The 115,343-nt window shown below is 55.5% G+C and carries 84 protein-coding genes and 1 tRNA gene (2 of these 85 running past the window's edge); 39 read left to right on the plus strand and 46 right to left on the minus strand.

What is annotated here, in order from left to right; all coding sequences use genetic code 11:
* Positions 1-99 carry the 3' end of a hypothetical protein gene (locus tag SD425_RS14150; RefSeq protein WP_324670589.1) on the plus strand. 639 nt of this gene lie to the left of the window's left edge, so only the last 99 of its 738 coding nucleotides appear in the window; the start codon falls outside the window, past its left edge; the stop codon is at positions 97-99.
* A gap of 179 nt (positions 100-278) precedes the next feature.
* On the opposite strand, the gene SD425_RS14155 is transcribed toward SD425_RS14150, so the two are convergent.
* Positions 279-1,289, minus strand: coding sequence for an SDR family oxidoreductase (locus SD425_RS14155; protein ID WP_324670590.1), 1,011 nt, complete (start codon positions 1,287-1,289; stop codon positions 279-281).
* Positions 1,290-1,556: 267 nt separating this feature from the next.
* Between SD425_RS14155 and SD425_RS14160 the strand changes: the two genes are divergently transcribed.
* Entirely contained in the window at positions 1,557-3,557 is a 2,001-nt protein-coding gene (locus SD425_RS14160; RefSeq protein WP_324670591.1) for a hypothetical protein, read from the plus strand.
* Positions 3,558-3,678: 121 nt separating this feature from the next.
* Here the strand turns inward: SD425_RS14160 and SD425_RS14165 are convergent, their stop codons facing one another.
* From SD425_RS14165 to SD425_RS14180, 4 genes are all read right to left on the minus strand, one after another.
* Complete coding sequence (locus SD425_RS14165) at positions 3,679-4,671, minus strand: DUF4886 domain-containing protein (RefSeq protein ID WP_324670592.1); 993 nt, start codon at positions 4,669-4,671, stop codon at positions 3,679-3,681.
* Between the two features lie 154 nt (positions 4,672-4,825).
* Positions 4,826-6,976, minus strand: a complete 2,151-nt coding sequence (locus tag SD425_RS14170) for a glycoside hydrolase family 97 protein (RefSeq protein WP_324670593.1) — start codon at positions 6,974-6,976, stop codon at positions 4,826-4,828.
* 165 nt (positions 6,977-7,141) lie between these two features.
* Positions 7,142-7,786 carry a hypothetical protein gene (locus SD425_RS14175; protein ID WP_324670594.1) on the minus strand — a complete coding sequence of 215 codons (645 nt, stop codon included), beginning with the start codon at positions 7,784-7,786 and terminating at the stop codon, positions 7,142-7,144.
* 392 nt (positions 7,787-8,178) lie between these two features.
* Complete coding sequence (locus SD425_RS14180) at positions 8,179-9,207, minus strand: threonine aldolase family protein (protein ID WP_324670595.1); 1,029 nt, start codon at positions 9,205-9,207, stop codon at positions 8,179-8,181.
* A gap of 465 nt (positions 9,208-9,672) precedes the next feature.
* On the opposite strand from SD425_RS14180, the gene SD425_RS14185 reads away from it, so the two are divergent.
* The gene (locus SD425_RS14185) at positions 9,673-10,068 is read left to right on the plus strand and encodes an NUDIX domain-containing protein (protein ID WP_324670596.1); all 396 of its coding nucleotides are present in this window, start codon (positions 9,673-9,675) and stop codon (positions 10,066-10,068) included.
* A gap of 198 nt (positions 10,069-10,266) precedes the next feature.
* Positions 10,267-10,770, plus strand: a complete 504-nt coding sequence (locus SD425_RS14190) for a peptide deformylase (RefSeq protein WP_324670597.1) — start codon at positions 10,267-10,269, stop codon at positions 10,768-10,770.
* Positions 10,771-10,846: 76 nt separating this feature from the next.
* Here SD425_RS14190 and SD425_RS14195 read toward each other — a convergent pair whose 3' ends face one another.
* The gene (locus SD425_RS14195; RefSeq protein WP_324670598.1) at positions 10,847-12,250 is read right to left on the minus strand and encodes a T9SS type A sorting domain-containing protein; all 1,404 of its coding nucleotides are present in this window, start codon (positions 12,248-12,250) and stop codon (positions 10,847-10,849) included.
* A 322-nt stretch (positions 12,251-12,572) separates the two neighbouring features.
* Entirely contained in the window at positions 12,573-13,601 is a 1,029-nt protein-coding gene (locus tag SD425_RS14200) for an SMP-30/gluconolactonase/LRE family protein (protein WP_324670599.1), read from the minus strand.
* A 173-nt stretch (positions 13,602-13,774) separates the two neighbouring features.
* Between SD425_RS14200 and SD425_RS14205 the strand changes: the two genes are divergently transcribed.
* The gene (locus tag SD425_RS14205; protein WP_324670600.1) at positions 13,775-14,857 is read left to right on the plus strand and encodes an SMP-30/gluconolactonase/LRE family protein; all 1,083 of its coding nucleotides are present in this window, start codon (positions 13,775-13,777) and stop codon (positions 14,855-14,857) included.
* A gap of 60 nt (positions 14,858-14,917) precedes the next feature.
* Positions 14,918-15,847, plus strand: a complete 930-nt coding sequence (locus SD425_RS14210; RefSeq protein WP_324670601.1) for a DUF389 domain-containing protein — start codon at positions 14,918-14,920, stop codon at positions 15,845-15,847.
* Between the two features lie 82 nt (positions 15,848-15,929).
* Here SD425_RS14210 and SD425_RS14215 read toward each other — a convergent pair whose 3' ends face one another.
* Positions 15,930-16,811 (minus strand): NmrA family NAD(P)-binding protein, encoded by an 882-nt coding sequence (locus SD425_RS14215; RefSeq protein WP_324670602.1) that lies wholly within the window; start codon positions 16,809-16,811, stop codon positions 15,930-15,932.
* Positions 16,812-17,232: 421 nt separating this feature from the next.
* Here SD425_RS14215 and SD425_RS14220 point away from each other — a divergent pair, with 421 nt between their 5' ends.
* The 4 genes from SD425_RS14220 to SD425_RS14235 all read left to right on the plus strand — a co-directional run bounded on the left by SD425_RS14220 (position 17,233) and on the right by SD425_RS14235 (position 27,832).
* Entirely contained in the window at positions 17,233-20,394 is a 3,162-nt protein-coding gene (locus SD425_RS14220; RefSeq protein WP_324670603.1) for a TonB-dependent receptor, read from the plus strand.
* A gap of 183 nt (positions 20,395-20,577) precedes the next feature.
* Complete coding sequence (locus SD425_RS14225; protein ID WP_324670604.1) at positions 20,578-21,942, plus strand: ectonucleotide pyrophosphatase/phosphodiesterase; 1,365 nt, start codon at positions 20,578-20,580, stop codon at positions 21,940-21,942.
* A gap of 392 nt (positions 21,943-22,334) precedes the next feature.
* The gene (locus SD425_RS14230) at positions 22,335-24,470 is read left to right on the plus strand and encodes an alpha-L-arabinofuranosidase C-terminal domain-containing protein (RefSeq protein WP_324670605.1); all 2,136 of its coding nucleotides are present in this window, start codon (positions 22,335-22,337) and stop codon (positions 24,468-24,470) included.
* A 341-nt stretch (positions 24,471-24,811) separates the two neighbouring features.
* Positions 24,812-27,832 carry a LamG-like jellyroll fold domain-containing protein gene (locus tag SD425_RS14235; RefSeq protein ID WP_324670606.1) on the plus strand — a complete coding sequence of 1,007 codons (3,021 nt, stop codon included), beginning with the start codon at positions 24,812-24,814 and terminating at the stop codon, positions 27,830-27,832.
* Positions 27,833-27,952: 120 nt separating this feature from the next.
* Here the strand turns inward: SD425_RS14235 and SD425_RS14240 are convergent, their stop codons facing one another.
* Together SD425_RS14240 and SD425_RS14245 are read right to left on the minus strand one after the other, a co-directional pair.
* Positions 27,953-29,188 carry a DUF1343 domain-containing protein gene (locus SD425_RS14240; RefSeq protein ID WP_324670607.1) on the minus strand — a complete coding sequence of 412 codons (1,236 nt, stop codon included), beginning with the start codon at positions 29,186-29,188 and terminating at the stop codon, positions 27,953-27,955.
* Between the two features lie 183 nt (positions 29,189-29,371).
* The gene (locus SD425_RS14245) at positions 29,372-30,610 is read right to left on the minus strand and encodes a putative sensor domain DACNV-containing protein (protein ID WP_324670608.1); all 1,239 of its coding nucleotides are present in this window, start codon (positions 30,608-30,610) and stop codon (positions 29,372-29,374) included.
* Between the two features lie 235 nt (positions 30,611-30,845).
* Here SD425_RS14245 and SD425_RS14250 point away from each other — a divergent pair, with 235 nt between their 5' ends.
* The 3 genes from SD425_RS14250 to SD425_RS14260 all read left to right on the plus strand — a co-directional run bounded on the left by SD425_RS14250 (position 30,846) and on the right by SD425_RS14260 (position 35,591).
* The gene (locus SD425_RS14250) at positions 30,846-32,813 is read left to right on the plus strand and encodes a gliding motility-associated C-terminal domain-containing protein (RefSeq protein ID WP_324670609.1); all 1,968 of its coding nucleotides are present in this window, start codon (positions 30,846-30,848) and stop codon (positions 32,811-32,813) included.
* A 315-nt stretch (positions 32,814-33,128) separates the two neighbouring features.
* Positions 33,129-33,716: a cupin domain-containing protein gene (locus SD425_RS14255; protein ID WP_324670610.1), complete on the plus strand. Its 588-nt coding sequence runs from the start codon at positions 33,129-33,131 to the stop codon at positions 33,714-33,716.
* A 1,449-nt stretch (positions 33,717-35,165) separates the two neighbouring features.
* Positions 35,166-35,591: a hypothetical protein gene (locus SD425_RS14260; RefSeq protein WP_324670611.1), complete on the plus strand. Its 426-nt coding sequence runs from the start codon at positions 35,166-35,168 to the stop codon at positions 35,589-35,591.
* A gap of 431 nt (positions 35,592-36,022) precedes the next feature.
* Here the strand turns inward: SD425_RS14260 and SD425_RS14265 are convergent, their stop codons facing one another.
* The gene (locus SD425_RS14265) at positions 36,023-36,604 is read right to left on the minus strand and encodes an HPP family protein (RefSeq protein ID WP_324670612.1); all 582 of its coding nucleotides are present in this window, start codon (positions 36,602-36,604) and stop codon (positions 36,023-36,025) included.
* A gap of 181 nt (positions 36,605-36,785) precedes the next feature.
* Positions 36,786-36,859, minus strand: a tRNA-Met gene (locus tag SD425_RS14270).
* A 132-nt stretch (positions 36,860-36,991) separates the two neighbouring features.
* Between SD425_RS14270 and SD425_RS14275 the strand changes: the two genes are divergently transcribed.
* From SD425_RS14275 to SD425_RS14320, 10 genes are all read left to right on the plus strand, one after another.
* Complete coding sequence (locus tag SD425_RS14275; protein ID WP_324670613.1) at positions 36,992-37,405, plus strand: START-like domain-containing protein; 414 nt, start codon at positions 36,992-36,994, stop codon at positions 37,403-37,405.
* Between the two features lie 109 nt (positions 37,406-37,514).
* Complete coding sequence (locus SD425_RS14280) at positions 37,515-38,945, plus strand: LptF/LptG family permease (RefSeq protein WP_324670614.1); 1,431 nt, start codon at positions 37,515-37,517, stop codon at positions 38,943-38,945.
* Positions 38,946-39,133: 188 nt separating this feature from the next.
* On the plus strand, positions 39,134-39,409 hold the full coding sequence (gene rpsO / locus SD425_RS14285; protein ID WP_324670615.1) for a 30S ribosomal protein S15: 276 nt from the start codon (positions 39,134-39,136) through the stop codon (positions 39,407-39,409).
* A gap of 187 nt (positions 39,410-39,596) precedes the next feature.
* Positions 39,597-41,756 carry a polyribonucleotide nucleotidyltransferase gene (gene pnp, locus SD425_RS14290; RefSeq protein WP_324670616.1) on the plus strand — a complete coding sequence of 720 codons (2,160 nt, stop codon included), beginning with the start codon at positions 39,597-39,599 and terminating at the stop codon, positions 41,754-41,756.
* A gap of 115 nt (positions 41,757-41,871) precedes the next feature.
* On the plus strand, positions 41,872-42,735 hold the full coding sequence (locus SD425_RS14295) for a sigma-70 family RNA polymerase sigma factor (RefSeq protein ID WP_044513580.1): 864 nt from the start codon (positions 41,872-41,874) through the stop codon (positions 42,733-42,735).
* Positions 42,736-42,944: 209 nt separating this feature from the next.
* Complete coding sequence (trxB, locus tag SD425_RS14300; protein WP_324670617.1) at positions 42,945-43,889, plus strand: thioredoxin-disulfide reductase; 945 nt, start codon at positions 42,945-42,947, stop codon at positions 43,887-43,889.
* 153 nt (positions 43,890-44,042) lie between these two features.
* Positions 44,043-45,116 carry a M23 family metallopeptidase gene (locus SD425_RS14305; protein WP_324670618.1) on the plus strand — a complete coding sequence of 358 codons (1,074 nt, stop codon included), beginning with the start codon at positions 44,043-44,045 and terminating at the stop codon, positions 45,114-45,116.
* 85 nt (positions 45,117-45,201) lie between these two features.
* Complete coding sequence (gene bshB1, locus SD425_RS14310; protein ID WP_324670619.1) at positions 45,202-45,927, plus strand: bacillithiol biosynthesis deacetylase BshB1; 726 nt, start codon at positions 45,202-45,204, stop codon at positions 45,925-45,927.
* Positions 45,928-46,204: 277 nt separating this feature from the next.
* Positions 46,205-46,486, plus strand: coding sequence for a hypothetical protein (locus SD425_RS14315; RefSeq protein WP_324670620.1), 282 nt, complete (start codon positions 46,205-46,207; stop codon positions 46,484-46,486).
* A gap of 17 nt (positions 46,487-46,503) precedes the next feature.
* A complete protein-coding gene (locus SD425_RS14320) occupies positions 46,504-46,734 on the plus strand; it encodes a DUF2158 domain-containing protein (protein WP_324670621.1) in 231 nt (76 codons plus the stop codon).
* A gap of 98 nt (positions 46,735-46,832) precedes the next feature.
* On the opposite strand, the gene SD425_RS14325 is transcribed toward SD425_RS14320, so the two are convergent.
* From SD425_RS14325 to mgrA, 8 genes are all read right to left on the minus strand, one after another.
* A complete protein-coding gene (locus SD425_RS14325) occupies positions 46,833-48,167 on the minus strand; it encodes an NAD(P)/FAD-dependent oxidoreductase (protein WP_324670622.1) in 1,335 nt (444 codons plus the stop codon).
* 326 nt (positions 48,168-48,493) lie between these two features.
* Positions 48,494-49,966, minus strand: coding sequence for a TolC family protein (locus SD425_RS14330; protein ID WP_324670623.1), 1,473 nt, complete (start codon positions 49,964-49,966; stop codon positions 48,494-48,496).
* A 106-nt stretch (positions 49,967-50,072) separates the two neighbouring features.
* Positions 50,073-53,243, minus strand: coding sequence for an efflux RND transporter permease subunit (locus SD425_RS14335; protein WP_324670624.1), 3,171 nt, complete (start codon positions 53,241-53,243; stop codon positions 50,073-50,075).
* Positions 53,244-53,339: 96 nt separating this feature from the next.
* Positions 53,340-54,491 carry an efflux RND transporter periplasmic adaptor subunit gene (locus SD425_RS14340; protein ID WP_324670625.1) on the minus strand — a complete coding sequence of 384 codons (1,152 nt, stop codon included), beginning with the start codon at positions 54,489-54,491 and terminating at the stop codon, positions 53,340-53,342.
* A gap of 90 nt (positions 54,492-54,581) precedes the next feature.
* Positions 54,582-54,899 (minus strand): hypothetical protein, encoded by a 318-nt coding sequence (locus SD425_RS14345; protein ID WP_324670626.1) that lies wholly within the window; start codon positions 54,897-54,899, stop codon positions 54,582-54,584.
* A 162-nt stretch (positions 54,900-55,061) separates the two neighbouring features.
* Positions 55,062-56,435, minus strand: coding sequence for a sensor histidine kinase (locus SD425_RS14350; protein ID WP_324670627.1), 1,374 nt, complete (start codon positions 56,433-56,435; stop codon positions 55,062-55,064).
* 9 nt (positions 56,436-56,444) lie between these two features.
* Positions 56,445-57,122, minus strand: coding sequence for a response regulator transcription factor (locus tag SD425_RS14355; protein WP_324670628.1), 678 nt, complete (start codon positions 57,120-57,122; stop codon positions 56,445-56,447).
* A gap of 181 nt (positions 57,123-57,303) precedes the next feature.
* Positions 57,304-58,293, minus strand: coding sequence for an L-glyceraldehyde 3-phosphate reductase (mgrA, locus tag SD425_RS14360; protein ID WP_324670629.1), 990 nt, complete (start codon positions 58,291-58,293; stop codon positions 57,304-57,306).
* 230 nt (positions 58,294-58,523) lie between these two features.
* On the opposite strand from mgrA, the gene SD425_RS14365 reads away from it, so the two are divergent.
* The 3 genes from SD425_RS14365 to SD425_RS14375 all read left to right on the plus strand — a co-directional run bounded on the left by SD425_RS14365 (position 58,524) and on the right by SD425_RS14375 (position 60,683).
* On the plus strand, positions 58,524-58,703 hold the full coding sequence (locus SD425_RS14365; RefSeq protein ID WP_324670630.1) for a hypothetical protein: 180 nt from the start codon (positions 58,524-58,526) through the stop codon (positions 58,701-58,703).
* A gap of 18 nt (positions 58,704-58,721) precedes the next feature.
* Entirely contained in the window at positions 58,722-59,348 is a 627-nt protein-coding gene (locus SD425_RS14370; protein WP_324670631.1) for a sce7726 family protein, read from the plus strand.
* A gap of 84 nt (positions 59,349-59,432) precedes the next feature.
* The gene (locus SD425_RS14375) at positions 59,433-60,683 is read left to right on the plus strand and encodes a T9SS type A sorting domain-containing protein (protein ID WP_324670632.1); all 1,251 of its coding nucleotides are present in this window, start codon (positions 59,433-59,435) and stop codon (positions 60,681-60,683) included.
* Positions 60,684-60,778: 95 nt separating this feature from the next.
* Here the strand turns inward: SD425_RS14375 and SD425_RS14380 are convergent, their stop codons facing one another.
* The 14 genes from SD425_RS14380 to uxuA all read right to left on the minus strand — a co-directional run bounded on the left by SD425_RS14380 (position 60,779) and on the right by uxuA (position 85,176).
* Positions 60,779-61,183: a cupin domain-containing protein gene (locus SD425_RS14380; protein WP_324670633.1), complete on the minus strand. Its 405-nt coding sequence runs from the start codon at positions 61,181-61,183 to the stop codon at positions 60,779-60,781.
* A gap of 233 nt (positions 61,184-61,416) precedes the next feature.
* Positions 61,417-62,016: a cupin domain-containing protein gene (locus tag SD425_RS14385; RefSeq protein WP_324670634.1), complete on the minus strand. Its 600-nt coding sequence runs from the start codon at positions 62,014-62,016 to the stop codon at positions 61,417-61,419.
* Between the two features lie 307 nt (positions 62,017-62,323).
* The gene (locus SD425_RS14390) at positions 62,324-64,960 is read right to left on the minus strand and encodes a glycosyl hydrolase 115 family protein (protein ID WP_324670635.1); all 2,637 of its coding nucleotides are present in this window, start codon (positions 64,958-64,960) and stop codon (positions 62,324-62,326) included.
* Positions 64,961-64,972: 12 nt separating this feature from the next.
* Positions 64,973-66,100 carry an endo-1,4-beta-xylanase gene (locus SD425_RS14395; protein ID WP_324670636.1) on the minus strand — a complete coding sequence of 376 codons (1,128 nt, stop codon included), beginning with the start codon at positions 66,098-66,100 and terminating at the stop codon, positions 64,973-64,975.
* Between the two features lie 164 nt (positions 66,101-66,264).
* A complete protein-coding gene (gene xylA, locus SD425_RS14400) occupies positions 66,265-67,596 on the minus strand; it encodes a xylose isomerase (RefSeq protein WP_324670637.1) in 1,332 nt (443 codons plus the stop codon).
* A gap of 30 nt (positions 67,597-67,626) precedes the next feature.
* Positions 67,627-69,165, minus strand: coding sequence for a xylulokinase (locus SD425_RS14405; RefSeq protein ID WP_324670638.1), 1,539 nt, complete (start codon positions 69,163-69,165; stop codon positions 67,627-67,629).
* Positions 69,166-69,655: 490 nt separating this feature from the next.
* Positions 69,656-71,842: a glycoside hydrolase family 3 N-terminal domain-containing protein gene (locus SD425_RS14410; RefSeq protein WP_324670639.1), complete on the minus strand. Its 2,187-nt coding sequence runs from the start codon at positions 71,840-71,842 to the stop codon at positions 69,656-69,658.
* 158 nt (positions 71,843-72,000) lie between these two features.
* Complete coding sequence (locus tag SD425_RS14415) at positions 72,001-74,001, minus strand: sialate O-acetylesterase (protein WP_324670640.1); 2,001 nt, start codon at positions 73,999-74,001, stop codon at positions 72,001-72,003.
* A 13-nt stretch (positions 74,002-74,014) separates the two neighbouring features.
* Complete coding sequence (locus SD425_RS14420) at positions 74,015-75,643, minus strand: DUF5597 domain-containing protein (RefSeq protein WP_324670641.1); 1,629 nt, start codon at positions 75,641-75,643, stop codon at positions 74,015-74,017.
* 124 nt (positions 75,644-75,767) lie between these two features.
* Positions 75,768-77,507, minus strand: a complete 1,740-nt coding sequence (locus SD425_RS14425) for a RagB/SusD family nutrient uptake outer membrane protein (RefSeq protein WP_324670642.1) — start codon at positions 77,505-77,507, stop codon at positions 75,768-75,770.
* Positions 77,508-77,638: 131 nt separating this feature from the next.
* Positions 77,639-80,794, minus strand: coding sequence for a TonB-dependent receptor (locus tag SD425_RS14430; RefSeq protein ID WP_324670643.1), 3,156 nt, complete (start codon positions 80,792-80,794; stop codon positions 77,639-77,641).
* Between the two features lie 56 nt (positions 80,795-80,850).
* Positions 80,851-81,654 carry a 3-oxoacyl-ACP reductase family protein gene (locus SD425_RS14435; protein ID WP_324670644.1) on the minus strand — a complete coding sequence of 268 codons (804 nt, stop codon included), beginning with the start codon at positions 81,652-81,654 and terminating at the stop codon, positions 80,851-80,853.
* A gap of 126 nt (positions 81,655-81,780) precedes the next feature.
* Positions 81,781-83,910, minus strand: a complete 2,130-nt coding sequence (locus tag SD425_RS14440; protein WP_324670645.1) for an alpha-glucuronidase family glycosyl hydrolase — start codon at positions 83,908-83,910, stop codon at positions 81,781-81,783.
* A gap of 27 nt (positions 83,911-83,937) precedes the next feature.
* Entirely contained in the window at positions 83,938-85,176 is a 1,239-nt protein-coding gene (uxuA, locus tag SD425_RS14445; protein ID WP_324670646.1) for a mannonate dehydratase, read from the minus strand.
* A gap of 329 nt (positions 85,177-85,505) precedes the next feature.
* Here uxuA and SD425_RS14450 point away from each other — a divergent pair, with 329 nt between their 5' ends.
* The 5 genes from SD425_RS14450 to SD425_RS14470 all read left to right on the plus strand — a co-directional run bounded on the left by SD425_RS14450 (position 85,506) and on the right by SD425_RS14470 (position 92,931).
* Positions 85,506-86,684 carry a LacI family DNA-binding transcriptional regulator gene (locus SD425_RS14450; RefSeq protein WP_324670647.1) on the plus strand — a complete coding sequence of 393 codons (1,179 nt, stop codon included), beginning with the start codon at positions 85,506-85,508 and terminating at the stop codon, positions 86,682-86,684.
* A 137-nt stretch (positions 86,685-86,821) separates the two neighbouring features.
* Entirely contained in the window at positions 86,822-88,234 is a 1,413-nt protein-coding gene (locus SD425_RS14455; protein ID WP_324670648.1) for an FAD binding domain-containing protein, read from the plus strand.
* A 152-nt stretch (positions 88,235-88,386) separates the two neighbouring features.
* Positions 88,387-90,693 carry a xanthine dehydrogenase molybdopterin binding subunit gene (locus SD425_RS14460; RefSeq protein WP_324670649.1) on the plus strand — a complete coding sequence of 769 codons (2,307 nt, stop codon included), beginning with the start codon at positions 88,387-88,389 and terminating at the stop codon, positions 90,691-90,693.
* Positions 90,659-91,627: an XdhC family protein gene (locus tag SD425_RS14465; protein WP_324670650.1), complete on the plus strand. Its 969-nt coding sequence runs from the start codon at positions 90,659-90,661 to the stop codon at positions 91,625-91,627. Before SD425_RS14460 ends, SD425_RS14465 begins: the two co-directional genes overlap by 35 nt.
* 137 nt (positions 91,628-91,764) lie before the next feature.
* Positions 91,765-92,931 (plus strand): serine hydrolase domain-containing protein, encoded by a 1,167-nt coding sequence (locus tag SD425_RS14470; protein WP_324670651.1) that lies wholly within the window; start codon positions 91,765-91,767, stop codon positions 92,929-92,931.
* A 95-nt stretch (positions 92,932-93,026) separates the two neighbouring features.
* Here SD425_RS14470 and pucL read toward each other — a convergent pair whose 3' ends face one another.
* On the minus strand, positions 93,027-93,872 hold the full coding sequence (gene pucL / locus SD425_RS14475) for a factor-independent urate hydroxylase (RefSeq protein ID WP_324670652.1): 846 nt from the start codon (positions 93,870-93,872) through the stop codon (positions 93,027-93,029).
* 58 nt (positions 93,873-93,930) lie between these two features.
* On the opposite strand from pucL, the gene allB reads away from it, so the two are divergent.
* The 7 genes from allB (at position 93,931) to SD425_RS14510 (ending at position 101,761) form a co-directional block, all read left to right on the plus strand.
* Complete coding sequence (allB, locus tag SD425_RS14480) at positions 93,931-95,268, plus strand: allantoinase AllB (protein WP_324670653.1); 1,338 nt, start codon at positions 93,931-93,933, stop codon at positions 95,266-95,268.
* Between the two features lie 128 nt (positions 95,269-95,396).
* Complete coding sequence (locus tag SD425_RS14485) at positions 95,397-96,635, plus strand: allantoate amidohydrolase (RefSeq protein WP_324670654.1); 1,239 nt, start codon at positions 95,397-95,399, stop codon at positions 96,633-96,635.
* A gap of 101 nt (positions 96,636-96,736) precedes the next feature.
* Entirely contained in the window at positions 96,737-97,483 is a 747-nt protein-coding gene (allE, locus tag SD425_RS14490; protein ID WP_324670655.1) for a (S)-ureidoglycine aminohydrolase, read from the plus strand.
* Positions 97,484-97,660: 177 nt separating this feature from the next.
* Positions 97,661-98,167: a 2-oxo-4-hydroxy-4-carboxy-5-ureidoimidazoline decarboxylase gene (uraD, locus tag SD425_RS14495; protein ID WP_324670656.1), complete on the plus strand. Its 507-nt coding sequence runs from the start codon at positions 97,661-97,663 to the stop codon at positions 98,165-98,167.
* Complete coding sequence (uraH, locus tag SD425_RS14500) at positions 98,164-98,502, plus strand: hydroxyisourate hydrolase (RefSeq protein ID WP_324670657.1); 339 nt, start codon at positions 98,164-98,166, stop codon at positions 98,500-98,502. Before uraD ends, uraH begins: the two co-directional genes overlap by 4 nt.
* 116 nt (positions 98,503-98,618) lie before the next feature.
* A complete protein-coding gene (locus tag SD425_RS14505; protein WP_324670658.1) occupies positions 98,619-100,055 on the plus strand; it encodes a DUF6986 family protein in 1,437 nt (478 codons plus the stop codon).
* 248 nt (positions 100,056-100,303) lie between these two features.
* A complete protein-coding gene (locus SD425_RS14510) occupies positions 100,304-101,761 on the plus strand; it encodes a hypothetical protein (protein ID WP_324670659.1) in 1,458 nt (485 codons plus the stop codon).
* A 104-nt stretch (positions 101,762-101,865) separates the two neighbouring features.
* Here SD425_RS14510 and SD425_RS14515 read toward each other — a convergent pair whose 3' ends face one another.
* Complete coding sequence (locus SD425_RS14515; protein WP_324670660.1) at positions 101,866-102,891, minus strand: SDR family oxidoreductase; 1,026 nt, start codon at positions 102,889-102,891, stop codon at positions 101,866-101,868.
* Between the two features lie 198 nt (positions 102,892-103,089).
* Entirely contained in the window at positions 103,090-103,644 is a 555-nt protein-coding gene (locus tag SD425_RS14520; protein ID WP_324670661.1) for an NUDIX hydrolase, read from the minus strand.
* Between the two features lie 462 nt (positions 103,645-104,106).
* On the opposite strand from SD425_RS14520, the gene SD425_RS14525 reads away from it, so the two are divergent.
* On the plus strand, positions 104,107-104,784 hold the full coding sequence (locus tag SD425_RS14525) for a carboxypeptidase-like regulatory domain-containing protein (protein ID WP_324670662.1): 678 nt from the start codon (positions 104,107-104,109) through the stop codon (positions 104,782-104,784).
* Positions 104,785-104,924: 140 nt separating this feature from the next.
* On the opposite strand, the gene SD425_RS14530 is transcribed toward SD425_RS14525, so the two are convergent.
* The 9 genes from SD425_RS14530 to SD425_RS14570 all read right to left on the minus strand — a co-directional run.
* Positions 104,925-105,953: an LLM class flavin-dependent oxidoreductase gene (locus tag SD425_RS14530; protein ID WP_324670663.1), complete on the minus strand. Its 1,029-nt coding sequence runs from the start codon at positions 105,951-105,953 to the stop codon at positions 104,925-104,927.
* Positions 105,954-105,991: 38 nt separating this feature from the next.
* Positions 105,992-106,804, minus strand: coding sequence for a TIGR04290 family methyltransferase (locus SD425_RS14535; RefSeq protein ID WP_324670664.1), 813 nt, complete (start codon positions 106,802-106,804; stop codon positions 105,992-105,994).
* 60 nt (positions 106,805-106,864) lie between these two features.
* On the minus strand, positions 106,865-107,929 hold the full coding sequence (locus tag SD425_RS14540) for a CgeB family protein (protein ID WP_324670665.1): 1,065 nt from the start codon (positions 107,927-107,929) through the stop codon (positions 106,865-106,867).
* An 82-nt stretch (positions 107,930-108,011) separates the two neighbouring features.
* Positions 108,012-109,139 (minus strand): CgeB family protein, encoded by a 1,128-nt coding sequence (locus SD425_RS14545; RefSeq protein WP_324670666.1) that lies wholly within the window; start codon positions 109,137-109,139, stop codon positions 108,012-108,014.
* A complete protein-coding gene (locus tag SD425_RS14550; RefSeq protein ID WP_324670667.1) occupies positions 109,136-110,266 on the minus strand; it encodes a CgeB family protein in 1,131 nt (376 codons plus the stop codon). The genes SD425_RS14545 and SD425_RS14550 overlap by 4 nt, the downstream gene beginning before the upstream one ends.
* A 25-nt stretch (positions 110,267-110,291) precedes the next feature.
* The gene (locus SD425_RS14555) at positions 110,292-111,416 is read right to left on the minus strand and encodes a glycosyltransferase family 4 protein (protein WP_324670668.1); all 1,125 of its coding nucleotides are present in this window, start codon (positions 111,414-111,416) and stop codon (positions 110,292-110,294) included.
* 31 nt (positions 111,417-111,447) lie between these two features.
* Positions 111,448-112,497: a Gfo/Idh/MocA family oxidoreductase gene (locus SD425_RS14560; protein ID WP_324670669.1), complete on the minus strand. Its 1,050-nt coding sequence runs from the start codon at positions 112,495-112,497 to the stop codon at positions 111,448-111,450.
* Positions 112,497-113,507 (minus strand): MDR/zinc-dependent alcohol dehydrogenase-like family protein, encoded by a 1,011-nt coding sequence (locus SD425_RS14565; protein ID WP_324670670.1) that lies wholly within the window; start codon positions 113,505-113,507, stop codon positions 112,497-112,499. Before SD425_RS14565 ends, SD425_RS14560 begins: the two co-directional genes overlap by 1 nt.
* A protein-coding gene (locus SD425_RS14570) for an SDR family NAD(P)-dependent oxidoreductase (protein ID WP_324670671.1) crosses the window boundary here: on the minus strand, positions 113,507-115,343 show its 3' portion. The gene runs 209 nt beyond the window's last position; only the last 1,837 of its 2,046 coding nucleotides appear in the window; its start codon lies off the right edge, out of view; its stop codon occupies positions 113,507-113,509. The genes SD425_RS14565 and SD425_RS14570 overlap by 1 nt, the downstream gene beginning before the upstream one ends.

Here is a 115,343-nt window from a genome sequence, read left to right on the forward strand (position 1 = left end):
GCAAGTTTCAGCAGCAACATTGCCCAGCAGTTTGCCAATCAATACCATTTCGACCTGACTCAGGTGAAGCTTACCGAACAAGGCTTCACGAAGAAGTAGCTAACTGCAACGGCCGGTAATGCACTTTGCTTACTACTAAAATGAACACAAAAAGCGCTGCCTAAATAGGCAGCGCTTTTAACAATCTTTAGACAACTATCAGGCAGCTACTTAGGCGCTTTGCCCTGAAATTCGATACTCGGTTGCGCTTCATTCTTTCGCCAGGACCTAGGTTGCTACTACGGATGACCTTTACCACCGGCGGCACCATATATCTGACCGGTAGCGTAGCTGGCGCCGGGGTCGGCGAGCTGCACGTAAATCGAAGCTAGCTCAGCGGGCTGACCGGGCCGACCTAGGGGCGTGTCACCGCCAAACTTCTGCTGCTTTTCTGGGGTGGAGCCTCCTTTGGCTACCTGCAAGGGCGTCCAGATGGGGCCAGGAGCTACGCCATTCACGCGGATGCCTTTAGGCCCGAGCTGCTTAGCCAGCGACCGTACAAAGTTGGTGGTAGCGGCTTTCGTTTGCGCATAGTCGTAGAGGTCGGCGGAGGGGTCGGTGGCCTGTTCGGAGGTGGTACCAATGATGGCCGAGCCGGGCTTTAGGTGCGGCAACGCAGCTTTGATAATCCAGAACGGCGCGTAAATATTGGTCTTGATTGTCCAGTCGAATTGCTCGGTGGAGATGTCCAGAATGGACTCGTGCGACTGTTGTCGCGCAGCATTGCTGACCACAATATCCAACCCACCTAGCTGACGCACAGCGTCATCCACGAGCTTCTTACAAAAGGCTTCGTCGCGCAGGTCGCCGGGAATAGCCACGGCTTTCTGCCCGGCCGCCTTGATGAGCTTCACCACTTCTTGGGCGTCGGGCTCCTCGGCGGGCAGGTAGTTGATGGCAACGTCGGCACCTTCGCGAGCGAAGGCAATGGCGGCGGCACGGCCCATGCCGGAGTCGCCGCCCGTAATCAGCGCTTTGCGGCCTTTCAGGCGGCCCGAACCTTTGTAGCTGTTCTCGCCGTGGTCGGGGCGCGGCTCCATTTTGCTGGCCAGTGCCGGCCAGGGCTGCTCCTGCGGTTTAAACGGCGGTTTGGGGTAGGCCGTGGTCGGATCTTTCAATGGTTCGGCGGCTACCTCAGCGGCATTATTTGCTCCTTCGGCAGATAATACAGGGCTTACAGCGGCAACAGCCAGGCTAGCGCCAAGACCGGTAAGTATCTGGCGACGATTGAGTTTATTTTCTTCTTCCATACTGACCTCCAACGACGCCAGCTACCTTTTAGTTAGTGCGTTTTCCGGGCAAATAGTCAAACCTGGGCCGTTTATGTAGAGACTTCAGTCTTTCTTCTGCTGACTGTAAGCAAGAGGCTTAAAACGATTTAGCAGCAGCTATTTGGCAAATTTCTTTATTTGTCGAACTTCAGGGCCACTCAACCAGCCACGGCTAGCCTGTTTCGCAGGCAGCTAGCTTGCCGGCCCAGCTCCTCCTTCCGTTCCCTCCCACCCAAAGCACTCTGTATGGTCGTTCTTGCCCGTTACATATGGCCGCTGGCAGCCCTGTTTGCCGCCCCTGACCATACCGAACCTTCTACCGCAGCGCTTGCGCCGCCCGCAACTGTAGCGCCAAGCCAACCAGCAGCTTTTCAGCCCAGTGCTTTTCACCCTTTGCCCCTGGGCGCTATCAAGCCTACGGGCTGGCTTCAGCGCCAACTGCGCATTCAGGCCGACGGCTTGAGTGGGCACCTCGATGAGTTCTGGCCCGACCTAGGGTCGAACAGCGCTTGGCTGGGCGGCTCAGGCGAGGGTTGGGAACGAGGTCCTTACTACCTCGACGGCCTGCTGCCCCTCGCCTACCTGCTCGACGACCCTACGCTAAAGGCTAAGGCGCAAAAGTGGATCGACTGGACGCTGCAGAGCCAGCGTCCCGACGGTGGCATTGGCCCGGCCAAAAACAAAGACTGGTGGCCCAACATGCTGATGTTGAAGTGCCTCATGCAGTACCAAGAAGCCACCAACGATGCACGCGTGCTGCCGCTGATGGAACGGTATTTCGCTTACCAGAGCAGCCAGCTAGCTGCTACTCCGCTACACGAATGGGCCAAATACCGCTGGGCCGAGGAGTTGCTGCCAATTCGCTGGACCTATGAAAAGACCAAGAACCCGCAGCTGCTCACGCTGGCGGCGCAACTAGCCGAGCAAGGCTACAACTGGCAGCAGCTATACGCTAACTTTCCATTCACGAGCCCGACCAACGTGGAGAGCCTAGGTCTGAAGGGTGGCTTGTCGGAAACGTCGTTGCAGGCCCACGGCGTGAACAACGCCATGGCTCTAAAAATGCCTGTGTTATGGGGCATGACGGGCGGTATCCCTGCCGATCGGCAGAGCATCTACCAGCAGCTACGCATGCTCGACCAGTACCACGGGCTACCTAACGGCATGTACAGCGGCGATGAGCACTTCGCGGGCCGTAATCCGTCGCAAGGCATCGAACTGTGTGCGGTGGTGGAGGCTCAGTATTCCTACGAGGAACTGCTAGCGTTGCTCGGCGACCCTACTTTTGGCGACCGGCTGGAGAAAATCACCTTCAACGCGCTGCCCGCCACCTTCGACCCCACCATGTGGGCTCACCAGTACGACCAGCAGCCTAACCAGGTGCTGGTGAGCAAAGCTAAGCGGCCGTGGTCGACCAATGGCGACGATTCCAACGTGTTTGGGCTGGAGCCGTGGTTTGGTTGCTGCACGGCCAACATGCACCAAGGCTGGCCCAAGTTCACCTCTCACCTATGGATGGCCTCACCCGACGGCGGGCTGGTGGCGGCCGCTTACGCACCCAACAAGGTAACGGCGCCCGTGCGCGGCGGTGAGGTCATTACGATTCGGGAAGATACTGATTATCCGTTCCGGGAAACCGTCCGCTTCACGGTGGAAAACGGAGCCAAACAGCCGTTCGCGCTGCGTTTGCGCATTCCAGCCTGGGCCACGAAGGCCACTGTTACGGTCAACGGCAAACCGGCGAAAAGGCCCAAAGCAGGCACCTTCTACGTGCTGGAGCAAGCCTGGAAAGCCAACGATGTGGTGGAGCTTCGCCTGCCCATGGAGGTGCGCGTACCGGCTGGGTTCAACCAATCGGTGTCGGTGGAGCGTGGGCCGCTGGTGTACGCGCTGAAGCTAGGAGAAAGCTGGTCGAAGCTGCGCGACCGGCCCACTGCGGCCGACGATTATGAGGTGCACGCCACCACGCCCTGGAACTACGGCCTGCTGCTAGGTACCAAGCCCGCTGCGGCCTTTAAGGTGCAGGAAAGACCAACGACAGGCGTCGTTTTTTCGCCCGGCGAAGCCCCCGTTGAACTGCGCGTGTCTGGCGTGCGGTTGCCTCAGTGGGAGCTAGCTCAGAACTCGGCTGCTCCAGTGCCCGCAAGCCCAGTGACTCGGCCTACTGGCGCTCAGTCTGAAACCCTTACCCTTATTCCGTATGGTGCGGCCAAGCTGCGCATTACGTCGTTTCCGGTGGTGAAGTGAGCTGCGGCCACCTTCTAAAACGGTCATTCCGAACAACGTGAGGAATCTGAATACCACTCAAGCTGGCGATTCAGATTCCTCACGTTGTTCGGAATGACCGTTTTGGCTTTACTATTTGTTCCTAACTTTTCTTCAGCGGCGCGGCTTTGCGGGCGGCACGCACTTGCTCGGCTGCAACGCGTTGCAGCCGTTCGGCATCTTGGGGCGTAATACCTAGGTCGGCGGCGGCTTGCTCTTTGGCACCAAGTGTACGCGGATCTTTACCGGTTATTTCGGCAAACAGCACGCAGGCGTTCAGGTACGAACCCCAGTTGCTAGGGTGGTAGTTATCGGCGCCCCATAGGTTGACTTTGCCGGCTTCGGGGCTGTAGGGGTTGCGAATGGCTACGCCTTCCTTGATAGCCCGCAGCCACGCATCGCCGGCGGGCGCCACGCCGGCCATGTGGCCGTTCTGCTGAGCTAGCCCGTAGTAGCCGCGGTTCAAATCCTGGGTCATCGAGTCGACGGGCAGGCCGCTGTAGGCTTTGCCCTCGGGGTAGGTTTGGTCGGCGCGGGCCCAGGTTTCGTAGAGGTATACCTTGGCGCTAGGGTTGCGGGCGTGCACGGTTTGCTCCAAGCGAGTGCCGTACTCTTGGAACAAATCAGGGTGGCCGGTGCGGCGGGCAGGGAGCGTCCACATGCTGTGCTCTTGCAATACCACTGCGTCCCAACCTGGTTTATCGACTACGGCGCGGGCACTGTCGTAGTGAAACTTTAAGGGCATGCCGCTAATCGACTCTAAATGTACTTCATAGGCTAGCCCTGCTTCGTCGGTGAGCTTCTTGAAAATGGCCGGAATGCCGCCCCACGGCCCACCTCGCTCGTGCCGTGGGCTGCGCTCGGGCACTGTCGCATTTTCGTCGGTAATGGCAGCGGTGTTGTACTTCAGCACGGGCTCAAAATGCCCATGGAAGAAGCTGTTCCCAACGAACAGAATTATCACGGGCTTCTTCCCCGCAGCTTTGGTCATCGGTTTGGTCGCCGGGGAAGGTTGCGCGGTAGCTAGCGTAGCAAAACCTAGCCCCAGACCTAGCAAGGTTAAGCGGCGTACTGTGTTGAGGAAGTGTAGTGGCATTTACAAGAACAAAAGGGGTTGTGTTTGAACAGCGTCACATGGTGCTTAAACTGTCATTCCGAATGAAAAGAGGAATCTGAGTTAACGTTCGTAACGATTCAACTCAGATTCCTCCTTTCATTCGGAATGACAAATAAGATCAAACAGAATCTATCTACTTACCAGCTTCTACCACGCTGATGGCGTAGCCGCCGCCGGGCGCGCAGTACTGGCTCAGCTTGGTCTTGTTGGTCACGTTGACTTTGCGGATCTGATAAGCTTGGGGGTTCTTCTCGTAGTGGGCGTTCTTGGCGTCGGTGTAGATGGTGGCCACGTACTTTTTGCCAGGGTCCAGGAAAGCTAGGTCAATTTTAGAGGTGCGGCCGTTTTCGTCGCAGGTGCTGCCGACAAACCAGCTGCTCTTGCCCTTGGCCTTGCGGGCGTAGGTGATGTAGTCGCCGGGCTCTGCTTCGAGCACTTTGGTGTCGTCCCAGTCCACGGCCACGTCCTTGATGAATTGAAAGGCATCGAGGTGCTTATTGTAGGTTTCGGGCAGGTCGGCGGCCATTTGCAGGGGGCTGTACATGGTCACGTACAGAGCTAGCTGTCGGGCCAAAGTGCTGTGCACAAAGGACGTATTCTGCGGATTATAGGCACTCACCTTGGTCTGGAAGATGCCGGGCGTGTAGTCCATGGGACCGCCGATAAGGCGGGTGAAGGGCAGAATAGTGGTGTGGTCGGCGTTGTTGCCGCCAAACGACTCGTATTCGGTGCCGCGGGCGGCTTCATTGCCGATCAGGTTCGGGTAGGTGCGCGCTAGGCCGGTGGGGCGCACAGCTTCGTGGCCGTTGACCATGATCTTGTGCTCGGCGGCTTTCTCCAGCACGTATTGGTAGTGGTTGTTCACCCACTGGTCGTAGTGGTGGTGGCCCAGCGGCACGATGTCGCCCACGTAGCCGGTTTTCACCGCGTTGTAGCCGTATTTGTTCATGAACTGAAACGCCGAGTCGAGGTGGCGCTCGTAGTTGCGCACCGAGCCCGAGGTTTCGTGGTGCATAATGATCTTCACATTCTTGCTAGCAGCGTAGCGGTTCAGCTCGGCCACATCGAAGTCCGGATAAGGCGTCACGAAGTCGAACACGTAGTCTTTGTGCTTGCCGAACCAGTCTTCCCAGCCTGTGTTCCAGCCTTCTACCAGCACCGCGTCAAAGCCATGTTTGGCGGCAAAGTCGATGTACTCCTTCACGTGGGCGGTGTTGGCGCCGTGGGTACCGTTGGGCTTTACCTTGGAATAGTCAACGGAATCGAGCTTGATGTTTTCCAAGTTCGTGTACGACCACGTGCTTTTGCCCGTAATCATCTCCCACCACACGCCCACGTACTTCACGGGCTTGATCCAGGACACGTCCTTGTACTTGGTGGGCTCGTTCAGGTTCAGCACTAGCTTTGATTCCAGAATGGCACCGGCCCGGTCGCTGACGATGATCGTGCGCCAAGGTGAATTGGCCGGCGTCTGGATCAGACCTTTGTCACCGACGGCGTCGGGCGTCAGGTGCGACTCCAATACGAAGTTCTTGTCATCCAGCTCCAGGTGCATGGCCGAGTAATCGATCAGGGCAGCTTCGTGAATGTTAATGTAGAGCCCGTCTTTGCTTTTGAGCATGAGCGGGGTTTGCACGCCCGTGGGCGAAAACGGCGTCTGCGAGGCGTTGGGTGTGGTGGCGGCTTTCATCAGGCCGCGTACCTGCGAGAGGTTGCTCGTGACGGTGCTGTACTCCTGGGTGTCGTAGTCGCCGGGCAGCCAGAAGGCTTTGTGGTCGCCGGCCAGCGCAAACTGCGTGCGTTCTTCCTTAATGGTGAAGTAGTCGAGCTTGGGCTGGCGCGGAAACTCGTAGCGAAAACCTAGGCCGTCGTCGTAGAGGCGAAAGCGCACCCGGATTGTGCGCTGGGTTTCGGCCTGGGTGAGCGTCACGGCCAGCTCGTTGTAGTGGTTGCGAATGCTTTTCACCTCGCCCCACACTGGCTGCCAAGTTTCATCGAAGCTGCGCTGCTTGGTGTCAGCGACCGTGAAGCCGTTCATCAGGGCCGGCGCATTTTTCAGCTCTAGACCTAGCTTGCTGGGCTTGATAACGTCGCGGCCTTTGTAGGTGAGGTGGTAGGTGGGCACGCCGCCGTTTTGGAGGGCAAACTGCAGCGTGAGCTGGGTATTGGGCGACTTGATTTCCTGCGCTTTGGCAACCTGCCAGAGCAAACACAAACAGAGGAAAACAAGGGTGCGACGAGCCTTCAGACGCAACGGCTCGGCGGAGAATAGGTAGTGCTTCATGGGTGGAACGTGCACGTAGTAAAACAAAAAACGGCGCAATCCCACGTTGCGGCAGGATTGCGCCGTAAACCTCGGCAAGATACTCTAAGAGCGTCGGATAGCACTTAACTCAGCTATAGTATAACGGCACAGTTTGTCGTAACGCCTACTTTCTCAGATCAGCAGCTAGTGCACAAAACTTAGCTTCAGCCCTAGCTCTGGCACAGGCCAAAAGTGCTGGATTGTGGCGTCTGCCAAAACCTGTGCATTCCATAGCCCCAGACCGGCATAGGCATCTAGTAGGCCATGACCGCCTAACCGCCGCTGCATGCCCCAGAGCGCGGTGATGGAGGTGTACTCGTAATTATATCCTCGATAATCCCGTTTGTACCACCAGCAACTGGCCGTTTGCAAAGCGAGGTAGTTGCCCACAAAAGGCCCAGTGGCTCGTCCGTGCTGCTGGCGCTTCTGTTGGTTGTAGTAGTGGCGCACGCCCACATCATAGCCGAGCGAGTTCAAACCAATAGGCCGCTCAGGCCGGAACGAGTTACGCTCTTCGCCAAACAGATAAATTCCGCTGAACCCGCTGGCATATAGGCTCCATCTTCGACTAAACTGCAACTCAAAGCCTGGCACCACCGGCAGCGCCAAACCACCCGAACCGAAGGCAAAGCCTCGTGTGAGCCCCGTGCCGAGCTTGAGCATGACCGATCTTGTAGCTACCAGAGCAGCCACCGAATCCTTTGAAACAGTCGTTATGGTCTGGGCGGTTGCCGATACTGTGAGGCCAAACACGAGCCCGCCTACAATGAGAACTAAACGAGGTGACATAGATTGTGGAATTTCACAGCCTTTTCGTTGCTTGAGGCTTCTCCCCAAGTAGGTTGTCCTTTCGACCAGCGGAGAATTCTTGCGAGGAGCGGTAAGGTCTACCTAGCGTCAGCCCCTTTACGCTTCACGCGGTAGCCGCGGGCGCGGGCATAGGTGTGGGTAAACGGCGAGCAGCACCTGCTACTGGAGAGCCCCGTGGCTATTTGTTGCTCTAAAATTAGCAGCCCTTTTCCTCCTCTCCAATGCTCACGTACATGCACTGGCGATACGGCCTACCAAATTGCCAGAACCTCCCCCTGAGTTGTCAACACCTAGCTCTATAAGCAAAATGCCGCGCCCTAGGAGGACGTGGCATTTGCTTGTTGAGTTGTAATGCGGAAATCCGTTCGGCGCTACGCTCGGCTATAGGTACGGAGTGCCTCGATAAACTGATCGACGGCGTGCGCCGGCGTGGCCCACGAGGTAATCAGGCGGATGGCCGACTGCTGCGCGTCCACTTGCTTCCAGACGTAAAAGCCGAACTCACCCTTGAGTTGATCAATAACGGTGTTAGGCAGAATGGGGAAGATCTGGTTGGTTTCGGACACGGTTAGCAGGTGATACCCTAGCTCCTGCACTACGCGAGCTATTTTCTGCGCCATGGCATTGGCGTGCGCTGCTAGCTCAAACAGCAGTCCATCCTGCAAAAGCGTCGCAAACTGCACTCCGAGCACCCGGCCTTTTGCGAGCAGGGCGCCCCGCTGTTTTAGGTGGTATTTGAAGTCGGGCTGCAACGCGGGGTTGTTGATGACGATGGCTTCGCCCAGCAGGGCACCGCATTTTGTGCCACCTAGGTAGAACGCATCGGTGAGCCGGCCAATGTCGGCTAGGGTTAGGTTGGTAGAGGCAGCGAGGGCCATGGGCAGGCGGGCGCCATCGAGGTAGAGCAGCAGGCCATTGGCGCGGCAATACTCCGAGAGAGCCGTCAGCTCGTCCTTGGTGTAGGTGGTACCGATTTCGGTGGAATTAGAGATGTACACTACCCGCGGCTTTACCGTGTGGTAGGGCGGCGATTTTTGAAGTAATGGCGCCACGTCTTCCGGCCGCAACTTACCATCGGGTGTGGCGGCTACTTCGATTTTGTGCCCCGTAGCCTCAATGGCGCCCGCCTCGTGCACGAAAATATGACCCGTTTGGGCCGCAATAACCGACTCATACGACTTCAGGAAGGCATTTAGCACGAGCAGGTTGGCGATGGTGCCGCCGTGTACGAAATGCACGTCTGCCGCCGGATTTTCGAGTTGGCTCCTTAACAACTCAATGGCTTGCGTAGAGAATTCATCGAAGCCATAGCCAACCTGCTGCGACAAATTGGTACGCGTTAGTGCTTCCAGAATAGCGGGGTGACACCCTTCAGTGTAATCGTTGGTGAACAGAATCATAGGTATTCGCTTGCGGAAGAATAAGCCGAGCCGCCGCAACACTCTGCTAGCGGTGGCAGCTAGGCACTAGGTAAGTGGGTTTATGGACAGCAGATTGCCCGAAGAGTTGCGCCTAGGCGCCGGCAAAGCTAGCGCCAAGTGCGTCAGTGTAACCGTTTTTCAGGACCTAGTTCAACCCGATTTTTCTACAATTCAGTCGCTTTTTTACCAGCTACTGTATTTCCACCTAGGTGTAGCAGAAGCGGGTCCCGGGTTTAGGGCCGCTACTTGATTCGTTTTAACACGTCAACTACTCGGCTCATGCTCAACGCTGCCTCTCTCTTTTTGGTCGCTCGCCGTTTGCTAGTTTTAGGAGTACGCCCGGCTTTTTTCCAGCTAATCCCCCTATGATTACCGGCAAGCCGCATCACGGCTTATTTAGAAGCGATTATAAAGTACCAGCCACTTAACCATCAACAACTTAGTATGATTGACAAAGTAGCCTGGCTGCACCTGGAAGAAGGTAAAGTGCTGAGTACGCGCAGCCGTGGCAAAGACCGGTATTATTTTCCCGGCGGCAAACGCGAACCAGGCGAGACTGACGCTGAAACGCTGCTGCGCGAAATTGAGGAAGAGCTTACCGTTGCGCTCGACCCAGCTAGCCTGTTGTACGCAGGCACGTTTGAAGCCCAAGCCCACGGGCATCCGGAGGGTGTATTGGTGCGCATGACCTGCTACCGAGCCCGCTACCAAGGCACGCTGCAACCCGCTGCCGAAATCGAAGAACTGGCCTGGCTAACCTACAAAGACCGCGACCGGGTATCGGCGGTCGATCAAATCATTTTTGACTGGCTGAAGGAACGCGGCTTACTAACGGATTAGCCCTCACCCGGCCCCTCGCCAAAACAGAGAGGCCGGGTGGGAACCACATTTCATGTGGACTTTTGCCTAATTCAGTCGGGACTTGCTACACTCGTGGCGCGTCTTCTTGGCGGGCACCTTGCTCTTTCTCCTGCTCAACATGTTGTGCGTGGCAGGCGGCTCGTACCTGGCAACCTAATTTATCTGTTACTTGGCAGCATGAAAACGATTGCCGATTTGCTGCTCCTAGGTGACCCACGGCTTTACGAAACGTGCGACCCAGTACTGGAAGCTGACTTACCGCAAGTAGCCGGCTGGGTGGCCGACTTGCACGCCGTGATGGAGGATATTCGAGCAACGTACCACTTTGGCCGGGGCATTGCGGCTCCTCAGCTAGGTATCATGAAGCGCCTCGTTTACCTTAACATCGACCGGCCGCTAGTGCTGCTCAATCCGGAGCTAGTGCAACTCAGCGAGGCCACCTTCGCCCTCTGGGATGACTGCATGAGCTTCCCCAACCTGCTGGTGCGCGTGCAACGCCACGAAGCACTAACCGTGCGCTACCGCGATGAGCACTGGCAGGAACAAACCTGGCGGATAGACGACCGCGCCCTCGCGGAACTGCTCCAACACGAATGCGACCACCTCGACGGCGTTCTGTGCACCATGCGTGCTATCGATGGTCAATCATTCAAGTGGCGCCCTACTCCGCAAGCTAGCTAGCCCAGCCCAAAGCCACCCGCAAGGCTAGGTGACGTTAAGCAAGGCTAGCGCAAAGACTGCGCAAGGGGCAGCCTGGCTACTCGTGCCGCACCTTGCACAAGGTGCTCTGACCATCCACTACCAGTTGCAGCAAATACAAACCCGCGGGCAACGTGGGCAGCTTGTCTAGGGTGCAAACGCCGGTGCTTAGCTCATCGACGGTGAACGGGTGACGGCTCAGCACTTGGCCAGTCAGGCTCAATAGTCGGGCCTCGCCGCTTTCCCCAGCTGTTGTAGATAGCGTGAGCGTTAGGGTTTGCGCAAAGGGATTGGGAAAGGTTTCTACCGATTGGCTCGCTCCCGTTGAGACAACCTCCACGGGCGAGTAGGCGCTCGTACCGTCAACGTCGATTTGGTGCAGGCGGTAGTACGTGATGCCCGATGTCGTAGGACGATGTTGGAACGCATAGTCGGTGCTGGTGCTCACGGTGCCAGCGGCGGGCACCTCGCCCACGGGCACGAAGGTGTGGCCGTCGGAGCTAGCTTCTACCACAAACTTCTCGGCATTTTGCTCACTGGCGGTGCGCCACGCAAGGTGCACTTGTCCACTGGCCTGCGTGCGGCCTCGGAAATACGTCAACTCCACCGGCAAGACCGTTAGTGCTTGGGAGTTGTAAGCTACGAACGCCACGTCGCTGCTGCCACTTAGCTTCACCTGAAACTTGGCAATGCGGTTGTAGTCGGCCGGCACGATGCCAAAGTCGGAGAAGTCGGCGGTCCACAGACGCAGGTCGCGGGGCGTTTTGGTAAAGCTCCCTGCCAATGTCATTGGGCTCTGCGAGCCTTCGTAGAAGTCGGCCATCCATCGGCCTACAACCGGAAAGCTACTGCTGTAGGTAACCGTAACGGCTTTGCCCACCACCACATCGTTGGCATCCAGAAAGCTGTACACATCTGACGAACCCGCAGGGTCGGCGAACTGCGTCACCAAAATGTCGGGCACGCCATCGTTGATAGCGGCTTGCTGCACCTCGCCAGCGGTAAACGTGAGCAGGCCCGCAGGGATATTAGCTACCCCAGTACCTATATCGAGGCCGTTAGGGCCATCGGTGAGGTAACGGGCTAGGTCGCGCACAGGCGGCGGACTACTTGGCCCGTTATCAACTTTATCGTAGAGCTGCCCGAGCCCAACCTTGGTAAGCGAAGTAGGAGCGGCACTGATGGCTGACACGGGCAAAGCGCGATACTTCCCTGGTTTGAACGTGAGGCTAGCTTTTGTGAGTCGCGCGTCGCTTACGCCAGTTGAGTAGCGAATGCCGTTCGCCGAAAAAGCCAGTAGATAATGGGAGCTGTCAGGCAGGATAGCACTTACATTGCCGCTGCCGCTTTGCCAGATGCCTCGATATGTGGTAACAATTTCCGTTACGTAGTTGATGCTTTGGGCACGTGCCCCAACTGCCAAGCCTAGTAAACCTAGGCCCAGTATCATTTTTCTAATCATAAGTCTTCCCCCAACGGGCTATAAACCAATAGGAACGCTTGAAAAATAGCGGGTGGGAGGCAGAGAGAGGCGCAGCTAGCTGAAAACAGCGAAAAGACTGAATTGTACTCTACCCATTTCAGGTGACTTACTTTCAGCAAGACAAAGGTAGATACATAGAATATTTCTATTTATTGGAATAATTGTCTATAAATAAGAATGTAGCAAACCCGCTAAAATCTATGCCAGTAAAATGGGTTGGAATAGGGTTCGGGAAGTGAGCATAGCTGCAGAAACCCCAGGTAGGGATGTACCAATTTGAGAAATCCAAAGTAGCTTGCGTTTAGGGCTTGCCCGTGAAACCCTGCGTCAACGTATTGATACGACACAACCACGAACCAGTAGCCAGGTACAGCGTGCGGCCATCGTCGCCCCAGGCGCAGTTGGCCACCACCTCGCCCGGGTCGATGGTACCTAGGTGCTGACCCTGCGGGGACAGCACCACCACGCCACCAACGCCCGCCGCCCACACATTGCCCTGCCGATCTACCTTCAGGCCATCGGGCACTTCTTTGAACCGCACTTTCGGCAACGTGCTCATGTCGAAGAACACGCGGCTTTTCCCAAGCTTTCCATTCGAGCGCACCTCGTAGGCCATAATCACGGGGCGTAGCGAGTCGGCATTGGAAATGTAGAGCGTGCGGCCGTCGGGAGTAAAAGCTAGGCCGTTGGCTTTACTTAACTCACTGATTTCCTGTGTCACCTTGCCGTCGGGCGCGAGGCGGTATACGCCGCTCACGTTAATTTCGCGAAGCGGATCTTTGTCTTGCTCGGGTAAACCAAATGGCGGATCGGTGAAGTAGATCTGCTGGGAAGTTGGGTGGGCCAGCACGTCGTTGGGGCTGTTGTAACGCTTGCCTTGGTAGTTGTCGGTGAGGGTGCGTTTGCCGCTTTTGCCGGCAAGTGGCAGGCTTGCTAGGCGCCGGTCGCCATGCTCGCAGATGAGCAAATTGCCGCGGCCATCGAGAGCTAGGCCGTTGCTGCCGGGCTCTTTGCTGTAAGGCATTCGACCCGTGTAGCCGCTTTTCTCCACAAACTTCGACAGGCCATATTTCGCCGACCATCGGTAAATCGTCCGCTCCTTAGTGTCGGAGAATAGCAACATGCTGCTATCGGGCACCCACACAGGGCCTTCAATGTGGTCGAAACCAGCCGCCACGATTTCGATTTTGGCATCGGGAGCAAGCACCTGATCCAACCCCGGGGCCTGCCGCACGACGCGACCCGTAGTGGTGAATGAAGCAGTCTGGGCGTAACCGTGAGTCGCCGCGACACACAGCAACGAGCTAAAAAACAAGGCATTAAAACGCATGATAGACCTAGGTTAGCGGGCTCCGCTAGCCTGGGCGCCCGGCTGTTCTACCCACGGTGCAGGGCGAAGGTTGCTTTCCGTTAGCCCAACCTTCGCCGGAAGCCGGGCGTAGGCACAGGCTAGCTACCGCACCACTGCGGCAGCTGTTTGGCTGCTAACAGCCTGCTTCCTGCATGAAAAAAATATTTTTATTCTTCCTTTTTGGCGGCATGCTCGCTAGCGCGTCGGCTTTTGCCCAATCAGCAGAAGTGCCACTAGAAGAAGTAGCGCAGTTTGGTCGCCACCAGCCCATTGGCGTGGCCGTGTCGCAGCAGGGGCGCATTTTTGTGACCTTTCCTAAGAAGAAAAAAGACTTCGATTATTCCTTGGCGGAAATCGTGAACGGGCAACGTCGCCCCTACCCCGACGCCACTTGGAATCAGTGGGACTCGACCCAAGCCACCACGCGCTTCGTGAACGTGCAGGCCTTGTTTGTGGACCAGAATGACGCACTCTGGGTACTCGACCCGGCCAACCCCGAGGATGAAGCCCCCGTGCTAGACGGCATCAAGCTGCTGAAAATCAACCTGGCGACGAATAAGGTGGAGCGCATCTACCGGTTTGAGGACCTGCCCCGCGAGCGGTCGGGCCTCAACGATGTGCGCGTGGATGTGAAAGCGCAAGTAGCTTACCTCTCCGACCCCAAGCTCGCCGCTATCGTGGTGCTCGACCTGCGTACGGGCAAGAGCCGCTTGGTGCTGCAAGGCCATAAGTCGGTGATGGCGGCGCCGGGTTTCGTGCTGCGCATCGACGGCAAGGAAGTGAAAGACAAAAACGGGAAGCCCTTCAGCAGCAACGTCAATGGCATTGCTCTCACCCACGACTACCGCTACTTCTATTACCGGGCCATCAATCAAACCAAGCTCTACCGCATCGAGACGCAGTATTTGCGCAACGCGGCGCTGCCCGCCGCCGAGGTGGCCAAGCACGTGGAGGAAGTGGGTGAAACCGGCATTTCGCACGGCATGATTGCCGACCAAGCCGGCAATGTGTACCTCACCGATTCACCCAACCACGCCGTGCGCCGCGTGACGCCAGCAGGCCGACTCGAAACAGTTGCCAAAGACGGTCGTCTGCATTGGCCCGACTCCTTCGGCCTAGGCCCCGATGGCTACCTCTACCTCACGGCGGCCCAAATTAACCGTACGGCAAAGTGGAATAACGGCCAGGATCTGGTGGAATATCCTTTCCGCCTCTACCGGATGAAGCTACGATAAGCAGCTCATCTGCAACAATCTAATCTGAATTTCTAAGCGCTTGCGCCTTGCCTTTTTCTAATGCATCGAACCCTAGAACTTACTATACCCTCTACCGCCACCGATTCTCTTCAGCAAGAGCTAGCTTCGCTGGATTCCGTTATTGGCCTAAGCTTACAACGTGGCGCTTCGCTCAAACCCGTCGGTGATGTGCTTACGGTGCACGTGCTCAACCGAGGCGCCGATGAGGTACTGCGCCGAGCCCGCGCCGCCGTGCAGAAGCGCGAAGATCTGAGCGTCGTCACGAGTGAGGTAGCTAGCTTCATTTCGCCTGCCGACCACCACGCCGTAGATGATGACCGCGACGAAGCCATTTGGGAGGAAATGGAAAGCGGTCTGCGCCACCAAGGCCGTATCACTACCAACTATTTAGTACTCATGGGGCTAGGTGGTATCATTGCTGCCATCGGGCTCGTATCCGATCCAGTGCCGCAGGCCGTCGCCTTCGTTGCATCGGCCATCATTGCGCCCGGCTTCGATCCTATGACGAAAGTACCGCTGGGCTTGGTGCTCCAGCGCTGGGTTCTGGTGTGGCACGGCCTGAAATCAGCTTTTGCAGGGTATGCGGTCCTCATTGCCGCATCGGCAGCCACGATGGCCGCGCTCATTGCCACCGGCGAAACGGATGCTACGGCTTTGGCGACCAACAGTGAAGTAGAACACTTGATGCACCCCAAGCTGACGGAACTCCTGGTGGCAGCGGCCGGGGCACTGGCGGGCGTGGTTATGTTGGCCGCATTCCGTCGCAGCTTCCAGGCCGGGCCTCTTATTGCCATGGCCTTCATTCCGGCGGCAGCCCTCATCGGCGCGGGCTTAGTTGTGGGTCGCCCCGACCTAGCAGTAGAAGGCTTGGAACGGTTTGGCGCCGACTGGGGCTTTATTGTAAGCTTGGGGGTGCCATTCTTATGGCTAAAGCAACGCTTTCTGCACCGCCGGCAGCCCTTGGTGTAAGGTACCTAGGTCTACATTGTCCCGCATAAAAAAGCCCCTCGCGCGAGGGGCTTTTTTATGCGGGACAATGTGTGTTTGAGGATTATGACAACAGGTCGTGGGCGCTAGTCCAGGATAGCTGCGGATAGCGGCTGTTGTTAAGCGGCTCGTTTTGCACGCCCATCATGCTAAGCACATACTGCATTTGCTGCCAAGCCGGGTAAAGCTCCTGCTCGCCTTCAGGGTGGGCAGCGCGGACCTGCTGGATGCGCGAAGCTAGCTCGTCGCGTCCGCCTAGGCGAACCAGTTCAAACGGCGTTTTGTGTACCGCAGCGGCCACGGCGGCCAGTTCCGCTGGGCTAATTTGGAAGCTAGCAATCCGCAAGAACCGGGGCGTATGCGCATCCAAGGCGGCCGCGGCCGTAAAGGCGGCGGTGTCGTCCATGGTGGTGAAATCAATGCGCCAATTGGCATCTTCCCAGTAGCTCACGCGCTTTTGCTTGAAATCAAGCAGCGTCACGCCGTATTGCAGCAGGTCGGCGAAGGCTCCGTTGAGCACCGACGTGCTAGCAATGGGCGCTTGATCCAGTCGCGCTCGAAACTCGCGGCGCAAATCGAAGTTGCGGTTGTCGCCGGCCGGAAGCTTGGTGAAGTCGCTCGAAAAGTCAGAGGGAATGAAGCGCGGCACGCCCGCCGCCACGGCCGCCGTTAGCAATGCGGTTTGCGTGTCGACAATCACATCGCGGAGACCTTGCAGCACCGACACTACGCAGGCGGCCCCTTGGCACGCTTGCGTGAGCTGGGCAATATCCGTCATGTCGACGGTGATAAGCTGCGCGCCTTGCTCGGTGAGCTGGGCTACTTTCGCCGGATCGGCTTCGGCGCGTACCAGCGCGCGGACGGCGGCGCCCTGCGCCAATAAATTCTTGATCAGGCGGCCACCTAGGTTGCCGGTACCACCCGCGACTACTATCGTCTGTTGCATGAGCTTGCTGCTGAGAGTGCTGTGCGTGAAAAGTCAACCCATTCGTTGCGTTGAAGTGCAGGCAAAGGTCTGGCAACGAACCACGACGGGCTCATCAGTACTTGCTCTCTTCTTACAGATTCTTGCTGTTCTCGCCGGGTGTATCCACGCGCGGCAATTCGCGCTAGCCTAGCTCCTCTCCGGCGGCTTTTGCTCCTGCTTTTACCTCCTGTTAGGCTTTCGCTACTGAAGGCGTTGATAGTCTTCACGAGGCATTCTGAGGCCAGCAATGCAGCGGCGCTCTAAACGGTCAGATTACGCCAAATGTTCGTTTTAGCCCTGGTTTGACCCAAATCATAACAACAACATTGCATAGCCTTAATACTGTCTTTACACCTCGAAGGAACCTTTGCGCATCCAAATTCACCCCTTCCTCATACCAATGCGCAAAAGCTCTATTCTCTTTCCTATTTGTTGCGTCGCGCTCAGTCCGCACCTAGGTTTTGGTCAGTCGACCGACGCCTCTATTTCGGGCCGGGTTGTCGACGAAAAAGGCATCATGCTGCCGGGCGTCACCATTGTGGTGCGCAACGAAGCCACTGGTTTTCAGACCAACACTGTAACCAACGGCGAAGGTCGCTACTTCCTGCGCCAACTGCCCCTGGGCAAGCCTTACAGCGTGCGAGCCAGCTACATCGGCTCAGCTACGCAGGTCAAAAATGAGCTGGCCCTAAACCTAGGTGACCAACTCGCCGTCGACTTCAAGATGCAGCCCTCAACGGTGGGACTGAACGAAGTGGTGGTGCGCGGCAACGCCTTGAACAGTCGTGTCGACCGCCTGGGCAGCAGCACAGCCATCACCGACCAAACCATCCGGCAGATTCCGACCCTGAACCGCAGCTTCACCAACCTAGCTTCGCTGGCGCCCACCTCCAACGGCGGCAGCATCAGCGGGCAGCTCGCCTCTTCCACCAACTACCTCATCGATGGGGTAAGCGCGCGTAACAACTTGACTTCGGGCGCCGTGGGCAACGGGCCGTACTCATTGTCGCTCGAAGCTATTCGCGAGTTTGAGGTAGCCACCAACGTGTACGATGTGACCCAGGGCCGGCAAGGCGGCGGCACCATTAGCGCCGTGACCAAATCGGGCACCAACACATTCACCGGCTCGGTATTCGACTACTACCGCGCCGACTTCCTGGCTAGCCCCTACGACATTCGCGGCAACCGACGCACCCAGAACTTCACCACCAATCAGTACGGCTTCAGCCTCGGCGGACCTATTATTAAGGACAAGCTCCACTTCTTCACTGCCCTCGACCGGCAAGATCAGTCGGCGCCGTTCTTCATTGCCGATATTAAGTCCGACGCCGATGCAAATGCGCTCGGCATCAGCAAAGGCGCCTTAGATACGGTGGTAACTATTGCCCGCAACAAGTACGGCGTGAGCAACGCGAAGCAAACCGGCGAGTTTGGCCGCAAGACGCTGGCAAACACCTTCTTCGCCCGCCTCGACTGGCAGATCAACGAGAAGAACCGCCTGACGCTGCGCAACAACTACAGCGACTGGAATAACCCCAACAGCACCGACGACAACTCCGCCATCAACCTGTATGAGGTGTACGGCAACTTTAAGTCGCGGGAAAACAGCACCCTCGCTTCGCTGCGCACGCAGTTCTCGCCCAACCTGCTGAACGAGCTGAAGGTGCAGTACCAAACCGTGAAGCGCGACTACACGCCCAACGATGAGCTGCCTTCGGCCAACATTCCGCGCGCCATCGTGACGGTGCGCTCGCGCCTCCCCAACGGCCGCCAGGGCAGCACCTCGGTGCAGCTCGGTGGGCAACGCTTCACCCCCGAAAATAACCTGGAAAACCAGATTCAGCTGGTGAATACCACCTACCTGACCAAGGGCCGCTACAACTTCACCTTCGGCACCGACAACACCCTTACCTACCTCGATACCTATATTTCGAGCGAGCAGAATGGGCGTTTCGTGTTCAATAGCTTGCAGGAATTCGACAACCTGAACCCGTCGCGCTACGCCCGGGAGGTGCCGCTGCAAGGCATTCCGTCGGTGCAGCAGTACGTGCTGAACACCTCACTCTTTGGGCAGATGCAGTACAACCCGCTGCCGCACGTAGAGGCCATCCTAGGGTTGCGTTGGGACATGACGAGCTACCTGACGGCCGGCGCCTACAACCCGGTGGTGCAGGAAGCCCTCGGTTTGCGCACCAACAACAACCCCACCGACTGGAACAACATCCAGCCCCGCGTGCAGCTGACCTGGGACGTGAAGGGTGAGCGGAAGAGCATCATTCGCCTGGGTGGCGGCATTTTCTCGGCTAACCCCGTGAACTACGCTCAGGTAAACAACATCCAGAACAGCGGTACTAAGGTGGCTTCTATCGACGTGACGCGGCCCTCGACGGGGACGAACCCCGTGCCCCGCCCCGACTTCCCGGCCTACCGCGCCGACCCGAACACGGCGCCTGGCTTGCTGCCCGGCGTACCGTACGTATCGACCATCAACCTGAACAACAAGGATCTACAAGTTCCGAATATCTACAAAGCCAACCTCAGCATCAACCGGATGGTGGGCAGCTGGCTGCGGGTGGGCGCTAACTTCCTCGTCTCCTACACCAAGGACAACTACGTGTACCTGGACCGAAACCTAGTGGACCAGCCCTACTTCACGCTCAGCAATGAAGCGGGCCGCGGCGTATTCGTGCCGGCCAACACCATCACCACAGCGGGTATTACGAACAACGTGCTAGGTCGCAAAACCCAGGCTGTGGGCCGCACGCTGGAGTTCACCAACGGAGCCAAATCGTACCAGATGGCCATGGTGTTCGATGCCGAAGCGCGCTACTTCCGCGACGGTTTCTTCAACGCGAGCTACACCTGGAACTCGACCCGCGACAATACTTCCTACAACGGCAACGTGGCCAACACGTCCACGTTCCGCCCCATCAAGTCGGACCCGCGCAGCCTGAGCGAAATCAACTATTCCGATAACCAGTTCCGCCACAAGGTGGTGTTCTTCGGCACTACGCCCACGGTGAAAGGCTTTGCCCTGAGCGGCCGCTTCACCGGCCTCGGCGGCACGCGCTACTCGCTCACGGTGGATGCCGATATTAACGGCGACTTCGTGGGTGGCCCCGGCACCGACAACGACCTAGCCTTTGTGTTCGACCCGAACAGCCCCGAAACGGACCCTGCCGTGGCCGCTTCCATGCAGAAGGTGCTCGACAACCCCGACAACCGCGCCAAGGACTACATCCGCCGCAGCCTAGGTTCTATTGCTGACCGCAACGGAGGCGTCAACCCTTTCTCCGGCACCTTTGATGTGCGTCTGCAAAAGACCTTCAAGACGTTTAAAACGCAAGCCTTCACCTTCAGCGTCGACGTGTTCAACTTCGCCAACCTGCTTAATAAAGACTGGGGCGTGAACTACAACCTAGGTCAGCAGAACCTGATGTCGGTCACGGGCTTCAACCAAACCACGCGCCGCTACACTTACCGCGTGAACGAGAACGTGGGCACCACCAACCAGAACGGCACGCCCTACCAGATTCAGCTCGGCGCCCGGTATTCGTTCTAACGGAGCGCCTCACCCCCCGGCCCCCTCTCCAAAAGAGAGGGGGAGCCGAGGAGGCAACAAATAGTGGGCAATTGTTCACTATTCCTTGCTACCCGCTCATTGCTCGTCTGGCTCCCCCTCTCCTTTTCGGAGAGGGGGCCGGGGGGTGAGGCGCCCCGCTTGCACAACCTCAACTCCACAACCATGAAATCCTTCCTCACGACTCTCGGCCTAGGTCTTGGCCTTACATTTTCCTCCTTTGGCCAATCAGCCAAACACGTTGTGCTGATCAGCATCGACGGCTTTCGTCCTGACTTTTATCGCGAAGCCAAGTGGCCCACGCCTAACTTGCAGCACATGGCCGCCCATGGCACCTCGGCTGATGGCGTGCGGGGCGTGTTTCCGAGCGTCACGTATCCGTCGCACACCACGCTTATCACGGGCGTGGCGCCGGCTGAGCACGGCATTTACTACAACTCGCCGTTCGAGCCCGATGGCGCTACGGGTCGCTGGTATTGGGAGGAAAACCTGATCAAAACGCCCACCCTGTGGGATGCCGTGCACGAGGCGGGCCTGAAATCGGCTTCGGTGCAGTGGCCGGTGTCGGTGGGCGCGCCTATCGACTACAACGTGCCGGAGTTTTGGTCGCTTGACAAGAACATGGACCGCCTCACGCCCATCCGCCAGCAGACCACGCCCAAGGGCTTGTTTGAGGAAATTGAGCTGAACGCCACCGGCAAGCTCACCGCCCGCGATATGAGCAGCGACTATGTGAGTGAAGACGAGAACGACAGTCGCATCGCCGCCTACTTGCTCGAAACCTACAAGCCGGCGCTGCTTACCATCCACATCTTCGGCGTCGACCACGCGGAGCACCAAGACGGTCGCGATGGGGAGCACGTGCGTAAGGCCCTAGCCACCGCCGACTGGGCCGTGGGTAACATCGTAGAAGCCCTCGCCAAAGCCGGCATCGACAAGGAAACCGCCGTGATAGTAACCGGTGACCACGGCTTCGTCGACATCAACACGACCCTAGCCCCGAATGTGGTATTGGCTCAAAACGGTTTGTACAACGCCGAAAAAGGCGACTGGAAGGCGCAATTTCATACTTCCGGCGCCGCGGCGTTCTTGATGTTGAAAGACAAAAAGGACAAGAAGACCGTCGCACAGGTACGCAGCTTGCTCGTCAAACTGCCCGTCGATCAGCAGAAGCTGTTCCGGGTAGTGGAGCGCCCTGAGCTTGATAAAATTGGTGCTGACCCGAACGCGGTGCTAGCCCTCGCGCCTGTGCTCGGCGTGTCCATGAGCGCGGCGCGGGAGGGCGCGGTAGTGCGGCCAGGCAAAGGCGGCACCCACGGCTTCTTCCCCGATAACACGCAGATTCAGACCGGGTTTATCGGCTTCGGACCGGGCTTTACGGCTGGGCAGGTTATCCCGCAAATGGCCTTGCAAGACGTGGCACCACGCGCAGCGAGCCTGCTAGGTCTACCCTGGCCCACTGCCACCAAATCGACGACCAAAACTACCACAAGCCAACTCACTGACAATAAAGCAAATGATGACAAATAGTTAGCAGGCTCGGCGGATCAACCATTCTACCGATCTAGTGCTGGGGCCAATTGGCCATGCACCGCCGTTTGGGTTATATACATTGCTTCACTCAAACTGTGGCAGGTGGCCGAGCTTGGCGCTGATCTGCAAACTTGCTAAGCTAGGTTCTTATAAGGCCGTCCTCTCTTCTATTGGTTGAGAGGACGGCCTTTTTCATAGTGAAACGGTGAGTACTTGCGCCGTAGCTGTCGGGTGTGGCTTTGCGCAGCTCATAGAGCAGAAAGCGCCGCCTAAGTTTAGCACGCAACTGCTTCTCATTCGGAAAGTGGGCAGCAGGATAATAATTGAGGCAACTACCAGAAGAAATCCGCATCTTTTTGGCGTTTGTCGCTCTTATCTACTATCTGTTCATGAAAAAACCCACTACCAAAACAACACTTGCCCGGGCGAGCGTTGGCGTGCTAACGCTGCTAGGCCTGACCTTTCCCCCCGCGCAGGCCCAGAAGCCCACCCTCACCCTCGACTTCTCCAAGCCCAGCGCCGCGGTAAGCCCAATGCTCTACGGCTTGATGACTGAGGAAATTAACCACTCCTACGACGGAGGGTTGTACGCCGAGCTTATCAGCAACCGCATCTTCAAGGACAACCCCGCCGCGCCCGATGGCTGGAGTCTTGTGCAAGAGGGTGCGGACTCCAAAGGTGCCATCAAGCTGATGGCGGCCACCCTAGACAACGTTCCCTTCCCCGAGCGTCGTCACGCCATCAACGAAGCGCTGACTACCTGCCTGCGCCTGACCGTAGAGAAGGCCGGTGGCCGTGTTGGCGTGGCCAATGAGGGCTACTGGGGCATCCCGGTGAAGCCCGCCACTACCTATCAAGCCTCGTTTTACCTGAAAGGCTCCGGCAGTGTGCCGCCGCCCCGTCAACGGCCTGGCCAACCCGCCCCACCCGCTGAGCCCGTGATTGAGGACCAAACCGCCGGTCCTATCACGGTGAGCATCGAAAGCAACGACGGCAAAACCGTGTACGCCACCGGCACCGTCAACCTGGAGAAAAGCGTCTACTGGAAAAAGTATAACCTGGCGCTGACTACCAGCGCCAACGTGAAACCCACGAAAGACGCTCGGTTTGTTATTTCCACCAACCGCCCGGGGCTCTATTATTTCAACCTCGTTTCGCTGTTTCCGCCTACGTACAACAACCGCCCTAACGGCAACCGGCCGGATCTGATGCAGATGATGGTGGATATGAAGCCGACGTTCTTGCGGTTTCCGGGCGGCAACTACCTGGAAGGCCCCCTAATTACTGACGCCTTTCCTTGGAAAACGACCCTAGGTCCGCTGGAAAGCCGACCAGGCCATCGGGGCTCATGGGGCTACCGCGCCTCCGATGGCATGGGCCTGATGGAGTTCTTATTGTGGTGCGAGGACATAAAAGCCGAGCCGTTGCTGGGCGTATATGCTGGTTATTCCCTGAACGGAGACCATATCGACGCTGGTCCGCTGCTGAAGCCCCACGTGGAAGATGCCCTGAACGAAATCGAGTACGTGATGGGCGACGTCTCCACCTACTGGGGCGCCAAGCGCGCCGCCGACGGTCACCCGGCGCCCTTCAAACTGCGCTACATCGAGATTGGCAACGAAGACTGGTTTGACCGCAGCAACAGCTACGACGGCCGTTTCAATCAGTTTCGGACGGCTATCGAGGCCAAATACCCGCAGCTGCACTGCATTTCTACCATCGCCGATGCCCAGTTCCCGACCATGAAAGTGACGACCGGCAAAAAGCCAGAAATCCTGGACGAGCACTACTACCGCAACTCCTGGGACATGTGGCACAACGCGTCGCAATACGACAGCTATGACCGCAGCGGACCTAAAATTTTCGTGGGCGAGTGGGCTACGCGGGAAGGAGTTCCGACCACAAACTTAAACGCCGCACTAGGCGACGCCGCTTGGATGACCGGTATGGAACGCAACGCGGACCTCATTGTCATGTCGTGCTACGCACCCTTGTTTGTCAATGTCAATACGGCTACTGCCACCGCCAAAAAGGCTTGGCAGTGGGATTCGGACCTAATTGGCTACGACGCCCTGACCAGCTACGGTTCGCCCTCCTACTACGTCCAGAAGCTGTTCAGCGAATACCTAGGTACCGAAACCGTGCCCACGACGGGAGCCAACATCCCGATGCGTGAGCGGCCGCGCACCAAGCGCGATAGTACCGAGGGCACCACCCCAAAGCCCGTGCCTTCCTTGTTCTATGCCGCCACCAAGGATGCTAAAACGGGCGCGGTTTACTTGAAAATGGTGAACACCACGGGGCAGAAACAGCCCGTTGACATCAACTTGACAGGAGCCTCCAAAGTAGCCTCAACGGCAACGCTGGTGGTACTCAAAGGCGCCAAGCCGGAAGACACAAACTCTATCACGGAGCCAAAGAAGATCGTGCCGGTCACCTCGAAAATTAAGCGGGTGGCGCCTCGCTTCACCCGGACGCTAGACCCGTATTCGGTCACGATCCTGCAACTGCAAGCCGGCTCATAGAGCATCTGCTGCCCCGGTGCACTTCGCACGCCATTAACCAAACGCCCGACCTAGGTTCAACTTAGGTCGGGCGTTTGGTTAATGGTCATGGGCATATAGCGCGGGCTACTTACTCTCGTTACTGTACCTAGCCTGCACGCCAGCGGCCACTTATAACTTCCCGGCATTTTACCTGAAGCTCAGCAGAGTACAGGAGAGTTTAGCTAGGTTAACCTAGCTCTTTTACCTCCACACCCTGCTTGCTGACCCGCGCAATCGGCTTTGGTCAAATTCTGCTCTGCTTGCCCTGCCGGCAAGCCCCCGACGTTTTAAAACCCCACCAAAACAAACTTTCCTAGCAGATGAGAACAAACGTTCTACGCTGTACGCGTGCCTTAAAAGGAGGTACGCTTGCCCTTGGCTTATTGGCCGGCACCCAGTTGGCCGCGCAGGCCCAAACCCTAGCTTTCCCCGGCGCGGGTGGCTTCGGGCGCTTCGCTACCGGTGCCCGGGGCGTTGCCAACCCCACGGTGTACGTCGTGACCAACCTTAACGACAGCGGGCCGGGCTCTTTGCGCGACGCCGTGAGCAAGCCGGGGCGCTTCGTGGTGTTTGCCGTAGGTGGCATCATCAACCTATCTTCCAACCTGAGCGTGGCCCCCAACACCACCATTGCGGGGCAAACGGCGCCCGGCGATGGTATCGTCACCTTCAATAAGCGCGTCACGTTCACAGGGTCGAGCAACACCATTTGCCGCTTCTTTCGCATTCGGTTGGGCTCCACTGGCAACCAAGGTAACGATGCGTGCGGTCTGGCCAACGGCTCCAACATGATTTTCGACCACATGTCGTTTACCTGGGGCATGGACGAAGTTTTCTCCATCAACTGGGACGGCAACGGCACGGCACCCGACAACATCACCGTTCAAAACTCGATCATCGGGCAAGGCCTACACCGCGCCAACCACTCCGCCGGGGGCCTGATTCAGACGCCTGACGGCGGCAAAGTGAGCTTGGTGGGCAACCTCTACATCAGCAACAAGACCCGCAACCCCAAAGTAAAGGGTATCAATGAGTTCGTGAACAACGTGGTGTACGACTGGGGCAACGGTAACCGGCTCGGCGACAACCTCAACTACGGCTGGTCGGCCGATGCCTACATCATGGGCGGTTCGGCCGGCGTGTCGGAGGTGAACATCATCAACAACTACTTTGTCGGCGGTCCGCTGACAACACCCACGCTGAAAACGCCTTTCTCGCGGGGCACCGGCACGTTCAACTTATTCGGGGCCGGTAACTACTTCGATAACAACAAGAACGGCGCCCTCGACGGTGCCGCCGTGCCCTACGACACCCTAGGGTATCCGGGCATTGCGCCAACTGGTTTTCGAACGCAGCCATTCGCCTACCCCACTGCGCAACCTAAGTTTACAGCGGCGCAAGCCTACCAGCAGGTTATCGACAGCGTAGGCGCCACCTACCCGCGCCGCGACCAGGTGGATAACCTCATGGTGGAAGAGGTGAAATCGAAGGGCACCAAGGGGTTGTACGTGTACAATGAAACCGATCTGCCGTTCGCCAACGGCGGCCTAGGGGTCGTATTCAACGCTCCCGCCCGCTCGGATACCGACAGCGACGGCCTACCCGATGCGTGGGAAGATGCCAATGGGCTGAACAAGAACAACCCCGCCGACGCGGTAGCCTACAGCAGAGCTAGCCCCCAGTACCTCAACATTGAGGTGTATATCAACAGCCTCATCAAGACGCCCGCGCCGGATTTCGTGAAGCATCCTACCGGCATCACGCTCACGGCCACGACCACGGAAGTGCCCACCCCGAGCAGCAAGGTTGTGGTGACCTGGGCCGACAACTCCGACAACGAGCAGTACTTCGTGCTGGAGCGCTCCACCGATGGCATTGCCTTCACCGACATCAACCACCCGGCTGCCAACGCCACCACCTACACCGACCAAACGGGCCTAGTACCGAACCAGACCTATTATTACCGCCTAAAAGCCGTGGGTGATACCGGCTCCTCGGCCTTCAGTGCACCGGTTTCGGCTAAGACACCGCCGCTTCCCTCGGCTCCAACTGTTACGAACACGCCCACCCCCGCCGACAACTTCCAGTACGCGGAGGTGAGTAATGGCAAGCTGACCCTGAAATGGCTCGGGGCTACCAATACCGTGACCTACGTGGTGAAGTTTGGTACCGACCCGGCCGCACTAACAACCCGCGCAGAACTGCCCTACTCCGCTACTCCTTCCTACGAGGTGAGCGGGCTCTCGGAAAATACCACCTACTACTGGCGCGTAGATGCCGTGAATGATCGTGGCACGGCCGAAGGCGCGCTGTGGTCCTTCCGTACTACCCAATACATTGCACCTCAACTGGTTGGTCACTGGGGCTTCGATGAAGTGGAAGGCACCCAGATTCTGGATCAATCGAGCTACAACAACACCGGCGTGCTAGGTCTCGATGACGATGATGCCAGTATCCGCATTCCGGGCAAGGTGTTCAACGCCCTCGACTTTGCCACCGCCCGCCCGGATATGTACGTAGTGCGCATCCCCCAGCAGGATCAGCTCTACCTCGATCAGCAATCTTTCTCCCTGTCTTTTTGGATGAAAGCCAGCGCGGCGCAATTGCCCCAGGACAACAACACGAGCGCCTACCTGCTCTGCAAAGGCTCCATCACCCGCAACGCCACCACAGGCGCCACCGGCAAGCGCTTCAATATTGAGTTTAAGAACAAGCAGCTGCGTTTCGCCATCGATGACGATAAGAACAAGGACGAGTTGCAAGCCACCGGCGCGCCCTTCTTCACCAGCGAGTGGGTGCACGTAGCGGCCCTGCGCGACGTGCCCAACAAGAAGCTCCAGCTGTACCTGAATGGCGTATTTGTGAAAGAAACCGCTACCAAAGCCCTAGGTATCGGCGAAGCCAGTGCCTTAATTGTGGGCAACATCGGAGAGCTAGAGTTCTTGTCAACAGCAAATCAACCCGCTCCTTACCAGGGCGCTTTGGATGAGCTAAAGGTGTTCAACTTTGCCCTTACGCCCGCGCAGATTGCCCAGCTGGCAGCCGGCCTGCCGCTCGCTGCTCGCAATGCTAGCAAGGCCAATCAGCATCTGCTCGAAGCATTTCCCAACCCGTTTGCTGGGCAGGCCACGCTTCGCTTCCGCGCGCCGGCCACAGGTACCGCCCAACTACACGTATTCAACGGATTGGGGCAACAGGTAACCACGCTGTTTGACGGCACGGTCCAAGCCGGCCGCGACTACAACTTCACCATGGATGGTACCCACCTAGCTAAAGGCATGTACATCGGCCGCCTGACTACCAATGGTACAGTGGTCACCCAGCGCCTATTGCTGAAATAGCCGCCAGGTTGAACCTAGGTAACTACGAGGCGCTGGCGAAAGTCAGCGCCTCGTTTGCGTTGAGAGGGCAGCAGGCTTAGTTAGCCTACATACTCAAGAGTTACCGCTAAAAGAGGCTTATCAGGGATACAACGTGTACTTCTTGCGCATGGCTTTGTACGCGGACAACTGCGGTTCCCAGCTTTGCCGAATCTCCTGCTCGCTCTTGCCCGCTATAATTTGTTCTTTCAGTAAGGTGGTACCGGCTAGCGCATCGAAGTTATTCATCTGTTTGCTCTGTGTGCGATCGAAGAATTGCGCTTTATTGGGGGAGGCGCGGTAGAGTTCCAGCAGCCACCCTAGGTTGATTTTACCGGCGCGCCGAAGTGCCGTCAGGTTGTAATTGCGCAAATCAAGGCCATAACACATCTGGTCCTGGTAGAGTGGCGTTTCGGACTTTCCCGGCAGACTCACCGGCGTGAAGGAGAATGGATATTTGCCTTTTAGCGCTGGGCTGCCTAGCACCGAGAAGGGCATGTACGTTCCCCGTCCCTGGCTAATAACGGTACCCTCAAACAAACACAAAGAAGGATAGAGGCCCACTGCCTGCTGGCTCATCAAGTTGGGCGAGGGTCCCATGGGCAACGTATAAGGAGCTGTGTGCGAATAGTTTTTAACCGGAATGATTTTGAGCTTACACGCTTTCTGGTTCGGCAGCCAGCCCTCCCCGTTGATCATTTGGGCGAACTCTCCTAGGGTCATGCCATGGGTGATGGGCACGGGAAACTGACCGATCCCCGACTTCAGCCGCATATCGAGCACAGGACCATCCACGTAGCCGTTGGGGTTAGGCCGATCAAGCAACACCAACTCCTTGTCTGCGGCTGCACACGCTTCCATAATATCACGTAGCGTGTTGATGGTCGTGTAGAAGCGGCACCCCACATCTTGTAAGTCGAAGATCATTATATCCAGCGCCTGTAGCTGCGCGAGAGTAGGCTTACGCTGAGCACCATACAACGAGACGACGGGCAAGCCGGTCGTTGTATCGACGGCGTCTTGTACGTGAGCACCATTGCTGGCATTACCCCGGAACCCATGCTCAGGGCCAAATATCATCCCGAAGGTGATGCCGAGCTGCTGGAGGGTATCGACCAAGTGCTTTTTACCTACTACTGACGTCTGGTTGCCTACTAGTCCAACACGCTTACCCCGCAGGTAAGGCACGTACGCCGCGAACTGTTCTGCTCCGGTTCGGATAGGCTCTTTCGCTGAGAAGGTCGAGCGAACTACCGTATCGGACCGAGCAGCGAGTGGCACAGCGCTCGGCCGCGGAAGAGTAAGTAAGACAACGAGCACTAAGAGAAGTAGACGCATGGCAAGCAAGGGAGCAATGGAACAAGCATACGGGTAGCAAGGAACCCACCCAGAGAATTTACCTATAAGGTACACAACCAAAGGAATACGCCGCGACTAATCCGCACCATTTGCTGCTTCCACTCCTTTTGGAGCCGTGCTACCTAGCCTACCGGGAGGTGCTCTGGATAAGACAGGCAATCGTTAAAAGGAGAGTTGGTCCCAGAAAACCACATTGCCGGCTTGCTGATGCACAAACTGCACGCTCCCATCCTGCGACACGACAATGGCTAAGCAGTCGGGTGCGGCCAAGCACAGGCGGTAAGCCGCTCGGTGGCGGGTACCGCCGTGGTCAGCGGGCACTGGCTGCAGGGATACAGCTTCCATATCCATGGCCCGATACACCTGCGTCAGCGGCACTTGCGTGGCTTGAATTTCAATTCCAAAGCCTATGATATCAAGTTGCTGCGTGAGCACCAGAGCCCCATCCACGGCCCCCATGTCGGCGATATAGTCGGCGAAGCGGTCTATTTCCGCCGTCAGCGCCTGCAGCTCTGCATCCGAAGAGCGTTGGTAATGCGCCCAGCTGAATTCGCCCAACTCTATTAGCCGCTGCACGATGGCATGCATCAGATTGGAGTAACGGGGCCCTACCTCAGGAGGCAGCAGCCGATACTTCGGCCGCAGCAAACCGCCCGGCGTAGTCAGCGATGCTACTCGGTGAGTAGGCACCAGTACCACCAGTAATCCGTGACCACTGACCCGCGAGCGGGTAAGGGCACGGCGTTGCATGTGTAGCACGAACTGTATGATGCACTCTTCCTGCACCACCGTCCACTCCTGGCCCACTGCCGCAGGTCCGGCGAGCTGCCGATTCTCAAAAAAATGCCCCATCCCCCAGGCCTTAGGAAATTGCAGGAAGCCGTGCCCTTCAATGCGCCCGCGCTGCAGTGTAAGGATGCGGTGGGCACCACTGTAGAACACTAGGCTGCCCGGCCCACTTATCTGCACGAGTAGTGCCTGGGGCGCGACAGCCCTCATCTCCTGTGGATCATCCAGCACGTGGTCCCACGCATGACCACTGAACAACAAACCCCACAGTCGCAACTCCCCCGTCGCCATCGGCTCCACGGCTAGCAGGCTGCTGCGGTGCTGCACAGCGGGACTCAAGCGGCGCAGTTCCTGCTCATTCCAGGCGCGTGGCTCGGCGAAACGGGCTATATGAAAATCCGTTAGCCTAACCGGTTGCGCTTCTAACTGGGCTTGCGAAGCCAGCACGGCATGGCACACAACCGATCGCCCTTCCTCGGCCAGTAAGCTAGCTTGGTAGAGCGTAGAAATAAATGCCGTGAGCTGATCTAGAGGAGGCAGTGAGGCGGCTTGCGCAGACCAGCGCTGTTGAAGGGCCACGGCCAAGTCTTGCGGATAGTAGTGCGCAGGCATGCGGAGAGAGGTCTGGAGAAGACAGATGAGGTGCCAGGGTAGCTAAATCGCCGAGTACAGGCAAGATACCAAGTCAGCACCAACTGCTTAGTATATGACTCGGGCCGCGTATAGCGCTAGGGTTGACAAGTTTCTTACAAGTCCACTACTTACATTAGGCACAGTTAATCAATTAGTTGGTTCCAATCGTATGGTTATCGTAAGGCGTACAGCGTCTGTTCTGCTCCTATGGCTATTGGCAGGCCTTGTTCCGGCTCTCGCTTCTCACTTGGTTGGAGGAGAACTAACGTATAAGTTTCTAGATGCCGCGGGTCCTGTCAGCCAGCCATTTCGCTACCGAGTAACAGCGAGAATCTATTTCAACAAAGAAGATGGCTCCGCGGCTCCCAACGGAACGCCTTCCATTCCGATTCGGCTCTACAGCAAAGCGCCTGGCAAAGGCTTGTTACTGTCCGTGAATGTGTTGCGTGACAGCTTCGTGGAGATTACGCCAGCTACCCCACCAGGATGTGCCGCTCTCGCACCCCGCGTTACCCTAGCTATATACGATACCATCTTCAGTTTGCCGGTCGTGCCCGAAGGGTACGTAGCGCAATTCACTTCTGCGGCCCGGAATGTTGGCATAACAAACCTGCGCACTCCCTCGACGGAGGGCATCACGCTGGCAGTGGATTTAACGCCCGGTACGCTCCCCAATACTTCACCAGAATTTACGAGTGATGCTCTGATTGTGGTTTGTCGCGGCCAAACTGTTTCCTCTCTGAACAATGCCTACGATGCCGATGGCGACCGGCTGAGCTACAGCTTAGTTGCTCCTGCGGGTAATCCTGATTTTTCCACTTTCATCCCGACGACTGTATCCGTGCAGTATGCAGCGGGCTACAGCGCTACGCAACCCTTCGGCAACGTCGGTATGGCTACTATTGATGCGGGCACTGGGCTGGCGCAGTACCGGAGTTCCACACAGGGCTATTTTGCCCTAGCAGTCGACGTGCAGGAATACCGCATGATTAATGGAAAGGAAATCTTGCTTGCCACACTCCGGCGCGATATACAGGTAGCCGTATTGAATTGCAACGGACCCGATAACTCATCGCCCGTCTTTTCTGCGGCAACCCTAGCTCAACGGGACATGCAAGTAGAGGAAGGCCAGGCCCTGCAATTCAATATTATGGCCCAAGACCCCGATAATCAACGCTTAACCATGACCGTAAGCAGTGGATTGCTCGACGGTGCAGGCCCTATTGAGGCCACCCTCAACGGACAGCCGGGTGCCCCAGTGGGTACCCGGGCAGTGGGAGTAGTCCAGGTAACGGGGCAGGGTACCGTCAGCGGAATTTTTAGTTTACGGGCCGGGTGCGGGCTGGCGCGCGTCACCCCCTACGACATAGTAGTAACGGTAGCCGACGAAGCATGTGCCAGCAAAGTCATTGCCCAGGTATTCCGCATTACCGTGGTGCGGCCCAAACTTATTGTTCGCATACGGGGCGATTCGGTGGTGTGCGCGGGAAGCACTGTCTCCTACACTGCCGTTGGCCCCGTTCTCGATCAGTACCGGTGGATAACCCGTGGCGGACAGGTGGTAGGCTCCCCTACTAGCCGCACCGTGCAGGTGCGTTGGAGCAATGCTGGTAAGGGCGTAGTAACAGTCAGCGGCCTGCTGGCGAATGGCTGCCTCACAGACTCGGTGTCTCACCTAGTTACCATTGGTAGCGGGCCCATCATTACAGGACCTACCACTTATTGTGCTCAGACCCGCAAAGGCCTACGTTATACGGTAGATGGCATACCGTCTGCCTTCCAGTGGACAGTAACAGATGGTCTGCTGGTAAGCGGCCAAGGGACCAATGAAGTGCGCGTAGATATCAACGAAGGAGCCGTTGCCACAATTCAAGTAGTCGATCTGGCATCGCCCTCCTGCCCCACCCTCCTGCGCGTTGAACCGGACAGGCGTTGCCTAGCTTTCTACAACATCATCACCCCCAATGGGGACCACTTGAATGACGTGTTTGTCATCACGAACCTAGCGTATCATCCTGGTACAGCTCTAGCTATTTTTAACCGCTGGGGGCACAGCGTGTACCAGACGGAGGATTACCAAAACACCTACAATGGCGAGGGTGTTAGTGCTGGCCTCTATTTCTATCTCTGCCGCCTAACGGATGGCACCACCTATAAAGGCTGGTTTGAAATAGTGCGCTGAGCCGCCCAAATGTACTCTACTACACCTTTTTAGGTAAAACAGACACCTATTTGAGAAGCTGTAGGAACAAACCGCAGCCAGCTAGGTCGGCGACCTTGAAGGCGACGGCTTGCAAATAAGAAGTAGCACTAGACGAACGAGTCGATGTGACGCATTAATTCGTCCTCTGCAACCAACCGCCTAATCATTGTATATCACCCTATTATGTGATTGCGCAGCTATTTCTTGTCGCCGATCTTACATGGGCGCTGCTCTTCAGAAGAAGCGTGTTCCAGCGAAGTTCCCCTGTTCGATTGCACTTCATTCTGCTCTATCATGAACCGCGAACGTTTTCTTCGTGCCTGCGTGGCAACCGCTACATTCCTAGCTTTTCCGCTGACGCGAGCAGCCAAAGCACTTACCCGCTTGCGCGATGGGAAGGGTTTCGTAGTAAAAGTAGGCCAGGACCGCAGCAATCAACCCATGGCGTTGTTCGAGGGCGACACATTTTGGTCGAAAATCAGTACCATAGATACCGCAGGTGACTTGTATGTCTTTGAGTCGCGCCGTGTCAAGGAAGGAGGCCCCTCCCACCACTACCACTTTGAACAGGATGAGTGGTGGTACGTGCTGGAAGGAGAATTTCAGTTTAAGATTGGCGATACCCTCACTCACGCAACGGCTGGGGATAGTGTGTTTGGTCCCCGTATGATCCCGCATAGCTTTGCCAAAGTAGGTCAGGGAGCCGGCCGGCTATTGATGATTTTTCAGCCAGCTGGTCGCATGGAAGAATGCTTCCGCCAGATCAGCCAAGGCGTCACCCGCAACATGTCCGAAGCCGAACAAGACCATTTTCGGGAGACACACGGCTTCAAACGCATCGGCCCACCTATTGGCTTAAGCAAGCGCATGGTAGACAAATAGATAGTACTTACTACTCTACTGCGGTGCAGCAGTGTTACTAGCGCAGGCATGCGTTCGTGGTAGCATTGAATGCTAGCGGTCATGAGCAAGCGACTATATGTTTTGGGGTCTTATTCAGTTGTGACCTTATAGGATTTTTTGAGAGCATGACTACGCCGAAGTAGGCCCCAATACTAGCGGTGCAGGAAGAGGTACATTTTCCTTTCAACCACAAGGGTGCAAAGAGCTTTTTCCTTATAGGATAAATCGTATTGAGAAGTACTTAGGAGCTACTTATTACTTCTTGCAGCAAGGAAAATTAGGTGGAACCTAGCTCCAACAGCCCGTACAACTCGACATGCACCAGCCACAGATTATGCCTAACGTTACGGTACCTAAGTCACCTTCCATAACTTTCATAACTCTCTGATCTTGAAATCACTGCACATATTGGTACTGAACTAACCGAAGTGTTCAATCTTTAAATAGTAAAATACAATTATTATATATTAAAATATAATTACTACTATTGTTTATTCTATGTGTATCTGATGTCCTCTACCTCTGTGCTCTCGCTCCCTACTTTGCATTTTCCATCAGCAACGAGTCCTTTGTCCTTAACTGATGCTGCACCGCACCTACAACGCTGGCAGCGCAGCTATTTGCGGCGGCAGCGGGCGCAAGCTCAGGCCCAAGTAGGTCCTGGCATAAGTTCCTGGGCACCACGCGTTTGATGTAGAACATAGTCTGAGAGAAAAAGGCTGGCACTTAACACAAATCTTGACAATTAGGCTTTAGAATTGCGTGCAGATCCAAACAGCAATAGCTAGGCACGCTTGGATGAAGTACTATCCCTAGCAAATTTTTTGTTCTACAACGTAACTAAGCAAACATGCTGCGGCCGTTCCACAGTCTGTAAGTACTTCTATCACGTATAATGTATGTCCCTGGTCATACGTTAGAGAGAGTATGAGAAAGCTGCTGTTGATCCTCGTGCTGCCGGCATTACTGTTAACCGACTGCACGAACCGGTACCGCCAACTGAATACGGGCGGTGCTCGCCACACCCGAAGTAATTTTCACCGTCGCCCCTAGTAAGAAAGCCTCAGTTCACACTGGGGCTTTTTTTGATATAGCGAAGAGCAGTCGAGACGGACATTGAAATGCTGCTCCTGCATGCACCCAATCTAGCTAATCGAGTGTGGACTCAGACTATTCTCCTCCCTCCTCCTATACAAGTGCGCGTAGTGCTGCCTAGAAAAGGCTAGGATAGCTATACGTCAAAAGCTCCGATGTTAATAAAATCACACGACGCAACGATCCCTGCTAGCTTAAGCCAAAGAGGTTAAATAGACTCAAGCACGCATTGTGCCGACGAAATTTCTCCGTCGATAGCTCAGATGCTATCAGCGAGGTGTTGCTAAAAGGATTAGCGAAACGTAAATTCGCTGAAAACTTTCGCTATTCAGAATGGCAACTAGCAAAACAACTCGGCAAGTCATTGTTACTGATGAGCACTCACTATACGAGTCCGAGCCCAATAGTCTATATCCTGATGAAGCACAAGAAGAGATACTGGATGCCTCCTTGTGCCTTAGTTGCGGAGAGCCTCTCGCCTGGCACGAAGTAGCTTGTAGCACATCACCTGTGCCTATTCCGGAAGCCGATGCTTCAGAAGAAACCAGTACTCTCCTGCGTAGTCCTGCTTCCTGCTTTGCTTATGCGTTGGGTCAGCCAGTACAACCTACTCCTGGTGCACCAGCGCGTAATATTATCTGGCGTGGCCAGATGAAAGAGCGTCACCCACGTACCAAGTTATGGCTCCGCGTGAATGTGTACCAATTAGATGACGGCCATTGGGACTGCTACCGTGAAGATGAGCTGCAAGCCGCTTAAAGTCTATTGAGCTACAACTACAAACCTGACGCTGCTGAGGCTAGCTTTGGCGTAGCCATTCACTCTTTTGTCTTTCCAAAGCTTCACTTAATTACTTTATTAAGAAGCTTATCAATTTCGATAAGTTGTTTTTGCAGGTGGCGTAAAACCTAGATAGTTGACTTATACGAACATGCGCCTAAGCTACCGCGTGTTCATCTATCTAATACTCGCATCGGCCATTTCGCACCCGGCAGATTGCATATCTAGTTTTTAAGTCACCACTGCTACTCGGGAGCCGTCATTGGACGCTGGGTCGTCGCTGGTTAATGGATACCTACGTAGATGTTGTCATGGCGAGTTATCGTACCCAGCGGATATTACTTCAAAGAATCTGGAGCCTGGGAGCAGGCTATTGGTTTTGACCCGAGTTAGCAATCCGATACAGCATGTTATTGATATGTGCGTTGCCAGAAGCGATACCAATTTCTATTAGCAGGATAATGGCGGGTGGGAGCAAGATTATTAACAACGACTGCAACTAGCAGTAACAATAGAACACCTGTAAGCACGGGCATTAATACATACCCGTAACCGAGCGCCCTCAACTGAGGTGAGCCAATGATGGCAATCAACGCTGTAGCCCCGCCAGGTGGATGCAGCGTTTTGGTGATTTGCATTCCTATAATGGAAAGTGATACGGCCAACGCGGCTGCCAACCATAATTGTTGCGGGATGAACTGATGCACAGTCACCCCGATAACAGCACTAAGTACATGGCCGCCCACGAGGTTGCGCGGTTGTGCTAAAGGGCTATTGATAACGCCATAAATGAGAACCGACGAGGCACCAAACGAGCCAATGAGCAACGGTGCATCCGCTGGGGCAAGGCGATATTGACTGAGTAAGCCAATTAGACCGATACCTAGGAAGGCACCTAGAAAGGTCCAGAGGTGCTCTTTATAATCAAATAAGGTTTCCTTATATACAATCACCTTGAGCCGGCGCGTATGGCGTCGTAGTCTGGTTCGCATAGATTCAAAAAGGTAAACGCTGTTCTTACGCTGTTTCGTCGGTAAGCGTATGGCAGAGAAGCACAACGAACATACCCGCTCCGGGAGGCAGAACACAAGCTACAGAAACAAACTTTAGTCTTCCGAAGTATCGCCTGAGAAAACGAGAACGGCCTTCCTGAATCAGGAAGGCCGTTTCTTGTAGCGGGGACGAGAGTTGAACTCGTGACCTCAGGGTTATGAATCCTGTGCTCTAACCAACTGAGCTACCCCGCCGCGTTTGGTGCCGCAAAGGTAGACACAAGATTTAACCTGATGCAAGCGTTGTAGAAAAAAAAGATTTGTATATTGGTTGCAGCCATCCAAAATCTGCGCTGATGGCCTAACACCTATTTTGCCGCTTTGCTTATGCCGCTCTCTGCTACTCGTACGAAGCACCGTTTTATGGTAGAATACCCGGTCAATGCTTCACCAAAGATATTGTATCCGTATTTAGCTTCACCTTCTGGTCTGGGTCAATGGTTCTGCCAAGAAGTACGCCTCGAAGAAAATCAACGCTATAACTTCATCTGGGACAATCAGTCCCACTTTGCTGAGCTCAACTCGCATCGCACCAACCGCTCGGTGCGTTTTGTGTTTTTAGACCAGGACAAGCGTCCGATGACCGATGCCAACTACCTCGATTTCACCATCGAAGAATCTCAGCTAACCCAAGAAGTGTTCTTGCGGGTGCTGGATTACTCGGAGGAAACGGACGATATCGAACTTCAGGAAATGTGGGATGGTTTAGTGCAACAACTACGTGAGTTGGTTGGCGGCTAGGTTTTTCTATTAATTCAAAGGAAACGGGCGCGAAACGAGCCGTATCTTCGTTTCGCATTTACGCTTAGCACGCCAAGCGCCGCTTACGGGTAACGCGTGTCCGATTCTCATGAAAAAACTTGATAAGTTGATTCTAAAGGCCTTCGCTGGGCCTTTCTTTCTCACTTTCGCGGTCGTGCAGTTTATCCTGCTCACTCAATACATGCTCAAATATCTCGATGACCTAGTCGGCAAAGATCTAGGTATTGGGGTAATTGGGCAATTGCTGTTCTTTTTCAGCGTGCTGATGGTGCCTATTTCGCTGCCATTAGCGGTGCTTCTCTCCTCCCTCATGACGTATGGTCAGCTAGGTGAGCACCACGAACTGACTGCCATTAAAAGTTCAGGCATTTCGCTGACTCGCATCCTGCGGCCGGTGCTGGTTGTTAGCGTGGCACTATCAATATTTGCCTTCTGGTTTAATGATACCATCGTGCCCAAGGCAAATCTTGGTGCTTACAGTCTCCTCTGGGACGTACGTCAGCAGAAACTAGCGCTGGATATTCGGCCAGGGGTGTTCTACAATGGTATTCCGGGCTACACGATCAAAGTGAATCAGAAGCTGGGAAAGAACGGCGATATCCTGATGGGGGTTATGATCTATGACCACACGAATGGCCGGGGCAATTCTACGATGATCTTGGCCGACTCTGGGCGCATGTTCACGCGCTTTGGCGGGCAATATCTAGGCTTGGAGCTGTTCCGCGGGCAGACGTTTGTAGAACAACCCGACACCCGTGACCGCTCCGGAGCGAGCTTTATTCGCCAGGCTTTCTCGCGTAACATGATTACGTTCTCACTAGCATCTTTCGACCTAAATCGCACCAGGCAAGAGCTTTTCGCTGAGAACCGGATGATGAAAAACATTCCGCAACTGGTAAAAGCGGCTGACTCTTTACACTCCCGCTTAACGCTACAGCGACGCAGTTTGATTCAGCAGTTGAACCCTTACTATACCTACCTTCGCCTCGATACGACTGGTCAAGCTTCCAACCGACGCATTGAAAAACTGCAGGTTCCGGCAACACGGTTGCCTGCTTTGCAGGTTGGCATTGTGCAACAAGCCACTAACCGGGCTCGCAACGTGCGCTCATTTGTTGGCTCTTCGGGCGAGCAGCTCAGCAACCTAGGCAAAGACGCTAGTGGCTTTCGTATTGAGATCTTTCGCAAGTACACTCAATCAGCGGCCATTTTAGTTATGTTCCTCATTGGGGCACCACTCGGCGCTATCATTAAGAAGGGCGGTTTAGGGGTTCCTATTCTCGTCGCTATTCTGTTCTTCATTATCTACTACGTCATCTCGATTATTGGGGAAAAACAGGGTCGTGAAGGCATAATTCCGGTGGGTCTAGGTATGTGGATGGCCGACTGCATCTTGCTTCCTATCGGCCTATTTTTCCTGTACCAGGCTCGCAACGATTCAGGGTTGCTGGAAGTAGATTTCTGGCGTCGTCTTCCAGCTAAGATCCGATGGCCGTTTCGAGGGTACCAGCGAGGCTGATTTTCAACAATTGGCTTAGCCGTCAATTAGTCACTGAAGACTAAACCAGATTATAGAAATGCTGGCAGAGTGCCTTAATAAATGAGAATTGGCAACTAAAAATCTGCTATCTTTGCAGCCACCCCGAAATGCGGGGTATAAATTTTCTTTTTTCACGCTTAATCCAAGACGGGGTAACCTATCTGCCGATGAAACTCACTACCGAAGCAAAACAGGCTATTTTCGAGAAGAACAGCCTGGCTAAAACTGCCACCGATACCGGTTCGGCTGAATCGCAAATTGCACTGTTCACCCACCGTATCAATCACCTGACTGAACACCTTAAGGTGAACAAGAAGGACTTCTCGACTCGTTTGGGCCTGCTCAAGCTTGTTGGTAAGCGTCGCCGTCTGTTGGACTACCTGCAGCACCGCGAGATCAACCGCTACCGCGCCATTATCAAGGAGTTGGGCATTCGTAAGTAAGCCCACCCGCTGGAGTAGGGAGCCCTCAACCAGGGTTCCCTACTCTTTTTTTATGCAGAGTAGCCACCTTTTTTGCCTATTCTGTTGTTCTATTCTTGGAAGTAGAAATACCTAGAGTAAAACGGCGCTGCTACAAGCCCGTTTTTTTGGTTACTCGCCCGCTGTCGCTGTTTCAAGCAAACTGAAGATGCCCAATTACAACGCTATTACCAAATCTATTACCCTGCCTGACGGCCGACTTATTACTATCGAAACCGGCAAGCTAGCAAAGCAGGCCGACGGTTCGGTTGTCGTACGCCTAGGTGACGCCATGCTGCTAGCTACAGTGGTATCGCAACCTAGCCAGCGTGAGGGAGTAGATTTCCTGCCTCTTTCGGTAGACTATCAAGAAAAATTCGGCTCGGCCGGTAAGATCCCTGGTTCATTCCAGCGCCGCGAAGGTCGTCTATCAGACTACGAGATTCTTGTATCACGTTTGGTAGACCGCATTCTGCGGCCCATGTTCCCCAAAGACTATCACTACGAAGTGCAGGTGATGATTTCCCTCATTTCGGCCGATAAAGAAGTACAACCCGACGCCTTAGCAGCTCTAGCTGCTTCGGCAGCTCTATCAATATCTGACATTCCGTTTGCTGGTCCTATCTCGGAAGTACGAGTAGCTCGCATCGACGGTAAGCTGCAGATCAACCCCAAGAGCGCTGATATTGCCCGTGCCGACATTGATCTGATTGTAGGTGCTACCATCGACTCTGTAGCCATGGTAGAAGGCGAAATGAGCGAAGTAAGCGAGGAGGAGATGGTGGAAGCCATCGCTGCCGGACACGAAGCAATCAAAGACCAAATTCGCGTGCAGCAGGAACTCGCCGCGGCTGTAGAGAAAGCAGCCGTAAAGCGTGAGTACCCACAGTACGATGAGAACGACGAGCTAAAGCAGCGTATCACCGAAGGCATTTACCAAAAAGCCTACGAGATTGCCCGATCCGGCAACACTAGCAAAGAAGGCCGTAAGGCAGGCTTTAGCGAAGTAAAAAAAGCGTTCTTAGCAACTCTGCTAGAGGAGCAGCCTGAGTTGGACATGAAAATGTTCAGCCGCTACTATGGCTCAGCTGAGAAGAAAGCGATTCGTGATATGATGATCAAGGAGCGCGTGCGCTTGGATGGTCGTCAGCTTGAAGAGATCCGCCCCATCTGGAGTGAGGTAAACTACCTACCTGGTGCCCACGGCTCAGCGGTATTTACCCGTGGTGAAACACAATCTTTGACCACTGTAACCCTCGGCACCAAGCTCGATGAACAAATCATCGACTCAGCTATGTACTCGGGATACAGCAAGTTCATGCTGCACTATAACTTCCCCGCTTTCTCGACGGGTGAAGTGAAACCTAGCCGCGGACCAGGCCGTCGTGAAATTGGTCACGGCAACTTAGCTCTGCGCTCGTTGAAGAAAGTGCTTCCTGCTGAGGAAGAGAATCCTTATACCATCCGTATCGTGTCGGACATTCTCGAGTCGAACGGCTCTAGCTCGATGGCTACGGTGTGCGCCGGCTCACTGGCGTTGATGGATGCAGGTATCAAAGTAAAATCGGCAGTAGCCGGTATTGCGATGGGCCTAGTACAAGACAAAGACACCAAAGAGTATGCTGTACTCAGCGATATTCTCGGTGATGAAGACCACCTAGGTGACATGGACTTCAAGGTGACAGGTACCGAAAAAGGTATCACGGCTTGCCAGATGGACATTAAGATTCAGAATTTGTCGTTTGACATTCTGACCAAGGCGCTGCACCAAGCCCGCGCCGGCCGCTTGCATATCCTAGGTGAAATGGCCAAGACGATCAGCGGTCCTGCTGCTGATTTGAAGCCGCATACACCTCGCTCGCACAAGATGCTGATCGACAAAGAATACATTGGTGCCGTTATCGGACCTGGTGGTAAGGTCATTCAGCAAATTCAGAAAGACACGAACGCGACTGTTATCATCGAAGAGAAAGATGAGAAAGGTCACGTGAGCATCTTCGCTTCGAACCAACCCGACATGGAAGCCGCTATTGGCCGCATTCGCGCCATTGCTGCCCAGCCAGAAGTTGGCGAGACCTACAAAGGCAAGGTACGTAGCATCCAACCTTACGGTGCTTTCGTAGAAATAATGCCTGGTAAGGATGGCTTGCTGCACATTTCTGAAGTCGGTCACGAGCGCCTCAACAGCCTTGAGGGTGTGCTCGAAGTCGGTCAGGAAATTGACGTGAAGCTGCTTGACATTGACAAGAAAACCGGTAAGTACCGTCTCTCGCGGAAAGTGCTACTCCCTAAGCCGGAGCGCACAGCTGCTGACAACGGTGCTGCTTAGGTCTGCTTAGTCGAACTTTCGTGGATGCCGGTACGTTGATCCCAACTGACCGGCATCCATTAGAAGGTAGCCACATGTTTAACTTTTATCGAATTATCATTCTTTCGCGCCCGCAATGAGACAGCTTAAGATCAGCAAGCAGATCACCAACCGCGAAAGCCAATCGCTGGATAAATACTTACAGGAGATTGGCAAGGTAGACCTGCTCACTCCCGACGAGGAGGTAACGCTGGCGCAGCGTATTAAAGAAGGCGACCAACAAGCCCTGGAAAAGCTGACAAAAGCTAACCTGCGCTTTGTGGTGTCGGTAGCTAAGCAGTATCAAAACCAAGGTCTTTCGCTCGGCGACTTGATCAATGAAGGCAACTTAGGCCTGATCAAAGCAGCTAAGCGTTTTGATGAAACCCGCGGCTTTAAGTTTATTTCTTACGCCGTATGGTGGATTCGCCAGTCGATTCTGCAAGCTCTAGCCGAACAGTCGCGTATTGTGCGTCTGCCGTTGAACCGCGTAGGTTCTTTGAACAAGATTTCTAAGTCATTTTCTGAATTGGAGCAAAAATTCGAGCGGGAGCCTTCGCCCGAAGAAATTGCTGAAGTTCTGGAGTTGACAACTTCCGAAGTGGTTGACACCCTGAAGATTTCGGGCCGCCACGTATCCGTGGATGCTCCTTTCGTCCAAGGTGAAGAAAACCGTCTCCTCGACGTACTGGAGAACGAAGACGAAGAGTCACCCGACATGGGTCTGATGAACGACTCGCTTCGCAAGGAAGTACAACGGGCGCTTTCCACACTTACGAAGCGTGAGGCCGACGTTATTACCCTGTACTTCGGTCTGAACGGTGAGCACTCGCTCACGCTGGAAGAAATCGGCGAAAAATTCAACCTAACGCGCGAACGGGTACGCCAGATTAAAGAGAAGGCCATCCGTCGCTTGCGCCACACTTCGCGTTCTAAAGCGCTGAAGCCCTACTTGGGATAAGCGAAGTACTTATCCAATTTTAAAAACCCCAGCCCAGCCGTTGGGGTTTTTTATTGCCAAACGGTTCCCCCCTTCTTCGGACACTTCGTCAGTTACTAGCCTAGGCATAGTTACTGCTTTGTACCCGTAAGGAATCGATTTCCACGCCACTACTTGCTGGCGCTTACCTTTGCACCCTTATTCAAAAGCAATTCTGCTTTTACCAAGCAATGGAGACTACCCCTGAACACATCAAGTGTCTAATTATTGGCTCGGGCCCAGCCGGTTACACAGCGGCCATTTACGCAGCACGTGCTAACATGCAGCCCGTTATGTACCAGGGCTTGCAGCCTGGCGGGCAGTTGACCATCACCAACGACGTTGAAAATTTTCCGGGTTATCCGACCGGTGTGATGGGCCCGGAAATGATGGAAGACTTAAAGAAGCAAGCCGAACGCTTCGGCACTGATATTCGCTACGGACTTGCTACAGCGGTTGACTTTTCAGGACATCCGCACAAAGTAATTATCGACGAACGCAAGGAAATCACCGCAGATACCGTCATTATTGCCACTGGCGCCTCAGCCAAATGGCTAGGTCTAGAGTCGGAGGCGCGGCTGAATGGCTCGGGTGTATCGGCGTGTGCCGTGTGCGACGGCTTCTTCTACCGCGGACAAGAGGTGGCTATTGTAGGTGCCGGCGACACGGCAGCAGAAGAAGCCACTTACCTAGCTAATCTGTGCGAGAAAGTGTACATGATTGTGCGCAAAGGTGAAATGCGGGCCTCGAAGATTATGCAGAAGCGCGTGGTCGAAAACCCTAAGATTGAGGTATTGTGGAATAGCGTGACAGACGAAATTCTGGGTGAGCACGCGGTAGAAGCCGTACGGGTCAAGAATACGTTGACGCACGAAGCCCGTGAAATTCCGGTGAAAGGTTTCTTTGTGGCAATTGGGCACGAACCTAACTCTACCATCTTCCAGCCTTACTTGCACCACGACGAGCAAGGATACCTGAAAACTATTCCCGGTTCGGCTAAAACGAACGTTGATGGCGTGTTTGCCTGCGGCGACGTGCAGGATTATACCTACCGTCAGGCCGTAACCGCGGCCGGTTCGGGCTGCATGGCGGCGCTAGATGCTGAGCGCTTCCTAGCTGCTCTTGGCGAACACTAGAAAGAGCCTGGGTGAGGGAAGAGCTGAGTGGATGCTTTTTAGCAGTACTCAGCTCTTTCCTTATTCACTTTCTTTTTACTCAGTTTCCTGACTATTCAATTACTCTTTTTGCCCTTGCTAGATTCGTTGAAATATGGGCTATTTCTGTTGCTAATGGGGCTATTGCTAGCGCCTCAGCACGTGGATGCCCAGCGTCGCAAAGCTACAGAACCGAAAGCCAAGGCTGGTGCAGCAGGCAAGCGCTCCGATTTTTTCCGCATTAAGTCGCCTTCTATCCGTTACGTACGGCCTGACACGACTATCTTAATAGAAACGCAGGATCTGCCCGATGACAACTCCGATGCGGCAAAGTCCATCTTCTTTAATCCAGCGAAGAAGTTATCCATTGTAAGCGAGGATACCTCAACGCTCAACGAAGGAGGACAGCACATTGTGGAAATGTCGGACGAGGTGCTCATCGACAGTTCTTGGATCAAAGTAGCCGGCTACTACGCCATTTGGGATACCCATAATATCAATCCCTACCGAGTAGATGGGCGCCGCATTCGCGATACGCTGACGCTTCACCTAACAGACCCTCCGCGACAGCGCTACGCCCGGATGCCCCTTAACACTACTCCTACTACATCGGGGTTTGGCTTTCGTGGCTACCGCTGGCACTACGGCACCGATCTAGACCTAGAAACTGGCGACTCCGTGCGGGCGGCCTTCGATGGGGTCGTGCGCATTTCAAAGTGGGATGGATCAGGCTATGGTAACTACTTGCTTGTGCGGCACTACAACGGCATTGAGACGCTGTATGGCCATTTAAGTAAGCCTCTCGTAACGCCCGGCACCTTTGTGAAAGCGGGGCAAGTTATTGGCCTAGGTGGCAATACAGGGCGTAGTACCGGGTCGCACTTGCACTTCGAGGTACGCTACGAAGGCAACCCGATCAACCCGACCGAGATGTACGATTTTCCGGAGTACAAGCTTTGGAAAGACAACTTTCTGATCACGTCGTCGCTCTTCAATTATTATAGTCGCGCACTACGCAGCCGCTCAAGTGGCCGTAGTAGCTCGGCTGCTCGGCCTTCGGCAGCACGGCGCACAGTTACGCACCGTATCCGGAGCGGCGACACGCTGTCGGAAATAGCGGAACGCTATGGCGTATCAGTCAGCAAGATCAAGCAATTGAACAAGGGCACTTCCACCCTACGCCCAGGCCGCACCTTACGGATTAAATAGAAATAGCTCAGTAGTTAAACGTTGAACGGCGGTTTCCCAATTCAGTAGCTGTCAGCCTTTAACTATTCAGCCATATGAACCTTCCATGAAACTTGATATTCTGGCTATTGCTTCCCACCCCGACGATGCGGAGCTAGGCTGCGTTGGAACCTTGCTAAGTGCTGCTGCACAGGGCAAAAAGATCGGGATTGTTGATCTGACACGGGGAGAGCTAGGTACGCGAGGTACGCCCGAAATACGGGCCGAAGAAGCGGCTGATTCGGCTAAAATTCTGGGCCTCCATGCCCGTGAGAACCTAGGTTTGCCGGATGGTTTCTTTCGCAATGACCGGGAGCATCAGCTGCCTATCATTGCTGCGGTGCGCCGCTACCAACCTGAGATTGTCTTGCTGAACGCAATGCATGACCGGCACCCTGACCACGGCCGGGGCTCTGTGCTAGCGTCGGAAGCTTGCTTTCTAGCTGGTTTACGTATGATCGAAACTTTGGACGCGGACGGGCAGCCTCAAACGGCTTGGCGCCCTAAACAAGTATACCATTACATCCAAGACCGCCAAATTGCGCCCGACTTTGTGGTCGATATCACCCCACACTGGGAAACTAAGCTAGCTTCCATCCGGGCTTTCCGCACCCAGTTTCACGACCCCGAAAGCACCAGCCGTGAGCCGCAGACCTATATTTCTGGGGCCAATTTCTTTAACTTTTTGGAAGCTCGCGCACGTGAGATGGGCCACATCATCGGAGTAGATTTTGGCGAAGGATTCACCGCGGAGCGCGCCTTGGGGGTGCGTGATTTGAGCACTTTGCTCTAGCGCCTGAGTTCGAAGTAGAACGCAACGACTCCGCCGTGAGGATACCACCAAGTTGGTATCCTCACGGCGGAGTCGTTGCGTTTAGCTCGTAACCAGGAGGGCTTTTAGACATTTTTAGCTAGACTAGGTACGCTGGTGAACGTCGACTCCACTCTGGTATAAATACACCTATCGATGCCCCTATGGGAACCTGGTGTTCAACTTAAAGGGCCGCTTATCGAACTCTATGCTCCTTTCCGCGTAGGATTTTGCTACCTACTGTCCTTACCTAGCATTTATGAAAACGTTTTTCTTGCTCGCCACATTGCTAGTTTGTGCTTCCCTCGCGCACGCGCAAACAACACCAGCAACTACGTCTTCTTCCACCAACTCCGCGTCGACTTCCACCTCGGTGTCAGGTACTAAGAACGTACGTACTGACCGGGCTGACTCGCCAAAAGCGCCTGGTATCGAAGCTCAGACGACAACGCCCACTACCACGTCTAAGAGCACAGCCACCAAGGCTTCTTCTACCAAGACGACGGACAAGCGCAAGGCTACTTCAGCTACGAAACAATAACTTTTAACGAGAACCTGATGCCACTATTCAAAACAGGTGATGTCGTACATCTTGCCTCGGGCGGACCTAGCATGACGGTTATTACCGCCGACCAAGAGGTTGTACACTGCACGTACTTTGATCAGGAAGGAAACCTGTACGGCAACCCCGACGGAATTCCTTTTCAGTCAGAGCTCTTGCGCGCAGGTAATGCGCCCACTCCTGACGAGAACGAGGAGCGGGAAAATAGCAAGTTCGGCTACGCCTAGGTGTGCCTTTAGCAACCTATCACCTTACCTAGCTTAACATAAGATGGCCCCACCAGTACGCGACTGATGGGGCCATATTGTTTGCGGTAGTAGGTGGACTATTTACCTGCGCTTTGCAGTTCCACCACTTCTTTGGCGTCGTGGCGCACTAAAGGCCGAATAATAATGCGTGTGCCCCGCTCATACGTAAAGAGACGGTATACCCAGTTGCTCAGCACGATCAGCTTGCTCCGGAAACCAATGAGGTAGTAGATGTGCACGAACAGCCAAGCCACCCAGGCAATGAAACCACCTAGGCTCTTATTGCCGGGCAAGTCGGCGACGGCACGGGCGCGGCCAACAATAGCAAGCGAACCTTTGTCGAAGTAATCGAAGTCCTTCCACGCCTCGCCTTTACGCTGGCGCACAAGGTTTTTGGCGAGGTGCGCTCCTTGCTGCAACGCGGGTTGGGCTACCTGCGGGTGACCCTTAGGCCACTTATCCGTTTTCATCACGGCAATGTCGCCAATGGCGAAAATATCCTCGAAGCCCGCTATTTGGTTGTAAGTATTAACCAGGTAACGGCCGCGCTCCACGGAGCTAGCAGGCATGCCTTCAATAGTAGCTCCCGTTACCCCAGCCGCCCATACGAGCGTTTGGGTCGGAATCTGCTCCCCATCTTTGAAGGTAACGACCTCCCCGTCGTAAGAAGCTACCAGCTTGTTGAGCTTGATGTTTACCCCTAGCTTCTCTAGATCTTGGTGGGCGCGCTTGCTAGAAGCAGGTGACAGCGGCGGCAGCACCCGGTCGAGGCCATCGACCAGGTAAATGTTCATCTCGCTAAAATCCAGCCCCGGATAGTCCTTGGGCAGAATGTGCTGACGCATTTCGGCCAACGAACCCGCGAGTTCTACGCCTGTCGGACCAGCACCCGCAATAACAACATTAAGCAGGCCTTGGCGCGTTTGCTTGTCGCGCGTCATGCTTGCTTGTTCAAACGATTGGAGCAACTGGCTCCGCAGGTTTACGGCATCCGAGAGTTGCTTGAGCGGAAAGGATTTCTGCTCAATCTGCTTGTTGCCGAAGTAGTTCGATTGAGTACCAGTAGCAATTACCAAGTAATCGTACTTGATATCGCCGATTAGCGTGTTCACCGTTTTGGTAACCGGGTCGATGTTGGTGACACGTACGAAACGGAAATGAAAATCCTTGCGGTCATCAAATAGCTTACGAATCGGTTCGGCAATCGACTCGGGCTCCAAGCCGGCGGTGGCTACTTGGTAGAGCAGCGGCCAGAACCCATAATAGTTCTGCTTGCTGAGCATTACCACCTGAAAATCTTGTTCCGGCAAATACTTCACGAGGTTCACGCCCCCGAAGCCACCACCAATCACCACAACCCGTGGTTTGGTAGTATCCGGAATATTCAGCGAAAGTTTGTTCATTTCCAGCATAAGCAGCAGGCATCAGCGTCAAGCCAGGCAGCGAATTCTCGCTGCCACCACCCTAGAGGGCGGAAATCTGGCTTTTCAGGTTAGGTAAAAATTGAGAAGGCGCGAAATTAGTTACGGAATTGATGGAACGAGCCTTTATCCAAAATACCCCTACGTTTTTTAGGGGGGATTAGGTTAGGATACTATGTAAATCAAATTACCCCAGCTCAGCAGTAAGCCTAATTTCTTCGGAGCCATTGCTTTTCACAAAATTGCCAGCGTAACACAGGCTTAAGTTAAGCAACTGCGTCACGCTGGCATAAGAACAAACCAACAGGTGATTTTGATTACATCGGTAGCGATTCTGTACTACCTCCACCTAGGGCACGGTAGAGGTCAATGAGCAACAGAAACTGCTCGCGGCGGGTATTCGTCAAGTTAAGCTCGGCTTCCAGCACACTACGCTGGGCCGTAATTACTTCCAGGTAGGAAGCATAGCTAGCGCCGTAGAGGTCATTGGAGATCTCCACCGCTTTGTTCAGCGCTAGTACCTCCTGCTCTTGGAGCTCGTGCATGCGTTGGTAATTGTCGATGCCCTTTAGGCTCGTCACTACTTCCTGAAAACCCGTTTGAATGGCTTTCTGGTAGTTATAGTAGGCTTCGCGTTGCTCAGCGGCCGAACGGCGGTAGTCAGCTTTAATGACGTTACGATTCAGAATTGGTCCTGCCAAACCGCCTAGCAAGCCATACGCCAGCGAGGCGGGGGTGTTGAATAGCACCGAGGCATTGTAAGAATTCAACCCTAGGTAAGGCGTAAGCGTGAGCGATGGCAAGAACGCGGCGCGGGCCGCATCTACGTCGGCGCGGGCCGCTAGTAGCTCCCGCTCGGCCTGCTGCACATCGGGGCGGTGCAACAACATGGCGGCTGGAATACCCGCCGTTACTTGCTGCGGCAAAGGTTGTTGGCCGATGGGCTGACCTCGCGTAATCGTCTGTGGGTAGCGACCAAGCAGGCGGTTCAGCTCATTTTCGGTCGCCACGATGCGTTGCTGCGCTTCCACCTGTAGGCTGCGTGTGCGCAGCAACTGCGCCGTGAACTGCTGCACAGCTAGCTCCGTGGCCCGCCCACCTAGCTTCTGAATTTTGATAATTTCGACGGCCCGTTCCTGCAAGGCCCGGTTTTTACCGAGTACGACCAACTCATTGTCCAAGGCGAGCAGGCTATAGTAGAGCCGCGCAACTTGGGCCACTAACGACGTTTGTACGAGTTGGCGGCCTTTGTCGGAAGCTAGCAAGCGCGCAACGGCAGCTTTGCGCCGGTTACGCAGTTTACCCCACAAGTCGATTTCCCAGGAGCTCCGCAGACCCAGGAAGAACTCAGGCGTGGGCGTCGGAATGCGTTGCTTGCCTTCAATATTGTTGGAAAGATTGGTGTCGTAGTTGCCGATGCCGTTCATAGTATAATCAGCAAACCGGTCGACGCCGGCCGAACCAACGGCATTGACAGTGGGCAGCAAGGCCCCGCGGGCCACCAGCACATTGGCGCGGGCCATTTCGACGCGCTGTATCGCAATACCTAGGTCGGGGTTGGCTTGCAGGGCCGAATCGATCAGGCTCACCAAGTTCGGATCGGCGAAAAACCGGCGCCACGGTTGATCGGCTATGCTGGAGGAGTCGGAAGCGCTGCTGACGAAGGTCGCAGGTACAGGCGCTGCTCGCGGGAGCGTCACAGGCTCGACTGAACGGCAGCTGCTTACCAGTAATAAACCCGCCACGGCGGGCAGCAAATGACGACGTACTTGGATGATTACCCTATTCATATCTGATTCAATACAGTTCTAAAAGCTAGGTCAGCGGCTTGTCCATTGTGGTCGGAGGACTAAGCGCCGCCGAACCAGAGCAGATGACCAGTTTCCTTGCTATTCGTTAAGCCGTGGCGTGTACCGGTTCGTGGGTTTCGACTTCAGCTAGCTCTTCTTTAGCCTTCTCCTTCTTGTTGGAGCGCGAGAACAGCACGTAGAGCCCGGGAATGAGCACCACCCCGAACAGCGTCCCGATGAACATACCCCCCGCCGCGGCCGTCCCGATGGAACGGTTGCCGAGAGCACCGGCGCCGGTAGCAATGGTCAGCGGAATCAGACCGGCGATGAAGGCAAACGAGGTCATCAGGATGGGGCGCAGACGCGAGTAGCCGCCTTGTACCGCTGCTTCGAGCGCCGAGAGGCCTTCTTCTTTGCGCTTGAGCACCGCAAACTCAATGATGAGGATGGCGTTCTTACCGAGCAAACCAATCAGCATGACCAGCGACACCTGGGCGTAGATGTTGTTTTCCAGACCTAGCAACTTCAGGAACAGGAAGGCGCCGAAAATACCGGTCGGTAAGCTCAGGATAACGGGCAGCGGCAGCAGGAAGCTTTCGTACTGGGCGGCCAGCAGCAGGTACACGAACAGCAGCACCACGGCAAACACGTAGAGTGCTTGGTCGCCGGAGAGCACCTGCTCGCGCGTCATGCCTGACCACTCGAAGCTGTAGCCGCGGGGTAGCTCTTTGGCCGCCACTTGCTGCACCGTGTTAATCACGTCGCCGGAACTGAAGCCGGGGGCCGCGTCGCCGTTGAGCATGGCCGAGGTGTACATATTGTAGCGGGTGAGCTGCTCGGGGCCGTACACGCGCTCCAGGCGCACAAACGTCGAGAAAGGCACCATCTCGCCGCGGTCGTTTTTCACGTACATTTTCAGCACGTCTTCAGGCTTGGTGCGGAAGTTAGGCGCTGCTTGTACCATCACCTTGTACATCTGGCCGAAGCGGATGAAGTTGGAGGCGTAAAAAGAGCCCATCAGCGTTTGCAGCGTGCTCATGGCCTTGTCTACCGTCACGCCTTTCTTGGCCGCTTGGTCCTGATCGACGTGGATCATGTACTGCGGAAAGCTAGGATCGAAGCTGGTGAAGGCGCTACCAATGGCTGGCGTCTTGCTCAAGGCTTCGATAAAGCGGTTCGATACTTCGGCCGTCTGCTGCAAGTCGCCACGCCCGGTGCGGTCGAGCAAGCGCAGCTCGAAGCCGCTGGAGTTACCGAAACCGGGTACGGTAGGCGGCGGGAAGAACTGAATGTCAGCGTCCGTGATGCCCTTTGTTTTTTCTTCCAGCTGGGTAATGAGGTCCGTTACTGATTCCTCGCGGTCATCCCACGCCTTCAGGTTGATCATACCCATGCCATAGGAAGCACCCGCTACTTCGTTGGTCAGGCTGTAGCCCGCTAGCGTCGACACCGATTCTACCGGACCTAGCTGCTTCGCGATGTCGTTGATCTGGTCGAGCACCCGCTCTGTGCGTTCCACGGTGGCACCGGGCGGCGTGGTCACGTTCACGTAGATCATGCCTTGGTCCTCCGTTGGGATGAAGCCTGTGGGCAGGATGGTGGTCATGCCGTAGGTAGCAGCGAAGAAGAAGATCAATAAACCGATGGTCACGAGGCGGCGGTTGGCAATAACGCGCACCAGGCGTTGGTAGCCGCTTGCCAGCGACTCGTAGCGGCGGTTGAAGCCAGCAAAGAAGCGGCCTACCACACCTTGCTTTTGCTCGCCTTCGTGCACGGGCTTCAGCAGCAAGGCGCACAGAGCCGGCGTGAGCGTGAGAGCGTTAACCCCCGAAATGACAATGGAAATAGCTAGGGTCAGGGAGAACTGGCGGTAGAAAACGCCGACTGGACCTTCCATAAAGGACACCGGCACAAACACTGCCGACATCACCAGCGTGATGGCTACGATAGCACCGCCGATTTCGCCCATGGCTTCAAGCGTCGCGTCCATGGCGGAAAGGTGCTTTTCGTGCATTTTGGCGTGCACGGCTTCTACCACCACAATGGCGTTATCGACCACGATACCAATGGCGAGCACCAAGGCAAACAGCGTGAGCAGGTTGATGCTAAAACCTAGCAGCTGCATGAAGAACAACGTACCGATAAGCGCTACCGGCACCGCAAGGGCTGGAATTAGCGTCGAACGCCAGTCCTGCAAGAACAGGTACACCACGATGAACACCAGCACGAAAGCTTCGAGCAAGGTGCGCAATACCTCGTGGATAGAAGCATCGAGGAAGCGCGACACGTCATAAGACACGTTATAGGTCATGCCAGGCGGAAACGAGGTTTGCTTCAGCTCGGCCATGCGGGTCTTCACGTTCTTGATAACGTCGGAGGCATTAGAGCCCGGGCGCTGCTTCAGCATGATGGCCGCCGAGGGCTTCCCATTGATCTTCGACACCATGCCGTAGCTCAGCACGCCGAATTCTACCTTGGCGATGTCTTTCAGGCGCAGCACTGAGCCGTCGGGGTTGGCGCGCACCACAATGCTTTCGTATTGCTTGGGCTCAAACAGCTTGCCCGTGTAGCGCAGCACGTACTGCAACACCTGCGCCGCCTGACCCGAGCTTTCGCCCGATTTACCCGGCGCCGCTTCCACGTTTTGGTTACGAATAGCCTCCACAATCTCATCGGCCGATACGTTATAGGCCACCATGCGGTCGGGCTGAAGCCATACGCGCATGGAGTACTCACGCTGCCCCATGATTTCGGCGAAACCCACCCCATCAATACGCTTGAGCTCTTGCAACACGTTGATATCGGCGAAGTTGTAGATGAACTTCTCCCCTACTTTTGGGTCGTCGCTCATCACGTTGAGGTAGAGCAGCATACTGTTTACCTCCTTCTCCGTACTCACGCCCGCCTTGATAACTTCTTCGGGTAGTTCGTCAATCACCGTCTGCACGCGGTTCTGCACGTTCACGGCAGCTAGGTCAGGGTCAGTACCAACTTGGAAGAAGATGGTAATAAGCGTGATACCGCTGTTACTGGAAACCGACGACAAGTAGGTCATGCCGGGTACGCCGTTGATGGCGCGTTCCAGCGGCGTGGCCACGGCCTTGGCGCACACCTCGGCGTTGGCACCGGTGTAGCGCGCCGTTACGGTTACCGAGGGCGGCACGATATCGGGGAATTGCGTGATGGGCAGAGACACCAACGCCAGCAGCCCTAAAAAGGTGATGAACAGCGAGATGACCAGCGAAAGCACTGGTCGGCGAATGAATAGACTGAGCATAGGATATGTGGATAGACGCGCAGGCGCCAGAGCGTTGAATCGTAAGAATGAGCTGCCCGACCTAGCTTCCGTGCGTGCTAGGTCAGGCTACAAGTACTACCGGGCATCAGCCATCAGCTCGTCCATAGCCACGAATCGTGGCTGGATCTTGGTGCCTTCCCGCAGGTCCTGCACCCCTTCGTACACGATTTTCTGCCCGGGCTTCAGGCCGCTTTTCACCACGTAGTAGTCCGAAAGGCGTGTTTGAGGAATGAAGGCTTGCATCTTCACTTTGTTGGCTTCATCGACCACGAAGACGTAGTTTTTATCCTGAATCTCGAACACAGCTTTCTGGGGCACGAGCACCACGTTGTGGATGGGGTTCGTCAGGCGCACGCGGCCGGTGGCGCCGTGCTTGAGCAGCTTTTCGGGGTTCGGGAATTGTGCCCGAAAAGCAATGGAGCCGGTGTTTTCCTCGAATTCGTTTTCCTGGGTTTGGATCTTGCCGGGGTACGCATAGGGTGTGCCATCGGCTAGCAGCAGTGTTACTTCGCTATCACCCGGCCGGGCTTTGTTCTGCTGGCGGGTCTTGGCGTATTCTAGGTACTCGTTTTCTGCTACGTTGAAGTAAGCGTACACGGCACTGGGGTCCGAAACGGTGGTGAGCAGCGTGCCATCGGCTATCAGGCTACCGGCTTTCAGCGGAATCCGGTCCACAAGGCCGTCGAAAGGTGCCCGTACCAAGGTGTACGATAGGTTCAGGGCCGCCGTGTTGCGCAAGGACTGCGCCTCGGCAATACCCGCCTGCGCCGCCTTCAGCTTCGACTGCGCCACGGCTAGCTCGCTGGGTGAGATGATGTCCTTCTCCACCAGCATCTTCACCCGATCGAGCTCTAGCTGAATCACCCGGGCTTGGGCTTGGGCGTTGTTATAAGCCGCCTGGGCCTTGGCTACTTGCGAGCGAAACTCAGCGTCGTTGATGCGAAAGAGCGGCTGTCCTTTCTTCACCGGGCGCCCTTCATCTACATAAATCTGCTCCAAAAAGCCAGCGACCCGGGCGCGTAGCTCCACGTTGCGTACTGATTGAATATCAGCCACATAGTCGTGGTGCAAGACCGTGTCCTGCGACGCCAGCTCCGTGACGGGCAATACTGGTGCAGACGGAGCTTTCTGGGTGTCGGCTTGGCTTTTCTCACCGCAGCCAGCCAGCGAGATACCGAGGAGAGAAACAACAACCCAGGCAAACTGGGTAAGGCGAGTAGCGGGCATAAGAAGTTTAGAATGAAGGCTCATAGCACGTGCATCAAGCAGGCTACCGTAAGATTTAGATAGTTCAGAAGTATTCGGCGGCACCTAGCTTCACTCCGAAGACACGAGCAAGTCGGAGGCGGCAGTGCGGAGCCGGTCGGGGCTAGTTTGGGCTCTTAGGCTATCCGTGCGCAGGTGGTCGGCTTGACAACGGGCTAGCATTGTGCGCGTTAGGCGCAGCTCCTCTGCCATCGTCGACTGATCATCATCGTCAGCTTCGTCATCGTCTTCCTCTTGCCACGTGGCTAATCCTTTCGGCAGCACATCTTTGTACTGCAAGGCAACTAGGTAGCAGTTGAAGCCAGTGGAGAGCAAGAGAGCACCGATCAGCAGCCAAATCAGCACCGAATAGCGGTTGTCTATTTGCATCAATTCACGGGTTGGTGTGCTGCAAAGGACTTACGACAACATTAGAACGGTCTGAGAAGGACATTAGAAAACATTAAAAAAGCACCAGGGGCTAGCCCTCGGAAGAGCTAGCCCCTGGTGCTGACCAAGAAGCGGATAACGTACGTGGAGAGCAGCGTTCCGCTACTTGGCCTCGGCCGCTGGCAACCGCACTGTGGCGGTAGTGCCCTTGCCCGGCGCCGATTCGAGGAGCAATTGTCCGGCGTGTAGCTGCACAATCTTGCGGGTAATGGGCAGACCTAGGCCGTAGCCGAGAGTGTGCTTGCCGTTTTCGCCACGGTAAAGGGGTTCGAACACGCGCCGCAGCTCTTCCTCGCTCATCCCGAGGCCAGCGTCTGCAATCTGAAGTTGTAGCTCCTGCGGCGTACGATACCCTAGCGTTACCCGAACGTCGGTTTGGGAATACTTGCACGCATTATCGAGCAGGTTGAGCACAGCCGTGGTGAGCAGCTGGGCGTTGCCAAGCACCATAAACATGTCCTCCACCGACTCGGGCAAAAACCCAAAGTCCAGCCGTAGCGGGTGCTGCGGGTACTTTGTGGAGCAAGCCGCAATAGCTTGGGTGACGCACTCATCCAAGCGCACGGGCAGGCGCCGAAACGAGGTATCGTCGGCTTTGGCCAGGGCTAGTAGTCCATTCGTCAGCGCAATGACGTGGCGAATTTCCTCAATTGCCGAATTGATGCTTTGCTTGGCATCGGCTAGGTCGGTATCGTAGGCGGCAGAGGTTTCCAGGGTGCCGAGCAGGTTGGCTAGGGGTGTGCGCAGCTCGTGCGAGGCGTGCGACAAAAAACTCTTCTGCGACTCAAAAGCTAGCTCTAAGCCGCTGAGCATCTGGTTGAAGGTAATGGCCAAGCGCGCTATTTCGTCCCGCTGGTTGCCCTCGTGCACGCGCAAGCTCAAGTTACTAGCCGTGATGCCCTCCACTTCCGTTACGATGCGCGAAATCGGCTGCAACGACTGTTCCACGAAGTACCAGCCGGCCAGAATGATGAGCACCAGCGTACCTAGGTTGCCCACCAGCAAGATTAGGCGCAGCTTCTCAAACTCGCGCATGCCGAACTCATCGCGCCCCGCTACAAAGATCTGGTACGTCCGTCCTTGGTGGCGGTAATGGATTCCAACCGTTTCCAAGGCGCCCTGCCGGAAGCTCACGAGCTTTTCCTTTCCAATTCGGGCAAAATAAGCGGCATCGGATGCTGATTTACTGGCCGCCGCTGTCGAGTAAAGCATTCGGCCGTCCTGATCATAGATGCTGATGCGCTCGTCGTGCATCGTCAGCAGATCCTTGCGGTGGAAGCTGCGTAGCTTACTCTCTTGCAGATTGCCCCGCCGAATCAGGATGCTGCCTATCAAAGCGGCTTTTGCCTCCAGCCGGTGATAGTAGCGTTGTTCCCGCGACAAGGCGCTGTAGTAATACACAAACGCAGACAGGCACAGCTGAATAGCCACCACCAGCAACGTAAACCGCAGAATCAGCTTGTTACGAATCAGCATCGGCCTAGCTTATCCTTCGCGCATCACGTAGCCCATACCTACCACGGTATGAATCAGCTTGGTATCGTAGCCTTTGTCGAGCTTTTTGCGCAAGTAGCTCACGTACACGTCGATGACATTGGTGTTGGTATCGAAGTTCAGCTCCCACACCTTCTCGGCAATATCTACCCGTGAGATGACCTTGCCGCGGTTCAGCAGCAAGTATTCGAGCAGGGAGTACTCTTTGGTCGTCAGGTCGATGCGCTGCCCGCCACGGGTTACCACCTTAGACTCTAGGTTCAGTTCTAGGTCAGCGATGCGCAGCATGCGCTTCACCCCAGCCGCGTCGGAGCTACGCTTGAGCAGCACGCGCACGCGCAGCAGCAGTTCCTTGAATTCGAAGGGCTTAACCAAGTAGTCGTCGGTGCCAGCCTCGAAGCCCGTTACTTTATCGTCGAGGCTGTCGAGGGCGGTGAGCAGCAGCACGGGCACCAACGGGTCGTCGGCGCGGATCTGCCGGCACAGCTCAAACCCATTGACGTAGGGCAAGTTCACGTCGAGAATAATCACCTCGTAGCTATTCTGGCGCAGCAGCGATTGACCCATGCGCCCGTCGTAGGCTACTTCTATTTCATAGCCTTCGTTTTCGAACCCCTTCTTAATGAAAGACGCAAGCTTCGGCTCATCTTCAACCAATAACAATTTCATATTTGACCTCCGGTGATGCCTTTGTGTACGGTAGAGGCTCGTACTTGTGTCTCGTCGTTGACCGATTACGTGAATGAAATAGAGACGCCCTAAGGTCAGGGTAGCGCGGAAACTCGCTCCGCGCTACCCTGTACTTTTTCGGTTGTTCTACGCTGATAACCAGATAGACACCACTACACGACTACCCCAAAATCTCGTTGATCTTTGCTAGCTCCTCGGGGCTGAACTGCGTGTTGTCGAGGCAGCGCAGCGAGTCGGCAAGCTGCTCGGGCTTGCTAGCCCCGATCAGCACCGAGGTCACGCGCTCATCTTTCAGTATCCAGGCCAAGGCCATCTGAGCGAGACTTTGACCGCGGGTTTGGGCAACGTCGTTCAGGCGTTGAATCTGCGACAGGCGCTCTGGGGTTAGCTGCTTCTCGGGCAACGAACCTAGGTTTTTCGCTACGCGCGAGTCATTCGGGATGCCACCCAAGTATTTGTTGGTGAGCATGCCCTGAGCCAGTGGGGAGAACGGAATACAGCCCACACCCTCCTGCCCCACTAAGTCGAGCAGGCCATCTTCCACCCACCGCTCAAACATCGAGTACTTGGGCTGGTGGATAAGACACGGGGTACCTAGCTCCCGCAAGATGCGGAAGGCTTCGGCCGCTTCTTTAGGGCGGTAGTTGGAGATGCCCACGTACAAGGCCTTGCCCTGACGCACGATCAGGTCGAGGGCGCCCATGGTTTCTTCCAGTGGCGTCTCCGGATCGGGGCGGTGATGGTAGAAGATATCGACGTACTCTAGCCCCATGCGCTTGAGGCTTTGGTCGAGGCTGCTGACCAAGTACTTCTTCGAGCCCCAGTCACCGTACGGACCTTCCCACATGGTATAGCCCGCTTTGCTGGAGATAATTAGCTCATCGCGATGGGCGCGAAACTCTTCTTTCAGCACCTTACCAAAGGTTTCCTCCGCCGAGCCCGGCGAGGGGCCATAGTTATTCGCTAGGTCGAAGTGCGTGATGCCGCTGTCGAAGGCCAAGGTGAGAATACGGCGCGAGTTGGCTAGCACGTCCACGTCGCCAAAGTTCTGCCAGAGCCCCAGCGAAACGGCAGGTAACTTCAGGCCACTGCGACCGCAGCGGCGGTATTCCATGTTTTGGTAGCGGGCGGGATTCGCGAGGTACGTCATGAGGGAATGTGGTTAGAAAGATGCTTTCTGGTCCGAGGCTAGGGCGTCGGACCGGTTGTCGGCTGTGCGTGTTTGGAAAAACTAGGCGGATAAATCTGGCGGTAAGATAAGGTGACTTGCCAGATTCAGAAGCGCCTGCCTTGTTTGTTAGGCCTGAGCACCGTTACTACTACCGCCTATTGCTTATTTTTGATGTCCTAGCTTTCCATTTCCAAACACATTCCATTCGTATGAGCCTGTTTGATACGTTTGCGCATCTGTCTTCCGGCAACAAGATTCTGGAGGCCGAAGAAATTCTTAAGAAGCTGGAGGCCACCGAGCTAACGCCCGAGCAGCTCTCCTTAGTAACGCGCCTGCACGAGCTGTTGCGACAGCTCGACAGCAATAACACGATGGGCTTATTTTTGTAAGCAACGGCCGCTGGGCTTATGAACGATCCTGAAATTCGTGCGCTACTTTACCCGCTGCTGCAAGACGGCGTGTACGTAGATGAGCTGCCCACCGGCACCACCCGCGCCGACGTGGTGCACATTACGCCCACGTTTATGCACTGCTACGAGGTGAAGGGCGACGCGGACACGCTCAAGCGGGTGCTGCCGCAGCTCAAATGCTACGGCGTGGTCTACGACTTGGTCACGTTCGTGGTAACGGAAAGACACGTGGAGAAGCTGCTGCCCATGCTGCCAGCCTGGGTCGGGGTGATGGTCGCGTCGGCGGAGGGCGTACGTACGCATCGGCCTGCTTTGTACAATTCGGCGGTCGAGCGGGCGCACTTAGCAGGCTTGCTCCTGCGCGAAGAGGTGCAGCAATACCTCATGACCCTAGGCCTGAAGGGCGCCAGCCAGCTAAGGCGGCGGGAACTGGTCCGCATCCTAGCCCAAACGCATTCAATCCCGCTTTCGGGCTTAGCGCAATTTGTACGCGAACGACTCATTGCCCGCATGCCTCAGCGCCTCCAGAACCGCGCCGAACGCAAGGCAGAGCGCCAACGAATAGCAGCCCGTCGGCGCAAACGCAAGAAGCACAAAGCGGCAGCTGCTGTCAAACAGCGCTAGAAACTACTGTTACCCTGCTAGCATCGTAGGTATCTGATTATCTGAGATTTTTGCTCGGCTGATATTCGTGCTATCTTGAGCCATATGATCAGAAATATACTCCTACTTTGCCTGCCTTTATTAGTGGTCGGAGCACAAGTCAGCGCCCAAAACGGCTGCACCGATTCTAGGGCCTCCAACTACAGTGCAGGCGCAACAGTCAACGATGGTTCCTGCCAGTACACGGCTACCTCCACCTTGCTACTCACCAAAGCACCACTGCCGAGCGCAGTGATTGAAAGCTCCGGCTTGCAGTACACCGACCAGCGCCTGTGGACGTTCAACGATAGCGGCAACGACCCCATCCTCTATCGCCTCGACCCCAACCTAGCTACCATTCAGCAGCAGGTGCGCGTTAGCAATTTCATCAACGTGGACTGGGAAGATATTGCGGCTGATGCGCAGTACCTCTACATCGGCGACTTCGGCAACAACAACGGTGACCGGCGCGACCTGCGTATTCTGCGCGTCCGCAAAGCGGCCATCGGCACGGGTACCACGGAAGAGGTGGCGGCAGAGGCTATCCAGTTCAGCTACCCCGACCAAACCAACTTCAACCCCGGCACCAACAACCACAACTTTGATTGTGAGGCTTTTTTCTTCGCCAACGACTCACTGCACCTGTTCACGAAGAACTGGGCCGACCTGAAGACTACCTACTACACCGTGCCCGCCACGCCTGGTACGCACGTTGCTCGCCGCCGGGGTAGCTTCAACGTTAACGGCCTAATTACCGCCGCCGACCTCAACGCGGCCGGCACCGAAGCTAGCTTACTTGGCTACAACCAGAACACCGGCGCTACCTTCCTGTGGCTGCTATTCGATTTCCCGAGTACTAGCTTTTTGCAGGGCAATAAAAGGAGAATAGAGCTTCCGAACGCGCTGACCATCGGGCAGGCCGAAGGCCTCACGTTCACGAGTCGCTATACGATGTTGTTGTCCAACGAGCGGGTGTCGGTGGGGCCACTTACCATTCCGGCGCGACTCTACGAGCTGAACGCCAGTCAGTGGCTAGCCCCTGTTATCACCACGGCTAATAAGCAGTCGCAACTCAACAGCTTCACACTCTTTCCAAACCCTGCCAGTCGCACGCTACACATTCAGAGCCAGGAAGGATTTGCTCCTAATACCAGCGTTGTACTTCAAGACCTTCAAGGGCAAACCGTTTTGACCTCTACTCTTGCTTCCGGCAACCTCGATCATACCATTGACATTCAACCGGTTGCTGCAGGAACTTATTTACTAAGAATTCAGTCCGACAAAGTTGTTTTCGTAAGAAAACTAGCAGTACAGTGACAGTCAAAGTCAACCTAGCTTACACCTAGGCGGCTACGAGGTTAAGCTAGGTGCAGCCTGCTCGCCGTCTCGGATTCATGCGCTACACTCCCTGGTCAGTCCGGCTTCAAGGCGGGTCCTACGAATTGAGTGCCGTAGGATGCCGCCAGCGCTCTACGTCCCTCAACGCTTTGATCCTTCAGCTTGCTTGCCGTGCGAAAATACTCTTCCATTCTCGCGGCGGGTTGGTGCATCACAATTAAGCGGCCCGCGCCCTCGCTGGTTTTCACAAAGGCGTGCGCAGTGCCCCGCGGCACCAGCAACGTGTCGCCGACTTTTAAGCGCATTATCTCTTCTCCCGCCTGAAACTTGAACTCGCCCTCCAGCACCTGAAACCATTCATCACAGTTGTCGTGCTTGTGCAAAGCAGGACCTACTTTCTCGGGCCGGAGCGTGTCGAAAATCACACAACGGCCCTCCGTATCTTTCTCCGACACTTTGACCAAGAAAGTGGCATCCATAAATTGAAAAGGCGCATTTGCACGATCAGCTCCAGCGCGCACCAGCACACTCTTTTGGGGCAACAGTTTACCCTTAGCCCCCTGGCCTATACTTAGCCAAGATGGGCGGATGGAACTAGCTGGAACCACTAAAGCCAAACTGAGAAAATTGCGACGTTGCATAAGCACCAAAGGATATGAAATCAGACGATTACAGATAAGCATGCAACTCCAATAGGCTCAATGAAGGCTGATCAGTCAGGCGTTAGGGGCGGCCCCACGTAATGAATATCATGCGCCTCGGCTAGTGCCTGCCGGGCTTGTTGGCTTTGGTCGGCCATCTTGCTAGCCGTTCGGAAGAACTCCTCCATCGTACCAGCCGGCTGGTGCATCACAATCAGACGCGCAGTCCCTTCGCTCGTCTTGACAAAGGCATGCTGCATGTCGCGGGGTACCAGCAGTGTGTCGCCGGCTTTGAGCCGCATGAACTCTTCTCCCGCCTGAAATTTAAATTCGCCCTCTAGCACCTGAAACCACTCGTCGCAGTTATGATGGGTGTGCAATACTGGACCTACTTTCGCTGGCCGAAGTGTGTCGAAAATAACACAGCGACCCTCCGTATCTTTTCCCGATACTTTGACGAAAAAGGTAGCATCCAGAAATTTGAAGGGCTCATTCGAACGGTCGGCGTGGTCGCGCACCAAGACGCTTCTCTTAGGCGGCTCACTCCCTGGGCGTGCAGCGAACGCCCCCAACCAAGATGGCGCATACGGCCATACCGGCGCTACAGCAGACAGAAAAAGGAAGTCACGGCGTTGCATAGGCAATACGTTGGAGTACACGACGGCACGCATGAGCAATGTTTCAACTTACGGTACGGGCGTAGCAGCTCCCCTAGCTACTTTGTTACAATGTCGTGCTAATGGCAATTTCTGAATTTATCTGACCACAATCAATCACACAAACATGTGATAATGAACAAGCTACTTACTACTAGCTGATCAACTCTCGGACCCACTCTAGATTGAGAGATTTCCAGAGCCTAGGTAAACACAAGAACGTCCCGGTGAACTGGTCGAAGCATCTTTCCCAGAGTAGATGATTACTACTTTGGGAGATGCTTCGACCGGCTCACCGGGACGTTCTTGTGTTTGTAAGAAGTTAGCGCTTCCCTACACTACCCTTCGCCTCCGATGCGGGCGCTTTCGCACCAGCTGCTTTAGGGAAGTTTTCCGGCGGACCTAGGTAGCTAGGCTTCAGGCCACCCTGGTCGACTACTAACTTTTCTAGCACCACGCCGGCGTCCACGCGCCAAAACTTCAGCACATGCTCGCCGGGTTTGGCCAATGTATGTTGCGAGGTTTTGAGAATGATATTCTCCGCTACTGCTTTTTCCCAGGGCCGATTGCCATTGTCGGCGACCATGCCGGTATGCAGATTGATAATTTGTGGCGCTTCGTCATCAAACGACACGGCGTAGCGCAAGCCTTGACTGTTGGTGAAATCCAGCGTCGGAGCTAGGTAGGCCTGCACAGTTACGGGCCCAGCTTGGGCGAGCGAGATGCGATACTCCAAGTGCGGACTCGTGCCGCCCGGTGCAGTAGTGGGCGCGGCCGTAACCGGGAACGTGGTGACGGCGCCCGCCGTGCGACCTAGGTCGGGCAGACGCTGCCAGCTGATGGGGCTGGTATTTACCGCTTGGGTATAGTGCTCCGCATCAATCGAAACGAGTTGGTTGCTAGCATAGGGCACCGGAGCAGTTGGCTCCGCAGCAGCCGTGATTTTGTCCGGCGACAGAGTTACCACGTCCGGCATTTTGTCGATTGGTGGTTGCTGCCAATACGTATACCCAATGTGCGTTTGGTCCATCATGTGGTTCCACTTGCCCCCAGTTAACGAATGGTAATGATCTTTAATCGCTACATCCTTATCAAACAGGGCTTTCGCTTTGTCAGCAAGCGCATTGGTTGTAGAAGCGCCAGTCTTGGCGGCTTCGCGGTTGCGGGCGACAGTGTAATACAGCTCATTCAGGTTGGCGCACGCCTGCACAGGGTGCAACACCAACTCGAAATAGGCATCCCGACTGGCAGCGGGCAGCTTCTGGTTGATGGCTTCGGCGCGGGTTAGCAGTTGTTGATATTCGTTTACGACAGTGGCCCACTCGCCAGTAGCTAGGCTGTACGTATTGGCATCCAGCAGTTCGGGCTTGCGGCGGGCGTTGTACTTGGCGTACTTGGCCAGAATGTCGGCAATGTCGGCGGCGTGCTTCTCGCCGAATTGCTGCGCGGCCCATTGCTGGGTATACGCCGCCACTTGGTCCGCCTTGATGTTGTCGGGGTTCCAGGCGTAGTCGAGGAAGAAACTGATGGGCAGCTCTACTGGCTTCAGGTCGCCCACGTTCACAATCCAGATCTGGTCGACGCCGTACTCATAAGCTAGGTGCATTTGTTCCCAGATGCGTGGCAGCGGATTGGTATTGAGCCACTTGTAATTGCGCGGACCACCCACGTAGTCGAAGTGATAGTAAATACCGTAACCACCCTTCCGAGGCTTGTCACTTAGCTTAGGCAGCTTGCGGAGGTTACCCCAGTTGTCGTCGCAGAGCAGCAAGGTCACGTCGTCGGGTACGCGCATGCCTTTGTCGTAGTAGTCCTGCACTTCCTTGTAGAGGGCCCAGAGCTGCGGGGTTTGGCTAGCAGGCTTATGGGTTTCCTCGCCCAAGATTTTGCGCTGATCGGCCACAATTTTCTCCAGCAGGGCAATGTTGCTTCCTTCCGACATCGGCTCGTCGCCGTCGCCGCGCATGCCCACGGTCACGATGCTTTCGTGGGTGCCCATGTTCCGGATGCCTTGGCGCCAGAAGTTACGCAGCGTACTATCATTGGTCTGGTAGTTCCAAGCTCCCTTGCCGTAGCGCTTCCACTCCTGCTGAGCGCGGAGCATGGGCTCGTGGTGCGAGGTGCCCATCACGATGCCGTATTCGTCGGCTAACACTGGGCTCTGCTTGTCGTCGTCATTAAAGGCGTTGCCCCACATAGCCGGCCACAGGTAGTTGCCTTTCAAGCGCAATAGCAACTCAAACACATGCACGTACATCTTGGAGTTGATGCCGCCGAATTTTTCCTTCGCCCAGCCTGATAGCGCGGGCGCTTCATCGTTCAGGAAAATGCCCCGGTACTTCACCTTGGGCTCACCCTGTGTATGCCGCCCGGCTGATACGTACAGCGCCTGCTGCGGCTGGGTGGGCACGTCGGCCCACCAGTACCACGGCGACACGCCCATCTGCTGCGACAGGTCGTAGATACCGTAAATAGTGCCCCGCTTATCGCTGCCCGCAATAACCAAGGCCCGGTCTACACCTGGCATTGGCTTCTCCACGATCTGCTCGACAAACACCTCCCACTTACCGGCTACGTTCGACACATCAAGCTTCTTGTCGCGCACGAGCTGGTCGATGAGCGGGCTCTTGCCGATAGTACCGATCAGTACCACTTCTTTGCCCGTGGGCGCTTTATCAGTGGTCAGTGTAGGCGTGACCGTCGTCACGCGGTTGATATCCGTTTGCAAATCCTTCGCGGCTCGCAGCACGCCCGGCCAGTCGCTGGCGCTGGCGTAGAGCGGCGCGGCTTTACCAGCCGCTTCCAGTGTGAAGCTAGCTTTCTGCTTCTTCGACGTGACGTACGAGGTACCATCAATTGCCCACGCGGCCTGCGAGGCACTCACCGTGAAGCCCGCTACTAGCAGGAAAGTCAGAACTCTAAGCCGGGGCAACCACCGGCCAATACGTGACAGAACCATAAGTGAAGCTTGTTAAATTTTATCCTTCTTAACTGCTTGGAGCACTGCTTGAAGAGCAGGCTTGGGCTGGTAGGAGCGGTCAAATAGCAACGGGTAACTAGTACGACCTCGAATGGGCCAGTCGTTCAACCAGGAATCGGCATCGGTGACGCCCCACAGCGTAATGCGGTCAATCACGTCGCGGTGCTTGTGGAACAAGGCGAACAAGTCGGCGTAGCGCTGGGTGAGCTTCTGCTGCACCGAATCAGGTAGCCCGCTGGTGTACACGTTGTATTTCTCATCCGCGCTGAAGGTCTCGGCGATATCGGCGCCCTGACGCTTGCTAGGATTAGGCAATACGTCGATATCGAGCTCCGTGAAGTTCACATGGACCCCGAGCTTGGCAAAGGCCACAATGCTGGCTTCCACTTGCTCGATGCTCGGTTTGGTCAGCCCGTAATGGCCTTGCATGCCGATGGCGGTTACTTTGATGCCCTTAGCCTGTAAGCCTTTTACGAGCTTAATCACACCCTCGCGCTTCTCGGGACGATATAGGCTGTAATCGTTATAATACAACTGAGCTTTCGGGTCGGCTTTATGCGCGTACTCAAAGGCTTTGGCGGCGAAGTCTTCCCCTAGGATCTCCAGCCACTTGGTTTTGCGCAACTCGCCTTGCTGATCGTCAATGGCTTCGTTCACTACATCCCAGCCGCCGATCTTGCCTTTGTAGCGGCCAACAACGGTGTTAATATGCTCTTCCAAATGCTTTAGGAGCACTTCGCGGCTGGCGGGCTGGCCTTTTTCGTCCTCAAACACCCACTTAGGCGTTTGTTGGTGCCACATGAGTGTGTGGCCGATGATGAACATCTTGTTTTGCTGCCCGAAGGCCACGTAGTCGTCGGCGGGCTTGAAGTTGTACTTGCCGGGTTGCGGATGCACTGCTTCCCACTTCAGCAGGTTCTCGGGGCTGATGGTGTTAAACTGCTGCTTGATCAGCGCCGTAGCTTTGGCATCCTGGCCGCTAATCTGTCGGTAGTTGAGGGCCGCGCCGACATAAAAATCATCTTTGAACGTATCTTTCAGCGTGGGCGCGGACTTCTGCACAAAGCCTAAACCTAGGCCTGTTAGGGCAATATAAATCAGTTTTTTTTTGGCTCTCATGGTTGTGGTGGGTTGCGAAACAAAGTAGGTCGATACGCCCGCGAAGAACGATTCTATAGGAATGCGCCACGACGCGTTCCTATAGATCTAGACAACGCAAAAAAATAACTCCCCGTAATCAGCTGACTTACAGCTAATCACGGGGAGTTATATAAATTACTACCTTAGATGTACTGGTTGATGATGTTCTCCAACCACTCCTGCTTGCCGCTCTTCTGCTCCGGCTCGCCGTTGCTGAGAGCGTAGGTGCGCAGGTCCTCCAGCGTGAGCTGGCCGTCTTCGAAGGCTTTGCCCTGCCCGCTGTCGAAGGAGGCATAGCGCTGCTGACGGAACTGCTTGTAGGGCGACTTCTCCAGGATGTCGTTGGCGACCACCAGGGCCCGAGCAAACGTGTCCATGCCCCCGATGTGGGCCACGAAGATGTCCTCCAGGTCCGTGGAGTTGCGCCGGGTCTTGGCGTCGAAGTTGATGCCGCCGGGCTTGATGCCCCCATGCTCCAGGATGATGAGCATGGACTCGGTCAGTTCGTTGAGGTTGTTGGGGAACTGGTCCGTGTCCCAGCCGTTCTGGTAGTCACCGCGGTTGGCGTCCATCGAGCCCAGCATATTGGCATCGGCCGCTACTTGCAGCTCGTGCTGGAACGTGTGGCCCGCCAGCGTGGCGTGGTTCACCTCTAGGTTCAGCTGGAAGTCGTTCTCCAGGCCGTGCTCCTTGAGGAAGCCGATGACCGTGGCCGCGTCGAAGTCGTACTGGTGCTTGGTGGGCTCGGCGGGCTTAGGCTCAATGAAGAACTTGCCCTGGAAGCCTTGCTGACGCGCGTAGTCGCGGGCCATGGTGAGGAAGCGGCCCATGTGAGCCAGCTCGCGCTTCATGTTGGTGTTGAGCAGGGTCATGTAGCCTTCGCGGCCGCCCCAGAACACGTAGTTCTCCCCGCCCAGGGCGATGGTGGCGTCCAGCGCGTTCTTGACCTGCGTGCCAGCAAACGCGAGGGCCCCGAACTCAGGATTGGTGCTGGCCCCGTTCATGTAGCGCGGGTGGGAGAAGACGTTGGCCGTGCCCCAGAGCAGCTTCACGCCGCTTTCTTGCTGGTGCTCTTTGAGGTAGTCCACAATGGCCTGCAGGTTGCGCTCGTACTCGGGTAGCGAGGAACCCTCGTCTACTAAGTCGATGTCGTGGAAGCAGTAGTAGGGCGAGCCGATCTTGGTGAAGAACTCAAAGGCGGCATCGGCCTTGTCCTTGGCCCGGCCGAGGAGGTCGCCTTGTGCGTCCCAGGGGAAGTGCTTGGTGCCGGGGCCGAAGGGGTCGCCGCCCGTGCCGGTGAACGTGTGCCAGTAGGCCGTGGCGAAGCGCAGGTGCTCCTTCATGGTTTTGCCGGCCACCAGGCGATCAGCATCATACCATTTGAACGCGAGCGGGTTGTCCGACTCGCGGCCTTCAAACTTGATCTGCCCGATACCTTGAAAGAACTCGGTTTTGCTCAGGGTGATGGATGACATATTGTGTATGTAGTTGGGTGAGTTAAGTGATTAGCTGTTGGCTACTAGGTCAAGCTTGCGATCTGCCTGCTTTTGCTCGGCTGGGTCGAGTACCGTCTGCGTTAGTACGTCCTTCCAACGGGCGTAGGCTATCTGATATTTTTCCTGCAACTCCGGCGTTGGGGCGAGCGTCAGGATGCGCTCTAGGCCGATGAAGGCTTCAGCGGGGCTGGCATACACGCCTGCGCCAACGCCGGCACCGCGCGCCGCACCTTGGGCCGCGTCAGTGTTATAAAGCTCTAGCTCCACGTTGCCACTGTTCACAAACGCCTCGCGGAACAAGGGGCTCAGGAACATATTGGCGTTGCCGGCGCGCACCTTCTGTACCTGTACTCCCGACTCCCGCATGATGTCCATGCCGTAATTCAGGGCGAACACAATGCCTTCCTGCGCGGCGCGCAGCACGTGTGCCTGCGAGTGGATGTTAAAGTTGATGCCCGACAGGCTAGCATCCGTCAGTTGGTTCTCTAATACGCGTTCGGCCCCGTTGCCGAAAGGCAAAAACACGAGACCCTCCGCTCCTACTAGCGCCTGAGCGGCAAGCTGGTTCATCTGGTCGTAGGGCATCTCGCCGACTAACTTGCGCAGCCAGCTATTCAGAATGCCGGTGCCATTCACGCACAATAACACACCGTTGCGCGGGGCTTCGGCAGTATTGTTAACATGAACGAAGGTGTTGACGCGCGACTTTGGATCGGCCGTGGCGGTTTCGTTGATGCCGTATACCACCCCCGATGTACCTGCCGTAGCGGCGATTTCGCCGGGTTGCAATACATTCAGCGAGAAGGCATTATTGGGCTGGTCGCCGGCGCGGTAGCTGATGGGCGTACCCGCGTGCAAACCTAGCTCTTGGGCCGCTTCTGCCGTCAGTTGGCCTTGTACCGAGAAGGTATCTACTACTTCAGGTAGCAGCTCCTTGCTGATACCATAATAGTCGAGTAGATCCTGTGCTACGGCTTGCTGCTTGAAATTCCAGAACACGCCCTCCGACAAACCTGAGATGGTAGTTTGCAGGTTGTTGGTCATCTTAAAGGCGATGTAGTCGCCGGGAAGCTGGATCTTGTGGATTTGAGCAAAAAGCTCCGGCTCATTGTCTTTCACCCACTTCAGCTTGGAGGCGGTGAAGTTGCCGGGTGAGTTGAGAAAGTTGCTCAGGCAATACTCTTCGCCTAGCTGCGTAAACGCCTGATTACCTAGGTCTACAGCGCGGCTGTCGCACCAGATGATAGCCGGGCGCAGCACTTTGCCTTCTTTATCGACTAGCACAAGGCCGTGCATCTGATAGGTGATGCCAATGCCGGCTACCAACGACGTATCAAAGCCGTAGCTTTCCTTCAACTGATGCGTGGCATTGACAGCCTCTTGCCACCAGCGTTCGGGACGTTGCTCGGCCCAGTTCGGAAATGCCACCTCGATTTCCATTTCTTTTTTAGGCGACATGGCCGTGGCAAGAGCTTTACCGGTTTCGGCCGCCAGCAACGACACCTTTACCGAAGAGCTACCGATATCGTACCCGAGCAGGTATTTCATACTAGGTTGTGAGGCGTCTCAACGCCAGTGGTTGATGGGTGGTGGGAGTGATTTCGAACTAGTACTAAGAAGACAGCAAATACAAAAAATACAATACCATTATCTTTTGAAGGCTCAATACTAGAAAAGACCGGCCTTGCTGTTTTCAGTAAATCTATCTTGAAGGTAGCGGGTGTGATGTAGATCTAAAACCTTTGCAATCTTGCACAAGTGCTTCTTTCCGAAACAAACCTATCGAAACCGTCTCCGGAAACGGTTTCGATAGGTAAACCAGTGCAATATATTTTTGAAATTTTACCCTCTGCTTTTTCTTAGAAAAGTTAAAAACGAAGTACAATAGACCTGAACACGCGAGAGTCCTTCTTGGGTGAAAGGTCTTTTTGTCGAACAGCTTGCGAAGGCTCGTACCTTATACAGTGGTTTATTCCTTATTTATGTCCTGTTTTTATCTTACGAGCTAGCCGCAATATTGAAGCATTTAGCGTTCTGCTTAACGTACAGCCAGAATAGCCGCCGCCGCTTTGGCAGCTCCTAGGTCTTGGCTTCGCTGAGTGGGCAGCGAACCTCCAACCCACACCTTTACCGGCCCGGAAGGAGCTATTGATTCGCCCTTCTCATTGATGCGTGCTAGCATCTCAGGTGTTAGTGTGAACTTAACAGTGGTGCTAGCGCCCGGCTGAAGCTTTACTCGCTTGAAGCTTTTAAGCGCGTACAAAGGAATCTGAACGCCGGGCTGCGCCTGGTGTGTCACGTAGAGTTGCACTACTTCTTCACCTTCCATTTTACCGGTATTAGTAACCGTAGCTTCTACGTCAACTGGCTTGTTCTTCGCTACTTTTTTGGCCGATAGTTTCAAGCTAGGATACTCAAACTTGGCATAGCTCAGGCCATAGCCGAACGGGTACATGGGCTCCGCCTCTAGGTAGCGATACGTGCGCCCCTTCATGCCGTAGCTCTCGTAAGCTGGAAGTTGATCGAGCGATTTCGGGAAGGTGATGGGTAGCTTACCCGAGGGCGAGGCCTTGCCGAAGATAATATCCGCTACGGCGCTGCCGCCTTCCTCGCCGGGGTACCAAGCCAGCACGACGGCATCGGCTAGCTCGTGCACCTCGGCTAGGTTCATGGGGCTGCCGCCCGTCACGACAGCAACGATGGGGTGCTTGTTGTCTTTGCGCAGCTTACGCAGGAAGTCGATCTGGTTTTGGGGCAGGTTGTAGTCGAGCCGGTCGCCGGCGTGGGCGGAGGCAATGGATTCGCCCTCTTCGCCTTCCAGCAGGCCCGTAATACCCATTACCACGATAGTAGCATCCGTTACTTTGGCCTCGCCCGTGGTCCAGTCGATAGGGTTCACGTTGGGCCGGTCCAGTAGCATGCCTTGCTTGTATTCGATTTGGCTACCAGGCTGCACGCTAGCTACCAAGCCTTCCAGAATGGTCGTCATCTGGCCGTTCACGCCGTAGTAGTTGCCGAGCAATGCATCCACGCTGGTGGCGTTGGGGCCCGTCACGAAGTACTTACCTAGGTCGTTGCGCAGGGGCAACACGCCGTTGTTCTTCAACAGCACCACCGACTTCAGCGCGACTTCCTTGGCTAGCTGCCGGTGCGCGGGGCTGTTGATAACGGAGGTCGGAATCTTGTCGTAGGGCGTCGTTCCTTTCGGGTCAAACAGACCTAGCTTGAAGCGGGTGCGCAATAGCACGGCCAGGGAACTATCGAGTTGTGTTTCCTTCAGCATGCCTTGCTTTACCGCGCCTACTAGAGCCGTGTAGGTGTCACCGCAGTTGAGGTTTACGCCCCGCTGCAAGGCTAGCACGGCAGCTTCCGTTTGGGTTTTCACCACTTTGTGGCCCTGGTACAAGTCGTCGAGGGCACCGCAATCGGATACCACGTGGCCGCGGAAGCCCCACTCCTTTCGTAGCACATCTTGCAACAGGAAGGTGTTGCCGCAGCAGGGCTCCCCATTAGTGCTGTTGTAGGCGCACATCACGGCTTCCACGTTGGCCTTGACCAACGCGTGGAAAGCCGGCAGGTAGGTTTCGCGCAGGTCCTGGGGGCTAGCTTCGGCGTTGAACTCGTGGCGGAGCTTCTCGGGGCCGCTGTGCACGGCGTAGTGCTTGGCGCAGGCGGCCACTTTCAGGTACTTGGGGTCATTGCCTTGCAAGCCTTTCACAAAGGCCACACCCATGCGGGAGGTCAGGTAGGGGTCTTCGCCGTAGGTTTCCTGGCCCCGGCCCCAACGCGGGTCGCGAAAGATGTTGATGTTGGGCGTCCAAAAGGTCAGGCCGCCGTACTTCACGTAGTGGTTCTGGGCAATGGCCGCGTTGTACATGGCGCGGGCCTCGTCGGAAATGGCGTTGGCTTCGCGCTGGGCTAGGTCGTCGTCGAAGGTAGCTGCGAGGCCAATGGCTTGCGGGAATACGGTAGCAGGTCCGGAGCGGCCCACACCATGCAGGGCTTCGTTCCACCAGCTATAGGCCGGAATGTTCAGCCGCTGAACCGGCGCGCTCTGGTCGAGCATCTGCGCCACCTTCTCCTCCAGCGTCAACTTAGAAATAAGGTCATTGACCCGAGCACTGAGCGGCTGATTGGGATTAAGGTACAAGGCCTGCTGCTGGGCTTGCGCCTTGGGCAAGCTTAATAAAGCCACAACAGCGGAAAGAAGTAGACGGTTTTGCATGCGGTGGGAGGTGAAAGAACAGCGAATTAGGTTGGTAGTGGACAGGAGCAGCAATGTGTCATTCCGAGTGAAGCGAGGAATCTGAGCTTATCGATTAGCCTACTAGAGCTTATCCTATTTACTCAAATTCCTCGCTTCACTCGGAATGATACAGTAAGCTAGCTTTTTGGGCTAGCAATATCAGCTTGGAAGGTAGAAGCGGGCAGCCCTTCCTGGTTGTAGAGCTTAGTGCCTTCGGGATTATCGGCCCAAGCGTAGCGCACGGATACAGGCTGCGCTACCTGGTCACTCCAGATAACGACCTTGTTCCCTTCAATTTTGGCGTTAGCCCACACGTACTTCTTATCGGCACCGGCCACGGCGAAGTATTGCAACTCGCCGCCACCTTTGGCTACTAAGCCGCTACCAGTGTTGGAGAAAGTGAGCGTCACTTTGTTGCCATTCACTTGCATATCCTGGTACAGCGGGCCTGAAGCTACCACCTTCTTATCAGCGTAGGCCACTTTCTCGGCCGCCAAAACGAGGCGATGTCCCACCGTTTGCTTGTCGAGGGGGTGAATGTCATTCCACTCGCCCACGTCGAGCAGCACAGCCATACCCGTGTGCGGCACGGCCAGCGTACGACGCTGCGCATCGCGCAATGCGGCCCAGCCACTCTCGCTAGGCTCTTTTTTCACCGCCATGAAGTTTGGTAGCTGCGCATAGATGAAGGGCAATGTCGGCTGCTTTGTCTGTGTCCGCCAGTCATTGATGAGGCTAGTGAGCAGGGCTTGATAATCTTCCGGGTGGCCGGCATTCGACTCTCCTTGGTACCACAGCACGCCCTTCACGGCGTAGGGTATTACCGGCGCAATCATACCGTTGTAGAGCCCACCGGGTTGGTACTGGAAGGTAGTGGTACCCGGCGTAGGCGGCATGGTAGCACCTAGCTTGTACTGCCAAGGCCCGCGCAAGTCAAGCGTCTGGCCGCCGGCCGTGAGTTGGTAATTCTTACCCATTGTGAAGCCGCCGCGCCCACCGTTGCTGATGAGGCGTATCACTATCACGTTCTTACCCGCCTTGAGCACGCCCGGTTTGAAGTCGTACTTGCGCGGCGGATACTGGTAGCCCGTGGTGCCCACTAGTTGGCCGTTGATGTAAGTGGAATCGGCGTCGACCAGCGTACCGAGCTCCAAGCGGCCAGCTTGCCCCACCATGGCGGCGGGCACCTCGACTTCTTTTCTAAACCACATGACGCCATTCACCGGCCCCAGGGGTGTTTGGTTGGCCCAGTAGCCGGGCACCTGCATGGTGGGCCAGCCGGCAGCGTTGTAGTCAGCCGCCGACCACTTGGGCTGGCCAGGCTGCTCACCTAGGTCGGTTTGATGCAGGCGCTTGTACCAGTCGGCTACGGCGGCGCCTTCGCGCTGCTTGATACCCGCTACCAGGGTACTGTCTTTGTACTTGGCCCCCTGTTGCTCGTAGGTGGGGAACTGCTTTAGCGCATCGGCGCTCAGCCAGGCCTCGGCCGGTGAGCCACCCACCGCATCCTTTATTATTCCCACCGGCACCTGGTACTTGGCGCTGATTTCTTTGGCAAAGAAGTACGCCACCGCTGAGAATTGCAGGATGCTCTGCGGATCGACGGCTACCCAGGAGCCACCCGTTACATCAGCTTTGGGACCACTGAAGGCATACGTCAACGGTACGTTGAACTGACGGATGCGTGGATTATTGGCCTGGGCTACTTCCTGCGGATACTTGTCGCGCACGCGGCTCATGGGCGTTTCCATGTTCGATTGCCCCGAGCACAGCCACACGTCCCCTACCAGCACATCTTTGACCGTGAGATGGTTGGTACCAGCAATTTCCATCTGGAACGGACCTCCGGCTTTCTGGGCAGGCAGATTAGCCCGCCACTTGCCGTCGGTGCCGGTGGTGGCGCGGTAGGTTTTCCCATTAAACGTAAGGGTCACCTTCTCGCCCGGCGCTCCCCAACCCCAGATAGCTAGGTTAGCGTCGCGCTGCAATACCATGCCGTCGCTCACGAGGCGTGGTAGGCGCACTTCTGCCGAGCTAGGTTGCGCAGCAAGGAGCAAGCCCCCGGTTATGGCGAATAGGAAAGAACGCGCGGTCCGTGCATTACGGGCGGGCGCTGTGCTGTTTTGGTTCTTGGTCATGCGTTGTCTCGCACTAGTAAGCATAAAGTTTGACTCGCTGAATACTGTATTCTTCGCCCGGTATCCGCACGTGGCGGCCCTGGTGGTCCTCGTCGCCGTTCATGCGGCGACCAGCTACCCACTTCTCCCCTTCAAAGTGGCCTTCATCGACACTCACGTAACCAGCGCGCTTGCCTTTAGCAGTCGGCTCGCAGGTCAGTACGATGCCCGTGCCCACAACGTAAAACTCATCGGGCGCTACCGCAATGATGAGGCCGCCGCCCGGCGACCAGGTGGGCTTTTTAGCTCCCAATGACCATCCTAGGGTGTATTCGTGCTTGGCGGTGAGGCGGTAGTCGCCGAGCGTGGTGGTACGAGCGGCCGAGTCCTTCTCTAGCAGGAAACCCCGCACTTGATTTTGAGGCTGGTGCTTAGCTACCAGAAAGCTTACTTGCTGTATCAGCTCGTAAGCCTTGCCAATGGGCGCGCCTTTCAGGGTATCGCTGCCTTCAATGGCAAAAGGAGAGAACGATAGACAGTTGTAGTTGCCAAAGGCAAAGAGAGCCTTCGCTGCTACTCCATCCTCGAAGCGAATTTCAGGAATGAATAATGGATTTGCACCGCGCGTGTAGAGGTCGCACCAGTGTTGAAAGTTTGGGTTGTAGAAGTCAGGAGCTAGGATGTCGATGGCGGGGGCACCAGCTAGCCATACATCCATGATGTGCGGCAGCGGTCCGGCACTCGGGTATTTGCCGGGCGCTACGCCCGGCCGATTCAGGGCCGCATTCACGTACATGGGCAGCGGGTACGCCGCTTTACCGGCTGCGGCCACCGCATTGGTATAGGTGGCGTAGAACCAAGCCATAAAAATCTCGTCGGTAGCTAGGCCTTTACCGAACACTTCTTCCCAGGTGCCTTTGGTTTTGGCACCCTGGAGCTGCCAAACGGCCGCAAATTCTGGTTTCAGACTTTTCCGCTCGCGCTGCATGTAGGTAAGCAGTTGAGCTGGTACCTGCTGCTTAAAGGCAGTGTTGGCGCGCTCATCGTAGCTGCGGGCCGTGGGCAACATGCCTATCTCGTTTTCCACTTGCACCGTTACCACAGTGTGCTGCTGGCCATCGGCTTCTTTTAGGTGCTGCATGAGGCGCACGAAAGCCTTGCGGTCGGCTTCCAGGTTGCGCGGCTCGAAAGGCGTCATAATCTCCTGAGCTACGCCTTTATCATCTTCCACGCGTGGGAAACGCTTTGAGTCCGTTTTCACCCAGGCTGGCGCGTAGCACGACATGCTGTTCTTCCAGGCGCCGAACCACAGCAGCACCAGCTTCATGTTGTTCTTGCGAGCATCGCGCAATAAGTCGTCGACCAGCGTAAAATCGAACTTACCTTCCGTGGGCTCCATCAGCTCCCAATACACAGGCGCAATGACGGTGTTCAGGTTCATAGCCTTCAGCTTGGGCCAGAAAGGCTGCATGTAGGCAGTACTGGAAGCCGTGGAGTTACCTAGCTCCCCGCCGAGCACAAAGAAGGGTTTATTATCAACCAGCAGTTGGGTGCTGGTGCCGTTCTTCACGAGGCGCGGCGTGCCGCTAGTGGCGGTTGACTGCGCCTTGGCTGCTACTATGCTTAGAAAAAACAGGTAAACCAGTAGGTGCTTGATTCTCATCGAACTATAATAACTCTTGTACAAAACGACGGTAGGTGTGGGCGGAACGAGCTAGCTACGATGATGCAGCCGAAAAAGCGGAACGGCCAGCATAACTGGCCGTTCCTGAGGAAATAAGAGCAATTTAGTATCCCGTATTCTGGGTAATCTTGCCACCAGTACGGTCAATTTCCGTCTGTGGAATGGGGCGCAATACGTGGTAGTCTTTGATGTTTATGGCAGCGTTGGAGCCATAAATACCTGTGGCAAGACGCGTAATAGGCGGGTTGTAAAGCTTTACTCGTTCTATCAGCTTACCAGTGCGCTTTAGGTCATACCAACGCGTCAGTTCACCACATAGCTCGCGTGCACGCTCATCTAGGATGAAGTCGATGTTTATCCGGTTGGCCGTAATTTCCATTTGCGTGGCTTTGCCAGACGCTGCTGCACGCCGCCGCACTACGTTGATGTAGTCGCGAGCCTGGGTAGAATTGCCGAGATAGAAGTAGGCCTCGGCCGCAATCAAATACGTTTCGGCTAGGCGATATACGATATTCGGACGAGTCGAGAAACCTTGAAACGACGTACGGTTCCGCGAATCAAACTTGTTGAGGGTCGGGAAGAACTCCGTGGTGTATTGGCTCGGTTGGAAAACCCGGTACGCGACGGGCTTGCGGTTAGCAATGCGCGTTAGGACGGCTGCTGGTAACTCACGACCAGGATACCAAATAGAGGTATCGCCTGCTACTGCGCTAGCGCTTCCCCCGTTGGCACCGGGCGAATTAACTAGGTAAACCGTCGTGAACCACTTACTGTAACGGGCGTCTGTGGTGCGCAACTGGGTTTGTGTTTCCAACGCGTTGCCATTGGCGTCACGCAAGATGTAAGCGTCTTCCAGGTAGTGCGTTAAGCTATGCCGAGCGAATGGACGGCCGTAATTAATATCACGGGTCATGTTCGGTAAAATATCATAACGGCTGTGGAAGTTGAAGGCCGCTATATTCTCTCCACCGAAGGTAAAGCCATCAATGCGCGAGAAGCTGGCGTCACCGTTGAATTGCGCATTGAAGATGACTTCTTTGCCATTTTCGTTGCCTTCAGCAAACACAGTAGCTGGGTCAGCTTCTAGGCCCAAGCCGTAGCGGCTTTGGTTGTCAATGAGTTCCTTGGCAAACTTAGCGGCATTGGCGTAGTCGTCTCCTTGCTTAGCCGTCGAGGTGGCCCGTTCCAGATACACCTTCGCCAGCGTGTGCAGGGACGTGGCGCGCGTTACACGGCCAGGTTGGGCCGGTTTGTCAGCAATGTTGTTCATAGCGTCCGTGAGGTCCGCAATGATGGCATTGTACACTTCTGCCTGCGGCGCCCGGCTGATATCCTTGGTAGGCGCGTCAATAAAGCTCAGCATCAGCGGCACGTCGCCAAAGTGCCGCACTAGCAGAAAGTAGTAGGTTGCCCGCAACAGTTTTGTTTCTGCTACCAGCTGCTTCAAACGAGCCGGGTCCATACCCTGCACAGTGGCCGAGTACTGCAGCACGCCGTTGGCGTTGTTAATCTGCTGATAGCACACCTGCCAAAGGAAGGAGGTAGACGTCGCGTTGGCTGGGGTAAGGTCGTTGGGATTATAGTCGTTCAGCCCGCTACTAGACGAAATGCCATTGGTCCACAGGTCAGTTCCGGCCTCCGTGGAAAAGAATGCTGCGTCGTTGCCGTAGATCTGTCGCAGGCCCGAATACACTCCTGTTACACCTGCTTCTATACCTTGGGGCGTCCCTAAGAAGCTAGGAGTTGTTATCGATTGTGGGTTTTCGTCTAGGATGTCCTTGTTGCAACTCGCACCAGCGAAGAGCAAGGAGGTTCCTAGCGTAACTATTACTAATTTTTTCATATAGAAGTAGCGCAATGCGCTGAAAAGTTAAGGAGGTTGACCAACTGATAAAATGAGGGGTATCTGAGTAACCGAGTGCTAGGTGTTGTATGTTCCTTAGCCACTCAGTTACTCAGCTACTTCGTCCTGTCTTAGAAGCCTAGGTTGAGGCCTACAATGAAGGACCGCGTGAAAGGATAGTTCACGCCGTTACCACCAGACGTGCCACCGCTCGTGTTGTTGGGGTTACCGCCGGTGAAGGCAATACCGCCAGGCTGGCTTGCGTCGAGGCGCGTCGAGTAAGACAAGGCATCGGGGTCGATGGCTTTGTTAGCCTTGAAGAACGGATCCTTTGCCCAGAGCAGGGGGTTTTGCACTTGCACGTAAACACGTGCATTGCTCATGAAAGCTCGCTTCGCCCAAGCGGTTGGCAGTGCATAACCTAGGTCAATGCTACGCACTTTGATGAAGGTACCGTTCCGGTATGCCAAGGTCTGTCCGTACGTGGGCCACTCGGTTGCGCGGGAGGACTGGTCAGGCTGCGGGTACTCGTTGCTGGGGTTAGTGGCCGTCCAGTAGTTCAGGTTCACCTGGTTGCGCCGCCCCGTGTTGGTGGTGAAGTAGTTCGGCCCGAACAAGGTCGGATCCACCACCGTCGCCCCGACCCGCGTCAGCGCCACCAGCGTCAGGTCGAAGCCTTTGTACTTGAAGCGGTTGGTCAAACCCGCCTCGAACTTGGGCTGGCGGCTGCCTACAATCACGCGGTCATTGGAGTTGATCACCCCATTGTTGTCCACATCAGCCACCTTGATCTGCCCGGGCTTGGAGTTGTACTTCTTGGCCTGGTCAGCTTCCGAGGTTTGCCAGATGCCGAGCTTCTTGTAGTCATAGAACACGTACAAGGGCTGGCCGATGAAGCGCTGGTTGCCGATGTCACTGAGCTTGTTGCCGCTGGCATCGTTCAACCCCAGGTCCAGTACCTTCTCCCGGTTCACGGTGAAGTTCCAGTCCGTGCTCCATTCGAAGCCGCTTGTGGTCCGCACGTTCACCGTAGAGAGTGACACCTCGATACCGCGGTTTTGGGTCTGACCCACGTTGCGCACGTAAGAGCTATAGCCGCTGGCCGTTGGTAGCGCGTCAGGCAGCAACAGGTCGCTGGTGCGCTGCTGATACACTTCCACCGAACCCGTGATACGGTTTTGCAGGAAGCCGAAATCCAAGCCAAAGTTGGTCGTCGTTGTGTATTCCCAGCCTAGGTTGCCGTTCGGGATGCTGTTCGGTACTACGCCTACTGCGCCAGTCGCGCCGTAGTTATAGTAGCCGTTACCGATGCCCGAGCCTAGCGCTCCGAGAGTCTGGTAAGGGTTCACCGCTGTGCTACCCACGCGGCCCAAGCTAGCCCGGAACTTCAGGTTGCTAAGCCACGCCTGATCTTGCAGGAACGACTCATTGGCAATGTTCCACGCTACGGCTGCAGAAGGGAAAGCCTTGTACTTATTGCCTGGCGCCAAACGCGAAGAGCCGTCAACGCGCACGGTTAAGGTAGCCGAGTAGCGGTTATCATAGGCGTAGTTTGCGCGGCCCATGTAGGAGATAATATCCCAACGCTGCTGACTGCTGCTAGCCGAGCTAGGCGTACCAGCACCTAGGTTATTGTATAGCTGGTAGTTAGCCAACAAATTACGAGCTCCAACGCTAGAGTTATCGAAGCGGTAGCCCTGCCAGCTGTATAGGCCCGTAAAGTTCACATCGTGCTTACCGAAGCTGCGGTTATACGTCAGGATGTTTTCGGTCAGCAGGTTGAAGGCTAAGTTAGACGAACGCGAAGCCGTGCTCTGTCCTCCGCCGTTTTGCGGGGTGTATGAAGCGTAGAAGGTGCCGTTGTTCTCGGAGCGCACATCCAGACCTAGGTTCAAGCGGTAGTCTAGGCCTTTCAGAATGTTTACCTGCCCGTATAGGCTGTTGAAGGTACGGATCCGGCGACTCTGGTCTTTGTGCGCGTTATCGGCGTACAAGGTGAGCGGGTTCGATCCGGCCGTGTCTCCGTTCGGGTACAGAACCTGATTGCCGTTAGCATCCGTAGTAGAAGCCAGCGGGCTAGTTGTCAAAATCTGGTTTAGAATGCCGACGTTCGGGTCGTCCGACACGTTGAACGTGTTCAGCGTGTTCACCCCAACTTTCACCCGTTTGCCAATTTGTTGGTCAAGGGTACCACGCAGCGAATAGCGCTGGTAACGTTGTACGGGGGTAATGCCCGTTTCGTCGTAGTAGCCTAGCGAGGTCGAGTACTGGGTTTGGTCCGTACCACCCGACACGCCAATAACGTGGTTTTGGATGTGCCCCTTTTGGAAGAGCAGTTTCTGGTAGTCCGTCGTGCGACCAGCGGCGTAGTTAGCTCGTTCGTCGTTCGTGAGGAACGTAGTAGCCGTGTTGGGGTCGTAGTTCGCGTTCTGCGCCCGGTAAGCTTCGAGGCGGTAGTTGTAGTACTCCTGCCCGTTCTGCAAATCGTAAAGGCCATACGCCTTTTTCGTGCCGTAGTAGCCGCTGTAGGTAGCGCGGGGAGCACCCGATTTACCGCGCCGAGTGGTAATCAGGATAACGCCGTTGGCACCACGAGCACCGTAGATAGCCGTCGAAGAGGCGTCTTTCAGCACTTCCAGCGACGTAATATCGTCCGGGTTCAAGTCGTTGAGGCTACCGTCGAAGGGTACGCCATCTACTACCAGCAGCGGATCGTTGCTACCCGAGATAGAGCGGTTGCCCCGGATACGAATAACTGGGCTCTGACCAGGCGTAGTGCTGGAGTTGGAAATCGTAACACCGGCCGCGCGACCTTGCAGGGCCTGACCAACGTTAGCCACCGGCACATCCCGCAGTTGTTCTTCCGTAACCGACGAAATAGCGCCCGTTACCTGGCTCTTCTTCTGCACACCGTAGCCCACGACCTGTACTTCATTCAGAGCGGTGGTTTCGGTAGCTAGCTTCACATCGAGCGAAGTGCGGCTGCCCACCGCAACTTCCTGCTTCAAGAAGCCAATCGAGCTGACAACTAAGATTGTGTTATCGCTGGGCACTGCTAGGCTGAAGTTACCGTTGGCGTCGGTGCCGGTGCCTTGGCTCGTGCCTTTCACCACAACCGTTACCCCAGGTAGACCTTCGCCATTCGTGCTCGTAACCCGCCCCGTTACGGTGCGTCCCGTTTGCGCCATCACCAACGTGGGGGTGAGGCCGAGTAATGATAAAACTACTGCGCCGCGCGCCACTGGTTGCCCGAAGCGGAGCATAGCAGCATATAGAGGTGCTTTCATAATAGGTGGGAAATGTTTTGTGGGAAAAACTCTTGACTGTGGGAAAAATTCTTAACCTAAAAACCAATTGAATTGCCGCCATCAACTGGCAGCGAGGCACCCGTGATGTAACGGGCGGCATCGGAGGCAAGGAACACGGCCGCGTGGCCGATGTCTTCGGGTTTGCCGAACTTACCCATAGGCGTGCGGCGCATGGCTCGGTCGCGGCGTTCGGGGTCGTTGTTCATGGCCGTGCGGCTCATTTCTGTTTCGATGAAGCCGGGGGCAATGGCATTCACTCGCACGTTGGCGCCCGAAAATTCGGAGGCGAGCACCTTTACCATGCCTTCTACCGCCGACTTGGAAGCAGCGTAGGCTACTACTCGGTCGATGCCGTAGTAGGCGGCCATCGACGAAATCATCAGGATGACGCCGCTCTTACGGGCTACCATCTGCTTGGCGCAGGCCCGTGTGAGGGAAAACACCGAGTTTAGGTTAGTGTGAATAATACGATTAAACTCTTCGTCGGTCACTTCCAGCGCGGGCTTTTTCATGTTGATGCCAGCGTTGTTCACCAGAATATCGAGTGGCCCCCAGGCATCCTCGATCTGCTTCACCAAGCCCTCGAGTGAACCTAGCTCACCCACATCGTTGATGAGGTATTCGGCCGAAGTACCTAGCCCCTCAACGGCATCTTTCAGCGGCTGTTCGCGCCGCCCCGTGATAACCACACGAGCACCCGCCTGTACCATACAACGGGCAATTTCCAGACCGATGCCGCTACCGCCGCCCGTAATCAGAGCGAGTTTACCCTCCAGGGAAAAAGGGTTTGGTTGCGTCATCGTATCGGTGTGGTTCGTATGATTTTCGAAGTGCTCCATGTCGGTATGCTATTCAATTAAAATGGGTGTTCAATTCTCGGGCAGGCTTTACCTGCAGCCAGCTTTTGGTTCGCCTAGTGCGTTTGCACAAGAGTTATTCTGAAGGAGGTCAGTTGCTAAAGCGGCTTACCGCATCTGGTAGATATCCACGATCTGCTTCACGGCTTCCAGCGAGCGTTCGGGTGGGGCAAAGGGAGCCGGAATCGGCTGCTTGGCGAACGTTTGGAAGTAGAGCACGCAGGCATCGCGCCACCAGATGGCTTCTTTGTGTTGCGCTTGGAGGCGAGCAGCCACATCGGCGTACAGGGCCGGGTCAACGGCCGGTTTCACTTGGGTCCATTGCTGCTGCATCCACACCACCGAGTCGGCGCCGGTGTAGTAGCGGTAGCAGAGCTCGTTCCAGAGCGTGCGGCCGGTGCTGAGCGGCTGCTTCCACGGCACGTGGTGGAACCACAGCAAGTAATTGAGCGGACAGGTTTTGGCGTCACCCCACATTTGCTGCACTTCAGGCTTATACAAGCTAAGTGCATTGCTGCCCTTGGCCGTGCGGTCGAAACCTAGGCCGATAGAGTCGGCTTTGTGATAATACACCGCGGTCCAGTCGGGGCGGGCACTTTTAGAGAGCCACGGCTCGGGGCCATAATGCACCGTTTGCCCCATGATGTGGTGTAGGCCGAGCGGCATGGTGTAGCGCACATAGATGTCGCGCGATTTTACCAGCAGATTCGTGATCGTACTCACTGCCTTCGGCTCGCTTGTCAGCGTCATTCGGGTCCATTCCTTGGCAAGTGCTTCCGACGACAGCGTGTGGTCCCAAGCTAGGCGGCCGTAGGCGTACCAGTTGGCTTGCCCCATCGGGTGCCCAGTCCAGTTGCGGTCGGAGCCGATGTTAGCCACACCTGCAATACCGCTGATCTGGTGATTGTCAACGCTGCCATCGACCACCTTGGCTACCGTCGAGCCTTTGCCTTTGGAATATGTATCTGTTTCTAAGCACTCTTTAATAAGTGGGCCTAGGTACACCATGTGCGTAGCAAAACCTAGGTACTCCTGCGTGAGCTGCACTTCCAGCACGAGCGGCGTGCTTGGCATTGCACCAAACAGCGGGTGAAATGGCTCCCGCGCCATAAAGTCAATGGGACCGTTCTTAACCTGTACTAGTGCTTTGGCCGCAAACTTCCCATCTAGTGGCTTAAACTCCTCATAGGCTTCCTTGAACCGGTCGCCGTTGGAGTTGGCTTTGTACACAAAGGCCCGCCACATAACGATGCCATCGTGCTGACCTAGGGCTTCGGTGAGCATGTTGGCTCCCTCCGCGTGGTTGCGGCCGTAATCTTGCGGGCCGGGCTCCCCTTCCGAATTTGCTTTCACCAGAAAGCCTCCGAAGTCGGGAATGGTCTTGTAGATTTCGTTTGTTTTGTCGGTCCACCAGCTGCGCACTTTCGGATCGAGCGGATCGGAAGTAGGCAGGCCACCCAGCGTTTTGGGCGCTGCCCAAAATACCGATAAGTACACCCGAATACCGTAGGCCCGGAACACCTTAGCTAGCGCTGCCACTTTGCGCAAATACTCTGGTGTGAGATACCGAGCACTGGCATTCACGTTATTGATTACCACACCGTTAATCCCGATTGAGGCATTTGCGCGGGCATAGTCCTGGTAGCGCGGATCAAGTAACTCCGGTAGTTCGTACCACTTCCAGATAGAAGATCCGGCGTAACCGCGCTCTACGGTACCATTGGGGTTGTCCCAATGATTCAGCATGCGATACTCGATTTTGGGGGTACTCGTGAGAGCTAGGTTAGCGAGCGACTGCCGGGTTTGGAGTTGGCGCAACAGGGCAAACGTGCCATAGAGCACCGCCGCATCCGTTGGGCCGGCAACTACTACATTTCCCTTCTCCGAGCGAAGGCTATACCCCTCTTTGCTTAGCTTCTTGAGCCGATCGTTTGCGGTAACGTTTGCAGCTGAATTAACGCGCAAAATGATTCCGCCTTGCTTTTTGGCGGGTCCTGTCAGCACCGAAACTGGCTGCCCTAACAGGCCTTTCAGGCCAAGTTGCAGTTCTTTTACTGCTGATTGTAGCACAGGCGACGAAGCACCTTCAATGGCGATAAACTGCGTCGCCTGCTGATAGGCTTTGCGCTGAGCAGCATCTTGAATCAAATCATACTTCAGCCACAATCGGTAGCCGTCGTCGGCCACACTACGGTGCGCTCCAACGACAAGCAACAGAAATAATAGCGAACGAAGCACGGTAGTAGAACGTGAGAGCACTGAGAACTAGTAGTTGGTAGCAGTCATAAACTCAGCGGGAGCTACATCGGCAGCTAAGGAGCGGCGAATACCTAGCTCCAAACCGCGCAACTCAGCCAAGCCCCGTAAACGACCGATGGCAGAATAGCCGGGGTACGTTTTCTTGTGTAGGTCGTCGAGCATCTGGTGACCGTGGTCAGGACGCATCGGGATAGACAGGTTGCCACTGCCTTCCTGCTGACGGCGTAGTTCCTCTAACACCAGCTCACGCACTACGGCATACATATCCACGTCGCCTGCTAAGTGGTCGGCTTCGTGGAAGTTGCGTGGGTTTTCCTCCCGCTTTGTAGCGCGCAGATGGATAAAGTGAATGCGCTGGCCTAGGCGCCGTACGATGCCGGGCAGATCGTTATCGAAGCGAACACCTAGTGAGCCAGTGCAGTATGTGATGCCATTGGCAGGAGCATCATAAGCAGCCATTAATTCCGCCAGATCGGCCTCGGTGCTCACCACGCGGGGCAAGCCTAGCAGCGGATACGGCGGATCATCCGGGTGAATGCAGAGGTTGATGCCTACTTCGGTAGCTACTGGTCCTACCTCTCTAATAAAGTGAAATAGGTTTTGCTTCAGGGTTTGACTGTCAATAGCCGCGTATTGATCAAGCAATCCTTGGAAGCCAGCTAGTTCAAATGCTTCTTCGGAGCCAGGTAGACCTAGCAGTACCGTGTTGGTCAACTCAGCTATTTGGTCAGCACTCATATCGCTGAACTGTTGCTGGGCCGCAGCTTTTACCGCTGGCTCGTAATCAGCTTCTGCACCGGGGCGCTTCAGGATATACAGATCGAACAAAGCGAAATCTTGCCATACGAAGCGCAATGCCCTTGAACCGTCGGGCATCTCGTAATTTATGTTGGTCCGCGACCAATCCAGCACGGGCATAAAGTTGTAGCATACCGTCTGGATGCCACAAAGAGCAAGGTTGCGCAGTGACTGCTTATAGTTCTGTATGTACTCCGCGCGCGAGGGCAGCCCTTTTTTAATGTCTTCGTGCACGGGCAAACTCTCAACTACGGCCCAATGCAAAGGAGTATACTGCTGGTTGTCTACCTCAATTAAGCTCTGGCGGAATTTGATATCCTCTACTGACCATACAGCCCCTACAGGCAGTTGGTGTAGCGCCGTTACGACCCCAGTGCAACCTGCTTGACGAATGGCAGAGAGTGACACTGGATCATTCGGTCCAAACCAACGCATTGTGTGCAACATACTCTGTTGTTTTATTAAAAAAATACAATTACAACTATACCTATCCCTTAACTAGTGCTTTGCTGAGAGAGAGGCGTCGTAAAGGATCAGGAGTGATTTTCTTTTCGAAGATAAGTCAGTATTTAGCTCAAAAACCAGTACTAAAACGTTTCCGAAAGCCCAAATATAAAACAAAAATATCACAACCGTTTCCGGAAACGGTTGTGATAGGTAAAGTAAAGAATAATTTCTTAAAAAAAATTTAGAAGATTATCTTCGAATAATCAAAAGAAGCTTTCCGCAAGGTTTGTGTGTAACTTCGTCTTCCTTATTGATAATACAATTCCTATATGATCAAGTGCACAAAGTGCGGACTTGCCGACGGCGTCATGCGTGCTGGCTTCATTCGGGGGCGACAACGCTTCTTTTGCAAGGCATGCGATTACCACTTCACCGACGTCAAAACGGCACCGGCGCCGGAGCGCAAACGTCACCAGACAACGATCGGTGATGTTGCGAAAGCATTAGGAGTAGCTTCTTCTACGGTATCACGGGCGCTGAATGGGCACACGGATATTAGCCCTACTACCCGACAGGCCATTTTGGAAGTAGCACGGCAGCTCGACTATCAGCCTAGCTTGCTAGCCCAAAGCCTAAAGCGCAGCGAAACGCATACGATAGGTGTTATCATCCCCGATATTGAGCGGCCTTTCTTCGCGACGGCGGTAAGTGGTATTCAGCAAGTAGCGGCTGAGGAAGGCTACCGAGTCATGATCTGCCAGTCGAAGGAGTCGTATCAAACGGAGGTTAGCAACGTGCAAGCGCTTATTGCCAGCCGTGTGGATGGGCTTTTAATCTGCCATTCCCGCGAGACCGAAAACTTCGACCACGTGAAGCAGGACGCCTGCCGTGGCATTCCCATCGTCCACTTCGACCGGGTATGTGACGAGGTGAACAGCGCCAAGGTTATCCTAGACGACTGGGACGGAGCCTTCGCCGTGACGGAGCATTTGATTCAGGAAGGCTGCCGCCGTATTGCGATCCTCGCGGGACCTGAGTCGCTGTTAATCAGCAAGAACCGCAAAGCTGGCTACCTTAGCGCTTTGCGCAAGCACGGCTTACAGGTGGAAAGCGACTACCAAATTCATATCAACTTCCGCGCTGAGTCGGCTGTGGCTGCTCTAGATACTTGGCTAGCTTTGCCAAAGCCACCCGATGCTATTTTCGCCATCAACTACACCAATGCCATCGACCTGATTCAATCGTTGAAGCAACGTGGCTTGCACGTGCCAGAAGACATTGCCGTGGTTGGCTTCGGGGATGAATTCATGGCTTCTATGATCGAGCCGGGCTTAACTACGGTTAATCTTCACCCTTACCGGATTGGGCAGCAAGCTGCTCGTCTTTTCTTGGAGCAAGTGCGGCAAAAAGATGATTTTCAGCCGCGTACGTTTGTCATCTCTGGTGATCTAGTTATTCGTAAGTCATCACTCAAGGGCCGTGGTTCAGAGTTTACCCTGACCATCTAACGCTAGGCTGTGCATAGGTTTGCCCCGATCAATCGTAGTCTAGGTTACAGCTAATTCATTAGGAAATTTTCAAGCATAACATGGCTTTAGTATAGCGGAAATCAAGTATCTTAGACGAAACCTGATACTTTTTCCTCTTGCTTAAGTTCATTCTCAACAACCAAGAAGTAAGCACTTCGCTGCCCACGGGTACCGTGCTGCTCGACTACATCCGCTACGACCAACACCTGAAAGGCACCAAGATCGGGTGCCGGGAAGGCGACTGTGGGGCGTGCACGGTACTGGTCGGCGAGCTTACGGGTGAGCAACTGCGTTACCGCTCTTTCACCTCTTGTCTTACGCCGCTCGGCAACCTGCAAGGTAAGCACGTAGTGACCGTGGAAGGTATTAACCGAGAAGGGCTTAACCCGATTCAGCAGGCGATGGTAGACGAATCAGCGACGCAGTGTGGGTTCTGCACGCCGGGTTTTGTGATGTCGCTGGCGGGCTTTTGCTTGAGTGAGAAAGAAGCTACGTGCCAGAACGCCATTGCGGCCGTAGATGGTAACATCTGCCGTTGCACCGGCTATAAGTCGATTGAACGCGCAGCGGCACGAGTGGCGCACTTGCTGGAAGAACGTAACGGCGAGGAGCCCACAACGTTCGTGGCGCAACAGCAGATTCTGCCCGAATATTTCGCAGGTATTAAACCTAGGTTGCAGGCTCTAACCCTAGAAGCTAGGTCGAATGGCCACACGCCCGACAGTGCTCCACAGTTTGTGGGTGGCGGCACCGACCTCTACGTGCAGAAGCACGAAACCATGCGAGAGCTGGCTGCACAATTCCTCTTCGACCATCCTAGCTTGCAAGGGGTTGTGCGAGAGGAGAACCATTGCGTCATTGGTGGCGCGGCGACTGTGACGGACCTAGCTGAATCGGCGGTACTGCGCGAGTATTTCCCTGAGTTCCGTGGTTTTCTGCATTTGGTATCGTCTACACCAATTCGGAATATGGCGACAGTAGCGGGCAATTTCGTCAATGCCTCGCCCATCGGCGACCTGACAATTATGTTCTTGGCTTTAAACGCACAACTTGTGCTCAGTGACGGCAGCGTAACGCGTGAGGTTCCGCTACGAGCGTTTTACCAGGGGTATAAGCAGCTAGCCAAGACTCCGCAGGAGAACATTACGGCTATTCGGTTTGAGCTGCCGGATGCACACACGAAGTTCAACTTTGAGAAAGTCAGCAAGCGCACGCACTTGGATATTGCCAGTGTCAACTCTGCTTGCCAACTGACTGTTGCGGATGGCTTCATTACGGCCGCTAGCCTCTCGGCCGGCGGTGTGGGCCCGACACCTAGGCTACTGGCTAAAGCCTCGGCTTTTCTAGTCGGCAAGGAAGTATCGGAAGAGCTGATTCAGGAAGCTACGGAGCTAGCCCAAACGGAGATTTCGCCTATCAGCGACGCACGTGGCACCGAGACGTACAAGCGGCTTTTACTTAGCCAGTTGATAAAGGCGCATTTTCTGGCGTTGTTTCCGCAGCTCAGCGCGGCAGAGCTGCTTCGTTAAGGACAGGTAGAGACACATCCTTGTGTCTCGCCGTTGAATCGAAGATCAGCGTAGCTAACGACAAGCCTAGAACGATCTGCGGTACAAACAACATCAGCAACGATTGAGACACATAGATAGGTGTCTCTACACCTTCGACTTCGAGCACTACGATGAAGAATATAGATTCCAGCAACCATGTCAAGGGCCAATCGCTCTACTTGGATGATATTCCGTTAGTCGCCGGAACGCTGTTTGGTGCGGCGTTCATTTCGCCCATCGCCCACGGGCACATCGAGCAGTTGCACTTAAGTGAGGCCATGCAGCAGCCAGGTGTAGTGCGCATCTTCACCCACCACGATATCACCGGCGAAAACCAGATTGGCGGCATCATTCCCGACGAGCCACTGCTAGCCGACCACGAGGTAGACTTTTGCGGAATGCCGATTGCCTTTGTGGTTGCCACGTCGGATCATGCTGCTCGGGCTGCCGTGCGCAAGATTAAAGTTGATATCACGCCGCTACCGGTCATCACCGACCCGCGGGTGGCGCACGCTCAAGGCGAGCTGATTGTGCCACCGCGCACCTTCAAGCTAGGTGCCTCCGAGCTAGCCTGGGACGAGTGCGAGTACGTGGTAGAAGGCTCGGCGGATAGCAACGGACAGGAGCACCTGTACATTGAAACCCAGTGCGCCTACGCCATTCCGCAGGAGAATGGCGAGCTAAAGATCTATTCCTCAACGCAAAGCCCCACGGCAAGCCAGCGTATGGCGGCCCGCGTACTCGGCGTGCCGATGCACCAAGTGGAAGTCGATGTGATTCGGCTAGGTGGCGGATTCGGCGGCAAAGAAGATCAGGCCAATGCGTGGGTAGCGCTGTGCGCTTTGGCTGCGCACCATTTGCACAAGCCCGTGAAGTACGTGCTCGACCGGCTCGAAGACATGCAGATGACCGGCAAGCGCCACCCCTACTCTTCCGACTTCAAAATCGGGCTCGACAAGGACCTCAACATCCTCGCCTACGAAGTAGATTTCTACCAAAACGCTGGGGCTGCGGCCGACCTTTCGCCGGCCATTATGGAGCGTACGCTGTTCCACACTACCAGCACTTACTTTATTCCAAATGTGCGCGCTACGGCTTATAGCTGCCGCACGCACTTGCCGCCTAATACGGCTTTCCGGGGCTTTGGTGGACCACAGGCCAAGTTTGTGATGGAGTCAGCCATTGCGAAAGTGGCCGAAGAGCTAGGTATTGACGCGTGCGTTATTCAGAAGAAGAATCTGAACAAGACCGGCGACGAATTTCCGTTTGGGCAGAAGGCGGTGAGCGAGGCGCACGCGTGCTGGCACAAGGCCGAAAGCTTGTATGACGTGGAGAAGCTGCGCCAAGAAGTACAAAGCTTCAATGCTAGCAACACCTTGTTCAAGAAGGGCTTGTCTTTCATGCCGATCTGCTTTGGCATATCATTCACCAACACCTCCATGAACCAAGCTAGGGCCTTGGTGCACGTCTACTACGATGGCAGCGTGAAAGTGAGCACCGGAGCCGTGGAAATGGGCCAAGGCGTGAATACCAAGATGTTGCAGGTAGCAGCGCAGGTATTTTCGATCAACCCGGCGAAGGTGCGCATGCAAACCACTAGCACCAACCGTATTGCCAACACATCCCCTTCGGCCGCCAGTGCTACCGCCGACCTCAACGGCAAAGCTGTGCAGCTGGCCTGTGAAGCGATTGTGGAGCGTCTGAAGCGCGTAGCAGCCGAGGAGTTGCAAGCACCCGAAACCGCTATTGAGCTGAAGGACGAGCAAGTGCTGCTACACGGCGAGGAAACTGCCCTTGACTGGAAGAAGCTCGTTACAGCGGCTTTCCTGAAGCGAGTAAGCCTCTCCGAGCACGCGCACTACGCTACCCCGGAGGTGCATTTCGATAAGAAAACCGAGAAAGGCCACCCCTTTGCCTACCACGTTTACGGTACCGCTATCACCGTTGCAACCGTCGACTGCTTGCGCGGCACCTACACCGTGGATGCCGTAAAAGTGGTGCACGATTTCGGCCAAAGTATGAACCCCACCATCGACCGTGGCCAGATTGAAGGCGGGATTGTGCAAGGCATTGGCTGGATGACATTGGAAGAGTTGATCTATGACCAAACGGGTCGTCTGCGCTCGAATACGTTGTCGACGTACAAAATTCCGGATATCTACTCGGTGCCGAAGGAAATAGCCATCGACGCGCTGGATACGGATAAGGACAACCTAGCTATTATGCGCTCCAAGGCTGTGGGCGAGCCGCCGTTTATGTACGGTATCGGGACGTACTTTGCCCTGCGCAACGCCATCAAAGCCTTTAATCCTGCTTCTCCCCTCGCCTTCGATGCCCCGATGACGCCTGAAAAGGTGTTACTAGGCTTGTATCCGCCCGCGGCGGTGGGCGCTACCAACTTGCATGAAAAGAGCCTTAGCCACGTGGCAACTTCTTAGCGAAAGTCTGCGGCGCGGCGTACCGGCGATGTTGCTGTACGTGGTGCAAAGTACGGGCAGCAGTCCGGGCCGGCAGGGCTTCCTGATGGCGGTGAATGCGGCGGGCGAGATGCAAGGTTCCATCGGGGGCGGCATTATGGAGCACAAGTTTGTGCAGCTCGCCCGCGAGCGGCTTGCGCAACCTGCTACCCAACCTAGCTTGCACCAGCAGATTCACAACAAGACGGCTCCGAAAGACCAAAGCGGCATGATTTGCTCTGGTGAGCAAACCATTCTGCTTTACCCCGCGCGCTCGATTGATGCGGCTGCTATAGAGCAGATAAGCAACGCTTTAGAGCACGAGCAAGCGGGTGTGCTCACGTTGTCGTCGGCTGGGCTAGGTTTTAGTCAACGCCAAGACCTAGGGCAGAGCTACGTCTTTACGCAGGAGCCGGAGGAAGCTTGGCTTTACCAAGAAAAGCTAGGGCACAAAAACAGCTTGCACATTATTGGCGGCGGACACTGTGCCCTGGCTTTCGCTCGACTCATGCGTACGCTCGATTTCCATATTCAGCTTTACGAAGACCGGCCCGAGCTTAACACCTTCTTAGCCAACGACTCTGCCCACGGCAAAACCGTTGTGGGCAGCTACAGCGCCCTAGCTTCGCTGGTGCCGGAAGGCGAAAACCAGTACGTAGTCGTCATGACGTTTGGCTATCGTACGGACGATGTGGCGCTCCGGGCTTTGCTCAGCAAGAACCTGAAGTTTTTGGGCGTGCTCGGCAGTCAGAAGAAAATCGAGAAGATGCTAGGTGATTATCAGGCGGAGGGCATTCCGCCGGAGCAACTGGAGCGGCTGCATGCGCCCGTTGGTCTGCCCATCAAAAGCCAGACGCCTGAGGAAATAGCCATCAGCATCGCCGCTCAGCTTATTGCCGTGAAGAACGGCTTGTAGCGCGGACTTTGTAGCCCGCGCTTGCGGCTTGCCATCTGCCGACTCACCAGGCGCGGACTACAAAGTCCGCGCTACTGCTGCATCTATGCGGCGCAGGTGTTGTCTTTCTTGCCATTGATGCAACTCCTCCACTTCGCATGATTCGCAAATCTTTCCTGCTGTTCCTGTTTCCGGTGCTGGCGGCCTGCACCCGTCCAGCTACTTCACTCAACGATAGCACGGCCAGCGCCAAGTCTTACTACCCTGGGTCAGATGCTAGCTGGAAACACCAGTCGCCGAGCGTTGAAGGCTTCGACCCTGCCCGCTTAGCCGAAGCCGTGGCTTTCGCCAAAACGCAGGAGACCACCCAAATGACGCCCAACTTCTCTACCCAAGAGGAGATTTTCGGCAAGCTGCTCGGACCCATGCCTGCCAGCCACGCCGCTACAAACGGCTTGATTCTACGGCACGGTTACATTGTGGCAGAGTGGGGCGAAACCCAGCAGGCTGACCCGACCTACAGCGCAGCGAAGAGCTTTCTATCGACCATCCTAGGTATGACGATTGACCGTGGGATGATCAAGGACATTCACGAGCCGGTGGCCAACTACATCCACGACGGCGGCTACGACTCAGAGCAAAACCGCAAGGTCACGTGGGAATACCACGCTCGCCAAACCAGCGAATGGGAAGGCGAGTTGTGGGGCAAGAACGCCGACTTCATTGGTCACGAGGCCTTTGGCAAAGGCGAGCGGAAGCCCCGCGCCCTGCAAGCGCCCGGCACCTACTACGAGTACAACGACGTGCGTATCAACCGCCTAGCCTTGTCGCTGCTCCGGATCTGGCAACGCCCGTTACCCGACGTATTGAAAACCGAAATCATGGACCCGATTGGCGCATCCAACTCGTGGCGCTGGGTGCCTTACCCGAATGCCGTGGCGACTGTGAATGGCAAGCAAATGCCATCGGTGAGCGGCGGTACGCGTTGGGGCGGCGGCTTGTGGATCAACGCCCGCGACGAGGCTAGGTTTGGCTACTTGATGCTGCGACAAGGCCGCTGGGACAAGAAGCAAATTGTGTCCGCCGACTGGATTAAGCAAGCCACCACCCCTGGCACCGTCGGCCCCGACTATGGCTACTTGTGGTGGCTTAATACGACGCTAAAGCCCTGGCCCGATGCGCCGGCCAATAGCTTTGCCGCCCTAGGTGCCGGCTCAAACACTATTTGGGTTGACCCTACGCACGACATTGTTATCGTGTGGCGCTGGCACAACGGCAGCCCGAACGACTTGATTAAACGTGTCCTAGCAGCGCTAAAGTCCTAATTAAATTGTCATTCCGAGCAGCGCAAGGAATTTGGGTATGCCACCTAGCTTTTACTCAGATTACTCGCGCTGCTCGGAATGACAGTTCGCGCCTCTTACTCTCGCACGACTGTGCCCGTGATGTAGCCAAACGGCTCATCGGTAGCAATGAATACTTCGTTCTTATTCTCCATCCCAAACTGCTCCAAATTGAAGGGAATATGATGCTTGTTGGGCATGATGAGGCTGACCTCTTTCACCACCTCGTTATCTAGCAGGATCTGTTCGCCGATGGCGTACAAGGTTTGCTGCACCGAGAGACTTTTATGATGCGCGAAGGTGTGCAGCAGCGAGGTGCGAATTTTCTGGTAAGTGGCTTCAAAATCGAGGTCGGTGGTGGTGTACTCCCACATGGCCTCGCACTTGGTGGCTAGGATGCGGTCGGATGTTTCTTTCAGTACCGTATACTGGTCCTTGATGTAGTTCTCGAAGGCTGAATCAGTGGTTTTTAGGAGGAGCAAGTCTTGCAGGCCGGAAGAAACCTGCGCGCCAGCGGCCGTTTGGATTACCAGGGTGCGGCGCTTCTCGGCGCTGCCGCCAGTGAACGAATGCGTATGTGCCGCTCCATCAAAGGCCATGCGCTGCCAAGCATGCTCCAGTATCTCGATTCTGGCTTTGCTGACCTGCGGGTTGTTAGTGATGAAATGATTGGCTAGGTAAAGGCCAAACTCCTCAATAGTGCCGGTGAAATGCTCTTTGGCTAGCGCGTACACCGTGTTTTTTTGGGTATCCGTGGGTAATATCTTAGAATTGTCACCTAGGGTATGCGCGGTGTCAAAATCCCCTTCCAGCGCTACGTTTACCGACACTTGACGGAACTCGTGGTGGTCTGCGTGCCGGATGATTTTGGATAGATTAACCGCGTTTTTGCCGTAGGCATTGATTCCCAATTTTATATTCATCTTGTTCAGCTTTCTTTTGAGGAGAAGGCTTACAATCTAGAGAAAAACTGCACACTACATGCCGGAGTTAGCCATAAAAAGTACGCGCACGGTCACGCCAGAGGGCTTGCAAGCCGCCTTGGTTCTAGTAGAAGACGGCTGCATTCTGGACGTGGTACCCATCGATACGGCAGTAGATTGCCCCGTGCTGGACGTGCAAGACCTAGCCCTGCTGCCCGGCGTGATTGACCCGCACGTGCACATCAACGAGCCCGGCCGCACCGAGTGGGAAGGCTTCAACACAGCTACCTGTGCTGCCCTCGCTGGCGGCCTCACGACACTGGTGGACATGCCCCTGAACTCATCGCCAGTGACGACCTCCGTGGCTAACCTGGAGCAAAAGCTAGCTGCTACCCAAGGACAATTGCACACCAACTGCGGTTTTTGGGGCGGCATCGTGCCGGGCAATGCAGGCGAAGTGGAAGGACTGATTGCCCGCGGCGTGCTCGGGTTCAAAGCCTTCCTGACCCACTCCGGCATTGATGATTTCCCGAACGCCACCGAGCAGGACCTGCGGCAAGTGATGCCAATTCTCGCCCGCCACGGCTTGCCATTGCTGGTGCACTGCGAATTGACGATCGATGACGACACCTGGAAGTTAGGTGATAAACGCTCTTATCAGAACTACCTAGCTTCCCGGCCGAAGAGTTGGGAAGATGACGCTGTAGCCCTCATGATTCGGCTGTGCGAGGAGTACAATTGCCCCACGCACATTGTGCATTTGTCGTCGGCTAACTCCATTGCGCCGATTGCTGCCGCGAAGGCCAAAGGCTTGCCGCTGACAGTTGAGACGGGTCAGCACTACTTGTTTTTCAGCGCCGAAGACATCCAAGACGGCCAAACGCAGTTCAAGTGCGCTCCTCCGATTCGTGAGAAAGCCAACAATGACCAGCTTTGGGAAGCCCTGCAAGCCGGCATCATCGACTTCGTAGCCACTGACCACTCCCCCGCCCCACCCGATTTGAAGCAACTCGAAAGCGGCGACTTCACCACGGCTTGGGGCGGTATTGCCTCGCTCCAACTCGCCCTCCCTGTGCTCTGGACCGCCGCCCAGCAGCGCGGCGCCACGCTCCCCGACCTAGCTCGTTGGTTGAGTGAGAACCCGGCGAAGCTCATTGGCCAAGCACACCGCAAAGGCAAAATCGCGAAAGGCTATGATGCTGACCTTCTTGTGCTGGATGCCGACCAATCATTCCAGGTTACAGCTGACCTGATTCACCACAAACACAACGTGTCGCCTTATATTGGGCAAGAGCTACGCGGCGTGGTGGAGCAAACCTTTCTGAAGGGCAAGCCCGTGTACCAGCGTCCGACGTTCGTGCAACTCAATCAAGGCGAAATAATCACCCATTTCTAAAGGGCAGACGTCAGTTCCCGCAGAGGGCGCAGTGTTCGCGCAGAAGACGCAGAGGCCCGTTGAACGACTCAGCGCCCTCTGCGGGAACACTGCGCCCTCTGCGGGAACCCGGCTCCCACACAACCTAAGTGAATACTCACGAAACCCGCGCCGCCCACATCATGCGGCGCATCCAAGAGCTAGCCACCATCAGCGAAGACACGCAGGGCATCACGCGCACCTTCGGCACGCCAGCATTTGTGGCCGGCCGCGACCTAGTGCAAAGCTGGATGCAAGCCGCCGGCCTAGCTGTGCGCGTCGACAGCATTGGCAACCTGCGCGTCCGCTTAACGAGCAAGAACCTCACGGCCAAAACCTTCGTGCTAGCCTCCCACATCGATACAGTGGTGAATGCTGGCAAATTCGACGGTCCGCTTGGGGTGCTGCTTGGGCTGGATATGCTGGAGCAACTCATGCAGCAGCAAGTGCAGCTACCATTCCACCTGGAGCTGATTGCCTTCAGCGACGAGGAAGGTGTGCGCTATCATACCACCTACCTAGGTAGCAAAGTGGTAACGGGCGCATTTGATCAGAGCCTGCTGCAACGGCGAGACGCCAAGGGCATTACGCTCGCTGAGGCCATCACCACGATGGGTGGCAACGTGGAGCAGCTAGCTTCCGACGCCATTCCGGCGGCTGACTGGCTCGGGTACTTTGAGGTGCACATTGAGCAAGGCCCGGTGCTGTGGGAGCGGGATATTCCGGTGGCGGTAGTGACGGCTATTGCCGGGCAGCAGCGCGTGGAGGTCACCTTCCAAGGCATGGCCGGCCACGCTGGCACGGTGCCTATGGATATGCGCCAAGACGCCCTAGCTGGTGCCGCAGAGTTCGTGCTGGCCGTGGAGCAGTTTGGCCTCGCGCACAAGGAGAACATTGTCGCCACTGTAGGCAAGCTGGACGTGCGCAATGCCGCCAGCAACGTCATTCCCGGCGAAGTGACGTGCAGCCTCGACCTACGCAGCGCCGATGCCACTCGCCTTGCTTCTGCCTACGACGCGCTGTACGCCACAACCGAGGGCATTGTGCGCAGCCGTAACCTCGTTCTGCGCTGGGAGCTTATCCAGTACACCGCGCCCATCACGTGCGACACCGCGTTAAATAAAAAGCTCGCCCAAGCCATCACCGAATCAGGCCACGAAGTTGTGTCGCTGGTGAGCGGGGCCGGCCACGATGCCGTACCCATTTCGGTAGTTTCGCCCGCTACGATGATGTTTGTGCGCTGCTTCAAGGGCATCAGCCATAATCCGCTGGAAAATGTGGAGGAGCGCGACCTAGCTGCCACCTTGCAAGTCGTCGACCGTTTTCTTTCCTCACTCATTTCCTCTTAATTGTCTGTCCGAGCTGGGCGAGGAAAATAGGTAACGAATCTAGGTACCAGCTCCAGATTCCTCGCCCGGCTCGGAATAACAGTCCTGTTTAAGCCCATCCCATGGAAATTTCTGCCCTCACCCGCTCCGTCGTCAAGCGCAACCACGCCGTCATCAGCCCCGATGGCTACGTCAACAGCAACGTACCCGGCTGGACCAACTGCACGGTCAACGTCATTATTAACGAGCAGATGGGCGCCCGCTTGTGCCAAACCATCGTCACGCTGCGCGAAGGCGGTCGGCTGGAGGGCAAGACCATAGCTTCACAAATCTTCTTCTACGTGGTGGAAGGTCAGATTGAGGTCAGCGTAGCGAGCGAACAGAAGACGCTGTCCAAGAACCAGTTCGTATACGTGCCGATTGATAAGGAATACCTGTTCCAGAATCCCACCGAAGGCACGCAACTCTTGACTTTCCATAAAGTGTACGAGCCGCTGGAAAGCTACGCTGTGCCAGGCGTTTTCTTCGGTGAGAAGGACGATTCGAAAGCGCCCATCTTCATGAATGATGAGGCCCTACGCATCCAGGAGTTGCTGCCCAACGAGCTAGGCTTCGACATGGCCGTGAACATCTTCACCTACGACCTAGGCGGGCACCTGCCCATGGTCGAAACGCACATTATGGAACACGGCCTGCTTTACCTGCAAGGCCAAGCCGTGTACATGCTCGACCACGAATGGTACCCCGTCAAAAAAGGCGACTCTATCTGGATGGCGCCCTATTGCCAGCAATGGGCCACCACCATGGGCAAAGAGCCTTCGGTGTACATCTACTACAAGAACGTCAATCGTTTCCCAACCGTGGTGTAGCATCCTTGTAAGTACGTGTCATGCTGAGCTTGCCGAAGCATCTCGCGTGCAATGCTAACTTCAATCACTAAAACGTACGACTGCAACGACCGAACGCGAGATGCTTCGACAAGCTCAGCATGACCGTCTGTTTGAACAATACTACCTAGCTTTTTGCCAGGTACCTTCAACAACTGAATGACTCTCTCCGAACTCAACCAGCTCGACAAACCTACCCTAGCTCTCGCCCTTGGCAAATGCTGCGGCGCTACTGCTTGGATAGAAGACATGTGTCAGCTTTTTCCCGTGCCCGACGAGCAAACCCTATTCGATAAAGCTCGCGAAATCTGGTACGACCTAGCTGAAAGCGACTGGCTTGAAGCCTTCACCCATCACCCAAAAATTGGGGACATCAACTCGCTGAAGGAGAAGTTTGCCAGCACCAGTACGTGGGCGGCTGGCGAACAAGGCGCCGTGCAACAAGCCTCACAGCAAGTGCTAGAGGCACTAGCCGCCGGCAACACAGCGTACGAGGATAAGTTCGGCTATATTTTTATCGTCTGCGCGACGGGCAAATCGGCGGCGGAAATGCTGTCGTTATTGCAAGCTAGGCTCCCGAACTCGCCTGAAGATGAAGTCAAAATTGCCATGGGCGAGCAAGCCAAAATCACGCAGATTCGCCTAGAAAAACTGTTAGCCGCATGAGCCAACTCACAACCCACATTCTGGACACCACCCGCGGCAAACCAGCCCAAGGTGTTTCCATCGTCTTGTACAGCCAGCAAGAAGATGCGTGGCAAGAGCGAGCCCGTGGCACCACCAATCAAGACGGCCGCATCACGGATTTGCTGCCGCAAGATGAACTCCTGGCTCTTGGTACCTACAAGCTGAAGTTTCTGACCCAAGAGTACTTCGACCAGTTAGGTACAACTACTTTTTACCCGTTCGTAGAAATCGTTTTTTCGGTGCAAACGCAGGAGCACTACCACGTGCCGCTGCTGCTGAACCCATTCGGCTATTCCACCTACCGCGGCTCTTGAACGGTGTAGAGACACATACTTGTGTCTCCCCGTTGAACGACTTGTGCTAGAACGACCTAGGTAAACAACATTAGCAACGATCGAGACGCAAGTATGCGTCTCTACACTCATTCCACATGAAGCTCAGCATACAAGACTCGGATAAAGAGCAGCTCCTGAATCAACTAGGCGTTGCTAACGTTAAGTTTCAGCAATCCTACCCCGGCGACAAACCCGACCGCCAGCCGGTGCACACGGTGTACGGTGGCGCCAACCTCTTCAAGGCTGACACCTGCGTGCGCATGGGCGACATTGCTCTGAACAATCTCAAAACCTATGCGCCCAACTTCGTGGAGCTAGCTAGGGTGCTACAGTTGAAGAACTACGAGCACCTGCCCACGCTGGAAAAGGACATTGCCGACCTGACCGCCCGCCTCGACGCCATTACCGAAGCGGAACGCAAAAGAGAACACGCTTGGCTAGCGTATTCGGTCTACAACAAGATCGTGAAGAAACTCAAAACGGAGCCGGTGGAGGATTTCCGGATTGATTTCGAGGATGGCTTCGGCAACCGTCCCGACGCGGAGGAAGATGCCACCGCCGTGCAAGCCGCCAACGAAGTAGCCGTGGGCATGCAAAACGGAACCCTGTCTCCTTTCATTGGCATTCGCATTAAGCCGTTCACCGAGGATTTGAAGTACCGCGGCGTGCGCACGCTCGACATCTTCCTAACCACGCTATTGGAAAAAACTGGCGGCAAGCTGCCTAGCAACTTCGTGGTAATGCTGCCCAAGGTGACCATCCCCGAGCAGATGACGACCATGGTACGTCTGTTTGAACTGCTGGAAAAAGCCAACAACCTAGCTCCCGGCACCTTGCGCATGGAGACGATGGTGGAAGCCACCCAAATCATCATGGATGAGGAAGGCCGCAACCCGCTCATGCGCATCATTCGGGCGAGTGAAGGCCGGTGCATCGCCGCGCACTTCGGCACCTACGACTACACGGCGTCGGCGGGCATCACGGCCAAGTACCAGACCATGGCCCATCCCGTGTGCGACTTTGCCCACCACATGACCAAAGTGGCCCTCGGTGGCACCGGCATCTTCCTCTCCGATGGCGCTACCAACGTGATGCCCATTGGTCCGCACCGGGGTGAGCACCTGAGCTTTGAGCAACAGAAGGAAAACCGCGACTCAGTGCATAATGCGTGGCGCCAGGGTTTTCACCACACCACCCACTCGCTCATCAACGGCCTCTACCAAGGTTGGGACCTGAACCCAGCGCAGCTGCCCATGCGCTACGCCGCTACTTATAACTTCTTCCTCAGCAGCTACGACGATGCCGTGTTCCGCCTAAAAACCTTTGTGGAGCGCGCCGCCATTTCCACACTCACCGGCGACATCTTCGACGATGCCGCGACGGGCCAGGGCTTACTCAACTTCTTCCTCAAAGCGCTGAACTGCGGCGCCATCACGGAAGAGGAGATCGTAGCCACGGGTCTCACAAAGGAGGAAATCAACACCCGTTCCTTCTTCCGCATCTTGGAAGGTCGCCGCCAGAAAACGGCCTAGCTTTTTGCAGTCTACTGCCTCAACAAGAGCTTCCTATAGTTAGGAAGCTCTTTTGTTTAACCTAGATTAAGCGGCTGATGTGCTTCCTTCAAAATCTACAGAGTAGCCTGCTAGGTAAGGCTGAGCTTGTGTTTGCACGAGGCTTGCCCGACCTTGTTTGTTGAACTTGTTGGTAACGCTTAGCTGTCCTAGGCAGCAAAAGACTTACTCCCGGCTCTATTCTCTCCCGGCCATTTTATTACCTGACGATGCAGCAGCTTACTGCCGAAAAAGTACCCGCTCTCAAAAGCCAACCCCTCAAAATAAGTAGCTTACCCTGGATTCAAGTTGCCCCTGATGCTCCGTATTTCATCACGGAGGAAGGCCAAAACTGGACGCCAATTGGACAGAACGACGCCATCACATGGCCAGATTTTGCCGGCTTATTCCGGCGCAAAAACCTGGCGGCCGTGGAAGGGCACCTAGCGTGGCTAGCCAGCCATGGCGTGACGTGTCTGCGCTTTATGCTGGAGTACTGCCAAACTGAAAATCGCTACCTCGAGCGGCCCGTCGGGCAGTTTCAGCCAAACATGGTGCGCCTCTGGGACGATTTGTTTGCGCTCTGCGAGCAGTATGGCTTGCGCGTGCTCCTCACTCCCTACGATACATTTTGGATGTGGATTCGCTGGCACAAACATCCATACAACCAAGCAAATGGTGGTCCGTGCGATGCTCGAAATCGGTGGCTGCTGAGCCCTGCTATGCTAGATGCCATCAAGAACCGACTGACCTTCGCGGCGGAACGCTGGGGAGGCAGCGGAGCGCTGTTTGCCTGGGATCTATGGAACGAGATTCACCCCGCTCATGCTGGCGACCGTACGGAGGCTTTCTATGACTTCATTCAGGAAATAGGAAGCCACCTGCGGACCGTAGAAATGCAGTGCTATGGCCGTACCCATCCGCAAACGGTGTCGCTGTTCGGCCCTGTGCTGCGTGACCACCCGGCCGTTGCGGATGTTATTTTTCGGCATCCGCAACTGGATTTTGCCTCCACCCACTTCTACGACGCCGCCACCATTGACAACCCAAAGGATACGATTGGGTCGGCCATTTGCACCGGCGCTTTGGTGCGCGAAGCCTTAGAACATCTGTATGTGCCTAAGCCTTTCTTCGACAGTGAGCACGGCCCAATCCACGCCTTCAAAGATCGTCGCCGTACTCTGCCCGAGCCGTTCGATGATGAGTACTTCCGCCACATCCAGTGGGCGCACCTAGCTTCGGGCGGCGCAGGTGGTGGCATGCGCTGGCCCAACCGTCACCCGCACGTGTTGACGCACGGTATGCGAGCCGCCCAACGTAGTTTGGCTGGTTTCACAAAGCTGATTGATTGGTCACAGTTCCGGCGGCGCAACCTCAACCATGAGGTGCAGCTTTCAACGCCTGCCTTTGCCACCTTTGCCTGTGGCGATGCCGAACAAGCCGTAGTGTGGCTGCTGCGCCAGGATAGCACCACGAAAAGAGCCGGCACCATCATGAAGAACGTGAAACCCGTAGCAGCCCAACTGACGGTACCGGGCCTGCAAGAAGGCAGCTACACAATCTACTTATGGGACACCCTAGCGGGTAACGAGCTAGGTCAGCTGCACTCACAAGCTACCGATGGCAACTTGATCATCGATTTACCACTGATCAGCGCCGACCTAGCCCTAGCAATTGTGAAGGCATAGGAAGGCATCATGACACCTTCGCCTGTTGAACGACAGGACTAAACAAAAGGGACGTTCCGCGTGCGGAACGTCCCTTTTGTTTAGTCGCCAAAGCTAGCTACCTGCTACTCTTGCTTGTCTTTGTCCTCGTCTCTGCTGTTCTGCAAAGCTAGCACCGTAGTACCTAGCACTGCCGCTACGGCTACACCAGCGAGCACCGGGTGAATAGTAGCACGGGTATACAGACTTTTCTTCATCACGTATCCCGGATGGTCGCCGTGCACTTGCCCATCGTTGCTGGGCTGGTGCAGGGAACCGGCTGGGTTGCGGGGCGGTTCGTCGCGGGCTTGTAGCTTCATCGTTACTTTCTCGTTGACGAAGTCCATGAAGCTCGGCACGTTCTTGTTCAGGCTGCTCATCATCTTCCCACCCCCACCAATGTAGATGTCGCGCTCAGGATGGGCAGCTGCGTGCAGGATAGCCACGGCTACTTCTTCAGGTTGGTACACGGGCGGTGGCAGCTTAGGCTCCTTATCCATGTAGTTTTTGGCGTGCTGCGGAAACGGCGTATTGATGGCTGATGGCTTGATGAGTGTGACCGAAACCGGTGCATCTTCTTCTTCCAGCTCAATGCGCAACGCGTCCGTGAACCCTTTAATGGCGTGCTTGCTGGCCGAGTACATTCCCTGCAGCGGGAAAGCAATATCGGAGGCCACACTACCTAGGTTGATGAGCGCCCCCCCGTGCTGCTTCAGATGCTTGATGGCTTCTAAAGAGCCGTTCACGACACCCCAGAAGTTGGTCTCGAACATACGCCGGTTGTCAGCGTCGCTTACTTCTTCCAGCCGTCCCCAAATGGAGGCAGCGGCGTTGTTTACCCACGTATCGAATCCGCCGAACTGCGTTTTGGCCGCTTGAGCAATGCGTTCAATATCAGAAATGTTGCCTACATCCGCTACAACGGTGGCTACGTGGCCACCCTTGCTGCGAATTTCTTCGGCAGCCTGACTCAGCTCCTGTTCGCTGCGGGCGGCCAGCACGACTTTCGCGCCTTTTGCAGCCGCGCCTTTTGCGGTAGCAAGTCCGATACCGCTCGTGGCACCGGTTATAACGATTATCTGCTGATTAAGTGGTTTTAACTTAGGTGGCATTGGCTTAGGGATTATGGTGGGCTAGCTTCAGACTAGTTCTTCCAGCTAGGTATCTAAGCTTCAACGCTCTTTATTTTGAACGGTTACCTATTAAATTATGAGCAACAGATAAGCTCAACCGCACAAAAAGCCCTGGCAGCACAACTACGGTCGTGCTGCCAGGGCTTTTTACAGATCCTCTTTGTAACTGCTAGCTACCTAGGCCTGCAGTTTACGCAGCGCAAGCAGGCATAGCGCCACCGACCCAGAAACACGAATTTGTCCACCGAGCACCATCCCTTCTATCTCGGCCAGCGGTACGCGTAGCACTTCAATGTTCTCCGTTTCATCGAGGTCCTGACTGGCAACTTGCCGGGCATTGCGGGCCAGAAAAAAGTAGATCCGGTTGGTGTCTTTCGTAGGATTATCCATGACCTCCAGCAGCAGTTCTATCGACTCGGGCGCGTAGCCAGTTTCTTCCAGCAACTCGCGTTTAGCTGCCTCCGAGGGCACGTCTTCGCCTTCATCAATAACGCCACCGGGCAATTCAATCAGAATCTCGCTAGCCGCGTGCTTGTATTGGCGTACGAGCAACACATGGTGGTCATCCGTCACGGCAAAGATCAAGACTACATTTTGCCGCACACTAACGAAGTAGTCGTCGAGTATTTGGCCTGTGGGTAGTTCCACATGGTCGCGCCGTAGCGTGTACCACTTATGATCAAAAACAATATCTGATTTCAGCGTCTTCCAACGCGCTATGTCATTTGACATGGGAAGATGAGTAGTTGGTAATAGCGCTAAGATATAGGTGAGCAAATACAAACCTTATATGCAAGAGCAATTCACGTTCATCTTAGAAATTGATTTTATAACTTTTATTATATATTAATTAACTTTAATGATAATGCATATTAGTGCAAAATGGCCATAGAATATTATTTTCTCTATTATAAGGTTTATACAAAATCCGGGCAGGTAAATATGTTCGTACATCCTTTCTCAAACAGAGAACAACAGTTCTATTTTAGGAAAATAAACATGCGATTTTCTCTATTTAATCCGCATTACAGACTTACTCACCTAGAATAGCCGGTAGTTGGTCGAATTGACAGTTAAGAATATAGATCAATCAAGTATCTTTGAATCATAATAATAAAACAAACACTTTTCCTTAACCTACTCACATAGGTTTACCCCCCTTTCCTCCGCACTACTTATTTGCACTTTCTCAAAATGAAACTCAAAGCCTCCCCCTTCCACGCAACTACCGGTCAACTTCTCCCTGCTTACCGCGACGCTTATTTGCGCGGGGACCTCTCCAGCAAAAACACCGAGTTAGTTGACGCTTACATCAAAGCCAACAGCCAGCAAGCCGATGCTACGTTGCGTCGCTTCCATGAACTGAACAGCAAAGGACACGATGTAAAAGCAGTCGGCTGGGTACAACGTCAATTTGATCTGATCCGCACCGAACCCCAGCGTTTCCGCCAGCGTGCTGCAGCCATGGTAGTAGGTACTGCTCTAGTAGGTAGCGCTGTGTTTGCTGGCTCTAGCCGCCCTACCACTGAAGCCGCATCTCCCGTTGCCGCACCAATGTCGGCTGCTGAAACCGAAGCTTCTGCCAAGTTGCTGCGTGTGGCCACCGTACGGGGCCGTATCCTCGACGAAGAAGGCAAGCCACTGGTTGGCGCAACAGTCCTGCAGAAAGGCAGCTTCTACGGCGTGAGCACCGACTCGAAGGGCGAATACCTACTACGCGTACCTGCCAATCAGCCTGTTACTCTGCAATACGGCTACGGTGGCTACGCCGATGAAGAAGTAAAAGTAAAAGGTGGCACCACCGAGAACATGACCCTAGTACCTCGCGAAAAAGAAGCCAAGACGAAAAAGCACCGTTGGTTCATCTTCTAAGCACATGCACTGGCTGCATCAACTATTCACACACCATAGCTAAGCAGGCATAAAGCAGAAGCAGGCGCTGATATCCTCAGCGCCTGCTTCTGCTTTATGCCTAGCTGCAACTATACCGACTACCACAGTGCGCCGTTGAATTAGCCCCGCAGCAAGGGCGCAACCCGCGTACCGAGTAAGTCAATAGCTTCTAACAACTTGGTATGTGGCAGGGTGGCAACATCCATTTGAAAAGTAACCCGTGTAATTCCTCCCAGCGCCTCACTGTGGCGCTGGATTTTGGCCGCTACTTCTTCCGGGTTGCCCACCAGCAGTGCGCCGAGCGGCCCTGCTTGCGCGTCAAACTGTCCTCGCGTCACGGGTAGTCCGCCGCGCTCCTTTGCCCGGCTAGTGAACGTGTGCGCGTAACCGGGGAAGAACTCATCCTTGGCTTGCTGCGTGGTTTCGGCCACGTACCCGAGCGAGTGCAAGCCCACTGGCAACTGATCCGGCGTATAGCCAGCACGCCGGCCCGCTTCCCGGTAGAGGTCAACTAGCGGCCGAAAGCGATGCGTATCGCCACCAATGATAGCCACCATCAACGGCAAACCTAGCATACCGGCTCGCGCGAAAGACTGCGGCGTGCCTCCTACTCCTAACCAAATGGGTAGCGACTGTTGCATGGGCCGCGGGTAGATTCCCTCTCCATGCAGGGCAGGCCGGAACTTGCCTTTCCACTGCACCTGCTCCTGCCCCCGAATCGTTAGCAATAGGTCAAGCTTTTCGGTGAACAGGGCATCATAATCGTCGAGGTCGAAACCAAAGAGCGGAAAGGCTTCGATGGAAGAACCGCGTCCTACAACCATCTCGGCCCGCCCCCGCGAGATAAGATCAAGCGTAGCAAATTGCTGAAACACTCGTACTGGGTCGGCGGCGCTGAGCACGGTTACGGCGCTAGTCAGCCGAATACGCTCAGTGCGGGCGGCCGCAGCGGCGAGGATGACTGCCGTAGCTGAGTCTAAGTATTCCGGCCGGTGATGCTCACCAACTCCAAAAACATCGAGCCCTACTTGATCGGCACGCTCAATGCGCTCCAACAGCTGAGCTATAGCTTCTGCGCCGCTAAGGGTAGTACCAGTTCCGTTATCCAGCAAGGTTGCGGCGGCGAAGCTATCAATTCCAACTTCCATAAGACTTCATTTTTTGAGTTATCCCGCCCCGCTAGCTCCTACCGGCTCAAATATCGGTTCTTATTCTTTAGCTTTTGCTGCACGGCCGTTTGCCAGTCGAGCCCCAGGGCAGACAGGTATTCCGACTCGTTCCACTGCTGAGCCTGACGCAATGCTTCATCTACCTCGCAGATATACATCTCGTGGCCGGGGCGTTGGGTTACGCGCAACCCGCAGGAGCGCAGCATGGCTTCGATGCAAGCGTGGTTCGGCGCCCACCAGTTCGTTGGGTCGCCAGCCATCCGCTTTTCAATAAAGGCCATTTTGGGCCAGTGCGGCTCCTGCATCTGCTCCCGTTCATCAATACCGAAGTCGAAAGGCGTCTCTTGGGTGTCTTCGCCAGGCATGGTTAAGGTCTGAAAAACCATCATCCGGCGCGTTCTCTGCGACAGAATATCGAGCGACAGCAGCGGGTACCGCAAGTGATACAGCACACCCATGTACCAGATCAGGTCGAACTGCTGGTCGAGACGCGCCACGTCGTAGACTTGCATCTGTTGCAACGTAATGCGGTCTTCCAAACCTAGCTGGCGAGCTGCCCATTCGGCTTGTCGCAAGTAGTGCGGGTCTACGTCGATGCCGAGTACGTTGGCGCCACGTTTGGCTAGCTCCAAAGAATAGAAGCCAGCATTGCAGCCCACGTCCAGCACGTTCCAGCCGGTGAGGTCAGCGGGAATGCTATTTTCCAGATCCCGCCATTTAAAGGAAGGGAAATCACCTAGGGCGTGGTTAGGAGCGGTCTGCACGCCGCCGGGCAGGTGCAGGTTGTGAAACCAAGGACCTAGCTGTTGTATCTCTTCTTGAATGTTCATAGTATCAGTATTTGACTATCAGCAAGTTTATGCTGGCCGTCTATGCTATACGAAAGACCTTTATACGGTCATCAAAGCGCGGGCGTACTGCGTTAGTTCTTGTGCTCGGTGTGCAGCTGTGTGCTGGGCTAGCACCTTTTGCCGGGCCCGTTCGCCAATGGCTTGCCGCTCGGTTTCGCTCATCTCGCGTAGGTAGCGCAAGGTGTCGGCCGCCGAGTAAGCGACAAGAATTTCGCTATCAAACGCAAACAGTGAATCCAGCCCATCCCAGTAATCGGAGATAATGGGCGTGCCACAGGCGGCGGCTTCAAACAAGCGCACGCTGGGCGAGTAGCCGGCCCGGATCATGTCGGCGCGCGTGATGTTTTGGGTGAAGCGCTGGGCGTTGTAGAACGCCCGATGGTCGGCCGGGGGCAGGTGGCTAATGTATTCGGTATTGGTGGGCCACTGCACCGAGGCGGGGTACTGCGGCCCGGCCACCACGAAGCCCCCTTCGGGCCATTGCCGGGCAGCGTCGAGCATGAGCTTTTCGAGGGGCGGCTGACGGTCGTCGGAATACGTACCGAGGTAACCTAGGTCCCACTTGGTTTGCTGTGGCTCGGGGAAGTACAGCGCGGGGTCGAAGGAGCAGTAAAGGGCGCGCGCCATGGGCGAGCCATACTTTTGCTCCAGCACGTCGAGCGTGGGGCCACCGGTGAACGACAGGTACAGGTCGTATTGCGGGATGAGGCTTGGGTGTAGGTACTCAAAGTCGCCGCGCTCTAGCTTGGCTAGGGTCACGGGCGTATCGATGTCGTAGAACGCTTTGATGCCCTGCGCCGTTTGCGCGACCCACTCGCCCACCGGCACGCCCTCTGGCACGTACGAACCAACGATGACCATATCAGCTTCGCGTACCGGTTCGGTGAACCTAGCTTTCAGATCGTCGAGCGAGGCGTACAGTTCCGTTTGGCAGTAATCAGGATTAGGTAGGTCGCGGTGGCTGGCATACCACGGCACGTCGCGCTCCAGAAACAAAACACGGTGGCCGCTACGAGTCAACTCTCGCACTAAGCCCCGAAAAGTAGTCGCGTGCCCATTGCCCCAGCTGGAGGTAATCGACAAGCCTAAGATTACAATATTCATCTTTGGAAAGGACCTAAAAGCTAGGAATCAGCTGCTTGCCATGAAACGTACTGATCACAATAAGCTTTTGATTTCTAAGGAACTACTTTTCAGTTGCTGAAGCACCACTTAAAGCTAAACTCTGCTGGTTAACCTTGGTATAGAGCAGCTGCTCTAGCTGTTCAGCGCGATGATTATACGTGTGCGCCGACAGCACTTTTTGGTAAGCAGCTTGGCCAATAGCCTTGGCTTGGTCGTCCGTTAGGTCAGCTAGGATAGAAGCCACTTCTGCCCCACTCTTAGCCACCAATATTTCCTGTTCAGGTTCAAAGAAAAAGTCGATGCCTTCCCAGTAATCGGTGATGATGCAGGCGCCAGCACCAGCTGCTTCGAACACTCGCGTAGCCGGCGAAAAACCGTAGCGGGCCATGCTTTCGCGGCTGATGTTGAGCACGGCCTTGGGCGTGCAATTGAAGGCGTTATGGTCGTTCGTATACACGTGGCCGATGTAGGTCACGTTGGGTGCCATGGACTTATCACCCCAGCCGCTCCCGCCGATGATAAAGCGCTTGTCAGGTGTCGCAGCGGCAGGGTTTAGGAAGAACTCTTCCACCCGGGCTTCCCGGTCGGGCAGCCGGTTGCCGAGGAAAGCTAGGTCGCAAGCAAAGCGCGGCTCGGGTGCTACAGGGTGGTGCGTGGTGGTATCGAGGGCATTGTAAATAGGCACGCACTTCTGCGCACCTAGGGCTTCGTAGGCCTGAATAACTGGGTCGCCGCCGCCGTAGGTCAAAATGAGGTCGTACTGCGGGATGAGCGACAGGAAAGGATCTTGCGCGTTATGATGCACCCGGTCGAGGGTGGCCGGCGCGTCGACGTCCCAGAAAATAACCAGGCGCTCATCGGTTTTGAGTTTCAGCACTTCACGCTCCAACAACTCATCGAACACGCCTACGCCGCTGGCTTTTACTACGAGGTCGGCGGCTTCGGCTTGGGCTAGGCAGCGGTGCGCGGCTTCTTCGGTGGCCTCGTACACCACTACTTTGGCGTACTCCGGATCGGGAATGTCGCGGTTTTGCTGCCGGTCGTAAGCGTCCGGCTCGTAGAAGGTAACTTGGTGGCCGCGCTCATGCAAAGCGCGAATAACGCCCCGGTAGTACGTAGCGGCTCCATTCCAGTAAGCTGACACCAGGCTAGAGCCAAAGAAAGCAATATTCAGTTTGCGGGGGTTCATACGACAGCGGGGGTTTGGAGGAAAACTTTAGCTTGGTCGATACCTAGCTCCAGACAGATCTTTTCTAGCTCGTTCACGCGGTGTGCGCACGTATGACGGCTCAGGATGGTCTGCAAGCCGTGTTGCGCCAATGCAGAAGCTTTGGCATAGTCAGAAAGCAAGCTTTGCAGCTGTTCTTTCATCTCAGCGCCAGAACGAACCACTAAGAAATCTTCGCCGGGCGTGAACAGGTGTTCGGCATCGTCCCAGGGGGAGGTAATCAGCGGAATGCCGCACGCCAGGGCCTCGAAGGGCCGGATGGTCGGGATGCCCGGCAGCGCTTCCACGTAGGGGCGGCGAGGCACGTGCACGGTTACTTTGTACTTGGCAAACTCTTCGGGGGCCTTATAGTTGGGTAACCAACCGCCGTACTCGATACCCGCATCGGCCAAGGACTTGAGGGCGTGCTCGGGGTAGCGGACCCCGTAGATCTTCGCTTTCAGACCTAGCTCCTTCACGGGGTTGATCAGAAACTCGTGCAGCTCGGCGGTGCGCTCTTCGTCGCCCCAATTGCCGACCCACACCAGGTCGCCGGCGTAGTCGCCCTGGCGCTCGTGGGGGTAGAATACGCTCGTGTCGGCGGCTTCGTGCCAAGTCCAGGCGCGTTTCGTCCAACCTTCGCGCAAGTACAGCTCCCGAATCACGTTGCCGAAAGCTAGCACACCATCGTAGTGCGAAAGGTCGTACTTGGCCATGCTTTCGCGCTCCGTTACGGCGCGGTGGTGCGTGTCGTGGAAGAGCAGCTGGTAGTTGTGGGTGGTGCGGTGCTCCCCTATTCGGCGCACTAGCTCATGGTCGCTCCACTCGTGCACGAGCACCAGGTCGGCATCTTTCAGCACGGCATCTAGGTCGAGCGTATCGAGCGTGTAGAAGTTGGTGCTGATGGTGGGGTAATACTGCTTGAGCTCGTCGAGCTTTTCTTCACCGTAGCCCTCAATCAGGTTTTGTAAGCTCCAGCCACCCTGCGGTTCGTACACCTGCACCTGGTGACCATGCTTTTGCAGCTCGTGCACGATGCCACGCAGAAAGTGAGCGTTGCCGTGGTTCCAGTCAGAAAGAATGGAGTGGTAGAATAGGGTTATGTTCATGGGGAAAGAAGTAGTATTTTGGTTTTCACTGAACGTTACCTTGCTTGCTTATTGAAGAAGCTAGGTCGGATTCGGTGAAGCTAGGTGAGGCCTCGCCAGCTAGCAGTTGCTGATAAAGGCTGTGATAAGACTGCGTCATCTGTGCAGCCGTGTAACGTTGGGCACGATGCATCGCCAAACTTGCTAGGTGCTTGCGATAGGCTTCATCTTCAATGAGGTGCCGCAACACCGCTTGTAGCTCCTGCGCATCTTGCGGGTCAGCGTAAACGGCCGCCTCCCCCCACACTTCCGTTAAGGTAGTGATCCGACCAGCCACCAACGCGCAGCCCGACAAAGCTGCTTCCAGCAGCGTCAAACCGAAGGGTTCGTACTTGGCCGGCATGACGTAGATGGCAGCACGACCTAGCCATTCAGCAGCTTCTGTAGCGGAAAGCTTACCGAGGAAATGCACGTTTGGGAGCGGGAGCGTTTCACCTGTCGTAGGGTGCGTAGCGTCGCCGGCGATGTACACGGGCCAGGGCAAGTTGGCCGCAATGTTCGCTAGCAAGGAAATATTTTTGGCTTCATCCCACACCCGTCCCATACTCAGGATGAACGGCTCCTTGGTGCCTGTGCAGAAGTGCTGTGGGTCGCAGCCATTATAGATAACCGACGACTCTCGAAACGGTCCATATAAGGCTTCTGCCTCGGAGAGCAACGCTTTGGTAGGTGCCACCACCCAATCAACTGCACGCAAACCGCGGCTAATCCACTCCCGGTACGTGTCCCAGCTTGCTGGCGCATCCTCACCTAGCACCGCTCGCCACCACGACAGCACACACGAATGCACCACGGCTAGCACTGGCTTCTGCCAAGCTAGGTTGCCGTGGGCCATGGCATTGAGATGAATAAGGTCGGGGTTCACCTCGGCAGCTAGGTCGAGCAGCCACTGGCCAGCGCGAGCCACGTCATCCCACGGATTGTCCATCCATTCAAGCGCGTAGGTGCTTTCATAGAGGGTCAGGTTGTCGATGGCGGCCACTTGCCGGTGCTGAGCTTCGCTCAGCGGAGCGCCCATTGTGGCGAGAGTGACGTGCGTGCCATAGGGGGCCAGGCCTTTAATCAGCGCCAAAGCGTACGTCCATACGCCGCCAACAGTGTCGGCGGTCATAAGGATGCTTCGGGGCAAGGCAGCATTCATGCTAGGCCCGCCCGTAGATCTTGTCCAACACTTCCGCTACGCGCACAAACTCTTCTGCCTCTTGGCTGTACGTTTCGCCGTTGGCGAGCCGCTCCGCCCACACGGCACCCGCTCGCCCCGACCATTCATCGGGTGGTGAGCTGAGGCGTTCGGTACGGGTGCTATAGTAACGATCTGCCGCGAAGTCGTAAAAGGAGCCGTTGAGGTTACGGAACGCTACGCCGCCTTGCGTACCGTAGAAGGTGGCGCCAATGATGGCTTCTTGGCCAGCCGGCAAATTCCAGGAGCAAGTCAGCTGCACATGCGCGCCGCTAGCCAGCGCGATGCTGGCTATTGCGTAATCCTCAACTTGTTCAGCCGAATTCGTTAGCGGCTGACCTTTGGAGAACAACGCGCTATTCACATGTTGTACCTGCGGGAAACCCAAGGACCACAATGCTAGGTCGACCAGGTGTACCCCTAGGTCAACGACACAGCCGCCGCCCGAAAACTTAGGGTCGTAAAACCAAGGCTTATCTGGCCCATAGGCGTTGTGAAATACCAGCTCCACCGCGTACACCGTGCCTAGCTCGCCCGATTGCACCACGCGGTATACCTCCTGCATGGCCCGGATATGGCGGTACGAAAGATCCACTCCAATCAGCTTATTAGCGGTGCGGGCCGCTTCCACCACTTCGCGCGTTTCGGCCGCGTTGCGCCCTAGGGGCTTCTGACAAAAAACAGATTTACCAGCCTGTAGCGCTTGTATGCTTTGCTCGGCGTGTAGCGCACTCGGCGTTGCTATCACGACGCCAGCTAGGTCTGGCTGCGCTAAGATGGCTTCCAACGACTCTACGGCTATTGCGCCTGGAGCACTTTGGAGCGCAGCTTCTGTGTTCTCGGGCACCGGATCGGCAACGTAGGCTACATCAGCCAGCCCTTGCGTAGCAATGGCTTCCAAACGGCTACGACCAATCCAGCCTACGCCCAGAAAACCTAGCTTCGGCTTATTGGAGGAAGCAGTAGTCGTAAAGTCGAGCTGCGTTTGGTTAGAGGGAGAGTCAGCTGCCATTAGAACGTAATAAGCGCTTTCATAAAACCATCTGGTCGACTCGTCAGGTCGTCGAAAGCTTGTTTGAGGTCATTGAGCGGATAGGAGTGCGTGTATAGAAGGCTAGGTTTCAGCACCCCTTGTGTCACGGCTTCTACCGCATCCCGAATCCCCTTTATATACTCCTGGGCATCACGCTCGTGGGCGTTGATAACGTCGAGGCCGCGCCAGTTCCAGAGCTGGATATTCACCTGCCGCATGCCATCTTGGTGGAAACCGGCAATGATGAGGCGTCCGCGCTCAGCCGTAAGTTCGCCGGCAAGGTTCAGCGGCCACTCTTTGCCCGTACACTCGATAACTCGTTCGCAAAACTTGCTATCGGTGAGCGTCTTCACTTTCTCGATGATCTGATAATGATCATCCATCTTCACCACTTCATCAGCACCGCATTGCTTAGCGATGTCGAGCGAATACTCGCGCTGCGAAACGGCGATGACCCGCGCCCCAGCGTGCTTCGCGAGTTGCACGAGCAATGCCCCCAAAAAGCCAATACCTAGGATAGCCACCGTTTGGCCGGCCTCGACATTGCTCCGCCGGAAGATGTTCATGGCACAGCCTAGCGGCTCACCGGGAAAAGGCTGATTAGCTAGCTCTTTGGGCAGCTTCACCACTTTATCGGCGTCGGCTATGTCGTACTCGGCGTAGGCATGGTAGGAAAGCGCCGCTACCCGGTCGCCAATAGCTAGGTCAGTTACGCCTTCGCCAACGGCGTCAATCACGCCCCAACCTTCGTGCCCAGGATTACCAGCTTCAATGGGGTACGAAAACCACTCACGGCCTTCCCACACCGGAATGTTGGAGGCGCACAAGCCGCAGCCTTCCAGGCGCAAACGCACCTGCCCAGCTTGCGGCACAGGCAATGTGTTTTCTTCTATTTCAACGTGTTGCGGCGCCGTAATCACGGCCGCCCGACTTATAACTGGTTCTATTTCAGCTTCCTTGTTCTGCGTCGCAGCGGGGGTACTTTGCATTAGGCTATGGCTACTTTCTTGGTCGTTTCTTTCTTCTCAGTGGGCAGCAATCTAGGTGCTGCCATACCGCGGCTTTCGCACAGCCATGTGTAGAGCTTGGCAACGCCTAGCTGCACATTGTGCCGCGGATACCAGCCAGTGGCTTGTCGGAATTTGCGGATGTCCGATACGTAATAGTGCTGGTCGCCGGTGCGCCAATCGCCGAAGGAGAGCGGGATCTTCTCGCCCTTATAGTCACTAATAGTGTCTAGCAACTCCAGCAGGCTGACCGTATTGGTCACGCCTCCGCCAATGTTGAAGGCCTGCCCTGACAACTGCGGCATGTACTGCTGGGCTAGCAAGAAGGCATCTACTAAATCTTCAACAAAGAGGATGTCGCGCACTTGCTTACCATCCCCATAGATGTTGATGGGCTTGTCTTCAATAGCGCGGATCGCAAAGTGTGCGACCCAGCCCTGATCTTCGTTGCCGTATTGATGCGGCCCGTAGATACAGCTCATACGAAACACAACTGCGGGCACCCCATACGACCTAGCATAGTCAATAACATATTGATCAGCTGTGCCTTTTGAGCACCCATACGGACTATGGAAGTCCAGTGAACGTTGCTCGCTGATACCGTTGGCTTTGATGTGCTTATCCGTAGGATAGTAGCGCGAACCATTCGGGACGAAATGCAAATCTTCGAGGCCTCCATACACCTTATTTGTGGAGGTGAATACCAGCGGCGGCGGATTATCCTGCGCCCGAATAGCTTCCAGCACGTTGATGATACCGCGCGCATTAATCTCGAAGTCATTGATTGGCAGGTCCAGTGAAGTCGTGACGGCCACTTGCGCGGCAAAATGGAATACGGCCTCAGCCTTGCGCATCACGCGTTTCACGGTCTGCAGGTCGCGGATATCACCGACATACACTTGCAGCTGGTCACCGTACGTGTCGTGCAGCCACTTCAGGTTACGCTCCACCCCTTCTCGCACGAGGCTATCGAACACGAGCACCCGCTTACCGCTTTCCAGCAACCGCTTAGCTAGGTTGGTGCCCACAAAGCCAGCACCACCCGTAATTAACGTATATGGTTCATCATTAGCAGGAGTATCTTGCTTGATGTAGCTCAGGTCATTTAGACCAGCTAGGCCATGCTGCGCCCAAAGTCGATATAGCAGCTTAGCGGTACCATCTGTGCGCTTCAGGCCAAAATGATACGTGCGTTCATCCTTGCTTACAGTACCCGTGGTGCCCGGAGCTAGGTCATGGGCACTGTACCAGTATACCCGGTTCACGTTGGCCTCAAGCACATTTTGGAACTCCTGCAGCTGCCTGTACTCGTCGTAGTTCCACGTTGAGAAGCCAGCAGCAGTAATCCACACCTCTGCCGAGCAGTTGTGTTGATCCAGTACTTGCCGCACGAGTGCTACGTTTTCCTCCCAGCCCTCCCATTGCTGATCATATACATCCGGGAAGCCATGCACTCCGATGGCATCAATGTACTGCATCACACCCCGCTCAAACAGCAGGTGTAGCCAAGTTGGATCAATGGGGTTCATGCCACCGAGCACGGTTTTCTTACCACGCTGCTTGGCCCAGTAAGCGGCACCGCCCACCATTTCGGCGAACTTAAACCAGCCATAATCCAGGGTGTAGTCGTATTCGGCTCGGTTGTTCGGCTCGTTCCACAACTCAACCCAGTCAAAGTATTCGCCTAGCTCTGTGATGAAGACATCCAAAAAATCAGCGTACAGCTTAGGCTGCACAGGAGGAGCCGACGTTTTGGGGCGCACGCCCAGAGCAGGTGGTGTTTGCGAAAAGTAGGGAAGTAAGTGCACTTCCCTGGCT

This window comes from Hymenobacter sp. GOD-10R, from assembly GCF_035609205.1.
GTDB lineage: Bacteria > Bacteroidota > Bacteroidia > Cytophagales > Hymenobacteraceae > Hymenobacter.

Bases quoted from the DNA above. Each gene is read 5' to 3' on its own strand.
- SD425_RS14155 (WP_324670590.1), bottom strand. From the start codon at position 1,289: ATGGAAGAAGAAAATAAACTCAATCGTCGCCAGATACTTACCGGTCTT.
- SD425_RS14160 (WP_324670591.1), top strand. From the start codon at position 1,557: ATGGTCGTTCTTGCCCGTTACATATGGCCGCTGGCAGCCCTGTTTGCC.
- SD425_RS14165 (WP_324670592.1), bottom strand. From the start codon at position 4,671: ATGCCACTACACTTCCTCAACACAGTACGCCGCTTAACCTTGCTAGGT.
- SD425_RS14170 (WP_324670593.1), bottom strand. From the start codon at position 6,976: ATGAAGCACTACCTATTCTCCGCCGAGCCGTTGCGTCTGAAGGCTCGT.
- SD425_RS14175 (WP_324670594.1), bottom strand. From the start codon at position 7,786: ATGTCACCTCGTTTAGTTCTCATTGTAGGCGGGCTCGTGTTTGGCCTC.
- SD425_RS14180 (WP_324670595.1), bottom strand. From the start codon at position 9,207: ATGATTCTGTTCACCAACGATTACACTGAAGGGTGTCACCCCGCTATT.
- SD425_RS14185 (WP_324670596.1), top strand. From the start codon at position 9,673: ATGATTGACAAAGTAGCCTGGCTGCACCTGGAAGAAGGTAAAGTGCTG.
- SD425_RS14190 (WP_324670597.1), top strand. From the start codon at position 10,267: ATGAAAACGATTGCCGATTTGCTGCTCCTAGGTGACCCACGGCTTTAC.
- SD425_RS14195 (WP_324670598.1), bottom strand. From the start codon at position 12,250: ATGATTAGAAAAATGATACTGGGCCTAGGTTTACTAGGCTTGGCAGTT.
- SD425_RS14200 (WP_324670599.1), bottom strand. From the start codon at position 13,601: ATGCGTTTTAATGCCTTGTTTTTTAGCTCGTTGCTGTGTGTCGCGGCG.
- SD425_RS14205 (WP_324670600.1), top strand. From the start codon at position 13,775: ATGAAAAAAATATTTTTATTCTTCCTTTTTGGCGGCATGCTCGCTAGC.
- SD425_RS14210 (WP_324670601.1), top strand. From the start codon at position 14,918: ATGCATCGAACCCTAGAACTTACTATACCCTCTACCGCCACCGATTCT.
- SD425_RS14215 (WP_324670602.1), bottom strand. From the start codon at position 16,811: ATGCAACAGACGATAGTAGTCGCGGGTGGTACCGGCAACCTAGGTGGC.
- SD425_RS14220 (WP_324670603.1), top strand. From the start codon at position 17,233: ATGCGCAAAAGCTCTATTCTCTTTCCTATTTGTTGCGTCGCGCTCAGT.
- SD425_RS14225 (WP_324670604.1), top strand. From the start codon at position 20,578: ATGAAATCCTTCCTCACGACTCTCGGCCTAGGTCTTGGCCTTACATTT.
- SD425_RS14230 (WP_324670605.1), top strand. From the start codon at position 22,335: ATGAAAAAACCCACTACCAAAACAACACTTGCCCGGGCGAGCGTTGGC.
- SD425_RS14235 (WP_324670606.1), top strand. From the start codon at position 24,812: ATGAGAACAAACGTTCTACGCTGTACGCGTGCCTTAAAAGGAGGTACG.
- SD425_RS14240 (WP_324670607.1), bottom strand. From the start codon at position 29,188: ATGCGTCTACTTCTCTTAGTGCTCGTTGTCTTACTTACTCTTCCGCGG.
- SD425_RS14245 (WP_324670608.1), bottom strand. From the start codon at position 30,610: ATGCCTGCGCACTACTATCCGCAAGACTTGGCCGTGGCCCTTCAACAG.
- SD425_RS14255 (WP_324670610.1), top strand. From the start codon at position 33,129: ATGAACCGCGAACGTTTTCTTCGTGCCTGCGTGGCAACCGCTACATTC.
- SD425_RS14260 (WP_324670611.1), top strand. From the start codon at position 35,166: ATGGCAACTAGCAAAACAACTCGGCAAGTCATTGTTACTGATGAGCAC.
- SD425_RS14265 (WP_324670612.1), bottom strand. From the start codon at position 36,604: ATGCGAACCAGACTACGACGCCATACGCGCCGGCTCAAGGTGATTGTA.
- SD425_RS14275 (WP_324670613.1), top strand. From the start codon at position 36,992: ATGCCGCTCTCTGCTACTCGTACGAAGCACCGTTTTATGGTAGAATAC.
- SD425_RS14280 (WP_324670614.1), top strand. From the start codon at position 37,515: ATGAAAAAACTTGATAAGTTGATTCTAAAGGCCTTCGCTGGGCCTTTC.
- rpsO (WP_324670615.1), top strand. From the start codon at position 39,134: ATGAAACTCACTACCGAAGCAAAACAGGCTATTTTCGAGAAGAACAGC.
- pnp (WP_324670616.1), top strand. From the start codon at position 39,597: ATGCCCAATTACAACGCTATTACCAAATCTATTACCCTGCCTGACGGC.
- SD425_RS14295 (WP_044513580.1), top strand. From the start codon at position 41,872: ATGAGACAGCTTAAGATCAGCAAGCAGATCACCAACCGCGAAAGCCAA.
- trxB (WP_324670617.1), top strand. From the start codon at position 42,945: ATGGAGACTACCCCTGAACACATCAAGTGTCTAATTATTGGCTCGGGC.
- SD425_RS14305 (WP_324670618.1), top strand. From the start codon at position 44,043: ATGGGGCTATTGCTAGCGCCTCAGCACGTGGATGCCCAGCGTCGCAAA.
- bshB1 (WP_324670619.1), top strand. From the start codon at position 45,202: ATGAAACTTGATATTCTGGCTATTGCTTCCCACCCCGACGATGCGGAG.
- SD425_RS14315 (WP_324670620.1), top strand. From the start codon at position 46,205: ATGAAAACGTTTTTCTTGCTCGCCACATTGCTAGTTTGTGCTTCCCTC.
- SD425_RS14320 (WP_324670621.1), top strand. From the start codon at position 46,504: ATGCCACTATTCAAAACAGGTGATGTCGTACATCTTGCCTCGGGCGGA.
- SD425_RS14325 (WP_324670622.1), bottom strand. From the start codon at position 48,167: ATGCTGGAAATGAACAAACTTTCGCTGAATATTCCGGATACTACCAAA.
- SD425_RS14330 (WP_324670623.1), bottom strand. From the start codon at position 49,966: ATGAATAGGGTAATCATCCAAGTACGTCGTCATTTGCTGCCCGCCGTG.
- SD425_RS14335 (WP_324670624.1), bottom strand. From the start codon at position 53,243: ATGCTCAGTCTATTCATTCGCCGACCAGTGCTTTCGCTGGTCATCTCG.
- SD425_RS14340 (WP_324670625.1), bottom strand. From the start codon at position 54,491: ATGCCCGCTACTCGCCTTACCCAGTTTGCCTGGGTTGTTGTTTCTCTC.
- SD425_RS14345 (WP_324670626.1), bottom strand. From the start codon at position 54,899: ATGCAAATAGACAACCGCTATTCGGTGCTGATTTGGCTGCTGATCGGT.
- SD425_RS14350 (WP_324670627.1), bottom strand. From the start codon at position 56,435: ATGCTGATTCGTAACAAGCTGATTCTGCGGTTTACGTTGCTGGTGGTG.
- SD425_RS14355 (WP_324670628.1), bottom strand. From the start codon at position 57,122: ATGAAATTGTTATTGGTTGAAGATGAGCCGAAGCTTGCGTCTTTCATT.
- mgrA (WP_324670629.1), bottom strand. From the start codon at position 58,293: ATGACGTACCTCGCGAATCCCGCCCGCTACCAAAACATGGAATACCGC.
- SD425_RS14365 (WP_324670630.1), top strand. From the start codon at position 58,524: ATGAGCCTGTTTGATACGTTTGCGCATCTGTCTTCCGGCAACAAGATT.
- SD425_RS14370 (WP_324670631.1), top strand. From the start codon at position 58,722: ATGAACGATCCTGAAATTCGTGCGCTACTTTACCCGCTGCTGCAAGAC.
- SD425_RS14375 (WP_324670632.1), top strand. From the start codon at position 59,433: ATGATCAGAAATATACTCCTACTTTGCCTGCCTTTATTAGTGGTCGGA.
- SD425_RS14380 (WP_324670633.1), bottom strand. From the start codon at position 61,183: ATGGATGCCACTTTCTTGGTCAAAGTGTCGGAGAAAGATACGGAGGGC.
- SD425_RS14385 (WP_324670634.1), bottom strand. From the start codon at position 62,016: ATGCGTGCCGTCGTGTACTCCAACGTATTGCCTATGCAACGCCGTGAC.
- SD425_RS14390 (WP_324670635.1), bottom strand. From the start codon at position 64,960: ATGGTTCTGTCACGTATTGGCCGGTGGTTGCCCCGGCTTAGAGTTCTG.
- SD425_RS14395 (WP_324670636.1), bottom strand. From the start codon at position 66,100: ATGAGAGCCAAAAAAAAACTGATTTATATTGCCCTAACAGGCCTAGGT.
- xylA (WP_324670637.1), bottom strand. From the start codon at position 67,596: ATGTCATCCATCACCCTGAGCAAAACCGAGTTCTTTCAAGGTATCGGG.
- SD425_RS14405 (WP_324670638.1), bottom strand. From the start codon at position 69,165: ATGAAATACCTGCTCGGGTACGATATCGGTAGCTCTTCGGTAAAGGTG.
- SD425_RS14410 (WP_324670639.1), bottom strand. From the start codon at position 71,842: ATGCAAAACCGTCTACTTCTTTCCGCTGTTGTGGCTTTATTAAGCTTG.
- SD425_RS14415 (WP_324670640.1), bottom strand. From the start codon at position 74,001: ATGACCAAGAACCAAAACAGCACAGCGCCCGCCCGTAATGCACGGACC.
- SD425_RS14420 (WP_324670641.1), bottom strand. From the start codon at position 75,643: ATGAGAATCAAGCACCTACTGGTTTACCTGTTTTTTCTAAGCATAGTA.
- SD425_RS14425 (WP_324670642.1), bottom strand. From the start codon at position 77,507: ATGAAAAAATTAGTAATAGTTACGCTAGGAACCTCCTTGCTCTTCGCT.
- SD425_RS14430 (WP_324670643.1), bottom strand. From the start codon at position 80,794: ATGAAAGCACCTCTATATGCTGCTATGCTCCGCTTCGGGCAACCAGTG.
- SD425_RS14435 (WP_324670644.1), bottom strand. From the start codon at position 81,654: ATGGAGCACTTCGAAAATCATACGAACCACACCGATACGATGACGCAA.
- uxuA (WP_324670646.1), bottom strand. From the start codon at position 85,176: ATGTTGCACACAATGCGTTGGTTTGGACCGAATGATCCAGTGTCACTC.
- SD425_RS14450 (WP_324670647.1), top strand. From the start codon at position 85,506: ATGATCAAGTGCACAAAGTGCGGACTTGCCGACGGCGTCATGCGTGCT.
- SD425_RS14460 (WP_324670649.1), top strand. From the start codon at position 88,387: ATGAAGAATATAGATTCCAGCAACCATGTCAAGGGCCAATCGCTCTAC.
- SD425_RS14465 (WP_324670650.1), top strand. From the start codon at position 90,659: ATGAAAAGAGCCTTAGCCACGTGGCAACTTCTTAGCGAAAGTCTGCGG.
- SD425_RS14470 (WP_324670651.1), top strand. From the start codon at position 91,765: ATGATTCGCAAATCTTTCCTGCTGTTCCTGTTTCCGGTGCTGGCGGCC.
- pucL (WP_324670652.1), bottom strand. From the start codon at position 93,872: ATGAATATAAAATTGGGAATCAATGCCTACGGCAAAAACGCGGTTAAT.
- allB (WP_324670653.1), top strand. From the start codon at position 93,931: ATGCCGGAGTTAGCCATAAAAAGTACGCGCACGGTCACGCCAGAGGGC.
- allE (WP_324670655.1), top strand. From the start codon at position 96,737: ATGGAAATTTCTGCCCTCACCCGCTCCGTCGTCAAGCGCAACCACGCC.
- uraD (WP_324670656.1), top strand. From the start codon at position 97,661: ATGACTCTCTCCGAACTCAACCAGCTCGACAAACCTACCCTAGCTCTC.
- uraH (WP_324670657.1), top strand. From the start codon at position 98,164: ATGAGCCAACTCACAACCCACATTCTGGACACCACCCGCGGCAAACCA.
- SD425_RS14505 (WP_324670658.1), top strand. From the start codon at position 98,619: ATGAAGCTCAGCATACAAGACTCGGATAAAGAGCAGCTCCTGAATCAA.
- SD425_RS14510 (WP_324670659.1), top strand. From the start codon at position 100,304: ATGCAGCAGCTTACTGCCGAAAAAGTACCCGCTCTCAAAAGCCAACCC.
- SD425_RS14515 (WP_324670660.1), bottom strand. From the start codon at position 102,891: ATGCCACCTAAGTTAAAACCACTTAATCAGCAGATAATCGTTATAACC.
- SD425_RS14520 (WP_324670661.1), bottom strand. From the start codon at position 103,644: ATGTCAAATGACATAGCGCGTTGGAAGACGCTGAAATCAGATATTGTT.
- SD425_RS14525 (WP_324670662.1), top strand. From the start codon at position 104,107: ATGAAACTCAAAGCCTCCCCCTTCCACGCAACTACCGGTCAACTTCTC.
- SD425_RS14530 (WP_324670663.1), bottom strand. From the start codon at position 105,953: ATGGAAGTTGGAATTGATAGCTTCGCCGCCGCAACCTTGCTGGATAAC.
- SD425_RS14535 (WP_324670664.1), bottom strand. From the start codon at position 106,804: ATGAACATTCAAGAAGAGATACAACAGCTAGGTCCTTGGTTTCACAAC.
- SD425_RS14540 (WP_324670665.1), bottom strand. From the start codon at position 107,929: ATGAATATTGTAATCTTAGGCTTGTCGATTACCTCCAGCTGGGGCAAT.
- SD425_RS14545 (WP_324670666.1), bottom strand. From the start codon at position 109,139: ATGAACCCCCGCAAACTGAATATTGCTTTCTTTGGCTCTAGCCTGGTG.
- SD425_RS14550 (WP_324670667.1), bottom strand. From the start codon at position 110,266: ATGAACATAACCCTATTCTACCACTCCATTCTTTCTGACTGGAACCAC.
- SD425_RS14555 (WP_324670668.1), bottom strand. From the start codon at position 111,416: ATGACCGCCGACACTGTTGGCGGCGTATGGACGTACGCTTTGGCGCTG.
- SD425_RS14560 (WP_324670669.1), bottom strand. From the start codon at position 112,497: ATGGCAGCTGACTCTCCCTCTAACCAAACGCAGCTCGACTTTACGACT.
- SD425_RS14565 (WP_324670670.1), bottom strand. From the start codon at position 113,507: ATGCAAAGTACCCCCGCTGCGACGCAGAACAAGGAAGCTGAAATAGAA.